This is a genomic window from Paenibacillus cellulosilyticus (assembly GCF_003182255.1).
Lineage (GTDB): Bacteria > Bacillota > Bacilli > Paenibacillales > Paenibacillaceae > Paenibacillus_T > Paenibacillus_T cellulosilyticus.
The window spans coordinates 296,767-412,109 of sequence record NZ_QGTQ01000002.1; the positions used below are offsets into that span (position 1 = coordinate 296,767).

Consider the following 115,343-nt stretch of genomic DNA (forward strand, 5'->3'; position numbering starts at 1 on the left):
GTGTCCGGTTGATCATCATGAGACGCACCTTCTGCCGGGCCGCCAAATACTTCGCGACCTCCAGCCCGATGCCCCCTAGTCCGCCTGTCACGACGTATACGCCGTTCTCCCGCAGCTCCACCGGCTTCTCAGGTACCGCCGCCATATCCACCGCTTCCAGCTTCTCCGCATACCGCTGCCCTAGACGATAGGCAATGCGGTAAATCTCCTGCTGCATGCAGTCGATCTCTTCCGCGATTCGCACCGCCGGCGTATCCGGGTCAATGTCAACGTTTCGGCAAATCAGGTTGGCATGCTCCTTCCGGACCACTTTGCCCAAGCCGGCAAGCGTCGCTTGTTCAGGCCGGATGCACGCCTCTTCTCCTGTTACCTTCACGGCCGTTTCCGTAAGAAGCACGATGTCCATCTCTTGTGCTATTTCCAGCTTCGCCACCGCTCTGGCCAGTTGGAACAGACTGTATGTCCCGATATGCTGGATTCGTTCCAGCTCTTCCAGCGAATCTGGAGAAGCGCCGAAGCCAATGGCCTGTACAACCCGACGAAGTTTGGAAGCATGCGGTTCTAGCAGACGAATGAATTCTTCCTCATCACCGCGGATCACATAATGCCACTCCGTCTTTTGCTCAAAGCGATCTCCGAATTCCGCTTCCAGGACATCCATTCCTCTCTCCCGGAAACGGCTGGCGAGCAATCCGCTCATCGGATTGCCGTCAGACAGCACGAGCGCAACCCCTTCTGACAGGGACGGCTCGTCCGCCGTCACAAACGGCAAGGACTCCCACTTTAATGCGTAGAACCTGTCTTCTCCGCCGCTTTCCACCCGATTGGCTGCCGCTTTTCCCACACCTTTCGGGATATCCAGCCAGCACCGGTTCCGCTCAAATGCGTAACCAGGGAGACTTACCTTCCGGGCTCCGCTGAATCGATAAACAAGCTCCCAAGGAATGTCCGCGCCTCTTACATAGAGCTCGCTGATGCGTTCGAGCGGTAGTCTCAGACCAGGTGAGACAGAATCCGTGACTAATGTTGCGCTTTCCGTCAGCACGCGTTGGTCCTTCTCATACATTTCCGTCTCCGCAAGATTGGCCTTGTTCGAAGGCACCACCTTGTATTCGCCCCATTGAACGCCTTCCAGCCGAGAAGAAGCGAACCCGCTCACAGCAATTCCTCGTAATTGGCTTACAAGTTCTGCTGTATCCACTGCGATTAATGCAAGCCTGCAGTTGAAGTGATTTCTTCCGGTCGCCAATGTGTAACCAACATCTTGAATCGCAGGATGATGACGCTCAAGATGTGCCAATAAGTTGTGCACGCTCCGCATGAGCGCACTTTGCGTTTTGGCCGACAGAACACAAAGGAATGGACCGATATTTTCTGCTGCTTCCTCTTGCGGAGTCGGCGGCTCCTCAAGCACCATATGGCAATTCGTCCCGCTGAATCCAAATGAGCTAATGCCGCACCGCAGCGGGGTACCCGACCCGGACGCACGCCATTCCGACGGTTTGTTATTCACATAGACGGGAAGCTGCGAGAAGTCTACTCTTGCGTTCGGTCGCTCGAAAAACAACATGGGTGGAATCTTTCGATGCTTGAACATCAGCATGCATTTTACAAAGCCGGCCAATCCAGCGCTTTCGAATAAATGTCCCAAATTAGTTTTGAGCGAACCGATGGCGCAAAACTGTTTTTTGTCGGTATGTTCACGAAAGGCTCTTTCAAGCCCATCCAATTCGATCGGATCTCCGAGAACCGTTCCCGTCCCATGGGATTCGATATATGAGAGTGTTTCCGGATGGATGCCCGCATGGTCCCATGCCTTCAGGATCACGTCCTTCTGAGCTTCCGGGTTAGGGGCAGTCAAGCCAATCGATGTTCCGTCTTGATTGACCGCATTGCCTTTGATCACCGCATAGATATGGTCTTTATCGCGAACGGCTTTGTCGAGCGGCTTAAGCAGCACCGCAATGACGCCTTCTCCCATTCCTGCCCCGTCCGATTTATCATCGAATGTGCGTGTTTTGCCGTCGGAAGATTCCAAGCCAAACTTCAGAAAATCTTGATCGACCGGGAGCAGATTCATCCTTACCGATCCTGCTATGGCCATCTCGCAATCTCCATTACGAATGGCTTGGCAAGCCGTATGAACCGCAATTAAGGCAGAGGAGCAAGCCGTATCGATAACCATGCTTGGACCTTTCAAATCCAGCAGATAGGAGATACGGCTAGGCAGCATAGCTGTCACATTGCCAACCCCTGCCGACGACATTAATCCCGAATCCACGTCGAAAATCATCTTCTGATAATTGTCCTTGGCATTGCTCGCGAAGCCTACATAAACACCCGTTTTCGACCCGCTGATTTTGCCGCCGGCGTAGCCCGCATCCTCAATGACCCGCCACGCGACCTGCAGGAACAGACGTTGATGAGGATCCATCAAGCTTGCTTCCCTAGGCGACAAACGAAACAATTGCGGATCGAACTTATCGATGTCTTCCAGATAAGCGCCCGAAAGGTATTTCATTTGATCCCCAAAAATATGGTCTGCATAAGCCAGATAGTCGTCCAAATCGGCCTTTCGCTGATCCGGTACATCCCCGATGAAATCGACCTGATTCATGACCGCTTCCCAGAACTGGTCCAGATTATCCACTCGCGGCAAATGCGCAGCCACGCCGATAACGGCAATCTCTTGTCTTGGCTTTATTTCCTCGGTTTTTAACAGACTAAGGATTTGGGCAGCCGTCTGCTTATCCATCATGCCGTTGGAAGCCCGATCGAGCACTAGCCGCACGATCTTTTCCATCTTCGTTCCATCACCTCCTAGGAGTCGATAAAATGCTTAACCGCTTCTTCCAAGTTCATATCACCGCTTTGAAGCTGCTCGAGCATACTCGTGATAGATTCCAATTCGGTAGATTCCGCCTTCGCTGTCGTGCTCTTTCCGGTTTTCTCTGCGATATGTTTGGATAATTTACGAACCGTTGTGTAATTGAACAGGTCGATAAGCTTAACCGTTCCGGGAAACTTCTTCTCTATTAAAGCGTGCATTCGATTCAATATGACCGAATCGCCGCCCAATTCGAAGAAGCCGTCATCGATATTAATCTCTGCAGAACCTAGAACCTCGTAATAGATTTGGGCAACTTCCTTCTCGATTTCCGTAAAATCCGAGCCGCCGATCAAATCGACATTGCGGGCCGTCTGTATGTTTGGTCCTGCTTGAATCTGTTTCTTGCCGCTGTTTTCCAGAGCCCGACGGCATTTATCCTGTACCGAGTCCGAGAGCATAAAAGGCAAATGATCCAGTAAAGCGAGAAACTGCGGCAAATAGCTGAACTCGCCGATCAAGACGTTCGTTATCTTATGGTCAAGCGCTTCATAGAAACGTTCGATCGCGAACGAGGTAGGCATCGCCTTGAAGAATGTGTCGTAATTGAAGCCATATTCGACTGCCATCCCGGTTTCTTTCCACGTGGTCCAGTTGATCGTAAGCGTCTTTAGTCCGGTTCTAGCCCTGGCTTTCGCGTAAAGATCCAAGTAAGCGTTCGCTGCCGTGTAATCGCCATGACCCGGCTCGCTTAGAATGGAAAGACCGGACGAGCAGAGAACCATAAATTCCGGCCGGAACTCTCTTGTAAGAGAATCAATCAGCCAAGTTCCATACACCTTCGGATTGAAAACAGTATCGAAAGCCTGCCGACTTTTGTTCAGAAGGAATCCTTCGCCGGGAACCCCTGCGGCATGCACGATGCCATGGATGGTTCCGTATTGTTCACGAACAAGCTCGATAGCCGCCCTCATTTGATCGGGGTCCGATACATCTGCCGCAATCGACAGTATCTCCGAGCCATTGGACGCAATCTCCATCACTTTCATAAGCCGGGAGCGCATGGAGGAATCCTTGCCGGCATTCACCAATTCCTCCCATTCCTCTCTAGGAGGCAATCCGGACCTGCTGATGAGTACGAGACGGACCCGATTTCGAAGCGACAAAGAATGAGCTAGCTCCAGGCCCATGCCACCTGTTCCACCCGTGATGAGATAGACGCCGTTCTCTGCGATCTGCACGGTTTCTTCCTGCAGCGTTTCCGCTTGTACTTCCTCAAACCGTTCCACATATCGCTTGCCTTGACGATAGGCAGCTTGATACATAGGGTCATTTCGATACATCTCGACCCACAAGTCCTCAAGCGAGAATACATCGTCGAAATCAACGGTTCTAACTCGGATTCCGGGGTGCTCCAAGCTGACTGTCTTTCCTAAGGCGGCGAGTGTCGCAAACTCCGGCCTCATTTCTTTCTCCTGACCGCTCACCGCATAAAGATTGCGACCGACAATTTGGATGGCAATATGCTGATCCATGCCGTGACGCACCATGCTTTGGATCAGATAGACCAAGCTGTACACGCCCACCTTTTGACTTTCCAGCAACTCGTCCAACGTGTTCGCCTGCCGATCGCCGAGCGGAACCCCATATAAGATCCGGCTAAGCTTGCGGGTTTCCATCATCTTGACGAGAGCTTCGAAATCATCCGGTGTTCCAGTGACGACAATGCGGTTACCGTCGGCCTCAAACTGCGAACCAAAGCTGACTCGAACCACATCTGCACCGTTCAACGAGAACTTCTCGGCAATCTGGTCGGTATCGTGCTCTTCTGAGCCAAATACGATCACCGTATCCTCTTTAATAGGCTCCGCTGCCGGGGCCGGAGATTCGATCCAAGAAACCTGGTAGTAATAGGACTCTTGCGATGAAGCCGCCAACGGTATTTCCGGAAGATCCAGCCAGCAGCGCGTCCTACGAAACGGATACACGGGAAGACTCACCTTATGGCAGACACGATCTTTGAAAAATCCGTCCCAGACGAAATCCGCTCCTGCGATGTATTGCTCCATCAGACGGCTCAAGCAAGTGACATCTGTCCGGGAAGAAAGCAGGTACTCGGCACAGATACCTTCTGCTTCTTCCGTTAGCGCACGTTTTTCAGCCTCCGTCAGGGCGGCTTCCGGCTTCGACTTGCTGTGCGTCCGAATTCTTTCCAGCACGCCAGCGGCCACCTCGCCGTTCAGCCAGCGTCCGAGCTGCGCCACGACTTCTTCTCGGGTTTCAAATTTGCATATGACCCGATCGCTGTAATGGCCTCTCCCTGTGTTTGCGGTATAGCAGAAATCTAGCAAGGAACAGTCCTCGTTAACCAGCAGCCACGACCGATATCGCAGCGCCAATTCTCTTAAGCTTTCCTCGTTGTCCGCAGATATCGCGAGCAGATAAACAGGTAATCCCTCGCTTCTTTCCGGAACGGCCGGCGCCTCCTCCAGAACGATGTGGCAATTCGTTCCGCTTATGCCAAATCCGCTTATGCCTGCCCTCCTTGGATACTGCCCGGAGCTCGGCCATTCCCGCAGGGCCGTATTGACATAGACCGGCGACTTCTCGAAAGCAATGGTACGGTTAGGAACTTGAAAATACAGGCTTGGCGGAAGCTTCCTGTTGCGCATCGCTTGCACAATTTTGATTACGCCGAATATCCCTGCCGCCTCAGAGGCATGCCCGATGTTGGTCTTCACAGATCCAATCGCACAAAATTGCTTCTTGTTCGTGTAACCCCGAAACGCCTCTTCAATTCCCCGTATCTCGATTGGATCGCCAATCTTAGTTCCTGTCCCGTGCGTCTCGATATAGGAGATCGTCGCCGGGTCAATACCGCTGTCTTTCCATGCTTGAATCATTACTTCCCTTTGGGCTGCCGGGTTGGGAGCCGTCAGTCCTACCGACCTGCCGTCCTGATTAACCGCACACCCCTTGACGACCGCGTAAATGTGATCGCGATCCTTCAGCGCCCGACTTAACGGTTTAAGCAGTACGACGCCTACGCCCTCTCCGATTCCTGACCCGGATGTGTGATGGTTGAATGCGCGCGTCCTGCTGTCGGAGGACTCAATGCCTATCTTCATGTTCTCGTTATCCAGCGGCATCAGATTAATCTTGATTCCACCGGCCAACACCATTTCGCACGTCTTCTTCCGCAGAGCTTCTACGGCGAGCGCAATCGACACAAGGGAAGACGAACACGCGGTGTCGATAAGCATCGATGGCCCTTTCAAGTCGAGCAAATACGAAATGCGGCTTGGAAGAACGGCAGGCAAGTTCCCTACCATTGCCAAAGGCAAGGATTCGGGGTCCGTCTCATACACCTGTTTGATATACATATCCCGCAGGCTGCTCGCAAAGCCGGCATATACTCCGGTTTTGGTGCCCGAAATTTTCCCTCCGCCATATCCGGCATCCTCTATGGCCTGCCAGGCATTAACCAAAAATAAGCGTTGGTGCGGGTCCATTAATGAAGCTTCTTTATACGAAAGCTTAAAGAAAGCATGATCAAATTTGTCAATTTCGCCTAAGTATGCGTTTTCGCTAAATCGGGGATTTTCCGTACCCACATGTCTCAAATACTTTGTGATATCATTTTTTCTCGTCTCCGGAAATGCCGTTACGCAATCAAGCCCGGATTCCAGATTCGCCCAGTATTCCGCAGGGGACTCGGCCATCGGCATTTGACCTGACATGCCGATGATCGCCACATCTTCATGCGTGCTTTCCGATTCCTTGATCTGATTAACGAGTTGGATCGCCGTTTCTTTGTCGATTTTGCCACGGCTTGCTCCGTCAACGACCATTCTTAAGAGCTGCTCCACGTCGATCCTCCCTCTATAAACGCTTCAACGCTTCTAATGCTTTCTCCGGACTCATATGATCGTTCAGCAGTTCGTCGAACACCGTTCTTAACTCGTCCGGAGCTGACTCCTCTGCCATTGGTTCAGCAGCAATTAACTTGCCATCAATGAATTGAGCCAGCTTGTAGATCGTTGTGTGCTCGAATATGTCGGTTATATTCACAATACCTGGATACTCTTTGTCAATCTGAGCTTGCATTCGCGTCAAAATAATGGAGTCGGCGCCCAATTCGAAGAAGTTATCGTGTACGTCCATTTCGTCGAATCCAAGGAACGATTGGCATATCTGCCCCAGCTTGGCTTCGGTGTTCGATTGTGACTCGTCGCCAGACAATCGGACCTCTTTCTTACCGGAGCTCCGGCTATCGCCTTTGTTGCTGCTTGTCCGAGCATCCACTCTATTCTTCAATGGATCAGACAACCCGAACAGCGTTGTTTTTAACATTCTGACGAAAGGTCCGTCAAAATGAATCTCGCCGATCAGCACGTTGGAGATGCTGCGATGGAACACATCGTCAAACCGTTCGATCGCATTCTTTGTCGATATCGACTTGAACAATGTGTCCACCGTGAAGTTATGCTTCACGGACATCCCCGTTTCGCGCCATGTAGACCAATTGATAGCCAAGGCCCGCTCGCCGCGATTGCTGCGGCTTTGTGCGAATGCATCCAAATACGCATTCGCCGCGATGTAATCCCCTTGGCCCGGCGCGGTTATAAGCGTGGCAATCGAAGAGAACAGTACAAAGAAGTCAAGCTTCTCATTCCGCGTCAATTCGCCCAGAATCCATGTGCCATGCACCTTCGGCGAGAACACCGCGCGGAAATCCTCGGCCTTGCGGTTAGTGATCAGCTCCGCGCCGCCGACGCCGGCTCCATGGATCACGCCATGGATAACTCCGTGCCTTGCCTTGATATCGCCCATCACCTCGCGCATCCGCGGCAGGTCCGCCACATCCGCGCTGAAGCAGTCCACCTGCGCTCCCAGCTCTTCGATCTGCCGGATGGCCTCAATCTTGCGGCGCGCTTCCACGTCTTCGCCGCTCTCCACTAAGTCCGCCCACTCTCGGCGATCCGGCATCGGAGTCCGGTTGATCATCATGAGACGCACCTTCTGCCGGGCCGCCAAATACTTCGCGACCTCCAGCCCGATGCCCCCTAGTCCGCCTGTCACGACGTATACGCCATTCTCCCGCAGCTCCACCGGTTTCTCAGGTGCCGCCGCCATATCTACCGCTTCCAGCTTCTCCGCATACCGCTGCCCTTGACGATAGGCAATGCGGTAAATCCCCTGCTGCATGCAGTCGATCTCTTCGGCGATTCGCACCGCCGGCGTCTCTGGATCAATGTCAATGTTTCGGCAAATCAGATTGGCATGTTCCTTCCGCACCGCTTTGCCCAAGCCGGCAAGCGTCGCTTGTTCAGGCCGGATGCATGCCTCTTCTCCCGTGACCTTCACGGCCGTTTCCGTAAGAAGCACAATGTCCATCTCTTGTGTCGTTTCCAGCTTCGCCACCGCTCTGGCCAGCTGGAACAGGCTGTATGTCCCGATATGCTGGTTTCGTTCCAGCTCTTCCAGCGAATCCGGAGAGGCGCCAAAGCCAATGGCCTGCACAATCCGGCGAAGTCCAGAAGCATGAGGTTCTAGCAGGCGAATGAAATCTTCCTCGTCACCGCGGACCACATAGTGCCACTGGGCCTTTTGCTCAAAGCGATCTCCGAATTCCGCTTCCAGGACATCCATTCCTTTCTCCCGGAAACGGCTGGCGAGCAATCCGCTGATCGGATTGCCGTCAGACAACACGAGCACAACCCCTTCCGACAGGGACGGCTCGTCTGACGTCACAAGCGGCAAGGACTCCCACTTCAATGCGTAAAACGTGTCTTCTCCGCCGCTTTCCACCCGATTCGCCGCCGCTTTTGCCACACCTTTCGGAATATCCAGCCAGCACCGGTTCCGCTCAAACGCATAGCCGGGGAGACTAACCTTCTTGATGTGCATCCCCTTATACAGCCGCTCCCACGGAACATAGGCTCCGGCGATATATAATTCGCATAGCTTCTCCAGCCATTCGGCGCGATCAGGTGCATAGCCATCCTCGGCTTTTCCAACCCATTCCTCGACCTGACGCTGCATCTCGTGACGTACACGGTCCGCCACTTCTTCCTTCTTCAGCGCCTGGATCGGTTGAAGCTGCAGCCGTATTCTCGCATCCGTCAATTTACTCACGAGTTCCTCGGATGTGCGGACTGCGAATGCTAGCCGAACCGACTTGTGATCCCGCCCGGTGGCCACCGTGTAGCAAATGCCGGCAAGCGAATCGGTTGCATTCCTATTCAATCGATCCAAATAATCATCCAGCATTCTCACAAGCGAGGCGGTCGAGTTGGCGGACAGCATAAACGGGAATGACTCAGCCGGAACGGACGAGACCTCGTTAGCCGGCGCTTCCTCCATCACGATATGGCAATTCGTTCCGCTGAATCCGAATGAACTTACCGCACAGCGCATTGGCTGCTCGGCGTCTGTCCACTTGCGCAGAACGCGATTCACGTAGACTGGAGAGTTGGAGAAATCTATTCTGCTGTTCGGTTTATGGAAGTTGATCGTAGGCGGCACTTCTCTATGCTTCAACGCCATTGCTGCCTTGATAAATCCGGCAAGCCCCGCGCCTTCATAGAGATGGCCAACATTGGTCTTGACGGTGCCGATGGCGCAAATGTGCTTCTTGTCCGTATACTTTTCGAATGCTTGCTGCAAGGCTTTGATCTCGATAGGGTCGCCCAATGCCGTCGCAGTACCATGCGCTTCGATAAATGCCAGCGATTCGGGTGAAACGCCCGAAGCTTCCCACGCACGGAGAAGAACCTTTGTTTGCGCTTCAGGGTTCGGCGCGGTAATACCGATTGACGCGCCGTCTTGATTAATCGAGCTGCCTTTTATGACACAATAAATTTGATCTCCATCTTCAACAGCCTGGCTCAGCGGCTTAAGCATCACAGCCGTTACGCCTTCGCCGCTTCCCGAACCCGTCGCCGTTTCGTCGAACGTCATTGTTCTGCCGTTGGACGATTCAATGCCGATCTTCATATACTCCCTGTCAAGAGGGAGTAGATTGATCCGCACGCCTCCTACGAGCGCCGTCTCGCAATCGCCGCGCTTCATGCCCATACATGCCGTGTGAAGCGCAACAAGCGTCGAGGAGCATGCCGTGTCGATGACCATCGTTGGACCAGTAAGATCAAGCAAATAAGAGATTCTGCTAGGCATCATCGCTACGATATTGCCAACCGCAGATATCGGGATCGACTCCGGGTCCGCATCCAGAATCAATTTCTGGTAGGAATCTTTGATGTTACCGGCAAATCCCATGTAAACGCCCGTTTTGGAGCCAACCAATTTACCGCCGCCATACCCCGCATCCTCTATGGCATGCCATACGGTCTGCAGAAAAAGCCGTTGATGCGGATCCATCAGCTTGGCCTCGGCAGGGGTAAGCTTGAAGAATCGGTAATCAAACTCATCTATACGGTCGAGAAAGGCGCCATTGTGGTAACGGATGTCCGCTGGCAGCGTCCCCTCAGCAAAGCTCAAGTACTCGTTCATGTCCTGCTTACGATATTCAGGGAATGCAACCGCACAATCTATACCCGCTCGAATATTCTCGTAGTATTGGTCCGCATTGTCGGCCATCGGCAACCGCGCGGCCAAGCCGATAACGGCGATGTCTTCGCTTTCCGTTGCACGGAACGTCATTCTGGAAGCGTCGGCGGCTATATTCCGATTGTCTTGCGTCTCCAACCCGATATGAGCGGCAAGCTTTGACACCGAAGTAAACGTAAACAGATCCGCCAGTTTCAATGATCCTGGGTAGAAATGCTCGATGAGTTGATGCAATTTGGACAGCATCACCGAGTCTCCGCCCAGCTCAAAGAAGCTGTCGAATACATCGATCTCATTGAAGCCAAGAATTTCCCGGTAAAAGCCTCCAATGGTCCGCTCAAAGTCGGAATAGATTCCCTCATCACGACCCGTAAGCTTGACGTCCGGGATTGTCGCAGTGATCGCTTGTGCTACGCCCGGCACCTTGGCTCCATTCAATGCTTTTTGTTTCGCGATGATCGTTTTGAAAGCGTCCGATAGATGGAACTCCATATGTTCCAGCAGTAGAAAATGCTCTCCCTCCACATGAGGCTCGCCGATTACAAGTCTATCGATAGGCGCTTGGATGACCTTATGGAAGGCTTCTACTGCGGATTTCGTATCGATCGCTTTGAAAATCAAATCCTTATTAAATCCGTATTTAACAGCCATGCCCGCTGATTTCCACGATACCCAGTCGATCGTGACGGAAGGCTTGCCCCGCTTTTTGCGATATGCCGAGAAAGCATCCAAGTAGCTGTTAGCCGCAACATAATCTCCCTGGCCAATCTCTCCAATGATCGAAACGCCGGAGGAGAAAATAATGAAGAAGTCGAGGTCGTCCCCATCGGTTATTTGGTCCAAAATCCAGCAGCCGTCGATTTTGGGTTCAATGACCTGAGCAAACCGCTCTTCAGACTTTCTTGCTAGGAATCCGTCCCCTGGAATGCCCGCTCCGTGGATGACCCCGTTGATGGTTCCATAAGTGTCGCGGAGTTTGGCGAAGAGCTCCTCGCATGCAGCCATTTCAGCGATGTCGACGGAATAATACGCGACTTTCGCGCCTTTTCTTTCCAGTTGAATCATTTTCTTAATCCGTTCAACGCTCTCCGTGTCGTTAGAAGACGCCAATACAGCCTCCCATTGCTGTCGAGGCGGCAGCGGAGTTCTGCCCAGCAACGCCATTTTGACACCTGAATAGTCCGCTATTGAATCGGCAATTTCAAGACCGATGCCGCCGGTCCCGCCCGTCAGAACATAAACGCCATCGGTTTTCCATCGGTATGCTGGCACCGAATCCGGCTTCCTATCCCATTCCTCGAATTGCTCGACGAACCGCTTGTCACCCCTCAAACCGACGAGGAAGGACTTCAGCGAAGGATATTCAATTTCATTCGTGATCTGTTCCAGCGCAGGAAGCTCGCCGACATCCAGACACCTGCATTTCAGATGAGGATATTCTTGCGTGATTACTTTGGCCAAGCCGAACATGGACGATGAAGACGGTTTTATTTCCTTCTCTTCACCGCTGATTCCGAACACCGAATCCCCGATCACCGTCATCTGGATGGTATCTTTGCTCGGATATTCGTTTATCAGTGCTTTGGTCATATAAAAAAGGCTGTACAAGCCCGCTTGTTGTGATTCTCTCAATTCATCCAAATGGGTAGGATTGTCTCGTCCAAGCCCCCATAGATGAACGATTCTCGATATCTGTCTGCCTTTCAATGCATCGATCAGACGGAGGAAGCTCTCTTCCGAGCTCTCCATCTTGTAGCCATACTCCGTCTGCTCAAAGTTATGGCCCAAATCAACTTCTACGACATCGCAATTGTTGTCCTTGAATACTTGGGCGATGCGCCTGCCCAAACCGGTATGATCATTAAATACAAGCATGGTGCCGGTAACCGGCGTTTCCACGCGAAGCGACGATTTCTCGAACGGCTCCGGCTTCCAATTCATTCTGTAGAACAATTTCTTCTCGGCCGCAGCACCGACGGAGTCGAACTCCGCCCAGCATCGCAATTTATCAAAAACGTATGCGGGCAGCCGAACTACGCCGGGGGCCGCACCTTCAAATAGAAGCGGCCATTGGATATCGGCGCCTTGCTTGTAAACTTCACAAAGCTCGGACCATCCTTCTGGCGTTCTCTCCTCTTGTTTGGCAAGCCTCGCCACAAGCTGTTTGGCTTTATTCTGGATAATGCGCCATTCGGCCGTTTTTTCCTTTTTCTGATCGATGGGAGGATTGGCGATTCCATCGTTTTCTGCGCTTTCAACAAATTTGTCCACTTTATTCCGTAAATCGGACAAGCTTTCAAAAGGAAATGCCACACGATAACCGTAATGGCCGCGCCCTACCGTAACCGTATAGCTGATCACTTCCAGCGAAGTTCTGGCATCCATGCTGTGAAGCGCGTCCGAATATTGGCATGCGAGTTCCTTTAGCGATTGTTTGGAATGGGCGGACATTGTAAAAATAAACGGACCTGTCTTATCAGACACGTCAAACGATGGTTGAGGCGCCTCTTCCAATACAATGTGGCAGTTCGTGCCGCTGATCCCGAATGAACTAACGCCACATCTCCTAGGGTGATTCGATGCAAGCCATTTCCGATTTCCCGCGTTGACGTATACCGGCGAACCCGAGAAAGGAATCGTCCTGTTCGGCAGTTTAAAATTGTTCGTGCTAGGAATCGTCGAGTTTCTAAGAGCGAGAACGGCCTTGATCAGATTGGCAATCCCCGCAGCCTCGTACAGATGACCGGTAGAAGTTTTAAGCGAACTGATCGCGCAAAACTGCTTGCGATCGGTGAATCGGGCGAAGGCATTGGAAATTCCTTTTACTTCTATCGGGTCGCCAAGATGTGTGCCCGTACCATGCGTTTCGATATAGGCAATGGTCTCCGGATCAATCCCCGCGTCATTCCATGCTTCGGCCAGCACCTCTGCTTGGGATGCCGGATTTGGCGCCGTAATGCCGATCGAATAGCCGTCCTGATTAACTGCAGCTCCTTTGATGACGGCGTATATTTGGTCTCCATCCTTAAGCGCTTGCCGCAGCGGCTTCAACAGGATTGCCGCGACACCCTCGCCCGTGCCCGCACCATCGGCCCTATCGTCAAATGCCCTTGTTCTGCCATCGCTCGATTCAATGCCTATTTTTTCATTCGCCTTGATCTCCGGAAATAAGCTCAGCTTGACGCCTCCCGCAATAGCCATGTCGCACTGACCGTTGCGCAGAGCATCGCAAGCCAGCTTGACCGAAACAAGGGAAGAAGAACAAGCCGTATCCACAACCATGGTTGGTCCCTTCAAATCAAGGTAGTAGGATATTCGGCTAGGCAATATAGCGGACAGGTTGCCCACGATAGAAGTGGCGTCAAATTCCTTCGTATCGTAAATCAAGCGACTGTAGCTATCACGAACGTTGCTGGCGTATCCGACATAAACCCCCGTTTTGCTGCCAGCGAGACGAGTACCTCCATAACCGGCATCTTCGATCGTTCGCCACACGGTTTCAAGGAAGATTCTCTGATTCGGGTCCATAAGACTCGCTTCCTTAGGCGAAAGCTTAAAGAAGCGATAGTCGAACTTGTCGACATCGTGAAGATAGGCGCCATCGGCAAACCGTACCTTATCCGCAGCTTGTCCCGCTCTCTCATAATAACTAGCGAGGTCTTTCACACGCTCGGAAGGAAACGGCCCGATACAATCCGTTCCACTTTCTATAACTTTCCAGAAATCTTCCGTGCTGTCAGCAAAGGGCAATCGGACATCCATTCCGATTATTGCGATGTCCTTGGAGTCGGCCCGTTCCTGTCCCTTCAACATCTTCAGCAGTTCGACAGCCGTGCCTTTATTAATTTTTCCATCGCGTATATTTTCCACGACGTACTTATAAATTTGTTCCATCGCGATTTCTCCCCAAATTGTGAATCTTCAGATTTTATCCAGCATGGAGATGATCTCATCGAGTGAGGCAGTCCCTGAGTCAATACTGTCTACGAGGTCGTGAAGCTGCGCCTCCAGCTCTTCATCTGACTTGGTCACCTTCTTGCTTATCGGTACCGACTCGCGTTCCACAAATCGGGCCAGCTTGGCAACGCTTGGATGCTCAAAGATATCCGCAATTGTTGTCTTGCCCGGCAAAGCTTGCTCCAATCTAGCTTGAATCTGTTTCAATAGAAACGAGTCCGCACCAAGCTCGAAGAAGCTATCCTCGATATGGATTTCCTGATACTGCAGCACATCTCTACAAATCCCGGCGATGATAACTTCTGCTTCGGAATAATCTTCTTGCTCTTTCCCCATCATGATGACCGCTTGTTTAGTTATGGAAGCACTTGACGGAACAGCGCTCTCCCGTACTCGTCGCGAACCGCTTCTTTCATTCAGCCGGATTTCAATTGAGGCATCCAATTGATAGATGCCAGATTTCAGGCTGGAAATGAGCGGCCAATCATAATTCAATTCACCAATCAATAGCCGTGGCAGGCCTAGCTCGGAGACGCCCGACAGCGCCTGCATCGCATAAGATGTACGCATCGCCTTAAACATAGTGTCAACAGCAAAACCTATGTTTGCAGCCATCCCAACTTCTTTCCACGTAGACCAGTTGATTGTGATGGAAGGTTTGCCTTGGCTCGATCGATATTCGCTGAAGCAATCCAGATAAGCGTTGGCGGCCACGTAGTCGCTTTGACCGGCAGCGCTGAAATAAGTCGCAACAGACGAGTATAGATAGAAGAAGTCAAGGTTGTCCTGTTCCGTTAACCGGTGAAGCAGCCATGTGCCATACACTTTTGGATCAAAAACGTCACGAAATTGTTTGTCGTCTTTGTCCATCATATCGACCGACATTCCAACGCCGGCGGCATGAATAATGCCATGAATGTCACCGTACACAGCTCTTACTCGCTCCAGAACTTCCGACAATCTCTCTTCGTCCGCTATATCGACGGCAAAGCAATCGATGGTTGAACCATTACGCTCCATGTCGATCAGACGCGTCATTTTCTCGGCAAGTGAATGTTCTGGATGTCTAGCAAGCCAGCTTGCGCGCTCTTCTCTGGCTGGATACTCCGTACGGCTGAGCAGAATAACGTGTACATTCGCTTGTGCAACAATAAGGCTGGCGGTTTCCAAACCGATTCCGCCCATACCTCCGGTTATGACATATACGCCCGACTCTCGAATTGGCAAAGCATTAAGCTGCGACGGCATCGCGCCTACCGGACACAATTGTTGAATGTAACAATCGCCTGCTCGTAAAGCGGTGTGATAATACCCGGCCTTTAAGGCGATTTCTTCAAGCAATTGGCTAGGGCTCGTCATTTCATCAATATCCATGCATCTGCATTTCAGATGCGGATGCTCTTTGCCTACCACTTGGCCTAGACCAAATAACGTTGCATGCTCGGGACTGATCCGGTGCGGCGCGTCGCCCGCCTGATACACATTGGCCGCAACCAGGACAATATCCGTGTCGGAAGCCGGTTGACAACGGATATACGCTCGAATCAAGGCATACAAGGCATGCACCCCTCGCCGTTGTGACGCTCGCAAGTCCGTTAATTCGTTTACCGGTCCTGTGTCAAGACTGGACAAATGGATGATCTGATCGATGCGGCCTGCCTCGATATCAGAGAACATCCGAACATAATCTTCCTCCCCGCTCAACTCGAATGATGTAGGAGCCAGCTGTGCAAATCGTTCACCTATCACCGCTTCAATGACTGTAATGCCTTGCCGTCTGTAATGCTCTGCTAGGAATTCCCCATATCCTTGATGATCTTTCATGATGAGGATGCAGGCATTCTGCGCTGCGTATGGTTGCGGTACAGCCGGTCGCGACACCCATTTCCATGCGTAATACGCAGGAACCGTCTCATCTGCTTGATGCATCGGAGCGGACTCCGGAATCGGCAGCCAGCATCGTTGTGGCGAAAGATTCGCGAAGGGCGCGTTCACCCTCACCCTGCGCTCAGCGTTGTATACCAGTTCCCATTCCACATCTCCCATGTCTACATAAGCCTGCGCCGTCTCTCGAAGCATGTCCAATGGACTTTCCCAGGAGACGGAAGCATCCTTCAGCTTTAACCGCAGCCGCTCGCATTGTTCACGACTGTTGCGAAGCTGCGCTTCATTGGAGTTGTGCCTTGAATTAGCGCGATAGTAGAACATCGACGAAGGCCGATCGAATGGTCCTTTTTGTTCCAGCTCCAGCAGCATGCTGAGCAGTTCATTTGCATCCTTGGCAACAGCCGCCAGCCGGATACGGTGGTGTGTACGTCCCGTATTTGCTGAATAGCAAATATCGGAGGCTCTTTCCCGATTCGATGCGATATGTTCTCGGATGCGACAAATCAGCTGATGAAGGGAGCTCTCGTCTTTGGCGGACAAGGTCAAAATCAACGCAGGTGATTCTGAATATGCAGGAGCCGCCGGAGCTTCTTCCAATACGACATGTGAGTTCGTACCGCTTATTCCGAATGAGCTGACGCCGCATCTGCGCGGCGCGCGACCCGTCTGCCATGTCCGTAAAGCCGTATTGACGTAAACGGGGGAAGCGTGAAACGGGATTTTTCGGTTCGGATAATCAAAGCTAATGCTCGGCGGAAGTTTTTTATGGGTTAAAGCTGCTGTCGCCTTGATGATTCCGGCAATGCCCGCAGCTTCGTATAAATGGCCGATGTTGCTCTTAACCGAGCCGATGGCGCAAAATTGTTTTTTGGCCGTATATCTGCTGAATGCTTGGGTGAGCCCGTCCATTTCAACCGTGTCGCCCAGAATCGTTGCCGTCCCATGCGCTTCGATTAACGAAATCGTTTCAGGATCAACCTCCGCATCCTCCCAGGCTTTGATCAGAACATCTCGCTGCGATGTTGGGTTAGGCGCGGTAATTCCCATGGACATGCCGTCTTGATTGGTCGCGCTGCCCTTGATGACAGCGTAAATCTGGTCATTGTCCCTTATGGCTTGTTGCAAAGGTTTTAACAGCAGAACGCCTGCTCCTTCGCCTAAACCGGAGCCGTCAGCGGAATCACTGAACGTATGCGTACCGGCATCGGACGATTCAATGCCGATCTTATAATAAGATCGGTCCACGGGCAGTAACGATAGTTTCACCCCTCCAGCCAATGCCATCTCGCAATCTCCACGCCGGAGCGATTTGCACGCCAGATCGATCGAGACAAGAGAAGAGGAACATGCGGTATCTACTACGATTGCCGGACCTTTCAGATTAAAGGTGTAGGCAACTCTTCCAGGTATCATGGAGACCAGATTGCCTGAAGTCGAGAGTGGCAGCAGAGAAGGATCTATGTTCTCAATCATCTCTTTATATTTGAATCCATCAATATCCCCGAGTATTCCGGCGAATACACCCGTATTCGAGTTTGCGATCTTCCCACCGCCGTAACCGGCGTCTTCAATCGCCTCCCAAGCGGTTTGCAGAAAGATCCGCTGAAGAGGGCTCGTTAGACTCGCTTCCTTTGGCGTCATTTTGAACATTTCATAATCGAACTGATCGATGTCCTCTAGATAAGAACAATGAAGATACTTGACCTTCTCCATATCCGTCTCGATATAATTCAAATAACGGTTCGCATCCTCACTGCGCGAATAAGAAAGCTCATTCACACAATCCAGTCCGTTTTGCACAATCTCCCAAAATTCCACCAAATTCGCCGCATAAGGAAATCTGAGCCCTATCCCGATTATGGCAATATCCTTGGATGACGTTTCAGAGACATCTTTTATAAGGGATTGCCTATCTGTCCGACGATACAGATCATCAATTTTTAGCGAGCTCATTCGGTACGTCCTTTCGTCACAATAAGTCTACGATTCCTTGGCCAATAAAGAATCTTCGAGCGCTTGCAGGGCATTCGACATGTTCTGGACGAACGAGGCCGCGAATGGCTCGCCAAGCATACGATTGAATTCCATGTACACGCCCATCCGCTCTCCTTCCTCGAACAGTTCCACAACGATTTCGAAATACTGGCTTGGTTTTGGCGTTCGCGGCATCAAGCTCCGTCGGTAGATCAGCACACGAATCGCGTTTGCGGGTGCCTGATTCGGTACGACTTCAAGCTCCGACCACTCGAAGAAGCTGGACAAATCTTTGCGCTTCGATAAGCGATTTACAAACGTGCACAGCTCTGTATAATCCGAAAATTGTGCAACCGGGATCGAGACTGGAACGACTACCCCTTCTTCTTCCAGCATCATGTGTAGGATACAGTGATCCTGTTGAGCCAAACCAGACAAGATTGGCGCCGGTACAGTCGCGAGCAAGGCATGCACGCTGATTCCTTCAGCAGTCGCATAGTGCTGGAAGCAGGCTTGCGTTTCTTCCGTCAGTACCATTTCATACTTTTTGAAAGTCATGCGATTGGGGTCGCAGTATTCAATCGGAACTTCTATGCCTTCAATCGCAGCTTCCTTCTTGTTCTGCTGAAGCCGCGCAATTTGATAGGCCGTCGGGTATGAAAAAATGTCCGTCAGCTTGAGCTTGCCTGGATAATGTTCATTCAATCGTTCAAAAAGTTTAGAAAGCAGCATGGAGGACATGCCATAGTCTTTGAAATTATCGTGTAAACTTAAATTTCGGGCCCCCAGCAGCTCCCGGCAAATCGCCAATATGGTCTTCTCGGTCTCGGTCTCCGTCTCAGCGTTCGCTGGGAGCAGCGCATGATCGTCTTCTTGGGATAGGCGCCGATAGATGTCATCAAACTCGCCGCTGCTCCATCTGTCCGCCAATTGAATCCGCTGGATCTTGCCGCTTGTCGTTTTGGGCACCTTCCGAATCGGAATCACTTTGGAGACAACCAGGCCCGTTGCTTCAAGAATATGCTTTCTTACTTCAAGCGCGAGGGGTGCAAATTGCTCAAGCGCTTTGGTATAGGCAATAAACAACAGCAGCTCTTCTTCATGCCTTTCTTGATTCAACGAGCCAACTGCTGCTACATCGCCCAGTTGTATCCCATCTACTTCAGTGGCTAGACGTTCGATATCGTGGGGATATATATTTTGTCCCTGAATGATAATGAGTTCCTTTACCCGGCCTGTAATGACGAGACGACCCTTCCTCATGAACCCTAAGTCACCGGTGTCAAGCCATCCATCCGACGTCATCACTTTATTGGTCGCCTGTGGATTCTTATAATAGCCTTTCGTTACATTCTTACCTCTGATCTGAATGTGACCGATGATATCGTCCTCAAATACAAGACCATCGACGTCAGCGATGCGAATTTCACAATCTTCTATCGCTTCTCCGACATCAACAAGCTTCAGCACATGCTGATCGCCCTGGGTGCATTCGCGAATTTTATTTCCAATATTTAAATATCGCCGGTCTACAAGAAACTCAATAAGCCCGGATTTCACCTTCGGGATCGCTGCGCCAACTGTCGCCTCAGCCAATCCGTACACGTTGCAGATCGCTCTTTCGCTTAATCCGTAAGGCTGCAGCACGCTCAGCAAATCTCGTTCGATGTCTGGCGAAATGGGCTCAGCTCCCGTCACAAGCAGCCGAGCGCTCCTTAAATCCATTTGGTCCTTGCCCGCAGGTTTAAAGGAGGAAAGAAAAAATTTGTATGCAAAATTAGTAGCGAACAGAATAGTGGCCCGATACTCGGCGGCTTTCTGAAACCATAGCGCAGGCCGCCTTATGAATAACCAAGTCTGCATGCTAATCTGATTGATATTAGCGTATAGGGGATACAGGTGACATCCAATGAGCCCCATATCATGCGTAAGCGGCATCCACCCGAATACGGAATCGTTAGGCGTCGTTTCAAAAGCGATGCTTATCGCCCGCAAATTTGCGATTAGATTCTCATGGGATAAGACAACACCTTTAGGTTCGCCGGTAGAACCGGAAGAGAACTGGATAAATGCCGTGTCTTTCTCCGAAGGCGACGCAATGACCGCCTGCGAGCTCAATGATTCATCCCGTTCATCCACGAGCTCCTCCGCATACAAGGTCGATTGCATCATCTGCGGCATCGCTGCTTCCTCCGGCCGCCCTGCGGAAAACGTGCGAAGGGTGTCCACCCTGTCCCGGTAAGCAACGAGATACGGTTGGTCAAGCATTGCCCATATCTTAAACAGCTTTAAATTATGCTCATGATTGTTGCCCACGGTGACGGGCACCGCCACGATTCCTCCTAAAATACATGCCCAGAAAACATAAAGAAACTTCTCATTATCTTCAATTTGAAGGATGAGCTGATCGCCGGCCTTTAAGCCGGCTTGTTGCAGTTTCGCCAACACGGCTGAGGATCGTCGGTACAGCTGACCATAAGATACGTTGTGCTCATGGTTACCCGTTTTCAGAAACGTCAGGCCGTTTTGATGATCGTTTTCATAGGGCTGGATAAGTGCGATCAAATGAGAACTTTGCATCGGGGTTTGCACCTCCTTCTAATAGCTACTTCTGATTGTTCGATCAGAGGGCGTAACTAGGCCGCAAGGTGATGAGCCGCTTCGACCACAGATCGATACAGGCATCGATGATTTCTTGCGCTGCGAGATCCGTATGTTCGAATTGCTCTATCCACTCTTCCAAAGTCTTCTCTTCTTCCGCACGCTCCAATATATGAAACACATCTTCAGAAATGGTGGATTTGTACTTTTCCTCAAAGTGAAGCCGAATGTAATGGTTCGTTTTTCTTTTGCCGTCGGCGCCGCTGCCTATCGATTTTTTCAGCTCTGCTTGCGCTAGTCGGCCTGGTATAAGCTCCAAATAATTGTCCTTGCTGATCGTTTTCTTCTCGATCAAATAATCGCCGATCACCAAGGCGTGAATATTAGTCGTCAAGAAGCTGACAATCGCATCTTCTTCCGAATCGACGATCGGTTCCGCATTATTGTTGAACGATGTATTCAAAAGAATAGGCACTCCGGTTAATTTCCGGAATTCATTGATTAAACTCCAATATCTTTCGTTTACATCTCTGGATACCGTCTGGATTCGAGCGGTCCCATCGACGTGGGTGACTGCGCCTAACGACGATTGTTTATCTTGTTTCGTGGCAAGCACGAAATTCATATACGAATAAGGCGCCTTCGTACTAGGCATTTCGTAATAATCGCTTACATATTCCTCAAGAATAGACGGCGCGAATGGCCGATATCCTTCCCTCTTTTTAACCATTTCGTTAATAATTTTTTTGTTTTCCGCAGGTCTTGGATCAGCCAATATACTTCGATTTCCGAGTGCGCGAGGACCAAATTCGGATCGACCCTGAACCCAGCCGATTACGGAACCTTCCGCTAACAGCCTTGCCGTGAGCTCCACGATATTGTCCGCTTTTTTGAAAGTGATGAATTTGTCCCATTTCTTCAGCACTTTATCCAACGTGTCGCTTGCCGGAATATCCGTTCCCCAATAAAGATGGCGCAGCTTTTCCGTCCCAATGTCAGCATTCAGCTTGCGGGATAACAATAACGCGCCGCCCAGCGCGTTACCCGCATCATGAGAGGCAGGCTGAACAAACACTTCATCAAACAGACCCGAATATAATATTTTGCCGTTCAGACTGCAGTTGTGCGCCACACCTCCTGCTAGACATAACCTCGTATGTCCAGTCGACTTCTGGAAGTGGGTCAGCATATGCATGACGACTTGTTCTAACGTTTCCTGCAATGCAGCCGCAACGTCTTTATGCTCCTGCGTAAATTCCTCTCCTTTTAACCTCGGATTCAGTGCATCTATCAGCACGAAATACCAACCCGTGTTCAGCCTAAATTTCCCGTCCGGCAGTAACGTATACGCCTTCTTGAAAAGTCGTCTGAATACGCTTGGATCGCCGTATGGAGCCAATCCCATTACTTTGTATTCGTCGTGTGTAGAATAGCCAAGTAATCCAATAACGGTGTTATAAAACCCTCCTAAACTATCATTATTAGAAATATGATGAATAGGTTTCATGGCATCCTTATTTGCATCGAAAATAATGCCTGCATCCCCTTCCGGTGATGCGCCATCAATTGTCACTACGAGACTTTGGTCGAAACCGGACATATAATAGGCACTGGCTGCATGGCAATAATGATGGTTTACGTATACGATGTCTTCCTTGCTATAGCTCAAATTAAAATATTGCTGAAGTCGTTCTGCCAACCACGCTTTAGGGTCGCGGAAAGTTAAATCGCGATATTGATTGCGGTATGTAATCGTTTCAAATTTAGCCTGTGGCTCTGCGCTGTAGTATACGATTTTATCAATATCGCCCAGCTGAATCCCTTGCGTATCCAGACAGCTCTGTATGGCATGAACAGGGAACTTGCCTGTATGTTTAATTCGGTTGAGCCGCTCCTCTTCAAATGCAGCTACCACTTTCCCGTCTTCAATTAAGACTGCGGCAGAATCATGGACCATTGCGCCTGAAGTTAATGTAGGTTTAAAAAAATCTTCATGCGGGAAATCCATCCCTCCCGCTATCCCAAGAATTCTCATCTTATTAACCACCTTCCATGAACACGCTTAAGCGGTTTGGATGCTGTTTAATACACGGTTGATTTGTTGAATCATAATGCCGAAGCTGTCATTGATATAAAAATGTCCGCCCTTGAATTTGGCTATCGTACACTCATTAGTCGTATGATTACGCCATTCCTTCAAATCCGTTCGATTAACGTCCGCATCTCCAATTCCGGTCATCACATGGATAGCGGCGGTCAATGGTTCCCTGTTTGCCTCGTACACGTAGGTCTCCATTAATTCAAAATCGGCCCGAAGGATTGGAATAAACGTTTGTGCCAATTGGGTATCTTCAAACAACTCCTTAGTAGCACCGCCAAGCTCAAGGAGATTTTCCTTCAACTGTTCCTCGGGGAAGGAGGAATCAAATATTTCTCTCCGATTGATATGCGGAGGCCTTCTGCCGGACATAAAAATGACAGTCGGTTCTCTCTGTCCTAATTGCTTAATTTTGTGAACTAATTCATACGCCAGCACGGAGCCCATGCTATGACCGAAAAAAGCGTAAGGCTCGTCCTGAATATCGTTCTGGATCTGTCCATACAAATCGTCGACAGCCTCTTGAAAGTTCTTATAAAATGGATTCTTCATTCGGCTTCCCCTGCCAGCTAGCTCGACGGGCATCAATTCAATAGACTCGCTCAAATATTTTTTCCATTTGAGATAGCCTAATGACGAGCTACCAGCGAAAGGAAAGGCGAACAGTTTCAATTTACTCATTGTTGAACCAACCTATTTGAACATATAATTCGTATTCAGATTAATTTCGGCGCATTTTTGATGAAGGTATGTGTTCACCTCATCTTCTAAGCCTTTCTGCAGATCCGTTCTGATTTCAGGAAAATAACCTAGGAAGTTAAAATATTTAGGATTGAGATTATGAGGGTTAATTCGCCGGTAAAGTTTATCCGAGTACTCCGATTTTCTCTTAAACGTTTGTTTCATACGCGGGTTAGGGGATTGTTCGGTGTATTGTTCGAATCCATCAAGCTCCACTCTTACTTTATTGAGATAGATCACTTTTATTTTTTTTCTTAACGCAAAATTCATTGCTTCTTCCAGCTTGTTGATAATAGGTTCGCCCTTATCGTTAAGCGACGTATTGCAAAGCAGCGGAACTTGCGTGTCTTCATTAAATATTTGCAGCAGTTGGTATAAATCTTCGTTATCCTGTTGATTAACCGTTTGAATTCTCGCTGACTTATCCAAGTGGAGGACGGCCGGAACCTGCGAGAATTTGTCTTCTTTAACGATTGCCGTTTGAAGCATATACGGCGAAGATATATCATCTTCGAACCACTGCCCCAGATGCTGCTCCATGATCAACGGTGCAACCGGCCGCCACCATTCTCGCTCTTTAATGATATTTAGTTTAGTCTTCGAATCCTCATTTCTTGGATCCGCGAGCAAACTTCTGTTGCCTAGGGCACGGGGACCCACTTCCGAGCGATTATTAAACCAAACAATTGGATCGTTTTTAATGTCGGAAAGAAATTGATCGGCAATAAAGTCGCCATGGCTTTTCACGAATTGATTGTATTTCGTTAATATTTCGTCTAATGAATGGTCACGGTCCCCGTAATATGCATGTTGAAAATCGAAGTTGAATTTCCCATGTTTTTTATGAAACGCATATAATCCGATTCCGAGAGACATTCCCGTATCGTTCACACAAGGCGGGGCGATGAAGCCTTTAAATTTATACTTGTTCATTAAGTGCGAATTGGTCGGACAATTCAACGCAAAACCGCCCGTCATGGAAAGATAGGTATCTTCCGGATCGATGTCGAATTGGCGGAGCGCCTGCTCTACATTTCGTTCCATGATTTCTTTAGAAAGCTGCTGAATAATACACATAACGAATGCGATTTTATTCTCCTCGTAGGTGAATCGGTCGCTCAATTGCGACTCGGGCAATTTGGCAAACTCATCTTCCAATTCGTTAAATAATAAATTCAGATCCTTAAAAGTATCATAGAGGATGTCGTATTTTTGAATGAGCAATGACTCCCGAAAGAAATCCTTCTGACAATCAAACTCGATAGCACTGCCAAGGGCCATCAGCGTTCCTTCCTGCAGTCCATATCTAAACGCGGGATATGCCCATAACTGGGCTGGCGAATTTGTCGGAAAATGAGTAACCTTACCTTTATCTGCGTAGCAGCCGGGATAATAATATTTCATCTGCTCCGCCGCTGCGGAAGTCAACTTAGGAAAAAATTCTGGCCCTCCGTCCACTGCGAAAGCTAAAATTTTCTCATTATGAAAGATTTCAGTATTCAATAAAACGCCGGAATACAAGTGACACAATCCGTGATAAGCATATTCAGGCATTTCGACAAAGGAGTGATAATCATTCACCGTCGAAATCTTCGGAGATCCCCAAACTTCTTGCATATCATCGATAGTCAAATGATACTCGGCAAGTAATTCATTAATAAACTCTACTGCGTGTTCCGTATTCAGGAAGGAATACGCATGATGCTTATACCCTGTAAGACGTTCCAGTTCCCAATAATGAACCAAGGAAACGTTATCATTTTCCTTCAAGAATAGTGCAATATTGTTATCATGCCTCGTTACAATATCAAACGCGTGGCAATATTCATCGATAACGATGTAGGTAGCCAAGTAGTATCCGTCTTGCATATCATCACTCCCAATCGATTGGATATTCTCATTATTGGAATTTGTGCTTATTTCGCAGGTTTCAGCTTAATCAGCCTTAACGACCAGAGATCGATGAAGGTATCCCTAATAATCTCCTTCGTATCTTTAGAAATTTCCGGCTTCTCAGGCACCAATTCCGCTAACGGTTTATGTCCATCGGACTCTTCAATCATTTGAAATACGGCTTCCGGAATGACTTTGCTATACTTATTTCCAAAATGCATTCGGATTTCATGGATATTTTGTTTTTTTCCATCCTCCGTATAGCCGATTGATTGTTTCAACTCCGAACCGATCAGCCTTTCTGGTACCATATGCATGTATTGTTCCTTGCTGATCGCCTTTTTCTTGATTATGTAATCACCGATAACCAAGTAATGAATATTCGTCGTAAGAAAGCTAACGATCGCATCTTCTTCCGAATCAACGATTGGTTCAACATTATTGTTGAATGAAGTGTTCAACAACACCGGTATGCCGGTTAATTGCCTGAATTCATCAATTAAGGACCAATACTTTTCGTTCGTCTCTTTCGACACCGTTTGTACTCTTGCCGTTCCATCGACGTGCGTAACGGCGCCCAGTAAAGACTGCTTGTCTTCCTTCGTCCTTAGGACGAAATTCATAAAAGAGAGAGGCGCCTTCGTGTCCGGCATCTCATAGTAATCCCCCACGTATTCTTCAAGAACGGAAGGAGCGAACGGCCGATATCCTTCTCTTTTTTTGACCATCTCATTGATAATATTTTTGTTTTCTGCCGGCCTTGGATCCGCCAATATGCTTCGATTCCCCAATGCGCGCGGCCCAAATTCCGATCGTCCTTGAACCCAGCCGATAACCGCGCCGTCCGCAATCAACTTTGCGGTTGATTTTGCAACATCGTCCACTTTTTCATAGTCAATCAAATCATCCCATTGGTGCAACAAGTCATTCAGGTCGTCACTGCTGCCAATTTCGGTTCCCCAATAAAGATGACGAAGCGTTTCCGTCCCTTTATCTTTGTCCAGCCTTTGGGATAACAATAATGCTGCACCTAACGTGTTGCCTGCATCATGGGCTGCCGGCTGCACAAACACCTCGTCAAAGAGACCGGAATACAAGATTTTTCCGTTCATCGAGCAATTATGTGCTACCCCGCCTGCCAAGCATAGCTTCGTATGACCTGTCGCCTGACGATAATGGTTCAATACGTGCATGACAATCGTCTCCAGCGCTTCCTGCAGCGCCGCAGCCAAATCCTTATGCTCTTGTGTAATGGGACCGCCCTTTTTCCGCGGCGTCATAAATTCAAATAGTGCTGTTGACCAAGCAAGATTGATCGAAAATTTCCCATCCGGGAGCAGCGTATAGGCTTTCTTCAAGTATCTTCTAAATTTGGCTGGATCACCGTAAGGCGCCATCCCCATGACCTTATATTCGTCATGCGGATGGTATCCCAACACGCGAATGACCGAAATGTAAAAGGCCCCTAAGCTGTGCTCGTTCGGGATGCGATCGAGCACAGTGAATTGATCGCCTTCCGCACTGATGATGTATCCGGCATAGCCTTCCCTCGATTCCCCATCCAGCGTCACCGTCAAGCTTCTATCAAAGCCTGACATCAGATGCGCGCTTGCGGCGTGACAAATATGATGTTCAACGAACTGTATTTTTTTACGGTCAATTTGAGTGCCGTCCTGCTTATCTATCACGTCAGCCAAATAGTCCCTCGTGCTTTTATGAAGGGAATCCCGGTAGAAAAACTCGTCTCGAACGATCAGATCGCATTCTTGTTCTCTGGCCGTCAATACAATTCGGTCAATATCCGAATACGTTACCCCAAGCTGTTCCAAACAAAATTCCATCGCATGCAGGGGGAATTTCCCTGTATGCTTGATCCTGCTTAACCGTTCTTCTTCGATCGCCGCAACGACTCGACCATCTTTCACCAGCACCGCCGCAGCATCATGAGGAATTCTTCCAAAATCGAACGCTCGCAAATCCTCATGCGGCAGCTCCAATCCTCCGTGAATACTTAAAATCAGCATCATTTCCCTCCATTCATCTTAATGATTCAAGCCTTTTGCCGTTCCGGTCCTACTTTATATCGCCGACGAATTACTCTCTGTTACTTGGAGCCGTTCTTCTACATATTCTTTTAGTTTTTGCAAGGTGTTAAAATATTCTGCATCCAAAGAACCATCATCGAATTCAATATCAAATTCATTTTCGAGCGCAACAATGAGTTTGATGAATGTGATTGAATCGATTTCCAGATCAAGAAGATCGCGATCGAGAAAGTCCTTGTCAAACACACTCTCATCCATTAACCCCTCTGCCACCTGCTTCACTATTTCCAAAAATTTTGAATCGATTGTATTTTCTCTCATAATTATATCTCCTTTCACTTTTTAGTTATTTATAACATCCTACCGATTCATCCTTCAATAACCTTTCCACCGTTTCTGTAATATTGACATTTATCTGTAATATTGACATTTATCTCGTTGATTCGATACCACATAGAGCTTGGAGCGGACCCGGGTCGCACATCAATATGTCAACGTTTGCAATGGTAAATTTAATACGGATTGACTGATGTGGAAAATTAGGGTAAGTTAATAACAAATGATTTTGTTGTGATATTAACAACAATGCACCGACCAAATCATTTCCTCTATGATCAACACTACCGCTTGTTACTAACACAACGTTTGTATGCATATCGCCCCAACGTCCATTAACCCCATGACCTGGCGTTTTCGTTTCTTGTCATTCCAACTCGAAGCACTTGAACTAGATCCGAGTATTTATTCGTAATTTCAGCAAAGCCCTCCTAGCTACGTTTACTTTCTTTAAGTACATCTCGCGTTATGGAAAGCGATGATCGTCATGAAGAGCAACAGCATTTTTTATAGGGAGAGATTAAGCAAATGACGGAGTGTACAATAACCTCGGTCTACCGACAGATGCTCTTTTCTCAGGGTAGTATCCAATTTGATTATGGATTGAATCAGCGCTTTTTGATAAGTTGCAATCATCCCATCAAAGTAATATGCGATGGAAATGAGCGAAGAGTAGGGTGCGAACAGTTAATACTTGGGGAACGTTTTGAAATCAAAGGAATCGACGAAAGGATGGTTACAATTCAAGGAATAGCTTTTATTCCACAAAACATTAGCAAAGGGGGAGAGAAATTATATATTCTTAATAAGCAAGATGTACCTATTGTAGATGGGCTAATCAATTTAAATTCAGATTCCAGCCAAGCCAATTTGTCCGAAGCTCAACAGCAATTAGATTTGTTATGGAATAAACTAGATTTAATAGAAATGAACGATGAATTGAAAGCGATCTCACCTGCTATGGCACAAGGAAAAATAGATAAACGCTTAATCATCGTGCATCGTTACATTCGGTTGAATTATGGGGAGCCCTTAACGTTGCAGCTGCTTGCAGATCTTATCAATTGCAACCCTGTTTATTTAAGCAATACATACACGAAGCTGTTTAAGATCACACCTATGAAATATCTTCAAGTAACACGTATGAAAAAAGCCAGCGAGCTATTGAAAGAGACCAACATGAGTATTAAAGACATCACTACTCATTTAGGTTACGTCAATAATTCTCAATTCTCGACGATCTTTAAACGGTATTTCTCTTGCACACCTGTCGAATACCGACGGAATCAACATTTACAAATGAGAAGTATTGGGATTTTTTGATGATCGCGGACATGAACGCAATTGATGAAAAAGTCAGTCGTATTGTCGGAAAAGTATTGCAGCACAAACACCCTATCGCAATGGACCAAGTACTTTACCCGTATGGTTTGGATTCAATGAAGATCATCGAGCTTATTGTGCAGCTTGAAGATCAATTTAATATTCTCTTAGATGACAACGAATTGTATTTTGAGAATTTCAGTAACAAGCGAGATATTATAGCCCGTGTAAAGAGAAAATTGTATGGCCAGCCTTATTAATCCGCAGCAGGCACAGAAACATACATAGATGCTGTGGAACTGCTCATCTATCGGGATGCAGTAAAGTACATAAATCGTCAGCGTTTACGATAAGAGGTACAGCCTCCTCAATCTTCTTGAGAGTCTGTGCCTTTTATTATGCAATGGAATAGATGAATAAAGCCCCATTGACATCCACCTCCCCACATGTTTAGTATTAGATACTAGTACCTGGTACTAATATTAGACAAACAAGGTGGTTATCGATATGAGTTCATCCGCCCGCTTTCGTTCCAACGCTAAGCTTACCGCAATCGGCTCCTACGTCCCTGCACATAAATTAACGAACGCTGACCTCGAGCGTCTCGTCGAGACGAGCGATGAGTGGATCGTGCAGCGCACAGGCATCTCGGAGCGCCGTGTATCGGCACCGGATCAATACACCAGTGATCTATGCATCGAAGCCGTTGCTGACCTGCAGCGTCGATACAACGTTCAGCTGGAAGATGTCGACTACATCATTGTCTCCACCACCACACCGGATACGCCGTTCCCTTCCGTCTCGGCTCGTGTTCAGCAGGCGTTCAACATTGGCACATGCGGTGCAATCGATCTGCAAGCCGCCTGTGCGGGATTCGCAGCCGCGCTGCAAAATGCGAACGGTCTGCTCCTGTCCGGCGCAGCCCGCAAGGTGCTTATCATTGGCGCCGACACGATGACGAAGGTCACGGATTACACCGATCGCACGACGTGCATCCTGTTCGGGGACGGCGCAGGCGCCGTACTGCTTGAGGCGGATGATGATCGGGAAGGCGATCTGCTTGCTTCCTATTCCGTAACGACCGGCGCAGGCGGTCATCATGTATATATGTCCGGCTTGTCCGAGAAGATCGGTGAACATGCGCTGCAGAATCCAGGCAAGATCGTACAAAACGGCCGCGAGGTGTACAAATGGGCGGTCGGCACCGTTCCTGTTGGCATCGAGCAGCTGCTTCAGCGTGCCGGGTTAACGGTAGCCGACATTGACTGGTTCGTGCCGCACAGCGCTAATATTCGTATAATCGAATCCATCTGCGAGCGTTCCGACATTCCAGTCGAGCATACGCTTACTTCGCTCACGAATTATGGCAATACATCGTCGGCGACCATTCCGCTTGCACTTGATCTGGCTGTACGAGAAGGCAAGCTGAAGACAGGCCAAATGGTGCTGCTGTACGGCTTCGGAGCAGGACTGACTCAGGCAGGCGTTCTGTTACGCTGGAGTCTGTAAGCTAGAAGCTGGGAGCAAGCCGACGTCGGTATGCTTCTATTAACAAACCACCAAGCCCAGCTTTCCGCAGCAAAATAGTCTTCTGAGGAGGAGCAGATGACGTGTCCCTGCTCCTCCGATTCTCGTATGCTATCAAGAGAGCTACTACGAGAACGAACGGAGGATACCCATCATGCAGCCGGGCATGCCATTGGTGTCTATTATTATCCCCTTCTACAACTGCCCCTATGTTGATCAAGCTATTGCAAGCGCGCTTAATCAGACCTATCCCAATATCGAAATCATCGTCATCGACGACGGGTCTACGATGCACCAGGATAAGCTCGCTCCTTATCTGAACCGAATCCATTACATCGGCAAAGCAAACGGCGGAACAGCGAGCGCACTCAATTACGGGATGAGCCTAGCAACAGGCAAATATGTCGCGTGGCTTAGCTCTGATGACCAGTTCAAGCCGACGAAAGTCGCTCATCAAGTTGCTTATATGGAGGCGACTGGTGCACAGATCAGCTATACCGATTTTGATACCCTCGATCAGTACTACACGATTACAGTCCACAATGCGTCCGCCAAGTTTCCTTCCGCCAAAGCACTCTACAGCTCCCTGCTAGACGGCTGTGCCATCAATGGTTGTACGATCATGATGACGAAACAGCTGTTCATCGGGATGGGCGGGTTTAATGATCGACTTCCTTATACGCACGACTATGAATTGTGGATTCGAATCGTGCTTGCTGGCTTCGCTCTCCCATTCATCAATGAGTCGCTGACCGTATATCGGACGCACCCGGGAATGGGAACGAAGAAGCATTACGACACGATCGTGCAGGAAGCTCGTAATATTGGCAATATGTACCGCCCTGCTCTTACAGCACTGATTGCACGCACACCTGGATAAGGACCCGACCCACTTAGCTAATGATCCGTGCGGCAGGAAGAAAGGAAGGTGCGCAAGGCAGCTATGGAAATATGGTTCATGTTCGTCATCCCAAGCGGCGGCATGCATACGCTTAATTGCGAACGCATACCCGCCTTACAGAAAGCCGGCATTCGCTGCAGACTGATCTACTTCCAGCAGGGCATCGGCAGTACCCAAGGCATAATGCCCTGTCCCGTCCATTATTTAGACATGACCAAGCCGGAGCAATTCAGCGAGCTGCTGCGTCAGCATCCCCCCTCCGCTATCGTGGTCAGCTCCTGGTACACAGTGGTGCAGACGCTGCGCGAGATCGGCTACGCTGGCCCGATTATTTTCGAAATCCAAGGGCTTGGCCCTCCTCAGAAAGCGCGCAGTGAAATATCCAATATGTATGGGTATATTCAGCCGCACGCAACCGCCATCCTTCATCCAGGCAGCCCGCTCATTACAGGTCTGCTCAGCGTCATGATGCCGCATAAAGTGAAGTACGTCATGCCGAACCCGATCAATGCGGATGTCTTCCACTATCGTTCGAATCCCGCTAATCAAAATCTGCCGATGCCTCTCCTATGGATCGGACGAGTTGAGCCGAATAAGAACTGGGCGGAATATCTGCTCATCGCGCATGAACTAGTGAAGCGCGGGGAAAATCCCGAGCTGTGGATGTTCGAGGATCCCTCCCTATCAACACCGCAGGATCGGCTGTCGATGTCCAATGCCATCCATTCACTCGGATTGCTAAACCGCGTCAAGCTGCTGCCACATGTACCCCGTATGCAGATGGCAGACTACTTCTCAGCAGCTGCCGATTCCGGCGGCTTGCTGCTGATGACTTCATTGTCTGAAGGCGCTCCTTACGCTGCCTTGGAATCGATGTTATGCCGGTGCCCCATTGTAACAAGCGATAATGACGGCATCCGAACGATGGTAGAGGATAGCGTTCACGGCATCTACTACAACTTAGGAGACATCGCAGGCGCTGCGAATGCCGCACAGCATCTGAGGCACAATCAGAAGCTGCGCAAGGACATCGTCAGTCGTGCCGAGCAGCGGGTACGATCCGAATTTCACCCTGCTATATATGCTGCAGGCTTCCATGCCATTCTGCGACAGCTGGGTGTCCGATAACCGTATACCTTTAGAGGAAGAGCTTGTCCAGCTTCACCATGGGCGAGGGCCAGCGGAGCGGTATATTTTCCTCTGCCGCTGTTCCTGCCGGGACCGGCGCGACAGCCAGCATCACTTAACGGATGCCGAGCTGCTTGAGATAATACGACCAGCGTTGTTCATAGTGACGGAACAGCGCTCTTGTTTCTTGCTCAATCGCTTCTTTATGCTGTACCGTCCCCATTCCCTCGTGCCAACGGTACGCGATAAGCGGCTCTGGTGTCAGATGGACCGGATAACCTGCCAGCATGACGCGGTACCAATAATCGAGATCATGCGTATACCGCTGAGCTTCATTGAACATCCCGATCCGTTTGAACAGTTCCTTCTTCATCATCACCGTGCAGCCGTTGATCGGATTACTGTTACGGAACGTCCGCAGCATGTCATGCGCAGCCTTCGGCGGAATAATTCCTACTTGCGTATACTTGCCTTTGCCGTCGATCACATCGAATCCCGTATGACTGATCCAGGCTTCTGCCTTCTGCATCGCAGCTAGTTGACGCTTAATTTTATCCGGGTAGAAAAAATCGTCGGAGCTAAGCCAAGCTATATACTCCCCGCTCGCATATCGGAAGCCGTGGTTCAGCGCACTTGCCGTGCCGCCGTTCATTTTGCCCAGATAACTGATTCTGCCCACGTACGGCTTGAGCAGATCCGCGTGTACGGTCGATCCGTCATCAACGACGATGACTTCCACATTCGGATACGTCTGCGCAAGCGCGCTCTCCACCGCTTCTCTGACATAAGGATCGTTGTAGAACGGAATGATGATCGATACTTTCGGATTGCCTTGAATCACCCTGTCACCCCCTTCCTCCCTGTGCCAAAATCGCTCTCGCATCGTCCAGCGCATCCATAATCGATTGCGCCAGCGGTATGCGTGCCTGCCAGCCAAGCGCGTAAATGCCGCTCAGATCGACCGGATCAGGCGACGGCGCCGCCGAATCGCCAATCTCGAACGCCAGCTTGCTGTGCGCAAGCGTCGTGAATTGAACGGACAGCTGCTCCAGCGTCACGAACTGGCCGGAAGCAACCGGATAGACTAACCCGCTTACGCCGCTTCGCAGCAGCGCCTCATATGCCGCCATCGCATCGCGCACATCAAGGAAGTCGCGCCGCTCATCGCGCGACGACAGGCGGAACGGTGCAACCGTTTCGCCTGCAGCTTCCGCTGCCTCTGACTGCGCCGTATAACGCGCCAACAGCGCGCACAATCCTTGCGATCGGCCGGGGCCGATCAGGTTGGATGGCTCAGCAACGATGACATCCATACCATACAAGGAAGACCAGCTTTGGGAGACAAGCACCTGAATCGTTTTGCTAAGGCTGTAAGGATGAGGAGGCGCAGGAGGTGAATTACGATCTTCAGATGGTCGAAACCGCAGCATCGAACCGGCAACGAGCACGCGGCACGGACGGTCTGCGGCCCTTACTGCTTCGAGCAAGTGGACCGTTCCCATCGCGTTCGTCATCAGATAGGCTGCCGGGTTCAGCCAGGAGCCTCCAGCTGCATTCAATCCAGCCAGGTGAATAACGGCATCCGGTCTTGTCTGTGCAACGACGCGCCGCGCATCATCCCAATCCGTCCAGTCGCAGGCGATGACTTCATATCCGCGTTCATTGCTCGACGAAGCAGCCCCGCGGTCCTTGCGGCGAGAAACAGCAGCTATAACCTCCCATCCTCTTTGCAGAAAATAGGCCACCGCATGCTCGCCGCAAAACCCGCCCGCTCCTGTCACCAGTACGCGCATGCCGTTCATGTCGATCGCATCCAGGCCGCCAATTCACTCAGCATCTGCCGGTAAAACGGTGCTTCATAGCTCCAATCGACTCGCGTCGGCTGCAGCGTCCGATCAATGACAGGCTCTTCCGTTGGTGTAATGACCGCTTCATAATGGCCAAAGGCCGCTTGGAACAGCTGCAGCAGCTCCAGCTTGCTGACCACCTCTGGCGCCGCAAGATGCACAAGTCCGCCAATCTGAGGGTGCCGGAGCGCATAGTGAACCGCCTTCGCCAGCTCTAAGGTTGTAACACCGTTCCAATACACGCGGGAATAGCCTCGAACCGTCCCCGTCTGCAGCAGAAACCATTGCAGCAGACCGATTCCGCTCGGATTGTCGTCAGGACCGATGATGGAGGTGCGGATCGTCAGATGCCGCGGATCCGTCACCTCGCCAATCGCCTTCGTCCGGCCATACACCGACGGATTATCAGGCGTATCCTGCTCGGTATACAGGCCGGCTCTACCCGAGAATACGCAGTCGCTGCTAATGTGGATGAGACGCGCTCCGACCGTATCCGCAGCATGGCGCAGCCAATGCGGGAGCAGCGCGTTCACGCGATAGGCAGCAAGCGGATGCTGCTCCGCGTCCGCATTGAGAACGCCTACTGCATTCACGATGACAGCAGGGCGATGCGCAGTCACGACAGCCAGTACCTGCTCAAAGTCCGATGCATCAAGCGTGATGCCGTCGTGATCCTCGGCTCTTCGCGTCGTATGCAGGACGGTTACGCCCTCTACCTTGCGAAAATACTGAACCAACACATGACCGGCCATTCCATTGCCGCCGATCACAAGCAGCTTCATGCGAGGAACCCCCCGCGCACCAGCAGCTGACGGATATGCTCCTTATCCATAATGTTCTGGCTGGAGCTGAAGCTGTCGAACTCGACTGGCGCATAAGAACTGTAATGCTCCTTCAGTCCAGGTACATCGAGCGGCGGCAGAATGACCAAATATTCGTCATCGTACACGACCGTGCTCTTGCTCTCGAATTCCGTCAGCAGAATCTCGTGAAGCTTCTCGCCCGGACGGGTGCCCGTTTCCACAATCTCCGCCTGCCGTCCCAGCGATTCCATCAGCACCTCAGCCAGATCGACGATGCGGCAGGTCGGCATGGTCATGACGAAAATCTCGCCGCCAATGCTCTCCTCCGACGCTTTGAACAGCAGCTTGATCGCATCCTGAAGCGTCAGGAAGAACCGCGTCATACGCAAATCTGTAATGCCAACCTGCCGCTTGGATTGAATCTGATGGATGAACAGGTGGACGACGCTGCCATTCGTGCCGAGCACGTTGCCGCCGCGTACGCATACGAATTTCGTCTCCGAACGGAGCAGATTCGCATATACGATCAGCTTCTCGCCAATCGCCTTCGTCATCCCGTAGAAGTTCGAAGGGTTCGCCGCCTTATCCGTCGAGATGTAGATCACGCGTTTGACGCGATTCGCGATCGCAGCCTCGATCACGTTCTGCGTGCCGATTACATTCGTCTTCAGCGCTTCGTAGGGCTGATCCTCGCACACAGGCACATGCTTGAGCGCTGCCAAGTGAAACACATAGTCCACCCGCTCGCAAGCCCGCATCAGCGCTTCTTTGTCACGAATATCACCAATATTGAACGTCAAACGAGAATCCTCGAAAAACCGGCTCATCGCCACTTGGCTCGATTCGTTTCTGGAATAGACAATGATTTGCTTCGGGTTTTGCGGCAGCAGCTGACGGATTAATTCGTACCCCCATGAACCGGTTCCACCCGTCACCAGAATACGCGAGTTGTTAAACATCCCATTTCCCTCCAAGCACATATTTCACCACAATGTCTGAAACATGGTCCGCTTTGTACCCTTCGGGCACAGACCAGTTCGCAGGCAAACTCATCATGACGGCAGCGGCGCCAGCGATATTTTCCGGCTTCAAGCCGCACACAACATTGCTGCCGCAATCGACCGTCTCCGGACGCTCCGTCGTATCGCGGATCGTCACGGTCGGCACGCCGAACAAGCAGCACTCCTCCTGCACAGTCCCGCTATCGGTAATGGCGAGCCGTGCATACTTCTCCAGCTTGACGAAGTCAAGGAAACCAAACGGCTCATATAGCTCGACAAGCGGATGCAGCGTATGCACAACGCCGCCTTCCAGCTTCGAGCGAGTCCGCGGATGGACGCTGCACACAATGCGAAGCTCCCACTTATCCGCTACCATGTTGAGGCCGTCGATGATCGACCGCAGACGTGCGGGATCATCGACGTTCTCAGCCCGATGCGCCGTCACGATCACATATTGGCCAGCGGTCAGCCCCAGCTGATCCATGATGCTGCTCGCTTCAATTCGCGGCATGTAATGGTTGAGCACCTCGTTGATCGGATTACCCGTCTGCACAATGCGCTCTGCCGGTGCGCCTTCCCGCAGCAGATTGCTTTTGCTATAGCTGGTATAGGGCATATTGATCGTCGACACCGCATCGATAATGCGTCGGTTTTTCTCCTCAGGCACCTTCAAGTCGTAACAGCGATTGCCCGCTTCCATATGAAGAACCGGAATCCCCATCCGCTCGGCTACAATGGCGCACAAAGCGCTGTTCGTATCGCCAAGCAGCAGCACGACATCCGGCTTCTCCTTCAGCAGCACCTGCTCGATCTCTCCGAAGATCGCCGATAGCTGCGAACCGAGCGTCTGCTTGCCCGAAGACAGCGTATAGTCCGGTGAACGAACTTCCATCTCTTCGAAAAAAATGCCGCTTAACGAAGGCGAGAAATTTTGTCCGGTGTGAACGAGAACATGCTTCTCCGCCAACTGATCCAGCTTCGCAATAATGAGACTCAATCGAATAATCTCAGGTCTTGTTCCTAGAATCGTCATGACACGCATGGACTTTCCTCCTGTCCCTTCGTTATTCAGCTTCGCCGTTTGCGTCGCACGCGCTTACGGCTGCTGCCGCTTCGTTTTCGTGCCGCTGCACGGCCTTTTGATTTGCGATTCCGACTTTTCCCGCCCTGCGTTCTGCTGCTCTGACGTCTCCTCCTGCTTCGAGAAAGCTGTCTCGCCATTGGCGGTGCTGGCGTCGGCAGCGCGATCGGCAGCTCCGAACGGCCAATCGGTTCGCCCTTCGGCAGCGCATCAATCGTGGCATCGTCAATCTCCATCACCTGATCAAGCGAATACCCCGCTTCGAGGACAGCCGCCTCGGAACGGAAAGGACGAAGCACGCCGCCTTCCAACAAGTAAATGACAGAGAGACTGCCGCGTACGAGATGCGGAACCGTCACGGTGCTTCTGCGCATCATATCGAGCAGCCGCAGCAGCTTAACTCGATAGGCCGTCAATCCGTATGCGATCTCGGCAGCATGCGCGTTCCGCTCGCCAATGGCGTACAGGTCAGTTGAGGTTAGCATCGCATCTACGCGCGCGATCAGCCCGCCAACATCACCAACCGGCACCGCATTCGTCGTATTGCCCGTAGCTGCCATAATCTCGGCGAGTCCGCCAGATGCGAAGGCAATAACAGGTTTCTTGAAGATTAGCCCTTCCAACGCCGTCAAGCCAAAGCCTTCTGCCGTTAGGCTGGGTACGATTAGCAGATCGAATGCCGGATAGATCGTCTCAATCTGATCCTCGAACTGGATCCAGCGGAACCGTTCCAGCAAGCCAGCCTGCCTAGCCATGTCGATGCCGGAGTCGAACAACGGCCGATCGACCGGATTGCCGACGACAAGAAACATCGCATTCGGGTGGCGTGCCGCGACGTCAACTGCCATTTTGATATAAGGGATAAAGCCTTTGTTCTCATAGATGGAAGAGGCGATGAAACCGATCAGCTTATGCTGATGCTTGATCGCAAGCCGGTTACGCCTGTTCTCTCGATTGGCGAGCCAGCTTGCAGGGTGGAGTGTGTCGATGTGCCAGGATGGCGGGAGCAGCATCATTCGGTGCGTCAGATGGGGGAAGAACATTTTGATCGGCTGCAGGGTCGATTCCGAGATGCCAACGATCCAATCGGAGTAACGCTCAATTAATGCGGCTGAGAGCGATGTATAGGGCGTTAACCGTATCGCTTCCATGAGCATCCATACGACCGGAATGCCAAGCTCCTTCGCAGCGATCGCAGGCATCGGGTGGACAGAGGTGTTCACGAGTACGGCATCGGGGCGCTGTTCAGCGAGCAGGTGTACGAGCGCGGCATAGTCCGAGCGGCTTCTGAACTCATGCAGCTCATCCATGAGATGCGACTGCCCCAGATAGAGCGGAACCGATATCGGAATCGGCTGAACTGTTATCGCAACACCTGCCTTTGCGGCGTGTACCGACAAATACCCGGTGTTCGGAACGACGAGCGTACAGTGGAAGTACGGAAGCAGCTCCTTGAGCATAAACAGCAGCAGCTTCTCCGCACCGGTAATATACGAATGGCTGCAAATATGAGAGAAAGCGAACAACCGAGGCTTGGAGCGCAAGCAAACCTCACCTCCTAAAGATTTTTGTTGCGGCTTCAGTCATCGACTTCGATGACTAAAGCAACAAAAAGCTAACTTCGTAAGCATGGACCGGTTTTGTTGCTGCTGCATTCATCGCATCGATGAATACAGCAACAAAACTACTTCGTAAGCATGGACCTTGATTTTGTCGCAACAAAACTAGCTTCTAACCTTATCAACCAGCCTGATAGGTATCCTGTCGCTATGAAATTCTGCCACTATCTATTACGTTATCTTACGTTTCTATAATATATTAACGAGACGTTCGAATCGGCACGACAGATGGACCTGCACCAAATGCACAAAAATCGGCGGCACGAACACCGCACTTAACGTGCAGCATTCGTCCGCCGAGCATACGCCCATCCCAGGTGAAACGGATAACGTCTCATCCGAACAGAATCGCCAGCATCGTCTCGAGCCGCTTCATGTACGTATGCTCGCGCAGCGTGCGATGCAAGCCCCGAAGCGCGATCAGCCTTCGTTCCTGTTCATGGGCAAGATAGTACTCAATCTTCTCGATCATTTCCTGCGGCGAAGAGTAGGTGACAATCTCAACGTCCGGCAAATAGTATAGCGGCAGATCCATCCGAATGTCCGTCAACTGAAGCGTTGCGCATGCGGATATTTCGAAGGTCCGCGGATTCGGAGAAACCGCCTCGATTGCTAGACTGTTATTGTTGAACGATTCATCGTCGTGCGCCCGGTGCATATTGATGACGATTCTGGCGCCGTTATAGTTGGCTGCTGTTTCATCTGCCTCCATCCAGCGGCTTGTAATTTTGGATGCCAGCTTTGGATAATCGCGCAGACGCTCCCACCAGATGCCGGTAATCCATGTATCCTTCGTCGCGAGATAATCTGTGATTTGATCGAAGAACAAGGCGCGCTTCCAGTAGGCGGAGCCTACGAAGCTTATTTCCTTCCTCGCGGTGCGCGGCGGATTGCTCGGACGGAATACGGCTGGATATACCCCTAGCGGCAGATGGTGCACATTCGGGCAGCCGAGCGCTTGATAGAAAGGCACGCACATCCGCTCCAGCGTGAACACATGGTCATAATGCGGCGCCAAATTCGACGTTATATCGGTGTAGTACGGATCGTCTGTGAACCAGACGACAACACGAATGCCTTCCCGCCGAATGGCATCCACTTCGGTCGTCTGAAATTCGAGCCCGTCCAGCACGATCACCACGTCTGGGCGAAGCCTTACAGCTATCTCTGCGACGGGCTGCTTCGCATTCGCGATGCTTACGCGTACAGCTAGTAACCGCAATGTCTCTGCGATGGCCTCATCGAGCGGCGAATAGGGGAAACCCTTCCCCGTTGCAACGAACAGCACATGAATCGGACGCATCTGAGCAGACTGTGGAATGGATTGGATGAGCGCCTCGCATTGTCCATACCAGTAGCCATGCTCCCACCCTAAAGCATAAGCGGCTTCTCTTCCGTGCAATCTCGATCCCCCCCGTACCGTCCGATGCTTGTCATGGCGAATCGGAGCCACCAAAGATACCACCCTCTCTTTTAAACATTTGACTGCACCTGCGGCGTTACAATCTGTTGGAGTAGCCTAGAACTTGCATCAGCCGAGTCATTCTCGACAAGTAAGTATGCTCACGCATCGTCCGCATTAGACCACGGATGGCAATCAATCGGCGAGCTTCTTCATTGGCCAAATAGAATCGAATCTTATCCCCAAGCTCGACCGCATCGCCATAGGTCTCGACCTCCAGGCCAGGACGATAATACGTGCCAAGATCCTCGCGAATATCGGTCAGCTGCATCGTTCCGCAGGCTGCGATCTCATACGTTCGCGGGTTGATCGAGCGGCCCGGATATTGGTAGCTGTTGCGGTTATCCGATCCTGCTTCCGTCGTCCGGTGCATGTTAATGACAATTCTTGCTCCGTTGTAATAAGCGGCTGATTCCTCGATCGGCAGCCACCCATGACGAATGAACGGCTTCAGCAGTTGATATTGTTTCAAACGCTCCCACAAGCCGCCTGCAATGAACACCTTCAAGCCTGCAAGCTGCTGTGCGAGCGCATCAAACATCTGCACTCGATTCCAGAACCCTTGACCGATGAAGCATACGTCCGAGAAATAGTTCGAATCGACCCGCATTGGCTTGAATACCGCAGGATCTACGCCGAGCGGCATATATTGAACATCTTTGCAGCCGAGCAGCTGATACAGGGGGACCGTGCTGAGCTCATGCGTCAGAATCGTATCGTAATGGGGGGCAACTAGCACGGTATCGTCCGTAACATATGGATCATCTGCGAACCAGATCGCCGTTCGAATGCCGGCAGCTCGGATTCGGTCAATTTGCGCAAAGTGATCATCCGGGAATACATGCAGACCGTTCATGACGAGTACAAAGTCTGGACGTATGAGCAGCGCCTGCTCCGCCATTCTTGTCGGGTGCACAACATGCAGCTCCCGAACGGACTTGCGAAGCGCTTGAATGATCCCTTCGTCAATCGCTTGAAAGCCCTGCGGCACAAAGATCACCCGCAGGTTGTATAGGATTGGAGCAGGCGGATTAATAAGCTGCGATACAGCCTCACAGGCACCGTCACGCCAGCCGATTCGATATCCATCTGCAGCGCCCCGCTCATGCAGGGCTGCTGCTACAGCGGTTTGAGGCCGCTTCATCCAGCTCATACTGTTCACCTCTTCTCCACAATATGCTCTCCATGTCGATCGCACACGGGTATATGCGTACGGGCAGCAAAATTGGCTTATGACGGGTATCCGCCTGTCCGACATCAGGACACATGCAGCACAAATAGCCCGGTTTGCTCCGGAACGGATCGCATGATCCGCCGATGCTCGCCGGGCGTTATTCTAGACAACGCGCCATGAGGTTAGGGCTGACTTTCATACGCAAGCTGATGACCATCCTCGAATCCTTTTGCAAAGCCTCCATTATATCCTTCGTTATAGGCTGCATCATAGCCAAGATCGTTGGATGGATCCAGCACGGTCTGCGGAACGGTTGGCTTACGTGATTTGCGCCGCTTCGTGACCGACTTCTTCGACTTTCTCGCCGATGCCGACTTTCGCTTCGATGATGCGGCTGACTTCCGGCCTCTCTTCGATGTTCTCGAAGTCGAACGGGCTCGCCGCCTGCTGCTCTTCGCTGCCTTCACACTTGTTCCCCCTTGGTCTTCCGCCGCCTTGCTCCAGTTTGCTGGTTAATCCATGGTCCGGACGGGCGGCCCTGCCGCCGCTGCCCGAATCGAATGCCGACCACAGATTCAGTCAGCACCTGCTGCAACTGACTCAGCTGCGCGATGTTATCGCGCAGTGACTTCGCAATCGGATCCGTATGAACGGACACATCGGCAATCGATTCCAGAATACGGGCCAGCGCTCGCTGGCTGCGCGCAATCGAGCTGACTAACTCAAGCTTAACCTCGCGTTCTCGATCCGCTAACCGACTCACGGATGTCCCCCTGATCCGCCGATCATGCCGTTATCGTCACCCTCTAACCCGTGCTCTAGTGCGACTCGCATAACCGCATTCATGCCTCTGCCTATTTTGGTCAACCCGTCGATGACCTCCACGATCTGATCGTGCATGCGCAGCGATTCTTTCAATTGCTGCTGCTGCTCATAGTAGGAATCCGACGAGACGTGGTTTAATATCCAGTTCCTTACTTTCTCCGCTTCTACCGCTTTGGCTTCCAATATCATTGAAATGTCCCATTGCAGCTTGGCGGCAGTATCCAGCATACGCTGAAAGGCCTGCTCGCGTCCTGCCATATCGTTGCCGCCTCCCATGGTGCATCATCTTTACTCTTCGTCTTCCATCTCCATAATGACGTGGTACATGTGCTCCGCCATCATTTCCTGCAGCTCCGCTACACTGAACAAATAAGCGATGACGCTCTTCGTCACCCCGCTGGCTTGATCGAGCAGCCCTGCGAAACCACCGAACTCAGGGTCCTCGTCCGGCAATGCGTGAACCATTTGCGCCATACGAACGGCAACATGCCGCTGTGCTTCCAGCACACGGGCGACCTGCCTTGTCGTATGGGATACATGCTCAATAAGCGCGTCTACGGAATCGCCCACAACGCCGCCCCTTTCTCCATTGCCCTGCTGTTTGTAGCATATGCGGCGCTAGCCGTACGGTGACTGGGCGAGATGCTACAACGATTGGTGCAGCACGACCGGTGCAATAATCGGCAGTCCGTCTGGCAAACTGCTTAGCTCAGCATCGCTCATTCGATGCGTATACCTGCGATCCAGCCCCCAGCGTTCCGCTGCATCCTGCGTTGTAATGCGCCGTTTCTTTCCAGCCTCCACGATATACCGCGTGCCATCTGTGCTTGTCGTCACCACGCTGTCTACTGGCCGTGTAATAGCAGCGACAACCAACGGATCATCCGCTCCGATCGGCTCTCCAATCGGGTATCTGCACATATCCACCTGCGACAGTCGAACAACCGGCAGCATTGTTGGCCCCATAAGCGGACGCCGCTGCCCGTCAGCGAGCCAATATACCGTTTCACCGACACCTTTCACCGACACATGCTGCGGATAAAAATCAATCATCCCGTTCAATAGCGGCGGCGTACCTGCCAGCTCCTCCTGCAGTCTCCGCCATTCGTTGACTTGATGCACAAGCTCGTGCGGATTGCCCCATTTGTTAATATAGAAGCGCATATTACGTTCGTTAATGCCTTCGAACTGCTGACCGGTCGCCTTCATGCTGACGCTCCCGAAGTGGTGGATGAATGAATCCTTCGCAATAACGAGTGAATACCCGTGTAGGCGGACCCGAATGTTAAAATCGTCATCCTCGAAGTTGCCTATCTCAAATCCTTCGTCAAGATACCCAACCTTCTCCAGCAGCTCTCGTCGGAACAATAGACAGAAACCTACAAGCCGATCCGTCCTTACCCATCTGGCCGGGTTCGACTCGTTATTGCGGCGCGCGAATTCGTACATATCCATAACATCCGTGTATGGAACGTCAATCTGCTGGTCGCCGCTAATATAGTTCGTGACTGGACCGACCATCCCAATCTTAGCCTCGCTGTTCAGACAAGCAAGCAGATTATCAAGCCAGTTGTCTGTTACGAGTACATCGTTGTTCAGGAGCATCAGCGTCGTACCCTTCGCCATCATCAATCCCATATTGACGGCGCCCGCAAATCCATGGTTGTCCTCCAATATCCGGTATCGGACCTGCGTGCTAATTTCCTTCAAATACGCTGCTGTTTCATCCGTCGAGCCATTGTCGATAATAATAATTTCGTACGGAAGGTCGGTATGCTCCCCGATACTCTCCACACAAGCCTTCAAATATTTCGCTTGATTATAAGTCGGAATAATGATGCTCGTGCCATCAAATAACGTCTCAAAGCTTTCCATTCCGGCGCGCTTTCCGTCCTCGTATCCTGCACTGTACCCTAACTCTTGCCGCGATGGTTGTGTTACGGAAGAACGCCCCGCAGCTTTTGGCGCGGTACGCCGCGAGGAGCGGCGCCGGGAGCCTCGAAGCTGCCGCGTTGTGCTTCTCATGCTCTTCATCCTCTTTCTGAGCGAAAGTTAAAGCGCGTGTTCACAAAGTTTGGTTTTCTGCACTAAATCGTTAGCTCCCCCTTAATGATTCCATCAGCAAGATGTCCGAAATCGAGCGCCGCCTTGCCGAGCTCAACAGCGATCCGCGAGGCAATCACAACGGCAGGTATACCAGCAGCCACAAGAGCAAGATCGAATTCAGCGCTGCCAGTCTCCATTACAACGCGATCAACGTCCGCCATCCCGCGCACGGGGGCGATGACTCCTGTTACTCGATAGCCCCGGGCGAGCAGCAGCTCCGCCAATGCAGGTGATGCATTGCCGATCAACAGCAAACTTTTCCCCTGCAGCAGACGCTGAAGCAGTCCCTCCTGGTACAGGGCATAATTGATCGTCGAAGTCGTAAGACGCATCGAGCGAATATCAAGATGATGGCCCCTTAGCACAGGATAAAGCAGCGGTTGAAACTGCTTGCGCCGCGATAATGGCACCCCAACGATCGTTGCTTGCCGAACCGCATTCGCTAGTAAATTTCGTGAAGCGATGTCCGGAGGCGTCACGCCTGCATAAGGTAGAAAGGTCGCTTGTGCAGCTGTCTGCTCTGCCGGCATTACAATGTCCTGCGCCAGCGCCATCAGCTCGCCGTCTCCTAGACGAACGATCGAATAAGGAGTGCGATCACGAATCGCATTCTCCAGTTCCGTATATACCTCGGTTGTATTCGTCAGCCTGATCCCGAGCGGCAGCAGCCGTTCGACTCCTGCTGCAATGACATCCTGCAAGCTAAAGTCCGGCAAAATAACACCATAAGGAATTGCCTTCTCATACAGTTCTTCGCCCGCAGCGAATATCTCATCCTCCCGCGCCTGCTCTTCCGCCTGCGCCATTCGGCGATCCTGCAGCTGCTCAGACAGCGGAATTACAGGCGGGGCCACCATAGAAGGAAGCTGCTGCTGCTCCGGATTGAACGTACCTGGCATCTCAGCTAACAGCTTCTCCCGATTTAACATCCGCCTGCCGTAAGCGCGCCTTCTCTGTCCTTGCAGTGACCGCTTGCGATTATGGGTACCTGTCCATAATGAGCCGCGGCGAGACTTGCGCCTAATGACACCAACCCCCGTTCGGGCTGGCGTCCGACGGACGGGAAGTACGCTTGGTCGAGCCGTTTTGCGGGGGGCGAGGGCCGTTTTCGTGTGCCTCGGAACCATTGTCTTCCCTCGCTCTCCTTATTCAGCATCCGATGGGCGAGCCATCATACGAATCGCTGCTTCATGAAGCGACTCGAACGTACCCGCGTCCGTCCACCAGCCGTTAAGTACCATGTAGGTCAGCTTGCCTGAACGGGCATACGCATTGTTCAGATCTGTAATTTCCAACTCGCCGCGTTCCGAAGGCGTCAGGCCCGCAATTAAATCGAAGGCGGACGAATCGTAGAAGTAAATACCCGTTACGCTATAGCTGGTATCCGGCGTTTCCGGCTTCTCCGTAATGCGTATGATCGTCTGCTCGCTTGCGTCGAATGTTGGTACACCGTAGCGCCGAGGATCCGGCACATGCTTGAGCAGCACCATCGCTCCGCTTTCTTGCAGCTCAAACTGATTGGCGAAGCGCTCAAGCGAGTCCTCGAACAGATTGTCGCCTAGCAGCATGACGAATCGTTCATCCGCTCCAATGAATGGCTTCGCCAGATCCAGCGCCTGCGCAATGCCGCCTGCTTCTTCTTGTATCCGATACGTAATCGAGACGCCGAACTCCACACCGCTGCCAAGATACGCAATGAACAGTCCGGCCGTCGCACGGCCTGTAATAAGCAAAATGTCGGTAATGCCAGCCTCTTTCATTTTGTCAATCGCATAATGAATCATCGGATAACGGCCAACGGGCAGCATATGTTTATTAAACAATTGCGACAACGGCCGAAGACGTGTTCCGGTCCCGCCGGCCAATATGACAGCTTTCACTTACGATCTCCCTCCTGCGTGAACGGGCATAGGTGCCCGTCCGTCATGTGCCGATAAAAACACTCGGATCGATTCCCCACTTATCGATGAACAACTGGCGGTTCCGCGCAAGCAGCTGTTTAACGGTATCCTCACCCTGCTGCCGGAAACTCGCACTGCCTTCGTGATAGATAAGCGCATCGCGGCACATCATCAGTCCGTAGCCATTCATCCGAATGCGTAAGCAGTAATCGTCATCCTCGTAATGGCCAGGTGAGAATCGTTCGTCCAGTTCTCCAACCTTCTCATACACTTCACGTTTGAACAGCATGCACAATCCGACGATGCGAAGAACCCGTTCCCGCGCATTCGGATCCGAACGGTTCGTCTGCTCCGCAATTCGCATGAACTGCTCGATTCCATCGAACGAATACGTCACCTGCTGCTGGCCGCTTGCATAGTTCGTAACGGGTCCCGCCAATCCGATGCTTGGCTCCTGCGCCAGTCCAGCAGAGAGATTAAGCAGCCAGTTCGGCGTTACGACAATATCGTTGTTGAGCAGCATCAATTGCTCGCCTGATGCAATTCGGAGCCCCTTGTTACATGCCGATGGAAACCCAATGTTTCCTGTTACCGCGACGAATGTAATGCCGCTGCTTGCACACCATTCTGCCGTCCCGTCGCTTGATCCGTTATCGACGACGATAAGCTCATAAGGCGTCACTTGTTCGTCGGTATACGTACGAATCGATTGAATTAACCGCTGCAGCAGCGGCAAGCCGTTGTAGGTCGGTATAATAATGCTCGTCACTTTCGCACTCGTACTCATTAGAGCTGCCTCCGCATGACGACATGCCGCCTACGCCCGCTATCGTCGTTCGTTAATCGACTGCCCCCTGCATTCATCGCATATTTGAGCGCTTCGATATGGTCGCCGATAATGAGTCGAGAGACTTCATTGTCCTTGCCTACGTTGCTGTTCCGAACCCGATTCGTCTGCAGCACATTGACCGCAGCCGCTGTCCGTATGCGCAGCCCCGCTTCGATCACGGCAGCCTGCGCCTTCGGCGGTACAGCCAGCATCCCGCTTCCGATCCGCTCGATGGCACGCCGCGACATCGCATGCGGCACGCATGTCATCGAGTTCGCGCGCAGATCCGGACGGCCAAGCGACAAGTTGAGAAATGCCTTCATCTTTGTCACTTCATCCCAATCGCGGAACAACGGCAGAAACGGGGATATGTCGTTGAGCGCCACATCTGCCCCCTGCGCAATGGCTGCAATAAAACGTTTGAGCCGGTCGGCACCAATCGGAATATCGCTGTCCACGAACAAGACAATGTCGGATTTCGTAAGCTTTGCGCCGATCGAACGTCCAACGTCATGCCCAAGCTTCTCCGCATAGTGCACCGCCGTCACCTGTGGAAAGGATCGGGCAATCGATAAACTGCTATCTGTGCAGCCATTAAGCACAACAACAATCTCTTCCAGCGGCAGTTTGCCGAGCTCCCGAAGGACGAGCGGCAGTGTCGCCTCCTCGTTCAGCACCGTAACGACGGCAGATACTCGGCAGTCGACTGGCAGCACTGCTGGAGTCTCCTCTGTCGAGACACGTTTTCCTCGTCGTCCCCTTGACATGCTGGCTTCACCTCGCATAGTGCCTTTTTCTTGTTTGATCTACAAATCCACATCGGTCATCCCCTCTGCCCAGCACCCATTCCAACGCTTCTAGATGGTCGCCGACAATCACATACTCGAGCGGCTTCATCCTCTCCCGCTCCCTACGGGGCGGATTCAGCTTGCCTACATTCACATGATGGACAGCCTTCACCCGAAGCCCTAGTCGAATCGCTTTAGCATGAGCAAGCGGAGGTACCGCGAGCGACTCTGCGCCAACTGCTGTTAGAGCAGATCGGCTGAGTGCATGAGGAACGGCAGTCATAGAGGTTCCATTCAAATCCGGCCGCTGCAGCATCGCATTGAGCGCATGCTTAGCGAGCACCACGCTGTGTACGATCGGCTTGGCAGTTGGACCGGAATAGTCATTAAGCGCCACATCGACACCTTCGCGGAGCACAGCAGCTACGAATGGACGCAGTCGAGACGCCGAGATGACCATGTCGCCATCGATGAATAGCAGCACATCGCCACGTGCCGCCTCTGCACCGACTGCGCGCCCGACATCATGGCCTAGCGGTTCCGCATACTCGATTACACGAGCGCCTGCTTTCTTCGCGATAACCGATGAGCCGTCTCTCGTGCCATTCGCGACAACAATAACTTCCGTAGAAGGATGGACTGCGAAAGCTTCCCGAATAACGCGGCGTATCGTTCGACGTTCATTCATCACGGGGATAATGACCGATACGAGCGGTATCGAATCGCTGCGTTCCGTTTCGCCGACCGGTCTGGTGCGGTGCACCGACGATGCAGGACGGCTCAGCTTGCGGCCTGACGGTCCCCTGCGGCGTACAACCCGGCCTCGTGCTCCTCCGGCATCCGAAGACTGCGAGCTTCCACCGACTCTGCCAGAACGAGACCGAATTCCGCTAATTAACAATCGGTTCATACATTAGCCACCTCTTGAATGAATCGCTTGCGGTATATTGTATGTTTGTCAACCTACTTCGCAACGGCGTATGTACGTCAAGGCATTCGTGGCTGGTTATTCCGTGTAGTTGCTGGCATGATGGCCATCTAGAAGCTCTATCAGAATGCGCTATGTTTCCGCTCTGCAAGCTGATTTAAGAGTTCTATTAACCTACTCGAACAATCCCTCTCTACTATGCTGCCCCCCTTCTACTTTTGTACAAAATGCCGCTGCGCTCCGTTTCTCTACCAACTGGCCTTCCACACAAAATGGGCTGTACAGCGACATACGTCGGTACAGCCCATTGGCTTTTTTTATCGGATTAGCCCCGCTTTACCCCGATGGCAATCCAGTTAATGAAGCCTATCGGCTCCATGCTGAAGCGGATGCGGGAGATCGTCACCAAAGCGAATTCCTCCGACTTGCCTTTCAGCGTTGCGATGCAAGCAGGATGATCAGTCATCGCTACGAAGACGTAGCTGTTGTCTTGGAACGACTCCTCGAAAGGAATCATGACCTCACATGTTTCCTCTTGCCCCGTAAAGGCGAATGATGTTAAGCCGCATTGCTGGAACTTCAACTTCGATGCCGCTGGTGCAGTAACCGGTGTGAACGTCAGGTTGCTCTCTGCAACAGCACCAGATGCCAGTTCCCTCGAGCCGATCGCACCGTCTACCAGATGAGCGCCAACAACCGAGCCCGGCTGCAAATGCTTCGACTCGATCGAGCCCTCCATCACGCCTGGCTTGCCGATCAGGCGAATGACATCAGCAGACAGCTTGCTGACACCTACGCTGCCTTCTGCAATCGCTTCGCTCGTAACGGCACCATCGGACAAGTGGTTGGCACTTACTGCATGATCGGCGAGCTTATCGCCTTCGACTACGCCTAGCGTCAGGTGATCCGGCAAAATCGTACCGTATGCGATGTGCGAGGAACGAACCGCCAAGTCAGCTAATTGATCCGAACCAACTGCGCTGCCTGCGATTTTGCTCTCCGTCACAGCGCCATCTGCCAGCTGCTCGCTGCGAACCGAACCGCCAGCCAGCTTACTGACCGTAACCGAGCCGTCTGCCAGCTTCGCTGTTGTTACGACGCCATCGACCAGCTGTACATTGCCTACCGACGAAGTCGCCAGCTTCGCTGCCGTTACCGAGCCATCGACCAGCTTCGCATTCGTTACGGCGTTATCAGTCAGCTTCGCTGCCGTCACAGCGCCGTCCGCCAGCTGCACGCCTCCTACCGAGGCTGCTGTCAGCTTCGCTATCGTTACCGAGCCATCGGCCAGCTTCGATGCTGTCACCGCTCCATCCGTCAGCTTCGCTGCAGATACGGCGCCATCGACCAGCTGCACGCCGCCTACCGATGCTGCCGTCAGCTTATCGGCTGTGACAGAGCCCTCTGCCAGCTTCGATGCCGTTATGCTGCCGTCCGTCAGCTTCTCGGACGATACCGCGCCGTCGATCAGCTGCTCGTTGCCCACCGACGCTGCCGTTAGCTTATCGACTGTGACAGAACCTTCTGCCAGCTTCGATGCCGTTACGCTGCCGTCCGTCAGCTTCTCGGACGATACCGCGCCGTCGATCAGCTGCTCGTTGCCCACCGACGCTGCCGTCAGCTTATCGGCTGTGACAGAACCTTCTGCCAGCTTCGATGCTGTCACGCTGCCGTCCGTCAGCTTCTCGGACGTTACCGCGCCGTCGATCAGCTGCTCATTGCCCACCGATGCTGCCGTCAACTTCTCTGCTGTAACAGAACCTTCTGCCAGCTTCGATGCCGTTACGCTGCCGTCTATCAGCTTCTCGGACGATACCGCGCCGTCGATCAGCTGCTCATTGCCCACCGATGCTGCCGTCAACTTCTCTGCTGTAACAGAACCTTCTGCCAGCTTCGATGCCGTTACGCTGCCGTCTATCAGCTTCTCGGACGATACCGCGCCGTCGATCAACTGCTCGTTGCCCACCGACGCTGCCGTCAGCTTATCGGCTGTAACAGAACCTTCTGCCAGCTTCGATGCCGTTACGCTGCCGTCCGTCAGCTTCTCGGACGATACCGCGCCGTCGATCAGCTGCTCGTTGCCCACCGATGCTGCCGTCAGCTTATCGGCTGTGACAGAACCTTCTGCCAGCTTCGATGCCGTTACGCTGCCGTCCGTCAGCTTATCGGACGATACCGCGCCGTCGATCAGCTGCTCGTTGCCCACCGATGCTGCCGTCAGCTTATCGGCTGTGACAGAATCTTCTGCCAGCTTCGATGCCGTTACGCTGCCATCGGTCAGCTTCTCGGACGATACCGCGCCGTCGATCAGCTGCTCGTTGCCCACCGACGCTGCCGTCAGCTTATCGGCTGTGACAGAACCCTCTGCCAGCTTCGATGCCGTTACGCTGCCATCGGTCAGCTTCTCGGACGATACCGCGCCGTCGATCAGCTGCTCGTTGCCCACCGACGCTGCCGTCAGCTTATCGGCTGTGACAGAACCCTCTGCCAGCTTCGATGCCGTTACGCTGCCATCGGTCAGCTTCTCGGACGATACCGCGCCGTCGATCAGCTGCTCGTTGCCCACCGATGCTGCCGTCAGCTTATCGGCTGTGACAGAACCTTCTGCCAGCTTCGATCCCGTTACGGCGCCATCCGTCAGCTTATAGGACGATACGGCACCGTCAATCAGTTGGTCACAGCCTACAGAGGCTGCCGTCAGCTTATCAACTGTGACGGAACCATCCGCCAGCTTCGCCGCCGTTACGGCGCCATCCGTTAGCTTCGCAGACGAAACGACACCATCGATCAATTGCTGATTGCCTACCGAAGCAGTTGTCAATTTCGCCGCTGTGACGGATCCATCCGCCAGCTTCGCCGCCGTTACGGCACCATTCATCAGCTTTTCGGACGTGACGGCATCATTCATCAACTGTACGCCGCCTACCGATGCTGCCGTCAGCTTATCAGCTGTGACAGCCCCCTCCGCAAGCTTCGCCGCCGTAACGGCGCCATCGATCAGCTTATCGGACGATACAGCACCGTCAACCAACTGCAATTCGCCTACCGATGCGACCGTCAGCTTCTCTGCCGTCACCGAGCTGTCCGCCAGCTTCGTTGACGTTACACTGCCATCGGTCAGCTTGGAAGCCGAAACGATACCATCCGCCAGCTGAAGGCCACCTACCGATGCGGTCGCAAGCTTTGCTGCCGTTACAGCTCCATCGGCCAGCTTCACAGCTGTTACAGCACCGTCCGCCAGCTTATCATTGGATACTGCACCGTCGACCAATTGCACTTCGCCTACCGATGCGATCGTCAGCTTCGCCGCTGTGACGGATTCGTCTGCCAGCTTATCAGCCGTTACAGCGCCGTCCATCAGCTGAACTTCGCCTACAGACGCAGCCGTCAGTTTCTCGGCTGTTACCGAACCGTCCGCCAGCTTCGTTACCGATACCGCTCCGTTCGTCAGCTTGGATGCCGATACAACGCCATCCGCTAGCTGGATATTACCGACCGAGGCTGCCGCAAGTTTCGATGCAGTTACCGCGCCATCCGCCAGCTTCGTCTCTGTCACAGACCCATCTGTCAGCTTCTCCGCCGATACGGCGTTATCCGCAAGCTTGAACAGACTAACCGAACCGTTCTGCAGTTTCGATTCCGATATTGCATCGTCCGTCAAATGAGCGTTATAGATCAACGCTTCCGTCAGCTTCGCCGTTGTCACTGCACCATCAGCCAGCTTGGATTCTGTAACGATGCTATCCGCCAAATGACGGTTTCGAACCGCTGTATCCGCAAGCTTCGATGCGATAACCGATCCGTCGACGAGCTTGGAAGTCGTAACCGAATCCTCGGCGAGCTTCTCTTCTGTAACCGCGCCTTCGACCAGCTTCGATTCCGTCACAATGCCATCTGTCAGGTGGATGCTCTTAACCGCCGAGTAATCCAGCTTCTCTGCCGTCACCGCACCGTCTGCCAGCTTGCCGTACGTGACCGAGCCTGTTGCCAGCTCGCCCGTGCCTACCGAACCGGCAGCAAGGTGAATGCCGAGCACAGCGCCTGGCGCCAGCTTCGCGCTTGTGACGCTGCATTCCATCAGATTATTGGAATCTACTGAGCCGTCTGCCAGCTTCGAGCCCACAATCAATCCATCTTCCAAATGATCCGTTCCAACGGCACCAGCCGCCAGCTTGGAACCTGTCACCGAACCTTCTGCCAGCTTACGCTCACTGACAGACTGATCCTGCAGCTGTAAGCCACTCACAGCGTGCTTAGCCAGGTGCTGCTCGCCTACAGAAGCATTCGCCAGCTTATCGCTGGTTACTGCGCCTGCTGCAAGAAGTGCGGAATCGATCGTTGACTGCTGCACGAATTTCGAAGCGTCCATCAAGCCGCTCAGTTTGCTCAGTGACACCGAGCCGTCTGCCAGCTGCTCCGTGCCAACGCTGCCAGCAATGAGATGTGCACGATGAATACTGCCTTCGGCGAGCAAGCCGCCTGTAACGGTGCCCTGCTTCAGCTTGCTGCCATGCAGACTGCCTTCTGGCGCTTTATCAAAGGACAGCGCATCTCCAGCGAGATGAGCAAGCGTAACGGAACCTTTACGCAGATGATAGCCTTGAATCGATTCTGCCTTGAGATGTTTGCCCGATACCGATTCAAGCATCAGATGCTCGCCGCTGACGGAGCTTGGCGCAATTTTATCACTGTTGACCGCATCCTTTTGGAGCGCTTGACTGCTCACGGCGTAAGGAGCAAGATGCTCCGAACCAACCGCGCCTTGAGACAAATGAATGCTGCGAACCGCACCTTCAGCAAGATGCTTCGCCTGTACGGCGCCGCTCGTCAGGTGTGCGGAGTTGACTGCGCCGTCTTTGAGATGAAGAGGGCCAACACTGCCACTCTGCAGATGATTGGCATTCACGCTCTCATGCGATAGATGTGCCGCCTCAATCGCACCCTGCAGTACATGTTCGGCACCAACGCTGCCCGATGTCAGATGAATGCCGAATACGGTACGCTCCGCCAAATGTCTGCTTCTGACCGAATCGATAGCCAAATGATGCTCCGTTACCGCCTCTTCAGCAAGCTCGCGCGAGGTGATGGCATCTTCCGCAACCAGCTCCGAAGATATTGCACCCGGTGCAACATGCTGGCTCGTCACCGACCGCTTCGCAAGCTGCTCTCTGCCAACCGACTCCTCGGCAAGATGTGCCTGATGTACGGCTCCGTCCAGCAAATGCAAGGCACTGACACTGCCAAAAGCGAGCTTATCTTTCGTTACACTTTCGTTGCCGAGTTTATTCGACGTTACTGCGTAATCCGTCAGCTTATCCGTCGTGATCGATTCCGGAGACAGCTTCAGCGAATTCACCGCATAGTCGGCCAAATGATGCGCGAACACGGTTCCGAAGCCGATGTGCCGCTCCGTTACGGATTGGGACGCGAGCTTCGCGGATGTGATCGCTCCATCCTTCACCGCATCGCTCTCGACGGACCATTCCGCCAGATGGCGGGCCTCAATCGCGCCTGGGCACACATGCGAGGAATCGATCGTTTCCTCCATAATCGCTTCACCAGTAACCGCCCCCTGCGACAGATGGTAGGAGCGAATCGATTCCGGCGCAATTTTGTCGAACGTAATGATTTCGTCTTTCAGATGTGACCGGTCAACTGCGCCTTCGGCAAGCTTCACGCTGCTCACGACACCGTCTGCCAGCTTGCTCCCGACTACCGCCCCGTCTGCCAACTGGGCTGTGCCAACGGCAGACAGGCTAATATTGTCCTGTTCCACCGATTGAAGCGCCAGCTTCCCATTCGTCACAGCGCCATCCTGCAAATGCGCCGTGTCTACTGATTCTTTCTGCAGTGCCTTCGACGACACGGAGCTTTCCGTTAAATGACGCTGTTCGATGCTGTTGTCAGCCAGCTTATCGGCTGAGATCGAGGCGCGGCTAATATGCTTATGCTGAACGATCTCATCGGCAAGCTTCGCCGAAGTCACGCTGTAATCGGCAAGCTTAGAGGAGGTAATCGCATGATCGGCCAGCTTAATCGTCGTGACCGCCTGCTCCGATAGCTTCGTCGAGGTCAGCGACTCATCGGCGATATGACCTCCTTGTACTTGAAGAGGTGCGATGTGCGCTCCGAGTATCGCTCCTGCTTGAAGATGCTCCGAGGAGACGGCTTCGGCGGCCAGTGCGGATGATGTTACGGATTTGGACGCCAGCTCCCGAGCGCCTACTGCCCCTTCGGTCAGATGCTCTCCGGCGATTTCTCCCGGAGCCAAGTGCTTTCCCTGAATGACGCCCATCGCCACATGCTCGGCGAGCAGCAATCCTTGCTTCAGGTGGGCAGAATCAATCGCAGCCTCCGCAATTTTCTCACCCGTTACAGCACCATTTCGAATCTTCGACTTCGTAACAGAACTTTCAGCGAGTTTCGAATTGTTGACCGCTTCGTTCGCTATGCTCTCCGTACGAACCGCGCCGCTTCTCAGCTTAGACGATGTAATGGACTGCTCCTCCAACAGTTCGCCCGTTAAGGAGAAAGGCTTAAGATGCTTAGCATCGATCGAGCCTTCTGCAATTTTATCCGAATTAATGACACGGTCGGCCAGCTTCTCACCCGTAATGCTGCTGTCACGAAGCTTATCGCCGGTAATGGATCGGTCACGAATCTTCTGACCGGAGATCGCATTTTTCGCCAGATGCTCGCCGGTAATAACCTCTTGCCCAAGCTTGGAGGACGTAATCGCGCCGTCGGCGATTTTGATGGAATCAACCGCGTAGTCCGCAATCGAGTCTGTGACAACCGCACCGTTGTGAAGCTTCGTGCTGTCGACCGCCCCGTTTGCGATTTTGTCCGTAATGACAGAGCCGTCCGCCAAATCGTCCGAATAGACAATCGGCTCCGGCCTCTCCGGCTGCCGCTTCTCTTCCAGCTTCGCAAGCTTCTGTGCTTGAAGCTGTTCTTCTTTGACTGCCGCCGCATCCTCTTCCACCTCAGGTACGACGTCAATCGTCTTCTGACCAGCTGCAACTGCCGTCTGGTCGGCAGGCACGAACACAACAATACCTGATTTAGCCGCTTCAACAACTGGGTTGACCGCCTCAACAGGAGCAGCCGCTGACGGGAGCGCTTCGACAGAAGGCGCCGATGCAGCAGGCCGTTCTACCGTATTGAATTCAGGTGGCAGCAGCACGGGCGTATCATTGTTATTCAGCTCGGATGCCTCCGAAGCCGTTGATGCCGCAGCAGTTGTTGGCACGCCTCGAAGTGTGGATGACGTCTTCGAGGTTGGCAGCAGCGACAGCGCGGAACGAAGAGGAATTTTCTTCGCCTTATGCGCCGGTGGAATACCAGGATTATTCACAGGCACAGCAGACTGTACAGCCGCTGAGCTCGAATGAATGGTTACTTGAGACAAAGGTGTCGCCGATGATTCAGCTGCTTTCGGTGTCTCCTTAGCCTCTTGCACAGTTTCTGCCACAGGCAGTTGCTGTTGCTGTTCTGCACTTTCGGATTTAGACCTTACGTTCGCTCCCCCTGGCTTCTTCTTCATTTCATCGAGCCAGCGCAGTTCGGACGTCGAATTCGGATTATCGACATAGAAAAACGGCTTCTGTCCTTTGGGACTCTTCCCTTTCTTGTTTTTCATACATAGCCCTCTCCTTCATCCACCTAAGATGTCATAGGCAATATATGCGTTCACCCATAGGCGCGCGACAAGCAAAAAAAGGCTGCGATTCGATTTCTCGAATTCGCAGCCTTTCTGGCCTCTATTCTTTTACACTTCTAATGCTACACGCTCCTGCGCATTTGGCCGATTCGCCGCAGCGGTGCTGCCGAATCGTTCCGGACGGCAATCGTGGACATCCAGCTCAGGCTCGGCTCCGTCCAACAGATCGGCAACGATGAACGCCGTTCCTGGACTGAGTAAAATACCGTTGCGGTAATGGCCTGCCGCCACGACGATGTCCGGTCTGCCCGAAGGTATGCCGATCAACGGTCTGCCGTCGCGCGTTGCAGGGCGCAGTCCCGCCCAACGCTTCACGGTCGGCTTCCCAGCAAGGAACGGGAAGGAACGATCGGTTGCTCGAATGAGACGTTCAATGCCTCGTTCGGTCACGGTCGTATCGAAACCTGCCACATCCTCCGAGGCGCCGCATACGATTGTCCCGTTGCCTTTGCCCACCCAGTAGGCTTGGCTCGTGAATACCATATGCCGCACTTCTGCAGGCGCTGATTCGAAAGAGCAGATCTGTCCGCGAATCGGATGAACCTCAGGCGAGAAACCAAGTACATCCGCATAGGCGCAAGACCAAGCGCCCGCACTAATCACGAGGCGATCTCCTTCGTAACGCTCGCCCGACACGGTCGTAACAGCAACCCCCGCTTCAGTGCCGCTGTGTACCGCTGCGATCGGACCTGCATAATCGACGAGGCGGACGCCGAGCCGGCGGCAAGCCTCATGCAGCGCAATAACGAGCTTCGGCGCATAGACATGGCTTTCCTCCGGGCAGTAAAGACCGGCAATCGCACGCTCCGTCAGACGCGGCTCCAGCTTGCGCAGCGCTGCGCCATCAACGAACTCAGCACGGGCGCCGCGTTTATTTTGCCATAACAGCCGTGTCTGCATGGGGAGCACATCCGCCTCATGATAGGCGATGTTCAAGCTTCCCGTCCGCATCAGCTCGACGTCCATGCCAGAGCACGCTTCTACTGCTTTCGTCCAAGCATCATACTTGCCGAAGCTGTATAGGCACAGGTCGAAGAACGAATCCGGCTGCTCCGTATTCTCGGAATATGGAGCGAGCATGCCAGCCGCTGCGCCGGATGCCTGCCCGCCGAACCGATCCGGCTCGACGACCGTCACCTGCTTGCCGCGACGTGCTGCTTCGAACGCACATGACAGCCCGATAATACCGCCGCCAACGATAAGGACATGCTCTCCCATTAGAGAGCTCCTTTCGCAGGTGACGCGAACAGCGAATCCTCGGGCGCGCTGCTAGCCGATGCATAACGTTTCTTCGGAATGCGGCCTGCCAAATAAGACAGACGTCCCGCTTCAATCGCCAGCTTCATTGCGAGTGCCATCGCGACGGGATCCTTCGCCTTCGCAACAGGCGAGTTAAGCAGGACAGCCGAAGCGCCAAGCTCCATCGCCTGCGCCGCATCCGCAGCGGAACCGATTCCGGCATCAACGATGATCGGCACGTTTGCTTCTTCGATAATCAAGCCTAGATTATATGGATTCATAATTCCGAGACCCGATCCAATTGGCGAGCCGCCTGGCATAACCGCCACCGCACCGGCTTCCTCCAGCCTTTTGCATAGAATCGGATCATCGGATGTGTAAGGCAGCACGTCGAAGCCTTCCTTCACGAGCTGCTCCGTGGCACGCAGCGTCTCGATCGGATCCGGGAGCAGCGTACGCGCATTCGCGCTAATCTCCACCTTAATCCAGCTGCCAAGGCCTGCCGCGCGGGCCAGCTTGGCGATGCGCACCGCTTCCTCTGCATTGTTCGCGCCCGATGTATTCGGCAGGAACGTATAGTGGCGGCCGCTCAGATGCTGAAGAACCGAATCGTCCTCCACTTCTTCGAGGTTGACGCGCCGGACGGCGAACGTAACGACCTCAGCGCCAGACGCCGTCAGCGCTTGCTGCAGCACATGTGGGCTCGGGAACCGTCCCGTCCCCAGCAGCATACGAGATTGCAGCTTTACCCCCGCAATTACGAGCGAATCTTGATCATTCATCATCATCAGCCTCCTCCTACAAAATGAACAAGCTCAACCGCTGCACCTTCATGAATCGGCGTACAGCTCCATTCCTCACGAACGACAATCTCGCCGTCCAGCTCTACAACGACCCGACGATCCTCCAGACGATGCTGGCAGATCAGCTCCCATACGGTGCGGGCTGTTGTCCGCTGAGCAACACCATTGACAATTACACCGGTTCCGGCAAAATCATCTGCTTGCACCTCGCTCCTCTGCGGAGCTGCAGCATGAAGCCGCGCCTTGAATGCGCGGCATACCGCCGCTGGATCGTCGGCTCCGACGATCTCGGATACGGCGCAGACGCGTGATGCACCGGCTGCGATAACCGTGTCGACATTGCCGAGCGTAATGCCGCCAATGGCAACGAACGGGATACGAATCTGTTCAGCCGCTTCCTGCACGTAGCTCGTCGTCACCGCCGCTCGACCAGGCTTCGTTCCCGTCGGGTAGACCGGACCGACGCCGATATAGTCGGCACCGCCTGCCTGCGCAGCCAATCCCTGCTCGATGCTGTGCGTCGAGATGCCGATAATCCGATCCGGCCCGAGCAGCCTTCTTGCCTCAGCGAGCGAAAGATCGTCCTGCCCAAGATGCACGCCGTCTGCCTCTGCTTCCAGTGCGATGTCGATATGATCGTTTATAATAAGCGGAACGCCATAACGTCTCGTCAATTGACGAAGCTTGTGGGCGTTCTCGCGAATATCCTGCTTCGATGCGGTTTTGTCCCGCAGCTGTACGATGTCAGCCCCGCCGATAAGCGCTTGCTCGATGACGTCGATCATCGACCGGCCTGGATGATAATTCGTACCTGTAATGACATATAGCTGGAAATCCAGCTTCTTCGATGTTGAATCAGCCAACGATACTCTCCCCTTCCCTATGCGGCTGCAGCATATCCGTGCACAGCCGTATGGCTTCTCCTGCGTCGCTCGTACCTTGGACAAGCACACGGCCGTCAGAGAACAAGACAAGCCGCTTGCCATCCGGCAGCTCGGCCTTGGTTAGATATGGATTAACGGTTAGTGTGCATCCTCTCTCCTCCAGTAAAGGACGAACAACATCAAGTGCGATTGCTTCCCCAAGCGTTACCTGTACCGAATCACGCCCGCACATAACTGCCGCTTCAATCGCAGGCTTGTCGTCTTGACGGAGACGGTTATCGGCCGTCGAAGCGCCTGTGCCGCAGCACGCGCAGCGGCTTCTGCCGCCCGGCAGCTTCAGCTCCCGAACGCGGAACGTCCAGATGTCTGCTGTCACCCATGTGCCCCGCATCGCCTCGCGGTTGCCGCTCAGCCACTTGAGCGCTTCAGCGGCCTGAAGCGAGGCGACGAACTCAACAGCGGGCGAGATGACGCCCACGGTATCGCATGTATCGGTGCCATCGTCAGCCGCGCTGTCGCCGATCAGGCAGCGAAGGCATGCGGTCCGGCCCGGGATGAGCGCTGCGCTCATTCCTTCCGAAGCTGTCACGCCGCCGTAGACGAGCGGGATGCCAAGGCTGAAGCACGCATCGCTCAGCGCGAGCCGCGTCGCCGCATTGTCGGTGCCATCGAGCACGAGGTCGACGCCTGCGAGCAGGTACCCTAGCGTCCGCTTGCTGACATCGACGACATGCGCCTCGATACGAACACCGCCATTCATCCGCTTCAGCTTACGCGCTGCGGCAACTGCCTTTGGCGTTGCGCTGCGCGCATCCTCCTCGTCGAACAGCATCTGCCGCTGCAGATTGCTCGGCTCGACATAGTCGCGATCGGCGAGACGAACGACGCCAACGCCAGCGCGCGTCATATGCTGCGCCAGCGAGGCGCCGAGCGCGCCCGTTCCGACGACAAGTACACGTGCGCTGCGCAGTCGATCCTGTCCCGCCGAGCCAATCGGCCCGAATCGAAGCTGACGTGAGTAGCGGTCCTCAAAGGCCGCCTCATCCTGCACGGCTTCGTAGATTTCGATCGGGTGCTGTGCCATTTTATCCATAAATCGAGCTGCCCCCTGTCCGGAATGCAGCAGACTTCTCTTGCATGCCTATTTCTATCGCTTCTTCCGTGTCGAGGCCGTGATCCGCCGCGTAGTCCCGGATGTCCTGCGTAATGCGCATACTGCAAAACTTCGGTCCGCACATCGAGCAGAAGTGAGCCGACTTCGCCGCTTCTGCAGGCAGCGTCTCGTCGTGGTACTCCATCGCCCGCTCAGGGTCGAGGGACAGATGGAACTGATCGCGCCAGCGGAATTCGAACCGCGCCTTCGACAGCGCATTGTCGCGAATTTGCGCACGCGGATGGCCTTTGGCAAGGTCTGCGGCATGCGCCGCTATTTTGTAAGCAATAACGCCTTCGCGCACATCATCCTTGTTCGGCAGACCCAAATGCTCCTTCGGTGTTACGTAGCACAGCATCGCCGTACCGAACCAGCCGATCATCGCGGCGCCGATCGCCGACGTAATGTGGTCATAGCCCGGTGCAATGTCCGTCGTCAGCGGTCCAAGCGTGTAGAACGGCGCCTCCGAGCAGATCGCCATCTGCTTGTCGACGTTCTCCTTGATCATGTGCATCGGCACATGGCCCGGTCCTTCGATCATGACCTGCACATCATGCTTCCATGCGATCTTCGTCAGCTCGCCGAGCGTCTCCAGCTCCGCGAACTGCGCAGCGTCATTCGCATCCGCAATCGATCCTGGACGCAGTCCATCGCCGAGCGAGAAGGAGACATCGTAAGCTTTCATAATCTTGCAAATTTCCTCGAAGTGCGTGTACAGGAAGTTTTCCTGATGATGCGCCAGACACCACGCCGCCATAATCGAGCCGCCACGCGATACGATGCCTGTTACCCGCTTCGCTGTCAGCGGTACATAACGCAGCAGTACCCCTGCATGAATGGTGAAGTAATCGACGCCCTGCTCCGCCTGCTCGATGAGCGTATCGCGGAATACTTCCCACGTCAGATCTTCAGCAACGCCGTTCACTTTCTCCAGCGCTTGATAAATCGGCACCGTACCGACCGGCACTGGTGAATTCCGAATGATCCACTCGCGCGTTGTATGAATGTTCTTGCCCGTCGACAAATCCATGATCGTATCCGCGCCCCAACGAGTCGCCCACGTCATCTTCTCGACTTCCTCGTCAATCGAAGAAGCGACGGCGGAGTTGCCGATATTGGCGTTGATCTTCACGTGGAAGTTGCGCCCGATAATCATCGGTTCGCCCTCTGGGTGGTTAATGTTCGCTGGAATGATCGCTCGGCCTTCGGCTACCTCGCAGCGCACGAATTCCGGGTCCATTCCTTCCCGAATCGCGATATATTCCATCTCCGGCGTAATGATGCCGCGGCGTGCGTAGTGCATCTGCGTCACATTGCCGCCAGCTTTCGCCCGCAGCGGTTTACGGAACAAGCCCGGAAATGGCTCGAGTCCCTTGATCGCAGCGCGTTCCTCGCTTGCAAAACCGTTATCCTCCGGCTTGATCGCCCGGCCCTCATAGCTCTCCGTATCGGACCGTGCTTCGATCCAGCGGCCGCGCACGGAAGGGAGGCCCTGCCGAATATCGGCTTCGTAATTCGTATCTGTATATGGGCCGCTCGCGTCATAGACGCGAATAGGCTCGTTGCTCGTCTCTTGGTCCCGAATAACGCTTGGCGCTAACGCAATCTCTCTCATGGGCACTTGTATATCAGACTGTGAGCCCTGTATGTACACTTTACGGCTTCCTGGCAGCGGCCTCGACAATATCGGCATCATGAATTCCTCCTAAAGATTTTGTGATTGCTGTGTCTACCGGCGATAGATAGACTTGCAGCCCTTAGATCAGGCTGCTTACCGAGCATCAACAAAAGCAAATAGGAATCCCTAGGAGGCGCACGCCTGCACAATCACTTCCCTACGCCGAAGCCGGATTATTCGTTCTGAAGCATTCTCTTGTAATAAGAGCTTGCTAGAAACCAAAAAAGCCGCTTCCGGCGAGGGAAGCGGCTAATAAGCGCTGTCGATCGCACATTACTCACGGATGTCTGAAACGATGCAGCTAAACCGCATTAGCGGCAGCAATCGCAGCAACAATAGACCTTGCTTCCTGAGTAATATGACAAGACGACCATTTCGCAATTAGACCACTTTCCTACGCTGGCATGACCCAGATCAGGTTCAAAGGGACCAAAGCATCACGCTTTATCTCAGCCCGTAAAGGCGCCCCTAGTGGATTTCCTGAACAAACTATACCCCCATGTTCTGAAGGTGTCAACCCTGTAATTTCCACCCGAATCTGCTGTTATGCAGCGCATTGGTTATACCGGTGCGCACTGTATATCGTTCAGCCGCTGCCTGCCAGGTGAAATACGTTTCCGCCTTCTCGCGGCTTCGTCTTCCCATTTCCAGCCGAAGTTGGTCGTTAGTGAGCAGGTGGTCAAGCTTCGTTAACATATCGGCCGTCAAGCTGGATGGCTCGGCAAGCAGCCCCGTTTCGCCGTCCTGCACGATCTCGCTAATGCCGCCGATTCGCGAAGCAACGACGGGGATCCCCGCTGCCATCGCTTCGACGTTAACGAGTCCGAATGCTTCGCGGCGCACAGATGGCACAGCAAGCACATCCGCCCCGAGCAGCCAGTCGGGCACCTCGTTGTAGGGCACGTAAGGAATGAATCGGACGCTGCCCCCAAGCTTTGCGGCTGCTCGCTTCAGCCTTCGAGAATAGACAGACGTACGCTTCGATCCATACTGAGGACTGCCGACGATGACAAGCATCGCATTCGGATGCCGCTTGAGCAGCTTCGGCATCAGCTCGATCAAGTGATGGACACCTTTGAGCGGAATAAGTCTCCCGAGATACAAGATGACTTTGCGGTCCGTCCAACCGTAGGCACGGCGCAGCCGATTGCGTCTTGCCCCGCCTTCTGATGATTGAACAGATGGGAAACGGTGCATATCGGTGCCGAGATGCACGACGACGATTTTGGACGCGGCCTCCGGCGCTTGAGCAGCTACAATCGACCGCAAATAGTCGCTGTTGACGATTATTGTCTCCGCTAGTCTAAAGCTTTGACGAAGTTGAAAATTAGAAATATGCCGAGGCTGAATAAAGGTCGAAGAGTGCAAATTAAGCCACATGCGCGCATACGGATGTTGTCTGCTTAGTCGTATGAGCAAATGCGGCCTATTTTCCACCTCGATAATGTCTGGCTTGAACGTTGTCATCGCCCTGCTTACGGAAGCGGCATAACGGGATTTATTCGCTGCTGCGAACCGTTCACAGACGACGCCCTTCCACACGCCCTTGCGCGGCAGACCTGCTGCCGTACGTCCATATATCCGCGGCTCCACCGAGCCTGTCAGCAGCGGAACGATATGCTCGATCACCCGCTCAACCGAACCGCCCGTAAGCGAAGGCAGCGGGTAGGCGCCAGGCGTAACATAAGCGATCTTCAGCGGTCGTGACATGCTCGCGGGCCTCCTCCTCCGCACGTTCGTGCGCATGCGGGAATATGCTACGACAGCATACGCGGCACCGCTGCCACTCGTAACACCATCTGCTCGAAACAGGCACGAATAAAGGCGTCTGCTTATCTGCTGCTGTCATTGGACAAGAACGCATTCGCACCGATCCGGGCTGTTGCGTACAATAACACGTAGCCCCCGCCGATTAGAAAGGCCGGATTGAGCAGCACGCTATGTACTTCGGTCATATAAACCGTATCATCGCGTATGACACGTAAAATGCTGCCGCTGACAGCCGCTCCTGCGACAATTAGTGCAAATGACGCCAAGCCGTCAGCCAATCTTCTGACTGCCGTCCATCTAACGAAACACCATATGAGAACAACCGTCACAATTGCTAGACTTATTCCAATCGTCCATTCCATCCGCGAGTCTTCGCTCCATTCATGATCTTCTTAATCTTCTTCATCTTCGTAGCTTCGTAGCTTCGTGATCGAAATTGTATTCTCAGCATTGGCTCAATTGGTGGGTGTTAAACCAGTATGGACTTTTCGGTTGCATCGATTGCACCAATGGACTACAATCGTATTCAAACGTATGGAAAGGAATCGTCGCCATGATTAAACTTGCTGCTCTTTCGATTCAATTTCATCATTTCAGTCAGCGTTAGCACCCCTGTAAATTCTCAGGGAGGGCTAACGCTTCTCGCGTTGGCCTCCCTGCCGCATACAAGCGCGCGGGACCAGAGGTCCGGCGCGTTTTTTATTTTGCAGCCAAGGTGAACCAACTGTCGTCCTTTAAACGACGCACTGCTTGGACTTGGAGAGAGGGGATAACGCATGATGTCTAATGTGAAAGGTACAGTCGATTACTATGGAGTAGAGCAAGCCCAGCGCAGCCGAATGATCCGGCAAATGGAGGAGCTGTTCACGCTGTATGATTACGAAGCAATCGAGACGACGATTTTGAACGAAATGGAGCTGCTGACGGCCAAATATTCAGGCGGCGACGAAATTGTGCAGGAAATGTATACGTTACGTGACCGCGGACAACGTGAGCTTGGCCTGCGCTATGATTTGACGGTTCCTTTCTCCAAGCTGGTCGCTGCGTATGCAGGATTGCCCATGCCTTTCCGGCGGTACGAATTCGGCAAAGTGTTCCGGGATGGTCCCGTGAAACGCGGTCGGCTTCGTGAATTTACTCAGTGTGATGTCGATGTCGTAGGCATTCAAGGCCCAGAGGCTGAGGCCGAGTTGTTATCACTCGCTGCCCGGGTATATGAAACGTTGGGCATTCCTGTTGTGCTTCGCTGGAACAATCGGCGTTTTCTTGCCGAATGGCTGGCGGCAGCCGGCATTCCAGAAGAGCTAGGACAGACGGTCATGTTAACGCTAGACAAAATAGCCAAGCTAGGCCTCGATGCCGTTCGCGCCGAGCTGATCGATAAAGGTGTAACATACAGCGCCGCTGACACGGTGCTTCATGCAATTATGGCTGATGAGCAAAAGGAGCCTGTGGCAGCATTCGAACGGCTCTGTACCACATTCGGCATTAGCGATCTGCCCGGAGCCGGAGAAGTCCGCGCCCTGATGGGGCTGCTGGATGCAATCGGCTTATCGCCCGTTTGCAGGTTCGATCCTTCGCTGTCGCGCGGCTTGTCTTTTTATACAGGGACCGTCTATGAAGCTTTCGATGCGAGCGGCAGCTACTTGTCTTCCCTTGGCGGCGGCGGTCGTTATGATGCGATCATCGGTCAGTTGGCTGGCAATCCAGCAGTCCTCTACCCGACGGTCGGCTTCTCCTTCGGGCTTGAGCCAATCATGGCGCTTGCGCGTGAACGGCTTGTTCCGATTGAGGCTGCACCTGTAGTCGTGATTCCGATTGGCGGGATGGTTGCTGAGGCTATGCGTACAGCAGAGGCCATTCGTGCCTGCGGCATTCGAACTCGCTTATCGCCTGTTGGCCGCAAGGTCGGCAAAGCGCTTGCTTCGGCAGCGTCGGCAGGCTCCCGATTTGCCATCCTTATCGGAGAAGATGAGACAAAATTAGGAAAAGTACAGTTGAGAGATATGGAAGCAAGAATTGAGGAAACACTGGCTTTAGAAGAGGCCATTTATCGGATAGAACGAGTACTGCTGTGAGCCGGACATGTGTGATGAGCCGCGTCGAATTATATTGATTTGTCGACGCGGATATGTCACACTAGTCGGAGATTATCGCAGCTGTGTGCTTAGAGAAAGGACGTGAAGGGATCGGCATGTGGACTTGGTTGTTTCGCGCCCTGACCGAATTGACTTCCCGCAAATCGATTTCTCGGCTGGCCGGCAGTATCGCCCAATCATCGGCGAGCCGCAGGTTTATTCCTCGTTTCATTCGCGTGTACAACATTCGGGTCGAGGAAGCCGAGAAGCCTTTGAAGGACTACAAAACATTAAATGAGTTTTTCACCCGCAGGCTGAAGCCTGGTATGCGTACCGTGGACACCGACCGGACGGTCGTTGTCAGTCCTGTCGATGCGCTCATAACAGGCGCTGGACCAATCAGTGCAGGTACGATCGTCAATGTGAAAGGACAAGACTACACGATTGACGAGCTATTGAATCAGTCGCCGCGGACCGAGAACTATAAGAACGGCTATTACGCTGTCCTTTACTTAAGCCCGTCCGACTATCACCGCATCCATGTTCCGGTTGACGGAACGATTGAGGAGCGCGATTATATTCCCGGCAAGGTGTATCCGGTCAACGAATTTGGCCTGCGCCATATGCGCCGGGTGCTCAGCCGCAACGAGCGGCTCGTAACGTACATACGCAATCACAGTGGTGAGACAGCCGTCGTAAAAGTCGGCGCGTTGAACGTCAGCAGCATCCGTTACACAGAACCACAAACACGGCAAGCCGAAAAAGGCGCCGAGCTCGCCTACTTCGAATTCGGATCGACCGTCGTCCTGCTCATGGAGGACGACACATTCATCCCACGCGCCGACCTCGCAGTCGGCCTGCGCGTCAAGATGGGCGAACGCCTCGGTACGCTTAGCAGCGAATAACAGAACAGCCCGCCGGCCCTGCTTGATGCAGGGGCCGGCGGGCTGTTTATTTGATTCGAGGTGGATGCGGGCGCTCAGGCGACTGTTGATTAGAGGCGGATTTTCGCTCCTATCATTCCAGTGTTTGTTCAACTGGCTGGTTAGAGGCTGTTTATCGCCTCTATCCGCTCCATGTGCGCTCAGCTGGTTGGTTAGGGGCGATATTTCACTCCTAACAACCCCATGTGCACTAGTCAGGTTAGTTAGAGGTGTTATATCGCCGCTCCTACTGGTCAGCAGATCAGTTAGTATACTTTTTCCTACCTTATCTCGTCCGTCCGCGCCTCACCAACCAGTTAGTATACATTTACCTATCCTATCCCGTCCGTCCGCGCTCCACTAACCAGTTAGTATACTTTTTCCTAACCTATACCGTCCGTGCTCAACTGATCATTTAGTATACTTTTTCCTATCCTATACCGTCCGTTCGCGCTCCACCAACCAGTTAGTATACTTTTTCCTATCTTATCTCGTCCGTTCGCGCTCCACCAACCAGTTAGTATACATTTACCTATCCTATCCCGTCCGTCCGCGCTCCACTAACCAATTAGTACACTTTTTCCTATCCTATCTCGTCCGTTCGCGCTCCACCGCCCAGTTAGTATACTTTTACCTACTCTATTCCATCAGCTCACACTTAACCGTCCGCTCTCTACTCTTGCCCACGCTGCAGCAGCGCCACACCGTACGGCTCAAGCTCGACGCCCCCGATTCCATCCCGTCCGTCGAGCAAACTGCGCATCGCCATTGGCAGCTGCAGCTGCTTCGGCTCGCGGGTCAAGTTCAGGACGAACCATACCTTGCGTCCATCGTCGCTTCCACGCAATGTCACCTGCACGCCTTCCGACAAATTCGCCCAGCGCTCTACCCCGCAATCGGCAGCCAAACTGCCAAGCAAGTCGGACCAATACGCCTCCTCCGGTACCGTCCCGACATAAACGACTGTACCCTTGCCATAACGATTCGACGTAACCGCAGGCGTACCCGTGTAGAAGCCCGTGCCTTCGCCATAGCGCGCCAGCACCTCTGCCGTTGACGGCTCCAGCAGGTCGCACCATTGCGCACACTTGTACACAGCACCATCAGCAGCTACCAACTGCTGCGCGTCATGGCCGACTGGGTCGTACTCCGTTACGACCACGCCGGCTGCTTCAGCCAGTGGGCCAGGCAGCGGCTGCATCCAGCAAATGTTATGCTCATTCTTCACGCCTGTCCTCGCTGACAATACCAACGTACCGCCACCAGCCGCATACTGCTTGAGTGATTCCGCTGTTGCTTCATCAAGCAGATAGAGCGCAGGTGCAACAACCAGCTTGTACGAGTCAAGCGATTCCCGCCAGTCGATCACGTCGACACCAATTCCCTGCTTCACGAGCGCTCGATGAATCGGCTTGAGGTTCTCATAATAATCGAAGCCTTCGGACTGCGGCTGCAATTGGAACGCGGAATGATGCTCATGCGAATACAAGATTGCCGCTTCGCTTCGTACACTTGTTCCTTCCAACAGCGATGCCACCCGATTCACTTCTTCCGTCAATTGAGCAAACTCCGCAAACCTTCTGCCGGGCACATTGCTATGATCAATCAGACCATGCCAGAACTGCTCCGCACCAACCGTCCCGCTTCTCCAGCGAAAATGAACAACCGCGTCCGCGCCGCGAGCGAAGCTCTGCCATGAGAAGGCGCGGATGAATCCCGGATATGGCGCGCGCCACATTGGCATCCATGCGCCCGGCGGTCCACTAAGCTGCTCCATTATCCAATAGTTACGCCGCTTGAAGCCGCGCACCCGATCAAGCAGCAGCGCGCCGCTGTACGGGTTTGTCGCGATTTTGTCCGGACTCGTGTTCGGATAGTAGTCGAAGGATGCGAAATCGAGCGGTGCATACAACCTCGGATTATCGAGCGGGATCGGCGCCGTCCATGTATTGTGCGTAATGAAGTGGTTCGGACATAGTCGACGAACAATATCGACCTGAATCTGTTGGAACGCAATGATTGAATCATTTTGGAACCGACGGAACTCCAGCAGCAGCGATGGATTCTGGTAAGGCGACCCGCCGATCGGCGTCCGAACCTGCGACCAGTCACTGTACTCACCACTCCAGACGACGGTTCCCCATGCCCGATTCAGCGCATCGAGATCTCCATTGAACTGTTCCTTCACCCGATCTCGGAACTTGCTCGTGCACGCCTCACAGTGGCATAGGTTCAACATGAACTCATTGTCCGTCTGCCACCCGATCACCGCTGGATGGTTCCCATAACGAGCAGCCAGCTTCTCGACAATCGCCGTCGTACGGCTTCGCATCGAAGGACTGTTGTAGCAGCGATGTCCTCTTACGCCTGCCTGCTGAGGATGTCCTTGTCCATCGATGGGCAGCACATCCGGGTAATTCGTCGTCAGCCACACCGGCGGTGTCATCGTCGGCGTTCCAATGACTACCTCCAGCCCATACCGATGGAACAAATCGATGGCTTCATCCAGCCAGTCGAATTGGAACACACCTTCCTGCGGCTCCAGCCTGCTCCAAGCAAACTCCGCTACACGCACAACACGTACGCCTGTTTCTTTCATCAGCCTAGCATCCTGCTCCCACATAGAGCGATCCCAATGCTCGGGGTAATACACCACACCAATCTTCATCCTAGCATGCCCTCCATCTCCGTTATCCTGTTGTTATGTACATGACCTTCATTCCGAATAATTTTTGTGATGCTTCGTGATCAAAAGCGGACTTATTGAGGAACTACATCTCAAAAAATAAAAAACGCCGCCCATCAGCGGATCTCTGATGGATTGCGTCCCGTATACTGCTTAAACTGCCTGCTGAAGAAAAATATATCGCGGTAACCGAGTGCATCTGCCACCTCGGTCACGTTCATGCCTGCATGCGCAAGCAAATGCTGCGCACGGTCAATGCGTGTTTGAATCATGTACGATTGTACCGACTGTCCGATATATTCCTTGAATTTGATTGAAAAATATCGCGGCGACAGCTGTGCCCGCTTCGCCAAGTCTTCAACGCGATGCGGAACGCCCGGATGCTGGCGAATATAGTTGGCAATTTCATGGATGACTTCCGTCAGTTGGTTGCTTCCGCGCTTCTCAATAAGCGGCTCCTGATCAGTACGGAGCAGATGGATCATCATCTGCTTCAGCAGCAGCTTGGCCTCTTCCTCGGCAGCGAATGTCTTGACGAGGAACAGCCGAACATAACGAGAGAGCAAATATTCGAAGTCAACCGTCTCGTCGAACACGCGATAACGATTCGGCACATATTGGGTTTGCTCACTTACGTCAAAATGAATATACGTCAGTACTAACGGCTTTTGCGGATTATGTGTTGCGCTTGTGTAGTCGCCAGGGCGGAATAAAAAACAGCTTCCTGCGCCAATCTCATATACAGCGCCATTGAGTTCAAGCTCACCTTCACCGCTCCACACATAAAATAGGTCATAATTCGCCATCGGCTTCTCTCGACGGGCCCATTTCCATGCTGGTTCGCAAGAAATTTTGGCAAAATAAGAGAGCAATACGAATGATGATGATGGCACGTCCAGCATAGCGTCCCTCCATCTTAGGTCCATTTGGGGTCATCATACCGCACTCGAATTTTTTTTACAATGAAAATGACCCCTTATATTTAAAAAATGTTATAATATCACTCGATAGCTGACATCGCCAGGTAACATTTGCGGTGATCCAATATTGAACCCATTGTTCGGAAGGATGGAATCAAGTCATGAACCCACTTGCTCAGCAATTGAACGAAACGCTGGAGCGCGAAACTCCCCACGTATATGCGATGTTGTCCAGCTTAGGTAAGAGCATCTACTTCCCTAAAGTCGGCATTCTGAGTCAATCCGCTGAAGCGAAAGCAAAAGCAAAGAAATTTAATGCAACGATCGGGATTGCAATCGAGAATGGTCAACCGATGCACCTGAAGGTCATCCAAGACACACTGTCCGCTTATGACCCGAAGGACATTTATGAATATGCACCACCGGCTGGTAAGCCAGAGCTGCGCAGCGCATGGCGCGCGAAGATGATCAAAGAAAACCCTTCGGTTGAAGGCAAAGGCTTCGGTACGCCAATCGTAACGAATGCACTGACACATGGTCTGAGCATTGTCTCCGATCTGTTCGCTGATGTAGGTGACGCGGTCATCATTCCGAACAAAAACTGGGAAAACTACGAGCTGACATTCGGCGTTCGCCGCGGTGCTGAGATCGTTGAATATGAGCTGTACAATAGCGACAACCAATTTAACGCTGCCGGCCTCCGCGATGCGCTGTTCGCACAGAAGGACAAAGGCAAAGCAATCGTCATTCTGAACTTCCCGAACAACCCAACAGGCTACACGCCGGGTCCAGCAGAAGGCGATGCAATCGTCGCTGCGATCCGTGATGCTGCAGAAGCAGGCATCAATGTTGTCGCGGTAGCAGATGATGCATACTTCGGCCTCTTCTTCGAAGACTCGCTGCATGAGTCGCTGTTCGGCAAGCTTGCTGGCCTGCATGAGCGTGTGCTCGCTGTTAAGGTTGACGGCGCAACGAAAGAAGAATACGTTTGGGGCTTCCGCGTAGGCTTCATCACGTACGCATCCCAATCCGAAGCAGCCCTTGCTGCTCTGGAGCAAAAAACGACGGGTATCATTCGTTCGACGATTTCCAGCGGTCCTCACCCTTCGCAGACGTTCGTTCTCCGCGCGCTGCAAGCGCCTGAGTTCGAAGAGCAGAAGGCTGAGAAATACGCCATTATGAAACGCCGCGCTAACCGTGTAAAAGAGCTGCTCGACAGCGGCCGTTACGGTGACGTGTGGGACTACTACCAATTCAACTCCGGCTACTTCATGTGCCTGAAGCTGACGAAGGTTTCCGCGGAAGCGGTTCGTCAGCGCCTGCTGTCCGAGTACGGCGTTGGTACGATCGCCCTCGGCGACACGGACCTGCGCGTCGCATTCTCGTGCATCGAGGAAGGCGATCTGGAAGAGCTGTTCGATACGATCTACAAGGCAGTTACGGACCTGCTGAACGCGTAATAATGATGACCTAAGCCTCCCGAATTTAACCTATATGGTTTTCGGGAGGCTTTTTTCACAACAGATGGCTGCTCGGGCAAGTTTGGAGCGATAAATCGCCTCTATCAGGCAATTGAATTCATACGGATCCATTAGGAGCGATATTTCGCTCCTATCCAAACAAGCCGGCACCTAAGAGACTATTAGGAGCGATAAATCGCCCCTATCTCAGCAACCTTGCAGCTCCGGATCCTATAGGAGCGATAAATCGCCTCTATTCCAGCATCTGAGCTCCAAGAGGATCCAGAATGCGATACACGAAAAACAGCCCTGGACCCTGCAATCAGAGTCCAAGGCTGCTCTATAAGAGCCGTTTATTGCGCCGTGTAGCCGCCGTCAACCGTAAGCGTGTTGCCCGTCATGAAAGTAGAATCATCGGAAGCCATGAACAGAACGGCTTTCGCCATCTCTTCAGCTTGTCCAAGACGTTTCATTGGCGTGAGCGAAGCAAGCACTTGTTTGCTTTCCTCTGGAATGATCGGCGTATCGATGAAGCCTGGGCAGAGCGCGTTAACACGAATATTGTTCTCCGCATATTCCAGTGCAAGCGAACGAGTCAGGTTGATGACGCCGCCTTTGGCCGCATTGTAAGCAGCCGAACCCGGTGATCCGACCCAGCCGTACATCGATGCCGTATTGACGATCGAACCGCCGCCTGCTTTGAGCATTTCGCGGATCGCTTCGCGTGCCACGAGGAATACGCCGTCGAGGTCAACGTTGACCGTGTTGCGCCATTCCGAATATTCGAGATCATGCGAGGCGTGTACGCGGCCGATACCTGCGTTATTGAACACGACATCCACTTTGCCGAACGTTTCAATCGTTTGTTTGAAAACACCTGCAACTTCTTCTTCGCTCGTAATGTTTGCTTTTACGAACAACGCCTCGGCATTTTGCGATTTCAGCTCTTGCTCGAACGCTTTGCCTTTCTCTTCATTCAAATCAACGAGAACGACCTTCGCGCCTTCCTGTACGAAGAGTCGTGCTGTAGCAGCACCGATACCAGATGCGCCACCCGTAATGACTGCGACTTTGCCTTGAAGTTTGCCCATTGTAAATTCCTCCAGTACAATATTTTGAATAGCACGTTTATCGATCTGATATTGTGCTAATTTGTTCACAATTCAATTGTACTCTTCTGACCATCATTAACAATCATCAGCCTTGTTCGCAATGTCTATCTAGTAGACACTTCGAGCAATAATGTCTTTTTCGGAGGATTTTTTACGATGATCGACGAACTTCATTCTACAAGCACGCGGCGCAATCGAACCAAAGAGCATTTCAAATTGGCCCTCATTAAGCTCATCAAAGAGAAAGGTTATCACGCGATATCGGTCAAAGATATCGTAGACGCCGCAGCTTACAATCGCAGCACCTTCTATGTGCATTACCAGGATAAAATCGATCTAGCCGAAGAGCTGCTCAAGACGATGCTTGAAGGCTTAGAAGCTTCCGTAGGCGTTCCCTACGAGCACGGCCAGACCGTCTATACGTCAAAGCTGAATGCTCCATCCTTCAATATCGTCGCCTATATTTATGAGCACCGCGATTTCTTCGAGCTGATCAAATATGACGACACGCTGCCGGGATTGCACACGGAGCTGCCTCGGACGATCCAGAACATCTATAATGAGCAGTTCGTGTTCGAGACGATCAACAATATGCCCGTCAACATGGATTACTTCAAGCAATATACCGCCTACGGCTTCTACGGGCTGATCATCAATTGGATCCGGGAAGACTTCAAAGAATCGCAGGAGGCATTCATCCAAGCGGTAATCGATCTAACCCGAACGCATATGCACTCCTTTAAATTTGTAGGGAACAAGATTCGTTCAGAAGGAGGAACCACTTAATCATGAAACGCTACTACCTTACCGATCTAGACGGTACGCTGCTCCAATCCAATGCCCTACTATCCGACTATACGGTTCATACGCTGACAACAGCATTGGAGCAAGGTGCCGTCATCAGCTACGCAACGGCGCGCAGCTATCGGAGCTCGAAGACCGTTACATCGCGGATCGATTGGCGATATCCGGTCGTCTTGTACAATGGCAGCATGCTGCTTGATCCAACAACGGGCAAGGTGCTGGGCGGACATTGGCTCGATACGACTGTCTCGAATGAAGTGATCGAGCTGGGCCGTTCGATGAACGTAACGCCGTTCCTGTTCGCACTCGATGAGAATGACAATGAACGCGTGCTGCACGAGAGGCTGTCGCGTTATGGCGACACCGAATTTTTCGCCAGCCGTCCAGGCGATCCGCGCTTCGCAGAGGTCGAGCATCTAACCTGTCCTCCCTCCTATCGAACGATGATCGTCACCTATATCGGACGGCGAGAGGAGCTTGAGCCGCTGTTCCGTGCAATTGCTGACCGTTATGGACCTGCTGTTCATCTGCATTTCATGCTGGACAACTATATTAAAGATCATTACTTCCTCGAAATCTCGCATCCTCTCGCGAATAAGGAACATGGTCTGAACTTGTGGTGCGAGCAGGTCGGATGCCGGCCAGAGGATGTCACGGTATTCGGCGACAACTTGAACGACATCGGCATGTTTAAACGAGCGGGGCGTCGGCTCGCTGTCTCAAGTGCCCACCCCGAACTGAAGCTGATGGCAACAGAAGTAATCGGCAGCAACGATGAGAACGGTGTTGCACGGGTTATCGAGGCAGATTTGCGAGGCGGCAGCGAGCAGCACTAGCGGATGAGGTGCATATGTACTCAGTCACAGTCATTTTCATAGTTTCATATATGCAAAAAAGGGGCGAAAGAAATGGCAGAGCTTCGAGCGATTATTTTCGACTTAGACGAGACGCTGGCTGATCGGACGAGCACGCGAGACCGGTTCGTCAAGGTGTGGATCGAGCAATATTGGGCTGGCCGGGATCATGATCCAGAGCAGCTTCACTCCGTATTTTGCCGCCTCGATAACAACGGTTATCGGGCGAAAGACGAGCTGTACCACCTGCTCGTGGAGGAATTGACCTGGACCGATCCGCCGACAGAAGCGGAGCATACCGCGTTCTGGCAGGAGCATTTTCCCAAGCTGACGGAACCGATGGACAACCTGCATAACACCCTCGATTACTTCCACCGCCAAGGGCTGAAGATCGGTCTTATTACGAACGGCAGGGAACATGTACAGCGTGCAAAAATCGATACCCTCGCAATCGGACGATACTTTGATGCTGCGTACATTTCCGAAGCGGTTGGCGTGAAGAAGCCGAATGGCGCTATTTTCAACCAATGCCTGCATGCGCTTGAGGTTGCTCCTGAGGAAGCGTGGTACGTTGGCGACCATCCGATAAACGACGTTCGAGGCTCTGCTGAAGCTGGAATTACGCCGATCTGGCTGTCACAAGGGAAGGAATGGAAGGAAGAGCATGTGGTCAAGCCCGCGCATACCGTCCAATCGCTGCATGACCTGATCCAACTGTATGAATCGTTGCATGGATAATCAATGAATATAGAGGAGGAGCTCTTACCTATGCGCTATTACATCGTAACAGGATCTTCTAAAGGAATTGGTTCGGAGCTGGCCCTTCAGCTTCTTGGCCCTGAGCATCATGTCATTGGAATATCCCGCACCCCAAACGATTCGTTATCTGCATACGCGAGCCAACATGGCCATCGGTACGACTGGCTTCCATTCGATCTTACTCGATCCGAGCAAATCGGAACGCTTGCCGAACAGCTTCTCGTCATCATCGACCGGCTTAGCGCCGAATCGATCACCTTGATCAACAATGCAGCGACGCTTACCCCACTCGACACCATCGACCACCTCAACTGTGCGCAGCTGTCGCATGCCCTTCATCTCAATCTCATGACACCAATGATGCTGACCAGCACATTGATTCAACTGACGAATGGTTATCCAATCGAACGATTAATCATCAATATTTCATCTGGTTCGGGCAGTTATCCCGCTCCAGGCATGAGTGTGTACTGCTCTGCGAAGGCAGCCCTAAACATGTTCAGCCAGTGCATACAAGCAGAGAGCGCCATCCACGGACGGCTCCGCTGCGTGTCTGTTGATCCAGGCATGGTCGATACGGCGATGCAGGAGGTCGCAAGAAGTGACGCCCATGACCATCCGATGCGAGGCTTCTTCACCCATGCGGAACAGAATCATCAGCTTCGAAGCCCACAGTACGTAGCGCAGCGGATCTTATCCGATGTTATATTCTCCAACTCTGGCAGCCATCATATCGTTATTGATTAATGCTCAATCATCTACACCACGGGGAGGAATTGCACGATGACAACCATTACATACTCGACAACGAACATCGTAAGCGCCGAGCAGCTGTCCCTGCTATTCGAGCATGCAGGCATGAAGCGCCCTATCCACGATTTGCCTCGTCTTCAGAAGATGTTGGACAATGCGGATATTACGGTATCCGCTTGGGACGGCGACCGGCTCGTCGGCATCGCCCGTGCCATAACCGACTACGCATACTGCTGCTACCTATCGGATCTAGCAGTCGACGACGACTATCAGAAGAATGGCATTGGATCGAAGCTGGTAGATGAGGTGCGCCAAGTCATTGGCGAGCAGTGCTCCCTCATTCTGATCTCGGCCCCTGGGGCGATGGATTACTATCCGAAGATCGGCTTCACGCTGTCGGACAAAGCTTATGTGATTCCACGAGTCAAATAGTGGTGATAGATAGCATAGAGTGCTAACGCGGGCCATCCGCGGATTCAACTTCGCACTATGAGGGGTTGTTCAAAAAGTTCGCTTTTGATCACGAAGCATCACAGGAAGTGTATTCGACATCGAATCTTGCATGCAGCAGAGACTTCCGGTTCTCACGTAGCACAACACTTACGCTCCGATCCTCATTCCCTGCTTCATCCAACCTTCTTGGTGCTGAAAACCGAACTTTTTGATCACGCACTATAAGGGAGCGGCATCTATGCAAAATTTCGCTATTCAGCTCATCCGGTTCGGCTGGAATCAAGCGTTGTCGTGTTTGTTCGCCGTTGTCATCTTCGCCTCGATGGCGCTGACGCATTTCGTGGACATTCCACTCATTCCAAGGTACGATTTCCTGCTGCTTGTCTGTGTCCTCATGCAGTGGATTCTCATCCGGACGAAGCTGGAGACGATCGACGAGCTGAAGGTTATTATCGTGTTCCACTTGATTGGTCTCGCGCTGGAGCTGTATAAGGTACATATCGGATCATGGTCCTATCCGGCGGAAGGCTGGCTCAAAATCGGCGGCGTTCCGATCTACAGCGGCTTCATGTATGCGAGTGTGGCAAGCTACGTATGTCAAGCTTGGCGCCGGTTTAAGCTTACGATCTCGGGCTGGCCGCCTCCGTTGGTGTCGATCGCGTTGTCCGCGGCGATCTATTTGAATTTTTTCACCAACCATTACATCTACGATTTCCGCTATCTATTGATGCTCGCACTTCTGCCTGTATTCGGCCGGGCGGTTGTCCGTTTCACCGTTGGCGCGCGCACCTATGCGATGCCGATGATCGTCTCTTATCTGCTCATCGGCTTCTTCATCTGGATCGCCGAGAACATCTCCACCTACTTCAAGGTGTGGAAGTATCCGAATCAGGAAGTCGCCTGGCATGTCGTCCATTGGGGCAAAATCGGCTCTTGGTTTCTGCTCATCATTATTTCGGTCATCATTGTCGTTGAGCTGAAGCGCCTCAAGGAAACACTGAGCGGTACTAAACGTTCGGATGTGATCAGCTAAATCATATCGGGAAAACTAGGACTGGGGCGGCTCGCCCGGTCCTATTGTATCTTCCGCGCAAGCGCTGTTTATCATTTGGTGATAGTTAGAGGTTTGTGCTAAAATCATCCTAAAAGTCGGCCGTCGCACCGTTCGGAATTGATCTCGAATTTCCTACCATTTAAGGAGGCTGGCTATTATGAAAGATTGGATCAACAAAGCCGTTTCACTTGGTCTTGGAGCAGCGATTGCAACCAAGGAGCAGGCAGAGAAGTTCGTCGACGAGCTCGTCAAGAAGGGCGAGGTCAATCAATCGGAGTCAAAGCAGCTGGTTGATGATCTCATCCGCAAGGGGCAGGAATTGCAGGCGTCCATCGACGCCCGTATCAAATCGTACGTACGCAGTGCGCTGCAGGATGCGAATCTGACGACACGGGATGAATATGTATCGCTGAAGGAGCGGATCACCGAGCTTGAGCGCCGGGTAGAAGCGCTGGAATCTGCTTCCTCATCTCCGTCTGAATCCACTGATCCAGAGCCTGCTGCGCCTCCAACCTACGAATGATTGGCATTAACCGCCGCATCCGGCATCTGCAGCGATATCGAGATATTGCGAAGGCATTCGTCCGTAATGGCTTCGGCTTTCTAGTGAAGGAGCTTGGTCTGGCCGATCGTTTCCCGATCTCCTCATTCCGTTCCGAGGAAGATCGGGAGCACAAAGGGAAAACAACAGGCGAACGCATTCGCCTGTTCCTGGAGGAGCTTGGCCCGACCTTCGTCAAATTCGGCCAGATCGCCAGCACGCGACCAGACCTGCTCCCGGCAGACATTATCGCTGAGCTCGTCAAGCTGCAGGACAGCGTCCCTCCCATTCCATACCACGAGGCTGCCGCTGTGCTGGAAGCCGAGCTTGGCGCACCTGTCGAAGAGCTGTTCGCTCGTTTCGATCAGACGCCGGTGGCGGCAGCCTCCATCGGTCAGGTGCATTTGGCGCGCCTGCCCGATGGCCGTGCCGTCGCCGTGAAGATTCAGCGCCCCAACATTCAAGAGCAGATCGAAACCGATCTCGAAATACTCGACAATCTATCTCGTATCGCCGAGCATCGGATGGAGTGGGCTGCTAATTATCAGCTTCGCGAGCGTATCTCTGAGCTATCCCAATCACTGCGAGCAGAGCTTGATTACACGATCGAAGGACGTAACGCGGAACGGATGGCCAAAGCATTCGAGCGAGACCATTCCATCCATATCCCAACGATTTATTGGGACTATTCCAGCCGTCGCGTACTAACGATGGAGCTCATTAACGGCTACAAAATTACAGATAACGAGGCGCTAAGCGAGCTCGGCATTACGCCAAAACGTATTGCAGAGCGCATTACGCATGCGATGTTTCATCAGATATTCGAGGAAGGGCTGTTCCACGCCGATCCGCATCCCGGCAATCTGCTTATCGAGCATAACGGTGTGATCGGCATGATTGATTTTGGCATGGTCGGCCGGATGACGCCATCGATGAAGACGAACTTCGGCTCGCTCATTATCGCCATGCGGCGCAACAGCACGAGCGGCATCATTCGCGCGATTGAGGCACTTGGCGTGCTGCCCGCGGATATCGACATGCGCAAGCTGCGAGACGACATCGATCTGCTTCGGGACAAATATTACGACGTCCCGCTCAGCCGCGTCAGTCTTGGCGAATCAGTAAGCGATCTGTTCACTGTTGCCTATAACCATCGAATTCGCATTCCGTCGGACTTCATGCTGCTGGGCAAAACGCTGCTGACACTCGAAGGCGTCGTGTCATCGCTGGACCCTGAATTCAGCATCATTAGCGTCGCAGAACCATTCGGGCGCCGATTGTTCCTGGACCGGATTAACCCTCGCTCATTCGCCGAGAACGCCTTCCAGCAAGTAAGCGACTATGCCGACCTGCTGGCAGATCTTCCGGAGACGCTGCGCGACGCATCAAGCGTTGTGCGCAAAGGAAAGCTCCGGACCGAAATGTCGATACCGGAGCTTGAAACGTTACTGCGCAAAATTGATCGAGTCGGCAACCGCCTCTCGTTCAGTATTGTGCTGCTGTCGTTCAGCATTATTATGGTCGGGCTCATTATCGGCTCGTCGCTTGGACGCCAATCGTCGATCATCTGGCATTTCCCCGTTATCGAGATCGGCTTCGGCATCGCAGCCTTTATGTTCCTGTTCCTGCTAACGGCTATATTCCGCTCGGGTCGATTCTGACGATGAGAGCACCATCGCCCTTATCCGATTCCGATCACTTGTTAATCTTCCTCGTCATCCTTCAACGCTTTGCGGCGAACGACGCTCGGCCGGCGCAGCATGCCGTAGAGCAGCGCTGCTGCAGGCGCAGCCAGTGCCTGCAGCGGATTGCCGTGAACGGCAAGCGCGATGCCGCCCGGCAGCCACATCAGCAGCGTGCAGACGATATACGCCATCCGATCGACGGTTGCCAGCGAATCGATACGCCGTTGTGCCGGGAGCGGATACAGATGCCCCCATACCGCATATTTATGCGAATGCCGCAGCGATCCGAGCTGCAGGCCGATAATACCCGCCACAAGTACGAACACGATCGTCGATCCCCATCCATCGAGCCACGCCGCATCGCCAAGCCAGTACAGGACAAGCATTCCCAGCAGCGTCAGCCGGATGAGCATGCCGCCGAGCTCCGTCCGCAGCAGCGTCATCGTGTACAAATACACATACGTTTCTCGCTGTGCAAACTTAATCGCTCTGCCAATCCAAGCGGCGTACGACCTTCTCGCAATGCGAGGCGCCTGTGTAGGCACATCGATGAACAACGCGAGAAACCGATAGTATCGGCGGCGCGTTCTTATCTCTTCCCGAATAAGCGTCTCCCATGGCAGCGCGTGCTTTCTCGGCAGCCGATAGATGACAGCCATGAGTGCCGCTGCGAGCAGCCCGAATAAAATCGCCTTCCAAGGTTCAAGCCGGAATAGCGCAGCCAGTGTTACACCCGTCAGCACCCACCGAAGGAAACGCAGAAAACGTCTTGCTCCAGGTTCAGCCGTTCTGCGCTCCTGCCAAGCACCTGCAATATTCCCTGCTTTCAATGCTGCGAGCGCAAGGAGAAGCACCGCTGCATTCGCCGTTCCTTCCCCATGCTCGTACATCGGCCAATACGCCAGCAGCGAGAACCAGACGCCGATCAAAGTCGGAATGCCCGTATAGCGGAATGAACGCCGCAAATACTGATGCATCTCCAGCTCCCGCGGCAGCAAGAAGACCGTATCGGCAGGCTGCAGCCATGTACGCAGCGGACTCCAGCAGGTGAATCCAATCACGAGCGCAACCCCGAATAAGGTTACTGGAAAATGAGCCGGCAAATCACGCACAAGCGCTGCATATCCGACCGTGGCCAAGATGAGCATCAGCATCATGACACCGGGGAACCCGCTCTGCGCCATATAGCCAACATAAGGCTTCAGCTCACCGCGGAACGCCGCTGCACGAGACGACCATAGCTGATCTGGCTCGAATCGATTGACATAAGGCTGATTCATCCGTTGTTGTTCGCGCTGCGAGCTGCCGACGGTCGATCGCTGCGTCCTATCGGCCATCGCTCATCCCTCCGCCGCCTGCCGTCTCCGATACGAGCCGGAAGAACGCTTCATCGAGCGTTCCGCTTGTCATGCCAGCCGCTTGAAGCACATCCCGGAGTTTGCCTTGCGCGGCGATGCGGCCATGATGCAGCACAATATACCGATCACAGTACGTCTCGACCGTGGATAGGATGTGCGAGCTCATCAGCACCGCCGCCCCCGCTTTCTTCACCTCAACGAGGCGGTCCAGCAGGGAGCGAATTCCGAGCGGGTCCAAGCCGAGGAAGGGCTCGTCAATAATGAATAAAGGCGGATCCGCCATCAGCGCGTTCATGATCATAACCTTCTGCTTCATCCCTTTGGACAGATGCTCAGCGAACGCGCCGCGCTTTGGCCGCATATGGAATTCATCCAACAGCTGCTCCAGTCGGCCATCGAATGCACTGGCTTCAACCCCGTAAGCCATTCCCGTCAGACGGAGATGCTCATCCACCGTCAACTCGTCGAACAGCACAGGCGACTCCGGCACATAGGCAATGGAGCCACGATATCGCTGTGGGTCAGCATCAAGCTTCGCGCCATTCACCTTCACCTCGCCTGCATGAGGCTGCATAAGGCCAAGGATATGTTTAATAGCTGTACTTTTACCCGCTCCGTTCAGACCAATGAGTCCAACGATCTCACCGGGACGAACATCGAAGGTGAGGTTATGCAGCACCGGCCGTCTCGGGCTGTAGCCGCCAATCAGGTCAGTTACTTCCAGCGCGGGGCCATGCCCTGTGCGATCTGCATGCTTCGTATCCTGGTTCATCCGATCTCCCCCAATCTATTGTTCTCATTATACCTGAAAATAGGGAGCAAACGGAAACTCGCAGCGTTCGTTAACGTGTTATCTTGTTTTGCTGAATTTCATGCTCCTCGACGTAATTACGATAGTTATTGCCATTGTAATAAGCGATAATATCCTCATTAATTTCCGGGTATAGCTGGATGGAATGTAAGTCCGATATCGGGATCCATTTTACCCCAATTTGCTGAGAGTCCGGACTTTCAGGGAGAAAGGCACGGAGTCGTATCTTTTCCATATCGCATCACCATCCAACTTTGTATTTTTCATTATTTTACCATTATCTCGCGTCTTATTAGGAGTCTTGCACCAATCCTTTATGTATTACCAACGTTGTATTGCATTTTCCACCATGCGGTGCGATGATGAATAAAACCTTGATTGATCACTCAAGGACATAAAACAACCGCTTTAGAGGTAGGTAAAAAAGGAGCTTGATCGAAATGAGTAACGATTTGAAGTTTAACAACGACTGGCGTTTCTCGCTTCATCCTGTTAACACGAAGCTGGACGTAATTACCGCTGGCGGCTTCGAGTGGGAGCAGGTCACTTTGCCTCATGATTGGCTTATCTACGACGCGAACAACCTATACGCGAATGGGGACGGCTGGTACAACAAAACGTTCGTGCTGGACGCGATCAACCCGTTCCAGAAGCTGACGCTTCGTTTTGAAGGCGTATACATGAACTCGAACTACTATATTAACGGGCAATTCGCAGGAACGTGGAAATATGGCTATTCGACCTTCGAGATCGACATAACCCCCTTCCTTACGCAGGGCACGAATGAAATCCACGTTCAAGTGACGCATGAATCGCCGAACTCCAGATGGTATTCGGGAGCAGGCATCTACCGCTCGGTGTGGCTCAAAACATACGAAGACCACCACATCGCAACGGATGGCGTGTACATTAGCGCAGTGAAGCAAGAGAACGACTGGACCGTAGACGTCAGCACGGAAACGGTGTTCCCGGAGCGGCTTAACCCTAACGCTTCGATTAAATTGCGGCATCGCATGCTCGACGCATCCGGCTCCCTTGTCCATGAGGAAGAAACGACTGTTCAGACTGAAGCTGGTACGACCATACATACCGATTGCAGCTTTGCTTATCCAAGTCCTAGCGTGTGGGATATCGATAACCCGTATGTGTACAAGCTGCAAACCGATCTGATCGTTGATGGAACTGTCGTCGATACTCAGCTTCACAGCTTCGGCTTCCGGACGTTTGGCTTCGACAGCCAACAGGGCTTCTTCCTGAACGGCCGCCATCTGAAGCTGAACGGCGTCTGCCAGCACCACGATCTTGGCTGCCTAGGCGCTGCGGTTAACCGTGCGGCACTTCGAAGACAGATTGTGCTGCTGCAGGAAATGGGCGTGAATGCGATCCGTACGGCGCATAACATGCCTGCTGTCGAGCTGATGGAATTAGCCGATGAGATGGGCGTGCTCATCGTATCGGAAGCGTTCGATATGTGGGAGCGGAAGAAGACGACTTACGATTACGCGCGTTTCTATCCGGAATGGTGGAAGAAGGACATTGCGAGCTGGGTGCGCCGCGACCGCAACCATCCGAGCATGCTCATGTGGAGCATCGGCAACGAAATCTACGATACGCACGCAGATGAGCGCGGGCAGACATTGACGCGGGAACTGATGGATGAAGTGCTCATTCACGATCCACGCGGCAATGCGGTCGTTACGATTGGCTCCAACTATATGCCATGGGCGAATGCCCAGCATTGCGCGGACATCGTGAAGTTCGCCGGCTACAACTATGGTGAAAAATATTACGAGCTCCACCACGAGCAGCATCCCGATTGGATCATCTACGGCAGTGAAACATGCTCGACGGTGCAAAGCCGCGGCATCTACCACTTCCCGCTTGCGCAATCGATGCTGGCCGATGACGATGAGCAATGCTCCTCGCTTGGCAACAGCTCGACGAGCTGGGGTGCAAGAAGCACGGAGGCCTGCATCATCTCGGACCGGGATGCAGCGTTCTCGCTCGGCCAGTTCCTGTGGACAGGCTTCGACTATATCGGAGAGCCAACGCCATATCATACGAAGAACTCTTATTTCGGACAGCTCGACACAGCCGGCTTCAAGAAGGATGCCTTCTACGTCTATCAGTCGGAATGGACCGATTACAAGAGCAGACCAATGGTTCATATTTTCCCATATTGGGACTTCTCCGAGGGCCAACTGATCGACGTCCGCGTCTGCTCCAATGCGCCAAAGATCGAATTGTTCTTCAATGATGAATCGCAAGGAACGTTCGATATCGATCATAAGCATGGCAAGAAGCTCGTTGGCGACTGGCAGATTCCATATGCCAAAGGCGTACTGCGTGCCGTTGCTTATGATGAGAACGGGACGCCAGTCGCAACCGATATTCAATCGTCGTTCGGCGATGCTGCCTCCATTGCACTGTCGGCAGATAAGACGACTTTGACTGCAGACGGCTCCGATCTTGTATTCATCGAGATCTCGGCGTTGGATGTAGACGGTATTCCGGTGCAAAATGCAAACAACCGTATTCACGTTACAGTAGAAGGCGCCGGCCGTCTGCTCGGACTCGACAACGGCGACAGCACCGACTACGACCAGTACAAGGGCAGCAACCGCCGACTGTTCAGCGGCAAGCTGCTTGCAGTCGTTGCGAGTACACGCGAGAGCGGAACGATTACAGTCCGTGCGGAAGCGAAAGGCTTGATTCCTCAAGTCGTTACATTAGAAGCGGCCGCTCCGGATTACGCAGCGAATGCAAGCGAAGAGCCTTCGCTCTACTCCTACGCTTCGGCACATGCCGACGCAGGTGTTCGTGGTCACGTATCGCTGGAGGAGGACGAAGTACCCGTTCGCAAGCTGGAGATCGTTTGTCCGCAAGGCAATCAATTGTCGTCGGACAATCGTACCCTGCCTCTGCAAGTCGTAATCCATCCGAGCAATGCGACTTATCCAGACGTGCAGTGGCGGATTACGAATGCAGGCGGTATCGACTGCAGCTTCGCGACGCTTGCCGTTGACGGACATCATGCGGTCATCTCGGCGCTTGGTGATGGTGACTTCTATGTTCGCTGCGGAACAGCCAATGGCGCCGATTCGACTCGTCAGTACTCGTTGATGCAATTCGCGATCAGCGGTCTCGGACAAGCGTTCATGAATCCATATGAATTCGTCTCCGCTGGTTATTGCAGCTCGGCCAGCCGAAACCTGACGAACGGCAATGAGCGTGGCATGGCTACGTCACGGGATGAAGAGAGCTGGATTTGCTTCGAGAACATTGACTTCGGCGGCTACGGCTCAGACGAAGTGACACTGCCGATTTTCTCGCTCGACAGCGAGAAGTTTACGATCGATCTGTGGAACGGCATCCCGGGTCAGACGAATGCTGAGCTTCTGACACAGTTTACGTATCAGAAGCCAACTCACTGGAATGTGTATCAGGAAGAAACGTATCAGCTGCCAAGAAGATTGAGCGGCGTCCGCACGCTGACGTTCGTGCTGAAGCGCAAAATCCACCTTAAAGGATTCCAGTTCACACGTGCGGAGAAAGCTTTCGCGCGTCTAGCCGCGCTGGACAACAATCATATTTACGGGGATACGTTCACACTGACCGACAACTCGATCAACAACATCGGCAATAACGTGTCGCTCGTATTCGAGGATATGGACTTCGGCGACAAGGGCAGCACGAAGCTGACGATCTGCGGCCGTTCGCCTATCGACAACAACACGATCCACATCATGTTCGCTGGCGAGCAAGGCGAATCGAAGCAGCTCGTTGAATTCGGCTACTCCGAAGACAGCTGCGAGCGAGAGTACGTGCTGGAACGTATTACAGGAAAACAAACGGTGACGTTCGTGTTCCTGCCGGGCAGCCAGTTTGACTTCAACTATTTTCAGTTTCAATAGATTTCTACCCACCCGGATTCTACCCATCTAAATCCTCCCTGCTAGGGAGGACCCCATGGGACTCCCGTCCCCTGGACCCCGGAAGGGGGCGTGGGATCGGTAGAAGCGCGGATAAGTAACGGCGTGCGGGGAGTCGTGTGCCCTTAGGCACAACTTTTGTTCGAGCCTGTAAAACCTATTAAAAAAAAAGAACCGCCAGCCCAACCTGTTAAACAGGGGGCTGGCGATTTTCTTGTAGAAGACTCGAACGAAAGTTGTACCCAGAAGGGTACACGACTCCCACCTCGCAGTAACTACCTGACAACTCTGTTCCACCACCGACCCCTTCCGGGGTCCAGGGGTTGGGAAACCCCTGGGGTCCTCCCTAGCAGGGAGGATTTAGGTGGGTAGAAATCCTTAGGTGGGTAGAAATCCTTACTTAATGATGATGATCTTCACTTCGTCGTTAATGATCGTCAGATCAACCGCTTGGCCTGCGATGAGCTTGCTCGAATCGCCGGAGATGACGACGTCGGAAGCGACGTTGAAGATGTAGGCTTGAAGCGTGCCATTAACGGACTTCATGATCGAAATCGTCGCGAGCTTGCCTTGCGCGTTCACCGTAACGGAGTTTATAGAACCGGACTCTAGTGCAGCCGTCGCAGCTGGAGCCAGCTTCGTCACTTGAATGAAGATCACTTTACCGTTGTACGTACGTACAAATACTTCGTCGCCTGCTTTCAGATCAGTAAGCGCCGCTGTTTTGTTGTCGCGTAACACTACAACACTCGAATCAAGCGTCAGCGTAGATTCTGTATTATCTGATTTGATCACAACGATGCTGTTGTTCGATACTGCTGCTTTCAGCGTACCCGTAACATCGGTTGTCACCGTCGATGCTTCTGCCAGCTTCGTTACTTGAATGAGGATGACCTTGCCGTTGTAAGTACGCACGAATACTTCGTCGCCTGCTTTTAGATCAGTAAGCGCCGCAGTTTTGTTGTCGCGCAGAACAACTGCGTTCGAATCAATGGTCAGCGTAGTCTCTGTCTTATCTGCCTTCACCACAACGATGCTGTTGTTCGATACTGCCGCTTTCAGCGTACCTGTTACATCGGTTGTCGTCGTTGCTGTTTCTGCCAGCTTCGTTACTTGAATGAGGATGACTTTACCGTTGTACGTACGTACAAACACTTCGTCGCCTGCTTTCAGGTCGCTCAGCTTTGCTGTTTTGTTGTCGCGCAGCACTACTGCGTTCGAATCAATCGCCAGCGTAGTCTCTGTCTTGTCTGCCTTCACCACAACGATGCTGTTGTTCGATACCGCCGCTTTCAGCGTACCCGTAACATCTGCTGTTGTTGTCGTTGATGCCAGCTTCGTCACCTGGATGTAGATGACCTTGCCGTTGCTCGTACGCACAAGCACCTCGTCGCCCGCTTTCAGGTCACTCAGCTTCGCTGTTTTGTTGTTGCGCACAACAACTGTGTTCTTATCAACTGTCAGCGCTGCCTCTGTCTTATCCGCCTTCACCACTACGATGCTGTTATTCGATACCGCCGCTTTCAGCGTACCCGTAACATCCGTTGTTGTCGTGGTTGTCTCTGCCAGCTTCGTCACTTCGATGAAGATGACGTTGCCGTTGTAAGTACGTACAAGCACCTCATCGCCTGCTTTCAGGTCGCTAAGTGATGCTTTCTTGTTATCGCGGAAAATAAATACGTTCGGATCGATCGTCAACGTCTTCTCTGTGTTATCTGACTTCACCACAGTGAGGCTGTTGTTCGATACCGATGCCTTCAGCGTACCCGTAATAGCTTGAATATCTGTGTCTTCGCTATCCGGCAGCTGGCTATCCGTGCGATCGAGCAGTGCAGCGAGCTCCGCACGTGTTACCTGTTGATTCGGACGGAATGTATTATCGCTATAACCTGTAATAATGCCCTTCTCCAGTGCAACTGCTACATAACCAACCGAGCCAGCTGGGATCTGCTTCGCATCCTTGAACGTCAGCTTCGTGCTGCTCTTCGCCTTCGCTTCAGCTTCCAGCTTAAGCGCCTTCACGAGAATCGTCGCCGACCACAGACGAGTTGCTGGTTTCTCCGGCTGGATCGAATCTTCCGTCTCCGAGAACAGATCGTTCTCGAGCGCTACTGCTACGTAGCCGACCGCCCATGGGTATTTCTTCTTCAGTTGATCCGCGTCCTTGAAGTTCAGATCCGTGCTCATCTCCTCCGCGGATTCCGCTTGTTCGCGCAGACCCATCAGGCGAACTGCCGCTACGATCGTCTCGATTCGACTGATCTTCTTGTTAGGCTTGAATGTGCCATCCTCATAGCCGTTGACGATACCTTTGGATGCCAGACGAATAATGTATTCCGTTGCCCACTTCAGATCCTCTTCGTCCTTGAAGTTCACGTTGATCGTAATGCTGCTCGAATTCTTCTTATCGTCCTTATCGTCTTTTTTGTCATCATTGTCATGGCCTTTCGCAAATGCCGTCGAAGCACCGCTAAGTAGAACCATTGCCGCCATCGAACTAATTGCAACCTTCTTGAATTTCGCTAGTGTCATGAAAAAAGCCACCTCTCCTATATGCAAATTTTTACGGTTCATTGCTACCGTTTTTTCCCTTCGCCCATAACGTTCGGGGATTGGAATTCGCTTTTGGGGGGTGGCTTACGAAATTAATACTTTAGTCTTGCTCCTTCGCGGCGTTCCGTTTTTCCTTCAACCACTTCGGTGCGCCCTTGTCTTTCTTATCTTTCTGGCGTTGACGTTCCGCCTGCGCCTTGCTCTTCTTCGCACTTTGCGGACGTTCTTGTGCGCCTTGCGGCTTATTCGCATTCGTACGGACGCGCGGCTGAGCTTCCGAGGAAACAGCTGCAGGCTTGTCCGATCCGAATCGAGGACGATCCGTATCAGCAGGCTTGCGAATAGCCGGACGTTCCGACGAAGGACGGCGGAACGATTCGGCACTGCTCACCGCTGCGGTGCGAGCACCCTCTTGACGAGCGGACGGCCGCTCCTCAGCTTGCTGAGTTCGATTCGGCTCGCGGTCTCGACCAGCGGACCTGCTGCCGAATTGGCCGCCTTGACGACGGAACTCTTCCGGCGACACAAGCTTGCCATGAGACATGACGCGCTCCGCTAGTTTAATGCCAAGCCGCTTCGAGAACTTGTCCATAATGAAACGTTCCTGATGCGTAATAATCGTAATAACGATGCCCGGCTTACCCATTCGGCCAGTACGACCCGCTCGGTGTACATAGTGATCGGCGTCGATCGGCGGATCCAAATTCAGCACGAGCGGCAGACCCATTATATCGATGCCTCGCGCAGCGATATCGGTTGCCAGCAGCAGCTTGCAGTCGCCGCCGCGGAACCGATCGAGCGTAGAAGAACGGCGCTGCTTGTTGGCATCGCCATACAGCATATCAACCGAGAAGCCTTCATAGCGCAGCTTCGATTCCCATTGCGCAATATTGTCCGTATCGTTCAAGAACAGAAGTGCTGACGCAGGGTTAAGCTGCCGAACGAGTCTGCGAGCAGCATCTACCTTATCCCGTTTATCAACAACGATATAATAGTGCTCGATCGTTTCGGCAACACGCTGCTTGCCGGCAAGGTCGATCAGCTTCGGCTCACGCATCCATTTGTTCTCCATGCCGGCCATCTCTTCTGGCCGGGTAGCCGAGAAGAAGGCAAGCTGGCGATCGCGCTGCGTGCTCTTCAGAAGCGTATCAACCTCGCGTACGGAGCCGAGGTTGAACACTTGGTCGGCTTCGTCGATGACGACCAGCTTCACTTCGCTCAGCTTCAGCCTGCGAGCAGCGTACAGCTCATGAATACGGCCCGGAGTGCCGATGATAAGCTGCGGTTTATTTTTCTTCAAATTATCAATCTGTCTCTGTACAGCCGCACCGCCAATAAGCGACACAACACGTATGCCCAGAGGGGCGCTATACGTCTGCGCAACGCGCGTAATTTGCATCGCCAGCTCCTGTGTCGGAGCAATTACGATAGCTTGCACACTGCTGCTCTCACTATTAATAAGCTGCAGCGCTGGCAGCAAGAAAGCAAGCGTTTTGCCGCTGCCTGTCTGCGATCTTGCCGTTACGTCCGAGCCTGCAAGCAGCAAACCTATCGTTTCGCACTGTACCGGTGTCGGCTCAAGCAACCCCTCGGCTGTCAGTGTCTCGGCCAGCTGCTGCACAACGCCGATGTCAGTCCATTTGTTCGTCATTCCATACTCCTCTTTCCGTTATCCGCGTCATGCGGGTAAGTCTTAGTCCTTATTTCTTATTCAGCATACCGCCTGCAATCCGGTCTGACAGCCGCGGGAATAGATGATAGAGCTTCACGCCAAGCGCTGCCCAGCCTGGCAAGTCGATCTCCGCTTTGCGTTTCACAATCGCTTTGACGACAGCATCCGCCACTCGTTCTGGCTTCATCATGAGAGACTGCACGCTGCTCACATACGTACCGCCCGGATCTGCCGTCTGGAAGAAAGGCGATTCGAACGGTCCCGGGTTCACCGCCGAAACGATAATACCCGTTCCTCTCATCTCTTGCCGTAGCGCATTCGTGAACCCGAGCAGCGCATGCTTCGATGCGGAGTAGCCCGTAGATTTTGGCGTTCCGAGCTTGCCCGCGATCGAGGCAATATTGACGATCTGCCCGCTTCCTCTGCGCAGCATCTGCGGCAGCACCGCCTTCGTACAGCGAACGACACCCATATAATTCGTATCCATCATCTGCTCAAAATGCTCCAGCGGCGCATCGATGAATCGCTCGAAATAGCCGAATCCCGCATTATTCACGAGCACATCGACGCCATCCATTTCGCGCCAAATCCGATCAAGTGTCTTCGCGGCAGCCTCAGCATCCGTTACATCCAGCACATAGGTGGATAGTCGTCCTGCATGCGGGACTGATTGCACAGCAGCCTGGAGCTTCGATTCATTCCGTCCCGTAATCGCTACTCTAGCCCCTTGCTGTACAAGCTTCATTGCCGTCATGAGACCTAGTCCGCTAGAAGCGCCTGTTATGACAATTTTCTTCCCTTTCAGCATCTTCGCATCACCTGCTTCTAGTGTACTTCATCCCATGATTGGACGCAAAATAGAAAGACGATCCTTTCTGTCTCCTAAGCGGATACGAGAGGATCGTCTATCGCTTCAAACATTAATCATTTCTCATTCTGCATGGAAAAAGGCTCCCCTAGGAGCCCTTTTCGTGTTACGATGCTTACGATGCAACTAGCACTTGAATATCCATTTCTCCAATACCTTCCATAATCAGTGGAATCGTCAAAGCCTTCGCTGATGACATATTCAAATCCGCTGTGTTAATGAAGGTTGGCGGAGTAATATCAACATGAACGCCTTGATTGTACAGCATCGTACTAGCATTACCACTAATCATGTTGCCAAGCTCCGAAATCGCGCTTTTACCGATCTCGTCGATTTCCGAAATGATGAATCCACCCATCATCGCAGAGATCATCTTGAGCGCGACAGGTTCGCTGATGCCGAACACAACGCGACCTTGCATTTGACCATGAATACCAATTTGAATAAATATATAATTATCAACAATCACAAATGGCTTTAGCCCGGGCTGACCGGTAGCCGGTTTAATTTGAACAACTTGCTCGATTACGATTTTTGCGGATTCTAAAAAAGGGTTTATATACTCTGCTTTCATGGAGGGACAGTTCTCCTTTTCGACAGCGTTCGCGTGCTTCTGCTAATTGAATCCATTATACTGAATTCATTAGGACAAGTATACTATATATTTTAAGTTTGGTACTTTATACCCAACAAAGGGAGGAACAACATGCCGAACGTTTGGGCACATTTCCTATTCGGCCATACTATCATGGAGCGCCTTGGTGAGCAGGAATGGATCGCTGACGAGGAGACCCGCAAATGGTTCAACTTGGGCTGCCAAGGTCCTGACTTTCTATTCTATCATCGGTTCCTCCCCTGGCATAAAAATACGATCATGAATCTACTTGGCTCAGATATGCACAACTATGAATGCGGTCCTGCCCTCATGGATCTGCTTGATGCAGTCAGCGGGCGGTTATCGACGAAGGAAGGCCGGTATTCCGCCGCATATGGAATCGGCTTCGTTCTCCATCATGTATTGGATCGCAATATGCATCCTTATGTATTTAGCCGTTCGGGCTTCCGCAAATGGGACCATCAGCGCTTCGAGATCGCAATGGATACGATCATTGCTTCAAGATTATTCGGAATTGAGACGTGGAAGACGCCGGTATGGAAAGAAATATCACCGAGTCAGCCGCTGACAGACATTCTCCGCGAAGCATTCGAGAATATCGCAGCTGTCCGCTATCCGCATCTCGCATCCGAAATTAAAAGCGAGTACTGGAATGAAGCGATGCGTGACATGATAAGCGCGCAGCGGCTATTCTATGATCCGACCGGTATTCGAAGGCTGTTTACCTTCGGTAAGATTGAACCGATGGTTTATCGGAAGAACCTGCCTGACTATGATTGGATGAATGAGCAAGAGCTGCCTTGGCTTGATCCGGTGGATGGGGAGACGCTGCATACAGTCAGCGCATGGACACTGTGGGATCAGGCGATCGAAGATGCGCTTACGGTAACAGCGGCTGTCCTAACGATGATCCGTGAGACGCAAACAACGAACGAGGCACGCACCGTGACGGCAGAGCTGGAGTTGAACCGCTCCTTCGAGCTGCGCTCGGCGGTGGAGGAGCTGCTGGGCAGTCGATCGTATGAGACGGGCTTGCCGTGTGAGAGTGGTTCTGTGATTCGGTATGCCGATCCGATCTGGCCGGATGGCGGAGTGAAGGAAGTTGAAGCTGTTGTTGAGAGCACGGGGTGAATTTACAGATATGGCTGCGCGCCATGTGCACGGGACTCCGCAGGCGAATACTTCTTACGATCGCTGTTGTCCTCGGATTGTTCTGATTCTATAAATTCAGATATGGTAACAATCCGAGTGACAAAGGCGACCGCTTAAAGCTTTTCGTAGAAAAGCTGCATCGGAAGCATACGCTCTGCTTCTTCAGAAGCATTCGCCCGCTGCGTCCCCTATGCACATTTGCTTCGCCGATCAAGAAGTAGCTGCTTTCCCCGCCTCGCTTATGGGGGATTTATCGCTTCGCTTTCGTACATAGCTCGCTTCTATTTTTTAAACAGAAGGAAGTTGCTTCAAACTGAAGTTTTTCTAATGCCAAAACTTACATCAGGAGCAGACCTGCCTAAAGAAAAAAATGGCGTTAAACCATTAGTAAATCAACGATAAGGCTGCTGCTCTACCATTAAAGCTTAGTTGCATAGTTACTTTTAACACGAGGCGATTAGACCGCCTCGTGTTTTTTGGTGCGGCGGTAGGTGAGGCGGAGCATGCGGAGGCGGTCGTAGACAAGATCGAGCGGTTTGTCGGACACACCTTCGGTGCCGTAAACATGCTGCATGACCGGCTTTAAGTATTTGTCTCCGACGGTGTCGAACGCTTCGAGTACGGATTGGCGCTCTTCCATCGGCATTTCGGCGAGTTCGGTTTGGACGATTGGCTCCATGTCATAGCCCTCTGTCTCCAGCTGTTCAATACGGTCCAGCAGGTTGCGTCTGGTCATGACGAGTTCGGTCTGCAGCTCGCCGAGTGACCGACCTTGCGAAATCGCATCAAGAATGAGCCGCTTCTCCTGATGACGCTCCATCTGACCTTTGTACTTAAGCTCCTTCTGCCGGTATGCCCATTGCAAATATTGCTTCGTGTCCAGAGCATTCGTAACCCAATCGAGCGGGAACACCGTTTCGCGTGAATGCTTCGAGGTGATGGCGAGAACCTCTTCGGCATGGGCTTTCATCTTCGTGTCGCCCCAGCCTGGGATTTGCGCGAGCTCTGGCTCTGTGTGCGGCTTGAAGGCGCTAATCATATGGAGCACGCGATTCGTCGCGATCATATAGGCGGACTTGCGCTGCTGCGCCGCAGTCTTACGACGCCATTCTCGCAGCTCTTCGAACAGTACCAGGTCACTATTGAGCTCGCCGTAACACTGCATCATCGTAATGATGCTGCCAGGCGATGTTTTGCGCTCATCCAGCATACCGTCAATAACAGGCTGGAAGCCTTCGCCCATCTTCATCGCAACACCGTGACGGAAGGCAGCGAGCATTTCTTCCCAGGACAAGCCCTCATACCATGTTGCAGCGTCATCCGACCCTTCGGTCCACAGCACAAGCCACTGGCCGTCATTTTCGCAGATCGATACGTTCGCTCCCACCACTGTTTTGTCTCCATCTACCCGATCAAATGTGTTCATGAATACAACCTGCATCTTCATCCATCTCCCGTAATTCAAATTCCCGAATTAAGGACAGCGGATCAAACCTCAACTTCCGTATACGACAAAAAAGAGGCACCTCCGCCGATACGGTAGAGGTGCCTCCTCATGTCCAAATTTCAGTTACTCTTAATATAGCATCTCTTTCCATATCGTACAACTATAAATCGATCATATGTTTGCCTTTGCTCACAGGATGTGGCCGATGATATGATGAGTGCATTGTTTGATTATGAAACGGAGGCTACACCATGCTGCTGCCAGATTATGATTTTATGTCAGATTCAACGGAAGAAACATCGACGCGATTCGTTACGTTCATCTCGCCTGGCTTGAAACGATTCGATCTCGCGGTTACAACGACAAACCGCTTTTATGGCAAGAAGCTCGTTACCGATCTGCAAGCCGGCCGAACGGCCATTATCGGCTCGGACGATCTCGAAGAAGAGGGCTATCTTGAGCATGTGTTCAAGCTGACGGAAGAGGAAGCTGAAGAGTTAAACCAGTTTTTGCAGCTTGTTGTTGGAACGGTGAATTTTACCGACTAATTCGGGCACAATGATCTGTGGGTCTGAATGAAGACCTGCAGAAACGCTTCTGAGCCATGTCATTAGAGGGGTGTGTCATGAACCGTAACAACGATGAGAAATACACCGACTTCGCTGCCGTTGAATCGTACCGCAACGAGCTAACGTCAGAGGAATTCCCAGACGGTCCTTATGGGGCCGATCTTGAGGCAGAATCGCTCGGCAAAAGCAAACCGTGGCGGCTGGAACAGCGGTCCATCAATCCGTACGGCTATGAGAACCGTTCGCTTCATGCTGGCATGGAACGCGGTTACCCAGGCGACTACAAGCAGCGGCATTCGATTCCCGAAGTTCAAGACGAACCTTAAACGCACCATTACACACCAACAAGAACAAACGGCATCCCGCATCGAGGCGGAATGCCGTTTTTTAAATTAGTACTTCAGCTCGCTGCCAAACAGCAGCGCATTGCTCAGCAAACGGCCTTCCGCCGTAATCGTCTTACTCTTCAAAAGAAGACCCGATGAGGCACCGCCATCCAAGTTCATCGCTTGATTGGCGCCGAGCTTCAGCATAATAGCCGCCCACTGCTTCATCGTTGCTCCCGAAATCGTCGCGATAATAATCGAACCGTCCTTCTGAATGCCGATGCCGCTGCGTGCACCGCCGCCGGTCAATATTTTCGGATCACGGAAGCCTTCTGCCTCTGCGTTGATCTTCACTTCACCGTTAACGACGAGCCGCGGTCCTGCACCGATCGCCGTATGCACATCGCCCCAACTGAGCGAATCGCCTTTATCGTTCGTCATCTCATAGGTCACATCGTTTTTGCCCGCGATACGTTTCGTCGTCGTTCGAATGCGAAGCGTATCCATCACGGCTGTACCATCCGTTCGGAACCCGATCGTCGTCCCAAGATTGCTGATGTGCGCAACATCGCCATTCGAGATAATGTTGCCATATGGAACCGGCGGATCGCTGTATGCGGAGAAAAAGGTTCCGTTTACCGCAACGTCTGCACGATAAGCAGTCGCCATGCCGCGAAGCGATTGCACCTGTCCGACGGTTTTGTTCGCAAGGCCAGCTGTCACCGGCGTTCCCTTCGGAACGGTAACGGTCTGCACCGTGTAGGTCTTCCCGGATACCGTCACTTTCACTGAAGCGTACTTAGGCGCCGCAACTACAGCTGCTGCCGTCACTTCAATCGGAACCGTTATTCGAACCGTCTCGCTTGCCGATTCGGCAGTAATTACCACCTTCGTCGTTCCTGCTTTGACGCCGCTTACCAGGCCGTTCGACTCCACGCGAGCAATCGCCGGATTGCCAATCGCATAGGACAAAATAGCTGGCTGGGATGTCTTAATTTTATCGCGCAAAAATACGCGTGCGCCTGCCTTCACCTTCTGGTTCTCCGCAGCGTATGTCACCTTCAGTTTCGCTGCACTGTCGTCACTGCTCGTTGCTGCTGACTGCGCTGCGCTTGTCGCTTGAGTGGCACTCTCTGCATACACACGCGCTGTTCCGCCGTATCCTCCTGCAGAACCGTACCCGCCGCTAACCACCGCTGTCGCAGCAACGAGCAGCAGCAGCGCGCTTTGTTTCCAATGTTTCCTTGTGTTCGACATCTCTCTCATCTCCCCAATCCTATCCAGAAACTGTACGTATTTGTAATCGGACGCAAAGGTTGGATATTGAAGAGCAAAGAAGAATTTGTAAAATCCCGTTCACATAGAAAGCAAGCAGGGTCACGAGCAGTTGTGACTAGGGAACTGGGTTCATTAGACGCGAAGCGTTAGCGGTATCGTCCTGTCTTCCAAGTCTATGAAGAGCTCTCCTTCAAGCACCATGAACAGCTCGTCACAATCCTCATGTTTATGCCAATGAAATTCACCGTTAATGACTGCGATGCGAAGCCCATGGTCATTCACTTCACAGAGCCGAGAAGTAAACGTTGGCTCATGCTATTCATCGGATACGCCAAGCGCTTTGTTCCGTTCTTTAAACCTCTCGTTATGCGACGATACATAAGCCATTCTCGGCGCCTCGGGATCCATGTACCGCTTGGCGCTGTTCAGCGCTAAGGCCGCATCCGTGAACGCCCCTGCAATGAGGTTGAGCTTGCTTTCGTAATTGACGAAGTCGCCAGCCCCGAAGATGCCCGGCAAGTTCGTCTCTAGTTTAGGGCTGACGAATATGTTCCAGTCGTCCATATCCAGTCCCCAATCCTTGATCCCTGTAAAATCGGACTTCAGCCCGTGGTTGACGATAACCTCGTCTATTTCTAGTTCCCGCGCGTCCCCTGATTCGATATGGGTAATCGTCACCCGTTCAATCGTCTTTCCGTTGCCGCTGTATAACTGCGTGACTTCATATGGCGTAAGCACATCGGCAGAAGACTCCTTCATTCGAACAATGTTTTTCTCATGTCCGCCGAAGCGGTCGCGCCTATGTACGACTGTGACCTGAGCAGCGATGGGAACCAGCTCGTTCGCCCAATCGACAGCGGAGTTTCCCCCACCCGAAATAAGTACTCGTTTCCCTCTAAAAGGCTCCAGCTCCTGCACCGTGTAGTGCAGATTGGACACCTCATAGCGCTCAGCCCCTTCCAGCTCCAGCTTCGCCATACGCAGAATGCCGCGGCCGATAGCCAGAATGACCGTGCGTGTCCAATGCTTCTCCCCCGTTGCCGACTCCAGAATGTACGTCGAATCCGCTTGTTTCTCCAATCCGATAATTTGCTGGCCGAATACAATTGTCGGGTCGAACGTCTTCGCCTGCTCCGTCAATTGGGCGATTAACTTCTCGCATAGGATCGGCGTAACCCCTCCAACATCCCAAATCATTTTCTCGGGATAAATAAGCATCCGCCCGCCCAGCTCGTCTTTCGCTTCTATTAGCTTCGTCTTTAAATCGCGCATTCCACTATAAAAAGCGGTATACATTCCCGCAGGACCACCGCCGATAATCGTCACATCGAATAATTCAAGCTGCTCAGTCAATCGTTGTCCTCCTCCAGCCGGCTCATGTAACGCCTAACTATGATAATCATTATCAATATAATTGTAGCTTCGGCGGCTTGATAATAACAATGGACAAAATCGACGGTAGCTTTATACAAAATACAAAACAGAGGATGCAGACCTTTCAGTCACAAGCTAAACCAAATCAAGCTAACGATCGCAGTATATCATCGATTTTTTTACCATTAGAAATAATTCCGTTATTCATCCAAGTTAAAAAATCAACCTCGTAAACGTGGTTGTTTCGTACAGCGGGCAGATTACGCCACTCTGGCTGCTTCAGCAGTTCCCGTTCCTTGCCTTCTGCCTGGCTATGCCATTTATCGAAAGTAATAAACAGATGATCCGCGGTTAACGCATGCAAATCCTCTACAGAAAGATTGAACATGCCCGGCCTATTCGCTTTTGAAGCTACACCTACTGCGGAGTGGGAACGCAAGCCAACATCACCATAGAGAACAGTCGAAACAAAGCCTTGCCCTTCTTCTGTATACTGGATGATATGGTCCGCCGAGATACGCAAAAAAGCGACCGTTTCGCCTTTCATAACCTGACTTAGCGTATGTCTCGCGTTCCGTGCTTTGGAATCATACTTTGCGATAATGTCGTCGGCCAACTCCGTCCGACCGAAATAATCGGCGACGGTACGCAGCAGCGTACGCCAATTATTGGTCTGCTCACGCAGGATGCAGGTGCTCGATATGCGTCGGCACTGCGAATATTGCTGTTGCTCGTAACGATCCATAAGCAATATCAAATCCGGCTTATAACCGGAAAGCGCGTCAAAATTGCCGCCGTTCTCGTCGAACGTCGGAATATGGTTTAAGCCTAGATATTCTTGTTTTCCCCATTTCGCATGCCAATACTGGGCGATAGGCTGCATATCCAGCGCGACTATGAAATCCTCCAAATACGGCGCTACTACTCTAAGCTGTCCCTTGCGGCTGCGACGGTATTGTCCGGGCGATATGCCTACCGTCTGCTTGAAACGACGATTGAAATAATATTCATTATTGAAGCCTGCATTCAGCGCAATGTCGAGCAGCTTGTCATCGGTGCTTGCCAGCCACTTCTTGGCTTGATTAATCCGTACTTCATTTAAGTACTGGAGCGGTACTTGACCCTTAGCCTCTTTGAACAGACGGGTATACTTCCAGCGATCAATGCCTGCGAGGGAGGCCAGCTCCTCCACGGTCAGAGGCTCACGGTAATACTGATGAATATGCCGTATGCTAAGCTCTACCCCATGCCGCTCGATATCCGTTCCCTTATCCTCGGCTGCAGGTGCATTTTGACGAAATAGAAAGAGCAGCAGCTCTTGAAATCTCACAAATCGTTGGAACAGCTCGAGCTCGCCTGTCGCCCCGCGGAGTCCATATAACTCATCAAGCAGCTCCATCGTCTTAGCGAAGGGTGCGCAAGCAAGCTCTTGCTTATCCGGCAGCAAGCTCGAAGCTGCATCATCGCCGCTCGTTGCGAAGCACACTCGATAATAGCTGCAGCTCATAACCTCTTGATCAACGGATAAAAAGGTTCCAGGCCGCTGCAAATAGCATTTTCCTTGTCCCGTCCCGCTCATTATAATGAGCAGTTCAAAGCTTTCCTTATCGTTCCTATCGCTGCCGTTCAAATGACTCATTTCTGCTTGCTCGCCCGCAACGATTAAGCGGATCGATTGCAGCACATATTGAACTAAAGGAGCGGTCCCCGCTTGTTTGCGCTGTTCAATATCCATCGTTACGATCAACCGCCTTTTAATTGATATTCATTCTCAATGAATATAGTGTAAATCAAAAAGAACCGCCCATCAACCTTCGTTGAAAAGCGGCTCTTTCCACATTCACTCTTATTGCCTGCTATGAAGCTAGCAATCGAAGTAAATCATCCATCTTTAACCCGTTGGCCGTAATGGCCCCCGTCTGCCAATACGATCTCTCTACGGGATATACATGGCCGTTCTTGAATGCAGGAACGGTCTGCCATAATGGATCTGCCTTCATATCCTCAAGCGCTTTCGCGGTGCTCTCATCCTCCCACGTCCCGTTGGACGGAAGCAAAATAATATGGTCCGCGTCAAGCTCCGGAATGACCTCTCTCGATAAGACGATATTGCCCTCCGTCATCGCCTCGGCGTACTTCGGCGCCTTCAGCCCAAGATCCTCATACAAGAGTTGTCCGACAAACGTGTTATGAATGCCGAAAATATTAATCGAATTGTCTACCACGTTCATCCGCAGAACGACCAGCTTCTCATCGCCGATCGCCGCGTTCAGCTTCGCCTTCACATCGACAATACGGGCATCGTAATCGGCAAGAACCTGCTCCGCCTTATCACTGAGACCAAGCAAATCGGCCATTAAGGTCAATGTTTTGCGCGAATCCGCAAGGACGTCGTCCGGCAAGCGGAACGTCGGCGCAACCTTGGAATAGAGCTCGTATTGTGCTGCATCGACCTCTCCGGCGCCGATGATCAAGTCCGGCTCGGACACAAGCAAAGCTTCAACGCTGCCAGTTACGTCGAACAACGGCACATCCAGCTTCAAATAATCCTGCTTGCCCCACATCGGGTTATAATATTGCACAATAGGCGTTACCCCAAGCGCAACCAAATAATCTTCACGATAAAGAGCTGTGATTCGCTTCGGATTTGTCGGAATCTCTACCTCTCCGAAGCCATCGGTTACGACGCGCGTTTCCGTCTGAGACGAAGCTTCGCTTGGCGCTGCCGTTGCCTGTGACGACTGATCAGCAGTTGCCGTGGACACAGCTTGATCGTCTGTCGAGCCGCAACCTGCCACCGTAATCATTGCTGCCATTATAAGCGATATCCATCCTGTTTTCATAAATCCCGATCTTGCCATGAACAAATTCACTCCCATAAGTTTTACGTTTTGTAGCAAAACAATTTTATTTATAATGATAATCATTATCATTATGCATGAATAGATTCTACCCCAAATTGGATTGCATGCTCAATACACATTCTCTACGACCGGCTTTATACAAACTCGTCACACTCGGAATAAAAAATATGGGGTGAACCACTATGCCAGCGGTTCACCCCATACTTTCGGCGTATCAAATAGTTAAAGTAAGAATTAAGATTGCAGCAGCTTCACCAGCGATCCGAACTCCAGCTCCTCGAACTTGCGCGTAGCCGACTCAACCTGCAGGTCCCACATGCAATCTTCCAAGCCGCAAGCAACCGGAACATCAAGACGAATCGTTGCGAGTTCACGTGACAAGTGCAGCATGTCGATATCCGTTTCGATCTTGCTGCGAATGCCCTTCGGCAGCTTCTCCAGGTTGTTCAACACGCCTTCAATCGACTCGTATTCAAGCAGGAGCTTAAGCGCTGACTTCTCGCCGATACCTTTGACGCCTGGATAGTTATCGCTAGTATCCCCCATGAAGCCTTTCATATCAATAACCTGCAGTGGCGTGATCTGCCGCTCTTCAAGCAACAGCGCAGGATCATACACAGCGTAGTTCAGCTTACCCTTCTTCATGATGACGACCTTCACCGACTCCGTAACGAGCTGAAGCATATCATGGTCACCGGTCAGAATAAGCACCTCGACGTCCGGCTCTACGCCAAGGCGCGTCGCGAGCGTACCGATGCAGTCATCCGCCTCGTAACCAACCAGACCGATATTCGGGATGCCCATTTCTGCAACGACCTCTTTCACGAGATCGAACTGTGGAATCAGTTCCTCTGGCGGTTCACCACGGTTGCCCTTGTATTCTGGATATTGTTCCGTACGGAACGTCTTGCTCCCCATATCCCAACAGCAGACGACGTGTGTAGGTTTGAATGTATCGATTGCATCAAACAAATATTGAATGAAGCCATACACGGCGTTCGTTGGCAATCCGGCACTCGTCTTCCGAATGTAGCCCGTATACGATGTTGCATAGAACGCACGGAATAAAACAGCCATCCCGTCGACCATGAGCACTTTATTCGAAGTTTGCAATAGCTTCCTCTCCCATCCGAATCTCATCTAGAGCTATTCTATCACATAACAAATTATAAGTCCCCGAGATGAGAGGGAAGTAAAAATTGTTATCGTTGAGGCGAAATGGATACCACCTTTTATTGGTGCAGCGGCTTCATCCCGGAGAACGACAAGATTGATTCGATATAAACCATAAACAGAAAGCCTGCTCTTTCCTTTACCCTCTGAAGCTATTAAATTAAGCAGTAAACCAAATAGGCTCCGCCTTAACCCATTTGGTTAACACAGAGCCTATTTCTCGTTTCATCGCCCTCACCACGCACCACGCACCATGAACGGTAACGGACTCAGATGATGCTATATCCAGCCATCCAGCAGCAATTTATTCTAACGGACCCAAGCGACGCTATTGGGCCAGTCTGTACAGCTTCCACACCAAATCAGACTAAATAAGGTAGTCCTAGTCCGTTACACCGTCAAGCACCTTCAATAGAACCAAATAAGGACAATGTAGTCCGTTAAACCGATTACATCGCAGCACGCCCATCATAAAAGATAGCAGCGAACCCATATTCCATCTCCAGCACGTTACCGCACGGAGGAGCCTTCCAATCACTCAACCAAATTAGTCCTAAATCTGCTCCCCGCGAATGAACGCTCCGATTCGTCGCGCAGCTTCGAGCAGCTTCGACTCATCCTCAACAAGCGCAATGCGCACGAAGCCTTCGCCCTCGCTGCCGAATGCATCGCCAGGAATAACCGCTACTCCGACACGAATTAACATTTCCCGGGAAATTCGACGTGCATTCCATGCATTGCCGTCTTCCAGCGTCCATGCCATCTTCGGCAGCGGCGCCCAGACGAACATCGTCGCCTTCGGCTTCTCGATCCGCCAGCCCTCGGCTGCGAGTGCCTCGATGAACAAATCACGCCGACGCTCATACAGCCTGCCGACCGGCTCCATCGCGCCAGACATCCCTTCTTCCAATGCGACGATGCCCGCTTCCTGAACGGCGCCGAATACGCCATAATCGATATTCGCCTTCAACTCGCGAAGCGCGCCGACCGCTGTCGAATTGCCGACCAAAAATCCAATTCGGCAGCCAGCCATGTTAAAACTCTTGGACAGCGAGTGAAATTCGACTGCAACGTCCTTCGCCCCCGGAATCTGCAGCACGCTTATCGGCTTCACGCCATCGAAGCCCATCTCCGAGTAGGCCAAGTCATGCACGAGCAGGAACCCATGCTGCTTCGCCAGTGCAACCATCTGCTCGAAGAAGCTCACCTCGGCAATCGACGTTACAGGATTCGCTGGGTAGCCTAACAGTACGAACTTCACGTTCTCCCATACGGACTGCGGCACAGCTGCCAGATCGGGCAGGAAACCATTCTCCGCTCGCAGCGGCAGCAGCACCGGTTCTACACCAGCAAGTGCCAATGAAGCCGAGTAGATCGGATAGCCTGGATCCGGAACAACTACTTGATCGCCCGCATCACACAATGCGAGGGCAAGATGGGCGAGACCATCCTGTGAACCCATCAACGTCACAATCTCATCCTTCGGATCAACGGTTACGCCGAACCGCCAATCCATCCATTTCGCAGCTTGTTGGCGAAATGCCAGACTCCCCTGCGAGGAAGGATAGGCGTATCGGTCCGACTTCAGCACCGCTTCTGACAGGGCTTTGCGTACCGCTTCAGTAGGCGGCCTATCCGGGCTTCCGATGCCGAGGTCAATGACCTGTCTGCCCGCACGCGAAGCTTCTTCCTTCCAAGAAGCAACCTCTGCGAAAATCGATGAGCCCAGTCGTTCAAGCTTGCTGGACCGCCAGCTTCTATTCGCCATCGCTACTACGCTCCCCACTCCTGCTCATACGTCTCTTCCTTGAAGCCGACCGTCACACGCTTGCCGTCTGTGACAATTGGACGCTTCACGAGTCGTCCGTTCGACGCTAATAGCTTCAGTTGCTCCTCTGCAGACATCGTCGGCAGCTTATCTTTCAGACCAAGCTCCTTATATACTTCACCAGACGTATTAAAAAACTTCTTAAGTTCCAGCCCGCTTCGTTCGATGACCGTGCGAAGCTCTTCTATATCAGGCGCCTGCTCGAATAGATCATGCTGATCCAGTTCCCAGCCTTTCGCTTGCAGCGATTTGATGGCCGAGCGGCATGTGCCGCACTTCGCATACATATATATTTTCAGCTTACCACGCGTACTCATTTGTTAGTTCGTTCCTTCCTGAAGGTAAAGTTCCAGCCGCCGCAGATCATCCGGCAGCGCTGCTGTCCATTTCATCCGCTCTCGTGTAATGGGATGCGTGAATGCGATTGATTCCGCATGAAGCGCCTGTCTGCCGGCCGCTTCGTCCATCTCGCCAAGTCCCTCATCCGGCCCATACATCTCATCACCAATAAGCGGACATCCAATATGCTTCATATGTACTCGAATTTGATGCGTCCGTCCCGTCTCCAGCTTCAGCCGAACACAAGCAGCCTTCCCATCGCCATATACAGCCGCAGTCTCATAATGCGTCACGGAGGCGTAGCCGTCTGGGGTTACGATACGAAGATGCGGCCGCTCGGGGTCCCGATCAATCGGTCCAGTGACTGTACCGGCAGACGGCTCGGGCCGATTATGCACGAATGCCAAATACCGCTTCTCGATCTCATCAGCCTGCAGCTGTTCGGACAGCTGCTGATGCACATACGGCGTCTTCGCGATAACGACGAGTCCCGACGTATGCTCATCCAACCGATGAATCGGGCGAAACCGTACGATCTCGCCCTTCTCCGCCCAATAATGAACGACGCCGTTCGCAAGCGTCCCTGTATAATGTCCATGCGTCGGATGCACGATAATTCCTGCCGGCTTGTTGACGATCAGCAGATCATCGTCCTCGAACACAACTTCAATCGGTAAGGGCTCGGGCAAAATATCGTCGGAATACTCCTTCTCCATCCGAATCGTCACTACATCTCCGGTATGCACGCGATCAGAGGTGTAGACTCGTTTCCCATTCACGGTCAAGCCCAGCTCTGTCAGCTTAAGCTTCGACAGCAGTTTACGCGATACGCCAAGCCTGCGCTCCAGAATCGTCCGCACCTGCATGCCGTCTTCCCGTTCCGTTGCCGTTACCGAGAGCGGTTTATAATAATCTTGTTCCCATTCGCTCATGACTTGTCGCGCGTCTTGAATACATTCGCACTGCGTACATATTCGGTATCCGGCACACCAAGCAGCGCATTCGCTGCACGTGCAGCCGCGAAGAAATAATCGGACAATCGGTTCATATATTTGAGTGGCTCAGCAGGAATAGGATGTGAGGAAGACAACGTCACGATGCGGCGCTCTGCGCGTCTGCACACCGTCCGGCACACATGCAGCGTTGCCGACAATTCGCTTCCCCCTGGCAAAATAAAGCGCTGAATCGCTGGTGCAGCATCCGTATGCGCATCAATCCACTGCTCTAGACGTTCCGTCATCTCCGCCGTTACCTTGTAATGCTGCTCCGCCGGGATTGCAAAAGCCAAATCAGAGCCGCAGTCGAACAGCTCCTGCTGAATTTCGACAAGCTCAGCCGCAAGCGCTTGCGTCGCAGCTGTTGAAGCCGCCTGCGCAGCTGCGATACCGACGAAGCTGTTCAGCTCGTCGACTGTCCCATACGCCTCCACATGCGGATCGTCCTTGAGCACTCGGCCGCCCTTCATCGATGTTTTGCCGCTATCGCCTGTTCTTGTATAAAGCTTCACGGATTGACCATTCCTTTCATCGCTTGCTGAGAGAGCGCAAGATCTGGCGCATTCGTCGGTATGATGAGGAACAGGTCATCTGGCACGAAGCCTGCTTTCTTGAACATCTCCGCTTGCTTCACCGGAATGCCATAGAGATGTTTCTCCTGCACTTCTTCATCATTCTCTTTGTACACCGTGCCCGTCATAACGCCGTCTGGGTAATCCTCTGCCTTGAACAAATCGTCAAGCGGTTGACCGCCGCCTTCTCCGACCATGGACACGAAATCGCTCTTCGGAATGACGAGAATACCATGCTCACCTGCAATATATTCAACGATCAGCTTCTGCGCGTTATAGATTGGGCTGCCATATACTTCTACCGTCTTATCGCCCATCTTCTCCTGCAGATTCGTCTTAATCGATTGCGTCACCGAATCCGGCATCCCCGTCTCCGGAATCATAAATACAGATAAATCCGCCTTATTCCCGCATCCAGTCAACAGTGCAGCAGCTAGCAGCATCGTCGAGAGCGCTGCGCCCCATTTGGTCTTCCTTTTCATCCTCAACAACTCGTTCCCCTCCAAATCAGACTGTCTCTACTATACCATAAACGTGGATGAGCCCAAAAAAAAGAAACGCCCCTAAAAGGGGCGATTGGTTCATGCTCTTAAACTGCACGAGTAATGCATATACTCGTTGATCTTCACATCGAGTTGACGACTGAGGTCGATTACGAGCTCCGATTGAAAGGTGGCCTGCTCCCTATACATACGTTCCATCGCATTACGTAATACGAATATCTCTTGTTCCAGAACCTGCAAGGTCAGGGACAGCGTTCGCGTCGAATGACTACTACGTTGACTGGATTGCGCCAGAGTAGTCTCTGCTCGCGTTAGCTCTTTCTCCGCTACCGTCAATGCTTTCCCTCCTTTGGCTCTGATTATAAATTTAACAGTTATTTGTAAAGCCACTGTTAAATTATATCAAACAGATCCTCGGATGGATAGTCAACATTTATGTTATTTATAAGGTTATTGTTAACTATTAGCCTTCATTTCGTACGCGTTCTACGAATTTGCCGATACGTTCGATTGCTTCGTTTAACTGCGACACGCTTGTCGCGTACGAGCACCGCAGATGTCCTTCGCCACCAAGCCCGAATACATTGCCCGGCACTGCAGCAACGTTGCCTTCTGTGAGCAGACGTTCCGCGAATACTTCAGAAGACAGCCCAGTCGATTTAACCGATGGGAATGCGTAGAAAGCACCTTGCGGCTCATGGCACTCAAGCCCAATCTCGCGGAAGCCCTTCACGACGAGACGGCGGCGCTGATTGTACGATTCGATCATCCGCTCCATCTCTTCCATCCCGTTCGTCAGCGCTTCAAGCGCTGCGACTTGCCCCATGATTGGTGCGCACATAACCGTGTATTGGTGTATACGAAGCATTGCCGATATAATTTCCGGATGCCCGCAAGCATAGCCCATCCGCCAGCCTGTCATCGCGAACGCCTTGGAGAAGCCGCTTACGAGAATCGTCCGGTCACGCATACCTGGCATTGCCGCGAAGCTCACATGCTTCTGTCCATAGGACAGCTCGGCATAGATTTCGTCGGAAATAACGATCAGATCATTCTCTTCGACGAGCTTCGCAATTGGCAGCCAGTCGTCGTACGTCATAACGCCGCCCGTCGGATTGCTCGGATAGCACAAAATAAGCACCTTGGATCGCGGCGTAATCGCTGCCTTCAGCTGCTCTGCACGAAGCTTAAATGCGTCTTGCGCTAACGTCTCGATCCCTACCGCTACACCACCGGTCAGCGTCGTAATCGGAGAGTACGAAATGTAGCAAGGCTCTGGAATCAAGATTTCATCGCCAGGTGCAATGAGCGCACGCAGCGCCAAGTCGATTGCTTCACTGCCGCCAACCGTAACGAGAATTTCATCCGCAGGATTATACGTTACGTTGAAGCGGTCATTCAGATAGCCGCCAATCGCCTCCCGAAGCTCGGGCATACCTGCGTTGGACGTATATTGCGTCTTGCCATTCTCCAGCGAAGCGACGCAAGCATCGCGAACATGCCATGGCGTGACAAAATCCGGTTCGCCAACGCCGAGTGTAATAACGTCCTTGCGTCCGCTAACCAAATCAAAAAAGCGCCGAATGCCTGACGGCTTCAGCGAACGTGCCTGCGGCGCCAAATAATCTGCAAATGAAGCGCGCCGATTAACCGGCGCAGTCTGCTGTTCGTTAATCATGCCTTATCACCCTTTATGGCGAAATCATCAAGCGCTGGTCACCAACGGATTCGTCGAAGATGATGCCGTCCTGCTTGTATTTTTTTAGAATGAAAAATGTTTTCGTGGAAAGCACCAAATCGATTGGCGACAGCTTGTTGGACACGAAAGAAGCAACTTCCTTCAGTGTCTTGCCTTCAACCTCAACAAGGAGATCATAAGCACCGGACATGAGGTAGACCGATTTCACTTCCGGATACAAGTAGATGCGCTCTGCAATCCCCTCAAAGCCACGGCCGCGCTCAGGCGTAATCTGTACCTCGATCAATGCGGTTACGGTTTCGTCGTGCACCTTGCTCCAGTTCACAACGGCTGCATATTTCACGATCAGATGGTCATTCTCCATCTCAGCGATTTCACGCTTTACTACGTCGACTTGAACATCCAACATCGTCGCAATCAGCTCTGCATCTCGACGGGCGTCTTCCTTCAGCAAGTCCAATATTTTCATTTTCAAATCGCTCATCGTCACAGCTCCTTCAAACCTTTCTTCCGATATATAAAATTAATATTACAATGAATCCGTTCCGACTGCAAAACAAAAAACAGCAGTCTCCTACGTCTGTAACGCGAGACGAAGAAGAGACTGCTGCACCGGTTAACTGTAGAAAACAGGCGGCTGCTGAGCCTGCTGCTGCGGGATATGCGCCACATTGGGCCGGCTCGTGTAATAGACCGATTGCTGTGCAATACCACTGAGCTTCTGCTGAACGAATTGATTCGTTTTTTGCAGCGTCTGATCGTACTGCTTACCTTGTTTATCGATCTCTTGGCGAAGCGCTGGAGACGATGTGTTATACATTTGCTGACTTTGCATAGTAGTGAACAGCTGCCCTTGCATGTTCAATGTGCTATTCGTCAGATCTGTGAACAACTTCCGAATCTCAGGACATGTTGACTCCGTAGCCGCTGTAGCGTACTCCCGAACGACCCGCTTCAGATCGGACAGAATGACGCTTGCCAAATCCTCGTCTGGCAAAATCGATTGATGGTGCATTCGATACCCTCCTGTTCCTTAAGGCGATTATTGCTGAGGCTGAGTTGGTGCTGCATTAGAATGCTGATGCAGGGCTTGCAGCAGTGTTTGATAGTGCTGTTGGTGCGTTGCAATGAACTGCTGTGCGACTTGAACGAGAGCCTGATTCGAGCTGGACGAAGCGAGAACAGCATTTTGCTTCAGCAGAAGGTCCTCATTCGACATCGAATCGGCAATATACTCTAGCTCTTTAGCCGTAATCGGTTGTACCATTGCTATCCCTCCCTTGCTTTTTTGCAACCTACTGTATTGTGTCCCGATTATTTCTCTAATATGTAAAATCCAACTAACAAAAAGACAAAAGAAAGTCCGTCCCCACACGATGCTTGCAGGGACTTGAACTTTCTTAGGTTGACGCTTTATGGAAGATGGATCGTCTTCACGTGATCGAGATGGAGATACACCGAGTTTCCTCCGGCAGTGGCAAGCTCAACCATATTCTGATCTACATTCTTCAGAACGCCGATTTTGTTCGGATTCTCACCTAGATCCAGAATAACGAACTCCCCAACCAGCTTGCGAAGCTGTTGATCAAATGTACGCGCAAGTGTAAGTGGTGATGGCTTCAGCGGAAATTGTTCAGGAGTCAGTGTATATGGCGTCACATTCGGGCTGTATGGAATCAGATATTTCAAGTGCGTGAGCGAAACGATAACGGAATGATATACAGGTGAATAGAAAACGAAGAAGTCGTTCATCACACTTGTCAAATAACCATGTATCGATTGATTGCCTGTAATGTACAGCTCAGAGAACATGCCCTTGGCATTCATAAGCGTCTTGCGGTAAGAAATCGTATCATTCGCCTGCTCGAATGGGGTTTCTGGAACTTCAAAGGTCATGTTGGAAGCGTCTTGCGTATTGGCCGCTCTCATCTGTTGAAGATGGATGATCGGCACATAAACGAACTGCTGGCTATTGTGGATGACAAGTATATCCTGCCCCATATCAACGAGCTTGCCCCGCAGTGTTGACGATTTACCCGAAATATCGAGGTCGATCAGACTATTCATTAACGGATGCTGCTGCTTCATCGAATACTGCCCCTCCTTTCACGCTCAATAGTCGTACGCCTATGAGGAGTGCTGTGACGAAAAGCCGAGTCGGAACGGTTACCCATCCGGCCCGGCTTACGTTCACCGGCACTTCGCGGAAGTTAACGGCCTACGCGCCGTTTGAGGGCTTTCTTCACTGCTACTGGAGCTACTGGTTTAAGAGCTGGTGCGTTCGAAGCGCCGGCTGTGCCGCCGCCCGTGCCGCTGGAGCGTTTTTTCTCGAGTTTGATCGATTTGATATGGTCGATGAAGATATCTACTTTCTTGTGATCGGATACGACGAGGATACGGTCACCCGATACTTCAGCCAGGAAGCCTTCTACTTTCTCAGGGCCGCCCCAGTTCACTTGCACGAACTTCTGGTTCAGCGCTCTAAGGACACCGCGGAAGTTATCGGCTTGGACGAAAGCTTTCGTACCTCTCGAGCCTCCCGAACGGCCGCCTGTTCCTGTGCCTGTACCGCCTGTACGGGAACCTCCCGTGCTGCCATGGCTGCCATCCAAGTCAGTGATCGATTTGATGTGATTTCTTTTGACATAAACGACGCCTTCAGAAGTTCCAACAACCAGGTAGTCGCTTTTTACTGCCAGAAGTTTGCCGAAGATAGAGTCTGGGCCGCCGCGGTTGATTTTCACTTGCTCACCGACAAGAGCTTCCAGGAAGTTAGCATTGCCGGCCGATCTTTGCGAACGATGGGAACGATGTGGGTGATGGCCTTTATTGCAGTTGTTATAGTTCCAATACATCATAGGATAATTCCCTCCAAAAAATTGTTAGATAGATAGAAACCAGACGAACCAATTAAGAGCAACCGACTTGACATCACGTTACGATCAACTGCTCGCTTGCACCTGCAAGCCTGTAAGTTCTGCATCCCTCCATTACCGTCTTAGGTTCATCTATCCTTGGTGACGATTTGTAATATATCTATATGTATCTCGTATAGTAGCGGTACTAGATTAATATCCATTTTTAGTAGATTGGACGAACTTCCTGTCGCGATTGCTAGATTCGGTTCATAGATTACACCATGTTCAATTAAGGGAGGAATTGCTAATGGCATCTTACAAAGCTGGCAAAAAGGATTGGGGCTCTTGGGGTGAAGTAAACCAAGGCTCCGGCGGATCGCAAGGCGGACGTTCGGGAGGATCGGGTGGTTCTGGCGGTCGCTCCGGCGGATCCGGTGGCTCGGGAGGCCGTTCTGGCGGCTCAGGCGGTCGCTCGGGTGGATCTGGTGGTTCTGGGGGCCGCTCCGGCGGATCGGGTGGCTCGGGAGGCCGTTCTGGCGGCTCAGGTGGATCAGGCGGACGCTCCGGCGGATCCGGTGGCGTGTAACGGAATCGGACAACCCCAATCGTTCATTCCAGTGACGTGACAAGCGCCTCAAGCATAGAGTAATTAGCACAAAAGCCTATTGATACCAATAGGCTTTTTACTTTGGCCTCGGAGGTGCACGAATGTCGCAGCAATCGGTTTCGCCTAGATCGATCACAATTGAGCAATCGGAGTGGGAGAAGCTGCAGGAAAACCCTCGCAGCAAAGACTTTGTGCAAATTAAGCTGACGATGGACGGCAAAACGATCGACGCAGGTCTTCGTCATCGCGGAGGACATACGATCCGCTACGCTAAGAAATCCTATGAAATCCGATATAATCGAAGCAACAGCAGCGGCGTCCGCACCCTGCACTGGAATGCAGAGTATGATGACCCTTCCATGATGCGCAACGCGTTCTCGTTTCATTTCTTAAATACGCTTGGCGTCTATTCACCAAGAACGAAGCATATCGAGTTGGAATTAAACGGTGAGGCGCAGGGGGTTTATTTGGAGATTGAAGCGGTGGACCGCTATTTTTTCAAAAACCGCAATTTAGGTTGGAAATCGCTTGTGTATGCAAGTAACGACAGCGCCAACTTCAGCTTATACGATCCTTATACGTATGAGGAGAAAGAATCCTTATTCGATGGGTATGAGAAGCAGCTCGGCGATGACTATACAAAGTCCCGCCTAATATCGTTTGTACGCAAAATTAATCAACTCGAAGGCAGCAGTCTTGCTAATGTATTATCGAGTCGACTGGATACGACCTTCTACTTAAAATGGCTCGCGGGTGCGGTGCTGACAGGCAATTACGACGGGTTCGAACAAAACTATGCGTTGTATGAGCGAAGCAGCAATGGCAAGTATCGAATTTTGCCGTGGGATTACGAAGGTACGTGGGGAAGAAACTGCTACGGACGCGTATGTGACAGCGACATCGTCGATGTGAAAGGCTATAACGCCTTAACGGAGAAACTCTTCTCCTTCAGCGATTATCGTACGGAATACAAGAAGATACTGCTTGGATACTTGGAAAAACAATTTACGCTCGATGCGCTTTCACCTGCTATCGAGAGCATGCATAGCTCGATTGCTGATGCAATCAGCAGGGATTATTCGCGCAAGCACGCATTTTCGGTATTCGAATCCGAGCCTTACATTATGCGACGCTACATCGTTGAGCGCCGCGATATCGTGTACAACGAATTGACGAACAATTGGCCGGATTAACGCAAGCGGCGCATGACAAGCAGCCAAAAGAGAATCATGTGAAGCAGTTGGGCTAGCATTATCCCCTTATGGTAGACAGTGAAAAAAGAATCCATCGTATGATGGGCTTAATCACTGTTGACCGGAGGGGATTTTTTCATGCCTGCAGCGAAAACATCAAAGCTGCAAAAAGCAAAAAAGGTCAAGAGAAACAGACTAAATGCGATTACACTCACAATAGGTTATTAAACAAGAGAAGGTAGGAACAATGATGAATTTTAAAGAACGGATAAAGGATTCATTTGTATTAGTAGGTTACGGTGCGGCTGGCAAATGGAGTGGTGATGTTGTTGATCCAATTCCAGCATTATGGGCAAAATCTTATCGGTTTCTTTCTGAAAACAAAGTAGATGAAATTGTAGGGATTTGCCTTCCTCCGAGAAGTGATCATTACTTCTATACATGTGGGATTGAGATCGATTCGGTTAAGTTCGAGAAGGTCGGTGAAGGAATGACTTTACATACGTTCCCCAGACAAAAATATGTGGTGTTCAAACATAAGGGTGCTGCTAAGAGTATTCCAAATACTTATGGGGAGCTGTGGGAGAGCAGCTAATCCGCACCTTTTGTTTTATTCATTAACGAAAAAAGTGCGGATTAAGCGCATTTAGAAAATATCCATGCTTAAGTATCGTTCACCTGTATCCGGTGCAATGCACAGCACACGTTTGCCTGGCCCAAGCCGCTTGGCAATTGTAAGTGCCGCCCATACCGATGCGCCGGAAGACGGTCCGACTAGAATCCCTTCAAGACGCGCTAATCGACGCATCGTATCAAGCGCATGCTCATCCGACACTTGAATGATTTCATTGTAGATGGAGGTATTGAGAATGGACGGCACAAAACCTGGACTTGTTCCCACCAGCTTATGCGGTCCAGGACTGCCACCTGACAACACAGGCGAGCCCTGCGGCTCAACAACGGCCACATACAAACCCGGCAGCTGCTCTTTGAGCGCTTCCCCTGTTCCCGTTATCGTGCCGCCCGTACCAGCTGTTGCTACGAATGCGTCGAGTCGTCCTTCCGTCTGCTCCATAATTTCAAGCGCGGTCGTCGTTCGATGCACATCCGGATTCGCATGATTCTCGAACTGGTTCGGGATGAAGCTGTTCGGAATGCCCTGCGCGAGCTCTTCAGCCTTCTTAATAGCGCCGGGCATCCGCTCTGCCGCTGGCGTCAGGACAACCTCTGCCCCATAGGCACGCAGCATTTTGATCCGTTCCACCGACATATTGTCCGGCATAACGAGAATAAGCCGATAGCCTTTGGCCGCGGCATTCATCGCAAGTCCAATTCCCGTATTTCCGCTTGTTGGCTCAATGATGGTGCTGCCCGGCACGATCATTCCTCTTCGCTCTGCATCTGCAATGAGAGCGGATGCGGCCCGATCCTTCACGCTTCCACTTGGATTAAGCTTCTCAAGCTTGACCAGCACCTCGGCGTCCTGATCGGTCACCAGCCTTCTTAGCCGAATCGCTGGCGTGTCTCCAATGAGGTCCGTTATCGATTGTACGATGCGAGGCATATGCGTCCTCCTTTCGATATGCTGCATGAGAGGCATTGCCTCCTGCTGCCGTTCTATTCAATAAATGTCTGGTCGCTATCCATCCAACAATCGGCATGCTGCCGACCCCGAATAACAGCCATGTAATCGCCGCCGGTGAGTGCGTGCGCGTCAATACGAGCAGATAAGCCGTCATACCGATCGCTCTGCCGAACGTTAAGGCAAGTTCCCTTAGGACGATAAGTTCCTCTCGCTGTTTGACCGACTCCTCGTTCCGTCCAATTAGATCGAAGACCGATGACGTGATCGGAATCATATACAACGGCGTAAGCAGCGCTGTACCGACCCCAAAGATAAGGAGCAGCGGATAACGAATGCCGAAGAACAGCGGAAGGATAACAGCTGACAGTGCAAGTACACCGATCAGCATCGCTCCGCTTCGACGATTCATTCGCATCGAACGCCCCACAAACCAGAAGCTGACGAGCGCAACAGCCGATGTAATTAAGGCGTAGTTGCCGACCTTTTGCTCATTATGCGTTGCTACATAGACGGTTAAGCCCACTAGAAACATAAAGACGCTGTCACGAATGCCTTGCGTTGTAATCGCAATTGCGAATCGGCGCCATGGATTGCCCCGCTCCTTCAACTGCTTGAAGGGAAGCATCCAATCATAATGGCCCTCCGTATCACGGTTCTTCAGCCCA

The 115,343-nt window shown here is 52.2% G+C and carries 88 protein-coding genes, 1 pseudogene and 1 riboswitch (1 of these 90 running past the window's edge); of the genes and pseudogenes, 23 read left to right on the top strand and 66 right to left on the bottom strand.

Features of this window, described 5'->3' with window-relative positions; all coding sequences use genetic code 11:
- The 10 genes from DFQ01_RS30965 to DFQ01_RS04005 form a co-directional block, all read right to left on the bottom strand.
- A partial coding sequence (locus tag DFQ01_RS30965; protein WP_281271969.1) for a type I polyketide synthase occupies positions 1-2,803 on the bottom strand: 2,803 nt, incomplete at its 3' end.
- A gap of 17 nt (positions 2,804-2,820) precedes the next feature.
- Positions 2,821-6,696 carry an SDR family oxidoreductase gene (locus tag DFQ01_RS03965; protein WP_110042579.1) on the bottom strand — a complete coding sequence of 1,292 codons (3,876 nt, stop codon included), beginning with the start codon at positions 6,694-6,696 and terminating at the stop codon, positions 2,821-2,823.
- A 13-nt stretch (positions 6,697-6,709) separates the two neighbouring features.
- The gene (locus DFQ01_RS03970; protein ID WP_110042580.1) at positions 6,710-14,293 is read right to left on the bottom strand and encodes an SDR family NAD(P)-dependent oxidoreductase; all 7,584 of its coding nucleotides are present in this window, start codon (positions 14,291-14,293) and stop codon (positions 6,710-6,712) included.
- A gap of 27 nt (positions 14,294-14,320) precedes the next feature.
- Positions 14,321-18,196: a type I polyketide synthase gene (locus tag DFQ01_RS03975; RefSeq protein WP_110042581.1), complete on the bottom strand. Its 3,876-nt coding sequence runs from the start codon at positions 18,194-18,196 to the stop codon at positions 14,321-14,323.
- A gap of 27 nt (positions 18,197-18,223) precedes the next feature.
- Positions 18,224-20,797, bottom strand: a complete 2,574-nt coding sequence (locus DFQ01_RS03980) for a non-ribosomal peptide synthetase (protein WP_110042582.1) — start codon at positions 20,795-20,797, stop codon at positions 18,224-18,226.
- A gap of 43 nt (positions 20,798-20,840) precedes the next feature.
- A complete protein-coding gene (locus DFQ01_RS03985) occupies positions 20,841-22,853 on the bottom strand; it encodes a carbamoyltransferase family protein (protein WP_110042583.1) in 2,013 nt (670 codons plus the stop codon).
- Between the two features lie 27 nt (positions 22,854-22,880).
- Positions 22,881-23,597 carry a thioesterase II family protein gene (locus DFQ01_RS03990; protein WP_110042584.1) on the bottom strand — a complete coding sequence of 239 codons (717 nt, stop codon included), beginning with the start codon at positions 23,595-23,597 and terminating at the stop codon, positions 22,881-22,883.
- 12 nt (positions 23,598-23,609) lie between these two features.
- Positions 23,610-25,526: a carbamoyltransferase C-terminal domain-containing protein gene (locus tag DFQ01_RS03995; protein ID WP_110042585.1), complete on the bottom strand. Its 1,917-nt coding sequence runs from the start codon at positions 25,524-25,526 to the stop codon at positions 23,610-23,612.
- Between the two features lie 47 nt (positions 25,527-25,573).
- Complete coding sequence (locus DFQ01_RS04000) at positions 25,574-27,577, bottom strand: carbamoyltransferase family protein (RefSeq protein ID WP_217490344.1); 2,004 nt, start codon at positions 27,575-27,577, stop codon at positions 25,574-25,576.
- A 51-nt stretch (positions 27,578-27,628) separates the two neighbouring features.
- A complete protein-coding gene (locus tag DFQ01_RS04005; RefSeq protein WP_110042587.1) occupies positions 27,629-27,916 on the bottom strand; it encodes an acyl carrier protein in 288 nt (95 codons plus the stop codon).
- Between the two features lie 543 nt (positions 27,917-28,459).
- Between DFQ01_RS04005 and DFQ01_RS04010 the strand changes: the two genes are divergently transcribed.
- From DFQ01_RS04010 to DFQ01_RS04030, 5 genes are all read left to right on the top strand, one after another.
- The gene (locus tag DFQ01_RS04010; RefSeq protein ID WP_110042588.1) at positions 28,460-29,254 is read left to right on the top strand and encodes a helix-turn-helix domain-containing protein; all 795 of its coding nucleotides are present in this window, start codon (positions 28,460-28,462) and stop codon (positions 29,252-29,254) included.
- A gap of 11 nt (positions 29,255-29,265) precedes the next feature.
- Positions 29,266-29,514, top strand: a complete 249-nt coding sequence (locus DFQ01_RS04015; RefSeq protein WP_174812560.1) for an acyl carrier protein — start codon at positions 29,266-29,268, stop codon at positions 29,512-29,514.
- A 247-nt stretch (positions 29,515-29,761) separates the two neighbouring features.
- Positions 29,762-30,763 carry a ketoacyl-ACP synthase III gene (locus DFQ01_RS04020; protein WP_110042590.1) on the top strand — a complete coding sequence of 334 codons (1,002 nt, stop codon included), beginning with the start codon at positions 29,762-29,764 and terminating at the stop codon, positions 30,761-30,763.
- Positions 30,764-30,935: 172 nt separating this feature from the next.
- Positions 30,936-31,661: a glycosyltransferase family 2 protein gene (locus DFQ01_RS04025; RefSeq protein WP_110042591.1), complete on the top strand. Its 726-nt coding sequence runs from the start codon at positions 30,936-30,938 to the stop codon at positions 31,659-31,661.
- 48 nt (positions 31,662-31,709) lie between these two features.
- Positions 31,710-32,810, top strand: a complete 1,101-nt coding sequence (locus DFQ01_RS04030; RefSeq protein ID WP_110042592.1) for a glycosyltransferase family 4 protein — start codon at positions 31,710-31,712, stop codon at positions 32,808-32,810.
- Between the two features lie 115 nt (positions 32,811-32,925).
- On the opposite strand, the gene DFQ01_RS04035 is transcribed toward DFQ01_RS04030, so the two are convergent.
- The 26 genes from DFQ01_RS04035 to DFQ01_RS04160 form a co-directional block, all read right to left on the bottom strand.
- A complete protein-coding gene (locus DFQ01_RS04035; protein ID WP_110042593.1) occupies positions 32,926-33,651 on the bottom strand; it encodes a glycosyltransferase in 726 nt (241 codons plus the stop codon).
- A gap of 4 nt (positions 33,652-33,655) precedes the next feature.
- The gene (locus DFQ01_RS04040) at positions 33,656-34,612 is read right to left on the bottom strand and encodes an NAD-dependent epimerase/dehydratase family protein (RefSeq protein WP_110042594.1); all 957 of its coding nucleotides are present in this window, start codon (positions 34,610-34,612) and stop codon (positions 33,656-33,658) included.
- The gene (locus DFQ01_RS04045) at positions 34,609-35,439 is read right to left on the bottom strand and encodes a dTDP-4-dehydrorhamnose reductase family protein (protein WP_110042595.1); all 831 of its coding nucleotides are present in this window, start codon (positions 35,437-35,439) and stop codon (positions 34,609-34,611) included. Before DFQ01_RS04045 ends, DFQ01_RS04040 begins: the two co-directional genes overlap by 4 nt.
- Positions 35,436-36,419, bottom strand: coding sequence for a polysaccharide biosynthesis protein (locus tag DFQ01_RS04050; RefSeq protein ID WP_110042596.1), 984 nt, complete (start codon positions 36,417-36,419; stop codon positions 35,436-35,438). The genes DFQ01_RS04045 and DFQ01_RS04050 overlap by 4 nt, the downstream gene beginning before the upstream one ends.
- Positions 36,412-37,503: a non-hydrolyzing UDP-N-acetylglucosamine 2-epimerase gene (wecB, locus tag DFQ01_RS04055; protein WP_110042597.1), complete on the bottom strand. Its 1,092-nt coding sequence runs from the start codon at positions 37,501-37,503 to the stop codon at positions 36,412-36,414. The genes DFQ01_RS04050 and wecB overlap by 8 nt, the downstream gene beginning before the upstream one ends.
- 26 nt (positions 37,504-37,529) lie before the next feature.
- A complete protein-coding gene (locus DFQ01_RS04060) occupies positions 37,530-39,086 on the bottom strand; it encodes a glycosyltransferase family 4 protein (protein ID WP_110042598.1) in 1,557 nt (518 codons plus the stop codon).
- A gap of 409 nt (positions 39,087-39,495) precedes the next feature.
- Entirely contained in the window at positions 39,496-40,614 is a 1,119-nt protein-coding gene (locus DFQ01_RS04065) for a CgeB family protein (RefSeq protein WP_245946514.1), read from the bottom strand.
- A 46-nt stretch (positions 40,615-40,660) separates the two neighbouring features.
- A complete protein-coding gene (locus tag DFQ01_RS04070; RefSeq protein ID WP_110042599.1) occupies positions 40,661-41,776 on the bottom strand; it encodes a CgeB family protein in 1,116 nt (371 codons plus the stop codon).
- Between the two features lie 203 nt (positions 41,777-41,979).
- Positions 41,980-42,264 (bottom strand): hypothetical protein, encoded by a 285-nt coding sequence (locus tag DFQ01_RS04075; protein WP_110042600.1) that lies wholly within the window; start codon positions 42,262-42,264, stop codon positions 41,980-41,982.
- Complete coding sequence (locus tag DFQ01_RS04080) at positions 42,261-42,560, bottom strand: hypothetical protein (protein ID WP_110042601.1); 300 nt, start codon at positions 42,558-42,560, stop codon at positions 42,261-42,263. The genes DFQ01_RS04075 and DFQ01_RS04080 overlap by 4 nt, the downstream gene beginning before the upstream one ends.
- The gene (locus DFQ01_RS04085) at positions 42,557-42,880 is read right to left on the bottom strand and encodes an alpha-helical endospore appendage domain-containing protein (RefSeq protein WP_110042602.1); all 324 of its coding nucleotides are present in this window, start codon (positions 42,878-42,880) and stop codon (positions 42,557-42,559) included. Before DFQ01_RS04085 ends, DFQ01_RS04080 begins: the two co-directional genes overlap by 4 nt.
- A gap of 30 nt (positions 42,881-42,910) precedes the next feature.
- On the bottom strand, positions 42,911-43,192 hold the full coding sequence (locus tag DFQ01_RS04090) for a nucleoside-diphosphate sugar epimerase (protein ID WP_110042603.1): 282 nt from the start codon (positions 43,190-43,192) through the stop codon (positions 42,911-42,913).
- A gap of 75 nt (positions 43,193-43,267) precedes the next feature.
- A complete protein-coding gene (locus DFQ01_RS04095; protein ID WP_245946515.1) occupies positions 43,268-44,647 on the bottom strand; it encodes a glycosyltransferase family 2 protein in 1,380 nt (459 codons plus the stop codon).
- 62 nt (positions 44,648-44,709) lie between these two features.
- Positions 44,710-45,855 carry a GT-D fold domain-containing protein gene (locus DFQ01_RS04100; RefSeq protein ID WP_245946516.1) on the bottom strand — a complete coding sequence of 382 codons (1,146 nt, stop codon included), beginning with the start codon at positions 45,853-45,855 and terminating at the stop codon, positions 44,710-44,712.
- An 18-nt stretch (positions 45,856-45,873) separates the two neighbouring features.
- Entirely contained in the window at positions 45,874-46,608 is a 735-nt protein-coding gene (locus DFQ01_RS04105; protein ID WP_110042605.1) for a sugar phosphate nucleotidyltransferase, read from the bottom strand.
- A 43-nt stretch (positions 46,609-46,651) separates the two neighbouring features.
- Positions 46,652-47,416, bottom strand: coding sequence for a glycosyltransferase family 2 protein (locus tag DFQ01_RS04110; protein ID WP_110042606.1), 765 nt, complete (start codon positions 47,414-47,416; stop codon positions 46,652-46,654).
- A complete protein-coding gene (locus DFQ01_RS04115) occupies positions 47,416-48,225 on the bottom strand; it encodes a glycosyltransferase family 2 protein (protein WP_245946517.1) in 810 nt (269 codons plus the stop codon). The genes DFQ01_RS04110 and DFQ01_RS04115 overlap by 1 nt, the downstream gene beginning before the upstream one ends.
- Before the next feature lie 7 nt (positions 48,226-48,232).
- Positions 48,233-49,156: a glycosyltransferase family 2 protein gene (locus DFQ01_RS04120; protein WP_110042608.1), complete on the bottom strand. Its 924-nt coding sequence runs from the start codon at positions 49,154-49,156 to the stop codon at positions 48,233-48,235.
- Positions 49,157-49,499: 343 nt separating this feature from the next.
- Positions 49,500-56,816, bottom strand: coding sequence for a WIAG-tail domain (locus tag DFQ01_RS04125; RefSeq protein WP_110042609.1), 7,317 nt, complete (start codon positions 56,814-56,816; stop codon positions 49,500-49,502).
- Between the two features lie 129 nt (positions 56,817-56,945).
- Complete coding sequence (gene thiO, locus DFQ01_RS04130; RefSeq protein WP_110042610.1) at positions 56,946-58,115, bottom strand: glycine oxidase ThiO; 1,170 nt, start codon at positions 58,113-58,115, stop codon at positions 56,946-56,948.
- Positions 58,115-58,924, bottom strand: coding sequence for a thiazole synthase (locus DFQ01_RS04135; protein ID WP_110042611.1), 810 nt, complete (start codon positions 58,922-58,924; stop codon positions 58,115-58,117). Before DFQ01_RS04135 ends, thiO begins: the two co-directional genes overlap by 1 nt.
- Positions 58,924-59,802 carry a thiamine phosphate synthase gene (gene thiE, locus DFQ01_RS04140; RefSeq protein WP_245946518.1) on the bottom strand — a complete coding sequence of 293 codons (879 nt, stop codon included), beginning with the start codon at positions 59,800-59,802 and terminating at the stop codon, positions 58,924-58,926. Before thiE ends, DFQ01_RS04135 begins: the two co-directional genes overlap by 1 nt.
- Positions 59,795-60,916, bottom strand: coding sequence for a ThiF family adenylyltransferase (locus DFQ01_RS04145; protein ID WP_342769978.1), 1,122 nt, complete (start codon positions 60,914-60,916; stop codon positions 59,795-59,797). The genes thiE and DFQ01_RS04145 overlap by 8 nt, the downstream gene beginning before the upstream one ends.
- Positions 60,909-62,669 (bottom strand): phosphomethylpyrimidine synthase ThiC, encoded by a 1,761-nt coding sequence (gene thiC / locus DFQ01_RS04150; protein WP_110042612.1) that lies wholly within the window; start codon positions 62,667-62,669, stop codon positions 60,909-60,911. The genes DFQ01_RS04145 and thiC overlap by 8 nt, the downstream gene beginning before the upstream one ends.
- A gap of 359 nt (positions 62,670-63,028) precedes the next feature.
- A riboswitch (TPP riboswitch) is annotated at positions 63,029-63,134 on the bottom strand.
- A gap of 33 nt (positions 63,135-63,167) precedes the next feature.
- Entirely contained in the window at positions 63,168-64,364 is a 1,197-nt protein-coding gene (locus DFQ01_RS04155; RefSeq protein WP_110042613.1) for a glycosyltransferase family 4 protein, read from the bottom strand.
- Between the two features lie 122 nt (positions 64,365-64,486).
- Positions 64,487-64,786, bottom strand: a complete 300-nt coding sequence (locus DFQ01_RS04160; RefSeq protein WP_110042614.1) for a hypothetical protein — start codon at positions 64,784-64,786, stop codon at positions 64,487-64,489.
- Between the two features lie 414 nt (positions 64,787-65,200).
- Between DFQ01_RS04160 and hisS the strand changes: the two genes are divergently transcribed.
- Positions 65,201-66,502, top strand: a complete 1,302-nt coding sequence (gene hisS / locus DFQ01_RS04165; protein WP_245946519.1) for a histidine--tRNA ligase — start codon at positions 65,201-65,203, stop codon at positions 66,500-66,502.
- 116 nt (positions 66,503-66,618) lie between these two features.
- A complete protein-coding gene (gene asd, locus DFQ01_RS04170; RefSeq protein ID WP_110042615.1) occupies positions 66,619-67,407 on the top strand; it encodes an archaetidylserine decarboxylase in 789 nt (262 codons plus the stop codon).
- A gap of 691 nt (positions 67,408-68,098) precedes the next feature.
- Here the strand turns inward: asd and DFQ01_RS04175 are convergent.
- Positions 68,099-70,093, bottom strand: a complete 1,995-nt coding sequence (locus tag DFQ01_RS04175) for a beta-galactosidase (RefSeq protein WP_110042616.1) — start codon at positions 70,091-70,093, stop codon at positions 68,099-68,101.
- A gap of 134 nt (positions 70,094-70,227) precedes the next feature.
- Positions 70,228-71,013: a helix-turn-helix domain-containing protein gene (locus DFQ01_RS04180; protein ID WP_110042617.1), complete on the bottom strand. Its 786-nt coding sequence runs from the start codon at positions 71,011-71,013 to the stop codon at positions 70,228-70,230.
- A gap of 179 nt (positions 71,014-71,192) precedes the next feature.
- On the opposite strand from DFQ01_RS04180, the gene DFQ01_RS04185 reads away from it, so the two are divergent.
- Positions 71,193-72,491 (top strand): aminotransferase class I/II-fold pyridoxal phosphate-dependent enzyme, encoded by a 1,299-nt coding sequence (locus DFQ01_RS04185; protein WP_110042618.1) that lies wholly within the window; start codon positions 71,193-71,195, stop codon positions 72,489-72,491.
- 353 nt (positions 72,492-72,844) lie between these two features.
- Here the strand turns inward: DFQ01_RS04185 and DFQ01_RS04190 are convergent, their stop codons facing one another.
- Positions 72,845-73,582, bottom strand: coding sequence for an SDR family NAD(P)-dependent oxidoreductase (locus DFQ01_RS04190; RefSeq protein WP_110042619.1), 738 nt, complete (start codon positions 73,580-73,582; stop codon positions 72,845-72,847).
- Positions 73,583-73,759: 177 nt separating this feature from the next.
- Here DFQ01_RS04190 and DFQ01_RS04195 point away from each other — a divergent pair, with 177 nt between their 5' ends.
- From DFQ01_RS04195 to DFQ01_RS04230, 8 genes are all read left to right on the top strand, one after another.
- On the top strand, positions 73,760-74,389 hold the full coding sequence (locus tag DFQ01_RS04195) for a TetR/AcrR family transcriptional regulator (protein ID WP_110042620.1): 630 nt from the start codon (positions 73,760-73,762) through the stop codon (positions 74,387-74,389).
- A gap of 2 nt (positions 74,390-74,391) precedes the next feature.
- The gene (locus tag DFQ01_RS04200) at positions 74,392-75,243 is read left to right on the top strand and encodes an HAD hydrolase family protein (protein WP_110042621.1); all 852 of its coding nucleotides are present in this window, start codon (positions 74,392-74,394) and stop codon (positions 75,241-75,243) included.
- A gap of 72 nt (positions 75,244-75,315) precedes the next feature.
- Positions 75,316-75,999 (top strand): HAD family hydrolase, encoded by a 684-nt coding sequence (locus tag DFQ01_RS04205; protein ID WP_110042622.1) that lies wholly within the window; start codon positions 75,316-75,318, stop codon positions 75,997-75,999.
- 30 nt (positions 76,000-76,029) lie between these two features.
- The gene (locus tag DFQ01_RS04210) at positions 76,030-76,767 is read left to right on the top strand and encodes an SDR family NAD(P)-dependent oxidoreductase (protein ID WP_174812559.1); all 738 of its coding nucleotides are present in this window, start codon (positions 76,030-76,032) and stop codon (positions 76,765-76,767) included.
- 36 nt (positions 76,768-76,803) lie between these two features.
- A complete protein-coding gene (locus tag DFQ01_RS04215) occupies positions 76,804-77,205 on the top strand; it encodes a GNAT family N-acetyltransferase (RefSeq protein WP_110042624.1) in 402 nt (133 codons plus the stop codon).
- A 259-nt stretch (positions 77,206-77,464) separates the two neighbouring features.
- On the top strand, positions 77,465-78,259 hold the full coding sequence (locus DFQ01_RS04220; RefSeq protein WP_110042625.1) for a DUF817 domain-containing protein: 795 nt from the start codon (positions 77,465-77,467) through the stop codon (positions 78,257-78,259).
- Positions 78,260-78,437: 178 nt separating this feature from the next.
- Positions 78,438-78,803: a phasin family protein gene (locus DFQ01_RS04225; RefSeq protein WP_217490343.1), complete on the top strand. Its 366-nt coding sequence runs from the start codon at positions 78,438-78,440 to the stop codon at positions 78,801-78,803.
- Positions 78,800-80,482: an ABC1 kinase family protein gene (locus tag DFQ01_RS04230; protein WP_110042626.1), complete on the top strand. Its 1,683-nt coding sequence runs from the start codon at positions 78,800-78,802 to the stop codon at positions 80,480-80,482. Before DFQ01_RS04225 ends, DFQ01_RS04230 begins: the two co-directional genes overlap by 4 nt.
- Before the next feature lie 41 nt (positions 80,483-80,523).
- Here DFQ01_RS04230 and DFQ01_RS04235 read toward each other — a convergent pair whose 3' ends face one another.
- Positions 80,524-81,843, bottom strand: coding sequence for an ABC transporter permease (locus DFQ01_RS04235; protein ID WP_110042627.1), 1,320 nt, complete (start codon positions 81,841-81,843; stop codon positions 80,524-80,526).
- Positions 81,833-82,636, bottom strand: coding sequence for an ABC transporter ATP-binding protein (locus DFQ01_RS04240; protein WP_110042628.1), 804 nt, complete (start codon positions 82,634-82,636; stop codon positions 81,833-81,835). Before DFQ01_RS04240 ends, DFQ01_RS04235 begins: the two co-directional genes overlap by 11 nt.
- Positions 82,637-83,115: 479 nt before the next feature.
- On the opposite strand from DFQ01_RS04240, the gene DFQ01_RS04250 reads away from it, so the two are divergent.
- Complete coding sequence (locus DFQ01_RS04250; protein WP_110042630.1) at positions 83,116-86,589, top strand: glycoside hydrolase family 2 TIM barrel-domain containing protein; 3,474 nt, start codon at positions 83,116-83,118, stop codon at positions 86,587-86,589.
- 414 nt (positions 86,590-87,003) lie between these two features.
- On the opposite strand, the gene DFQ01_RS31495 is transcribed toward DFQ01_RS04250, so the two are convergent.
- The 4 genes from DFQ01_RS31495 to DFQ01_RS04270 form a co-directional block, all read right to left on the bottom strand.
- Positions 87,004-89,139: an S-layer homology domain-containing protein gene (locus DFQ01_RS31495; RefSeq protein WP_245946520.1), complete on the bottom strand. Its 2,136-nt coding sequence runs from the start codon at positions 89,137-89,139 to the stop codon at positions 87,004-87,006.
- 121 nt (positions 89,140-89,260) lie between these two features.
- Positions 89,261-90,811 (bottom strand): DEAD/DEAH box helicase, encoded by a 1,551-nt coding sequence (locus DFQ01_RS04260; RefSeq protein ID WP_110042631.1) that lies wholly within the window; start codon positions 90,809-90,811, stop codon positions 89,261-89,263.
- A 49-nt stretch (positions 90,812-90,860) separates the two neighbouring features.
- Positions 90,861-91,640, bottom strand: coding sequence for an SDR family NAD(P)-dependent oxidoreductase (locus tag DFQ01_RS04265; RefSeq protein ID WP_110042632.1), 780 nt, complete (start codon positions 91,638-91,640; stop codon positions 90,861-90,863).
- Positions 91,641-91,815: 175 nt separating this feature from the next.
- Complete coding sequence (locus DFQ01_RS04270) at positions 91,816-92,274, bottom strand: chemotaxis protein CheX (RefSeq protein WP_110042633.1); 459 nt, start codon at positions 92,272-92,274, stop codon at positions 91,816-91,818.
- 132 nt (positions 92,275-92,406) lie between these two features.
- On the opposite strand from DFQ01_RS04270, the gene DFQ01_RS04275 reads away from it, so the two are divergent.
- Positions 92,407-93,447, top strand: coding sequence for a zinc dependent phospholipase C family protein (locus DFQ01_RS04275; RefSeq protein WP_110042634.1), 1,041 nt, complete (start codon positions 92,407-92,409; stop codon positions 93,445-93,447).
- A gap of 478 nt (positions 93,448-93,925) precedes the next feature.
- Here DFQ01_RS04275 and DFQ01_RS04280 read toward each other — a convergent pair whose 3' ends face one another.
- Positions 93,926-94,909 (bottom strand): HRDC domain-containing protein, encoded by a 984-nt coding sequence (locus DFQ01_RS04280; RefSeq protein WP_110042635.1) that lies wholly within the window; start codon positions 94,907-94,909, stop codon positions 93,926-93,928.
- Between the two features lie 257 nt (positions 94,910-95,166).
- Between DFQ01_RS04280 and DFQ01_RS04285 the strand changes: the two genes are divergently transcribed.
- The gene (locus DFQ01_RS04285; RefSeq protein WP_174812558.1) at positions 95,167-95,463 is read left to right on the top strand and encodes a DUF3055 domain-containing protein; all 297 of its coding nucleotides are present in this window, start codon (positions 95,167-95,169) and stop codon (positions 95,461-95,463) included.
- Between the two features lie 77 nt (positions 95,464-95,540).
- The gene (locus tag DFQ01_RS04290) at positions 95,541-95,810 is read left to right on the top strand and encodes a hypothetical protein (RefSeq protein ID WP_110042636.1); all 270 of its coding nucleotides are present in this window, start codon (positions 95,541-95,543) and stop codon (positions 95,808-95,810) included.
- Positions 95,811-95,876: 66 nt separating this feature from the next.
- On the opposite strand, the gene DFQ01_RS04295 is transcribed toward DFQ01_RS04290, so the two are convergent.
- From DFQ01_RS04295 to DFQ01_RS04375, 18 genes and pseudogenes are all read right to left on the bottom strand, one after another.
- Positions 95,877-97,067: a phosphodiester glycosidase family protein gene (locus DFQ01_RS04295; protein WP_174812557.1), complete on the bottom strand. Its 1,191-nt coding sequence runs from the start codon at positions 97,065-97,067 to the stop codon at positions 95,877-95,879.
- Positions 97,068-97,247: 180 nt separating this feature from the next.
- Positions 97,248-97,379, bottom strand: a pseudogene (locus DFQ01_RS31500) (cupin domain-containing protein); the annotation flags it as partial.
- A 24-nt stretch (positions 97,380-97,403) separates the two neighbouring features.
- Complete coding sequence (locus DFQ01_RS04300) at positions 97,404-98,441, bottom strand: NAD(P)/FAD-dependent oxidoreductase (protein WP_110042638.1); 1,038 nt, start codon at positions 98,439-98,441, stop codon at positions 97,404-97,406.
- A 166-nt stretch (positions 98,442-98,607) separates the two neighbouring features.
- On the bottom strand, positions 98,608-100,197 hold the full coding sequence (locus DFQ01_RS04305) for a helix-turn-helix domain-containing protein (RefSeq protein ID WP_110042639.1): 1,590 nt from the start codon (positions 100,195-100,197) through the stop codon (positions 98,608-98,610).
- Between the two features lie 121 nt (positions 100,198-100,318).
- The gene (locus tag DFQ01_RS04310; RefSeq protein ID WP_110042640.1) at positions 100,319-101,323 is read right to left on the bottom strand and encodes an ABC transporter substrate-binding protein; all 1,005 of its coding nucleotides are present in this window, start codon (positions 101,321-101,323) and stop codon (positions 100,319-100,321) included.
- Positions 101,324-101,560: 237 nt separating this feature from the next.
- Entirely contained in the window at positions 101,561-102,466 is a 906-nt protein-coding gene (locus DFQ01_RS04315; protein WP_110042641.1) for a 5'-3' exonuclease, read from the bottom strand.
- Positions 102,467-103,052: 586 nt separating this feature from the next.
- Positions 103,053-104,267: an aminotransferase class I/II-fold pyridoxal phosphate-dependent enzyme gene (locus DFQ01_RS04320; protein ID WP_110042642.1), complete on the bottom strand. Its 1,215-nt coding sequence runs from the start codon at positions 104,265-104,267 to the stop codon at positions 103,053-103,055.
- 5 nt (positions 104,268-104,272) lie between these two features.
- Positions 104,273-104,644 carry an arsenate reductase family protein gene (locus DFQ01_RS04325; RefSeq protein ID WP_110042643.1) on the bottom strand — a complete coding sequence of 124 codons (372 nt, stop codon included), beginning with the start codon at positions 104,642-104,644 and terminating at the stop codon, positions 104,273-104,275.
- Positions 104,645-104,647: 3 nt separating this feature from the next.
- Positions 104,648-105,598, bottom strand: coding sequence for an RluA family pseudouridine synthase (locus DFQ01_RS04330; RefSeq protein WP_110042644.1), 951 nt, complete (start codon positions 105,596-105,598; stop codon positions 104,648-104,650).
- A complete protein-coding gene (locus DFQ01_RS04335; RefSeq protein WP_110042645.1) occupies positions 105,595-106,173 on the bottom strand; it encodes a cob(I)yrinic acid a,c-diamide adenosyltransferase in 579 nt (192 codons plus the stop codon). The genes DFQ01_RS04330 and DFQ01_RS04335 overlap by 4 nt, the downstream gene beginning before the upstream one ends.
- Complete coding sequence (locus DFQ01_RS04340; protein WP_146216833.1) at positions 106,170-106,724, bottom strand: hypothetical protein; 555 nt, start codon at positions 106,722-106,724, stop codon at positions 106,170-106,172. Before DFQ01_RS04340 ends, DFQ01_RS04335 begins: the two co-directional genes overlap by 4 nt.
- A gap of 90 nt (positions 106,725-106,814) precedes the next feature.
- Positions 106,815-107,126, bottom strand: coding sequence for a Spo0E family sporulation regulatory protein-aspartic acid phosphatase (locus DFQ01_RS32085; RefSeq protein ID WP_425452354.1), 312 nt, complete (start codon positions 107,124-107,126; stop codon positions 106,815-106,817).
- A gap of 73 nt (positions 107,127-107,199) precedes the next feature.
- A complete protein-coding gene (locus DFQ01_RS04350; protein WP_110042648.1) occupies positions 107,200-108,414 on the bottom strand; it encodes an aminotransferase class I/II-fold pyridoxal phosphate-dependent enzyme in 1,215 nt (404 codons plus the stop codon).
- Between the two features lie 13 nt (positions 108,415-108,427).
- Positions 108,428-108,919, bottom strand: a complete 492-nt coding sequence (locus tag DFQ01_RS04355) for an Lrp/AsnC family transcriptional regulator (RefSeq protein WP_110042649.1) — start codon at positions 108,917-108,919, stop codon at positions 108,428-108,430.
- A 132-nt stretch (positions 108,920-109,051) separates the two neighbouring features.
- The gene (locus tag DFQ01_RS04360; RefSeq protein WP_110042650.1) at positions 109,052-109,450 is read right to left on the bottom strand and encodes a spore coat protein; all 399 of its coding nucleotides are present in this window, start codon (positions 109,448-109,450) and stop codon (positions 109,052-109,054) included.
- 27 nt (positions 109,451-109,477) lie between these two features.
- Positions 109,478-109,702, bottom strand: a complete 225-nt coding sequence (locus tag DFQ01_RS04365) for a hypothetical protein (protein WP_110042651.1) — start codon at positions 109,700-109,702, stop codon at positions 109,478-109,480.
- Positions 109,703-109,848: 146 nt separating this feature from the next.
- Positions 109,849-110,523, bottom strand: a complete 675-nt coding sequence (locus DFQ01_RS04370) for a DUF2642 domain-containing protein (RefSeq protein WP_110042652.1) — start codon at positions 110,521-110,523, stop codon at positions 109,849-109,851.
- Between the two features lie 122 nt (positions 110,524-110,645).
- A complete protein-coding gene (locus DFQ01_RS04375; RefSeq protein ID WP_110042653.1) occupies positions 110,646-111,293 on the bottom strand; it encodes a hypothetical protein in 648 nt (215 codons plus the stop codon).
- Positions 111,294-111,600: 307 nt separating this feature from the next.
- Between DFQ01_RS04375 and DFQ01_RS30805 the strand changes: the two genes are divergently transcribed.
- The 3 genes from DFQ01_RS30805 to DFQ01_RS04390 all read left to right on the top strand — a co-directional run bounded on the left by DFQ01_RS30805 (position 111,601) and on the right by DFQ01_RS04390 (position 113,688).
- Positions 111,601-111,879 (top strand): hypothetical protein, encoded by a 279-nt coding sequence (locus DFQ01_RS30805; protein ID WP_174812556.1) that lies wholly within the window; start codon positions 111,601-111,603, stop codon positions 111,877-111,879.
- A 122-nt stretch (positions 111,880-112,001) separates the two neighbouring features.
- On the top strand, positions 112,002-113,093 hold the full coding sequence (locus DFQ01_RS04385; protein ID WP_110042654.1) for a CotH kinase family protein: 1,092 nt from the start codon (positions 112,002-112,004) through the stop codon (positions 113,091-113,093).
- Between the two features lie 247 nt (positions 113,094-113,340).
- A complete protein-coding gene (locus tag DFQ01_RS04390) occupies positions 113,341-113,688 on the top strand; it encodes a GyrI-like domain-containing protein (RefSeq protein ID WP_245946521.1) in 348 nt (115 codons plus the stop codon).
- A 51-nt stretch (positions 113,689-113,739) separates the two neighbouring features.
- On the opposite strand, the gene cysK is transcribed toward DFQ01_RS04390, so the two are convergent.
- Positions 113,740-114,657, bottom strand: coding sequence for a cysteine synthase A (cysK, locus tag DFQ01_RS04395; protein ID WP_110042655.1), 918 nt, complete (start codon positions 114,655-114,657; stop codon positions 113,740-113,742).
- A protein-coding gene (locus DFQ01_RS04400) for an MFS transporter (protein WP_245946522.1) crosses the window boundary here: on the bottom strand, positions 114,551-115,343 show its 3' portion. Its footprint extends 581 nt past the window's final position; the window shows 793 of its 1,374 coding nt (coding positions 582-1,374); its start codon lies beyond the right edge, outside the window; its stop codon occupies positions 114,551-114,553. Before DFQ01_RS04400 ends, cysK begins: the two co-directional genes overlap by 107 nt.

Excerpts from the sequence above, each read along its gene's own strand:
- DFQ01_RS03970 (WP_110042580.1), bottom strand. The coding sequence starts at position 14,293 with ATGGAACAAATTTATAAGTACGTCGTGGAAAATATACGCGATGGAAAA.
- DFQ01_RS03975 (WP_110042581.1), bottom strand. The coding sequence starts at position 18,196 with ATGAGCTCGCTAAAAATTGATGATCTGTATCGTCGGACAGATAGGCAA.
- DFQ01_RS03980 (WP_110042582.1), bottom strand. The coding sequence starts at position 20,797 with ATGCAAAGTTCTCATTTGATCGCACTTATCCAGCCCTATGAAAACGAT.
- DFQ01_RS03985 (WP_110042583.1), bottom strand. The coding sequence starts at position 22,853 with ATGAGAATTCTTGGGATAGCGGGAGGGATGGATTTCCCGCATGAAGAT.
- DFQ01_RS03990 (WP_110042584.1), bottom strand. The coding sequence starts at position 23,597 with ATGAGTAAATTGAAACTGTTCGCCTTTCCTTTCGCTGGTAGCTCGTCA.
- DFQ01_RS03995 (WP_110042585.1), bottom strand. The coding sequence starts at position 25,526 with ATGCAAGACGGATACTACTTGGCTACCTACATCGTTATCGATGAATAT.
- DFQ01_RS04000 (WP_217490344.1), bottom strand. The coding sequence starts at position 27,577 with ATGATGCTGATTTTAAGTATTCACGGAGGATTGGAGCTGCCGCATGAG.
- DFQ01_RS04005 (WP_110042587.1), bottom strand. The coding sequence starts at position 27,916 with ATGAGAGAAAATACAATCGATTCAAAATTTTTGGAAATAGTGAAGCAG.
- DFQ01_RS04010 (WP_110042588.1), top strand. The coding sequence starts at position 28,460 with ATGACGGAGTGTACAATAACCTCGGTCTACCGACAGATGCTCTTTTCT.
- DFQ01_RS04015 (WP_174812560.1), top strand. The coding sequence starts at position 29,266 with ATGAACGCAATTGATGAAAAAGTCAGTCGTATTGTCGGAAAAGTATTG.
- DFQ01_RS04020 (WP_110042590.1), top strand. The coding sequence starts at position 29,762 with ATGAGTTCATCCGCCCGCTTTCGTTCCAACGCTAAGCTTACCGCAATC.
- DFQ01_RS04025 (WP_110042591.1), top strand. The coding sequence starts at position 30,936 with ATGCAGCCGGGCATGCCATTGGTGTCTATTATTATCCCCTTCTACAAC.
- DFQ01_RS04040 (WP_110042594.1), bottom strand. The coding sequence starts at position 34,612 with ATGAACGGCATGCGCGTACTGGTGACAGGAGCGGGCGGGTTTTGCGGC.
- DFQ01_RS04045 (WP_110042595.1), bottom strand. The coding sequence starts at position 35,439 with ATGAAGCTGCTTGTGATCGGCGGCAATGGAATGGCCGGTCATGTGTTG.
- DFQ01_RS04050 (WP_110042596.1), bottom strand. The coding sequence starts at position 36,419 with ATGTTTAACAACTCGCGTATTCTGGTGACGGGTGGAACCGGTTCATGG.
- wecB (WP_110042597.1), bottom strand. The coding sequence starts at position 37,503 with ATGCGTGTCATGACGATTCTAGGAACAAGACCTGAGATTATTCGATTG.
- DFQ01_RS04070 (WP_110042599.1), bottom strand. The coding sequence starts at position 41,776 with ATGAGCTGGATGAAGCGGCCTCAAACCGCTGTAGCAGCAGCCCTGCAT.
- DFQ01_RS04085 (WP_110042602.1), bottom strand. The coding sequence starts at position 42,880 with ATGGCAGGACGCGAGCAGGCCTTTCAGCGTATGCTGGATACTGCCGCC.
- DFQ01_RS04095 (WP_245946515.1), bottom strand. The coding sequence starts at position 44,647 with ATGAGAAGCACAACGCGGCAGCTTCGAGGCTCCCGGCGCCGCTCCTCG.
- DFQ01_RS04100 (WP_245946516.1), bottom strand. The coding sequence starts at position 45,855 with ATGGTTCCGAGGCACACGAAAACGGCCCTCGCCCCCCGCAAAACGGCT.
- DFQ01_RS04110 (WP_110042606.1), bottom strand. The coding sequence starts at position 47,416 with ATGAGTACGAGTGCGAAAGTGACGAGCATTATTATACCGACCTACAAC.
- DFQ01_RS04115 (WP_245946517.1), bottom strand. The coding sequence starts at position 48,225 with ATGTCAAGGGGACGACGAGGAAAACGTGTCTCGACAGAGGAGACTCCA.
- DFQ01_RS04120 (WP_110042608.1), bottom strand. The coding sequence starts at position 49,156 with ATGAACCGATTGTTAATTAGCGGAATTCGGTCTCGTTCTGGCAGAGTC.
- DFQ01_RS04125 (WP_110042609.1), bottom strand. The coding sequence starts at position 56,816 with ATGAAAAACAAGAAAGGGAAGAGTCCCAAAGGACAGAAGCCGTTTTTC.
- thiO (WP_110042610.1), bottom strand. The coding sequence starts at position 58,115 with ATGGGAGAGCATGTCCTTATCGTTGGCGGCGGTATTATCGGGCTGTCA.
- DFQ01_RS04135 (WP_110042611.1), bottom strand. The coding sequence starts at position 58,924 with ATGATGATGAATGATCAAGATTCGCTCGTAATTGCGGGGGTAAAGCTG.
- DFQ01_RS04145 (WP_342769978.1), bottom strand. The coding sequence starts at position 60,916 with ATGGATAAAATGGCACAGCACCCGATCGAAATCTACGAAGCCGTGCAG.
- thiC (WP_110042612.1), bottom strand. The coding sequence starts at position 62,669 with ATGCCGATATTGTCGAGGCCGCTGCCAGGAAGCCGTAAAGTGTACATA.
- DFQ01_RS04155 (WP_110042613.1), bottom strand. The coding sequence starts at position 64,364 with ATGTCACGACCGCTGAAGATCGCTTATGTTACGCCTGGCGCCTACCCG.
- DFQ01_RS04160 (WP_110042614.1), bottom strand. The coding sequence starts at position 64,786 with ATGGAATGGACGATTGGAATAAGTCTAGCAATTGTGACGGTTGTTCTC.
- hisS (WP_245946519.1), top strand. The coding sequence starts at position 65,201 with ATGATGTCTAATGTGAAAGGTACAGTCGATTACTATGGAGTAGAGCAA.
- asd (WP_110042615.1), top strand. The coding sequence starts at position 66,619 with ATGTGGACTTGGTTGTTTCGCGCCCTGACCGAATTGACTTCCCGCAAA.
- DFQ01_RS04175 (WP_110042616.1), bottom strand. The coding sequence starts at position 70,093 with ATGAAGATTGGTGTGGTGTATTACCCCGAGCATTGGGATCGCTCTATG.
- DFQ01_RS04180 (WP_110042617.1), bottom strand. The coding sequence starts at position 71,013 with ATGCTGGACGTGCCATCATCATCATTCGTATTGCTCTCTTATTTTGCC.
- DFQ01_RS04185 (WP_110042618.1), top strand. The coding sequence starts at position 71,193 with ATGAACCCACTTGCTCAGCAATTGAACGAAACGCTGGAGCGCGAAACT.
- DFQ01_RS04190 (WP_110042619.1), bottom strand. The coding sequence starts at position 73,582 with ATGGGCAAACTTCAAGGCAAAGTCGCAGTCATTACGGGTGGCGCATCT.
- DFQ01_RS04195 (WP_110042620.1), top strand. The coding sequence starts at position 73,760 with ATGATCGACGAACTTCATTCTACAAGCACGCGGCGCAATCGAACCAAA.
- DFQ01_RS04200 (WP_110042621.1), top strand. The coding sequence starts at position 74,392 with ATGAAACGCTACTACCTTACCGATCTAGACGGTACGCTGCTCCAATCC.
- DFQ01_RS04205 (WP_110042622.1), top strand. The coding sequence starts at position 75,316 with ATGGCAGAGCTTCGAGCGATTATTTTCGACTTAGACGAGACGCTGGCT.
- DFQ01_RS04210 (WP_174812559.1), top strand. The coding sequence starts at position 76,030 with ATGCGCTATTACATCGTAACAGGATCTTCTAAAGGAATTGGTTCGGAG.
- DFQ01_RS04215 (WP_110042624.1), top strand. The coding sequence starts at position 76,804 with ATGACAACCATTACATACTCGACAACGAACATCGTAAGCGCCGAGCAG.
- DFQ01_RS04220 (WP_110042625.1), top strand. The coding sequence starts at position 77,465 with ATGCAAAATTTCGCTATTCAGCTCATCCGGTTCGGCTGGAATCAAGCG.
- DFQ01_RS04225 (WP_217490343.1), top strand. The coding sequence starts at position 78,438 with ATGAAAGATTGGATCAACAAAGCCGTTTCACTTGGTCTTGGAGCAGCG.
- DFQ01_RS04230 (WP_110042626.1), top strand. The coding sequence starts at position 78,800 with ATGATTGGCATTAACCGCCGCATCCGGCATCTGCAGCGATATCGAGAT.
- DFQ01_RS04235 (WP_110042627.1), bottom strand. The coding sequence starts at position 81,843 with ATGGCCGATAGGACGCAGCGATCGACCGTCGGCAGCTCGCAGCGCGAA.
- DFQ01_RS04240 (WP_110042628.1), bottom strand. The coding sequence starts at position 82,636 with ATGAACCAGGATACGAAGCATGCAGATCGCACAGGGCATGGCCCCGCG.
- DFQ01_RS04250 (WP_110042630.1), top strand. The coding sequence starts at position 83,116 with ATGAGTAACGATTTGAAGTTTAACAACGACTGGCGTTTCTCGCTTCAT.
- DFQ01_RS31495 (WP_245946520.1), bottom strand. The coding sequence starts at position 89,139 with ATGACACTAGCGAAATTCAAGAAGGTTGCAATTAGTTCGATGGCGGCA.
- DFQ01_RS04260 (WP_110042631.1), bottom strand. The coding sequence starts at position 90,811 with ATGACGAACAAATGGACTGACATCGGCGTTGTGCAGCAGCTGGCCGAG.
- DFQ01_RS04265 (WP_110042632.1), bottom strand. The coding sequence starts at position 91,640 with ATGCTGAAAGGGAAGAAAATTGTCATAACAGGCGCTTCTAGCGGACTA.
- DFQ01_RS04270 (WP_110042633.1), bottom strand. The coding sequence starts at position 92,274 with ATGAAAGCAGAGTATATAAACCCTTTTTTAGAATCCGCAAAAATCGTA.
- DFQ01_RS04275 (WP_110042634.1), top strand. The coding sequence starts at position 92,407 with ATGCCGAACGTTTGGGCACATTTCCTATTCGGCCATACTATCATGGAG.
- DFQ01_RS04280 (WP_110042635.1), bottom strand. The coding sequence starts at position 94,909 with ATGCAGGTTGTATTCATGAACACATTTGATCGGGTAGATGGAGACAAA.
- DFQ01_RS04285 (WP_174812558.1), top strand. The coding sequence starts at position 95,167 with ATGCTGCTGCCAGATTATGATTTTATGTCAGATTCAACGGAAGAAACA.
- DFQ01_RS04290 (WP_110042636.1), top strand. The coding sequence starts at position 95,541 with ATGAACCGTAACAACGATGAGAAATACACCGACTTCGCTGCCGTTGAA.
- DFQ01_RS04295 (WP_174812557.1), bottom strand. The coding sequence starts at position 97,067 with ATGTCGAACACAAGGAAACATTGGAAACAAAGCGCGCTGCTGCTGCTC.
- DFQ01_RS04305 (WP_110042639.1), bottom strand. The coding sequence starts at position 100,197 with ATGGATATTGAACAGCGCAAACAAGCGGGGACCGCTCCTTTAGTTCAA.
- DFQ01_RS04310 (WP_110042640.1), bottom strand. The coding sequence starts at position 101,323 with ATGGCAAGATCGGGATTTATGAAAACAGGATGGATATCGCTTATAATG.
- DFQ01_RS04315 (WP_110042641.1), bottom strand. The coding sequence starts at position 102,466 with ATGAGATTCGGATGGGAGAGGAAGCTATTGCAAACTTCGAATAAAGTG.
- DFQ01_RS04320 (WP_110042642.1), bottom strand. The coding sequence starts at position 104,267 with ATGGCGAATAGAAGCTGGCGGTCCAGCAAGCTTGAACGACTGGGCTCA.
- DFQ01_RS04325 (WP_110042643.1), bottom strand. The coding sequence starts at position 104,644 with ATGAGTACGCGTGGTAAGCTGAAAATATATATGTATGCGAAGTGCGGC.
- DFQ01_RS04330 (WP_110042644.1), bottom strand. The coding sequence starts at position 105,598 with ATGAGCGAATGGGAACAAGATTATTATAAACCGCTCTCGGTAACGGCA.
- DFQ01_RS04350 (WP_110042648.1), bottom strand. The coding sequence starts at position 108,414 with ATGATTAACGAACAGCAGACTGCGCCGGTTAATCGGCGCGCTTCATTT.
- DFQ01_RS04355 (WP_110042649.1), bottom strand. The coding sequence starts at position 108,919 with ATGAGCGATTTGAAAATGAAAATATTGGACTTGCTGAAGGAAGACGCC.
- DFQ01_RS04360 (WP_110042650.1), bottom strand. The coding sequence starts at position 109,450 with ATGCACCATCAATCGATTTTGCCAGACGAGGATTTGGCAAGCGTCATT.
- DFQ01_RS04365 (WP_110042651.1), bottom strand. The coding sequence starts at position 109,702 with ATGGTACAACCGATTACGGCTAAAGAGCTAGAGTATATTGCCGATTCG.
- DFQ01_RS04370 (WP_110042652.1), bottom strand. The coding sequence starts at position 110,523 with ATGAAGCAGCAGCATCCGTTAATGAATAGTCTGATCGACCTCGATATT.
- DFQ01_RS04375 (WP_110042653.1), bottom strand. The coding sequence starts at position 111,293 with ATGATGTATTGGAACTATAACAACTGCAATAAAGGCCATCACCCACAT.
- DFQ01_RS30805 (WP_174812556.1), top strand. The coding sequence starts at position 111,601 with ATGGCATCTTACAAAGCTGGCAAAAAGGATTGGGGCTCTTGGGGTGAA.
- DFQ01_RS04385 (WP_110042654.1), top strand. The coding sequence starts at position 112,002 with ATGTCGCAGCAATCGGTTTCGCCTAGATCGATCACAATTGAGCAATCG.
- DFQ01_RS04390 (WP_245946521.1), top strand. The coding sequence starts at position 113,341 with ATGATGAATTTTAAAGAACGGATAAAGGATTCATTTGTATTAGTAGGT.
- cysK (WP_110042655.1), bottom strand. The coding sequence starts at position 114,657 with ATGCCTCGCATCGTACAATCGATAACGGACCTCATTGGAGACACGCCA.